The organism is Kitasatospora sp. NPDC023118 (assembly GCF_055560875.1).
In genome coordinates, this window is sequence record NZ_JBVHHW010000009.1 from 1 (window position 1) to 112,512 (window position 112,512).

Sequence of the window (112,512 nt, forward strand, 5' to 3'; positions counted from 1 at the left end):
GCGGCCGGAGAGGCCGACGGTGTCGACGACGCGGTCGAGCCAGGGCTTGTCGACCTTGCGGCCGGCGATGTCCATCGGGAGGGTGATGTTCTCCAAGGCGGTCAGGGTGGGGAGGAGGTTGAAGGCCTGGAAGATGAAGCCGATGTGGTCGCGGCGCAGCTGGGTGAGCTGCTTGTCCTTGAGGCCGACGAGTTCGGTGTCGCCGATGGTGGTGGAGCCGGAGGAGACGGTGTCGAGGCCTGCCATGCAGTGCATCAGGGTCGACTTGCCGGAGCCGGAGGGGCCCATGATGGCGGTGAACTCGCCCTGGGGGAACACGACGCTGACGTTGTCGAGGGCGACGACGCGGGTCTCCCCCTGCCCGTAGACCTTGTTCAGGCCGCTGGCGCGGGCGGCCGCCCGACCGGTGAGGACGGCGGTAGCGGGGAACGTCACGTGGACTCCTGGGGATGAACCGGAAATTCTTCCGTTCCATCCTCCCAAGCCGTTCGAATGCGATGCGTATGCCCGGGAGGCGACCGACCCCCGCCGCTCCGGTGGTGCGGCAGGGGCCGTCTCCTCCTCAGGTATGACGCCTCGCCCTGAGGGGCGAAGCCCCCGTCGTGGCGTCCGAGCTACTCCACCGCGACGCCGAAAGCGGTGGCCAGCCCGGCCAGACCATTCGTGACCGCGTGGCCCGAGGGGGCGAACTGCCAGCCGTCGTCGGCCCGTTGGAAGGAGCCGAGGAGCATCGCCGAGTCCGGGATGCCGCCGTTGGCGCCCGGCCACTTGGCCGGCCCGGCCGCACCCGGCCCGTACGAGGCGGCGACGGCGAGCCCGTACACGTAGCCGAGCGGCAGCGCCGGGGGCTCCTCCTCCTCGGTGGAGACGGCGACCACCACCTCGTCGACGGCGGCCGGCAGCCGGTGCAGGTCCACGCTCAGCCGGGCCGCCCGGGTCGGCTCGCCCGGCACCGAGCGGGTCGGGTGCAGCCGGACGGCGCCGTCCGGGTCCTGCGGGTTGTTGAAGAACACGAAGTGCTCGTCGCTCAGCACCCGGCCCTTGGCGCAGAGGAAGGCGGTCACGTCCAGCTCCACCGCGTCCCCGCCGGCGGTGCGGCTCTGCCAGCTGACCGTGAGGGTGCTCCCGGCGGCGGCCTGCTCCTCGCGGGTTCGCTCCTCGTGCGGCTGCTCCCGGACCGCGGCGCTCCCGCCGCCGAGGCGGCCGCGCAGCCCCTGCTCGGCCAGCAGCTCGACCAGCTCCGGGCCGCTCAGCAAGGTCAGCGGTTTGCCCTCGACGTAGCTGTACGAGCCGCGGCCGAAGCCCGCGGTGGTGACCAGGATGCCCTTGATCGCACCGTGGTGGCGGACGGTGGACTCCAGGTCGCGCACGGCCGTCGGAGGGACGGTCTTCTTGTAGCGCTTGGCCTGGATCACGATCTTGCCGCCGGTCACCGGGTCCAGGTCCTCGGCGATCACGTCCACCCCGACGTCGCCGCTGCGGGCCGTGGTCATCACCCGGAAACCGCGTAGCCGGAACAGCTCGGCGATCAGCTCCTCGAACTCGATCGGGTCCATCTCGAACAGGTCCGGCTCGTCCTCGCCGCCGTGCCCGGCCAGACTGCCGCCGACCGTCTCCGGCAGCCGGTCCGGTTTCACCTCGTCCAGCCGCTCCGGGCGGGCGGACAGCTTGCCGCCCAGGCCCTGGAAGCACTCCACCGGCGCCACCCGGTCCAGCGCCAGCCCGGCGAACTCGGCCCGGGTCACCGTCAGCGTGGACAGGAAGCGCTCCGCCTCCCGGCCGGTCGCCGGGTCGATGCCGAGGACGAAACCGTTCAGCACCACCGAGTCCAGCATCCCGTCCCGGTCCGCCCGGAACAGCTCCACCGCCACCCGCAGCGCCGACTGCGCCAGCACCTCCCGGTACAGCGCCTTGCGCTCGGTCGCCGGGCGGGCCACCTCGGCCTCGCGGTCGTCCGCCTTCACGTACCGCACCCGGGAGGCGGCCGGCACCACGTCCGGACCAGGCAGCTCCCAGTTCACCACCAGCTGACGGCTCGTCGCCTCCCAGGCCGCCACCAGCCGGTGCGGGAAGCCCTCCGGCCAGGCCGCCGAGGCGTACAGGCCCGCCGTGAAGTACTCCTGCACCGCCTCCGGCTCACCCGCCCGCAGCCGCCGCAGCAACTCCTCGGTCCCGGCTCCGCGCGCCTCCTCCTGGCGGCGGAAGCGCTCCGCCCAGGCCAGGTACTCCTGGTGGTACGCGGCCAGCCGGCGCTGCCGGTCCGCCTCCCGCGCCTGCGCGGCGTACCAGTCCTGCTCGAACCGGGCCCGGGCCTGGGCGACGTACTGCTCGTACTGCCGGCGCACCCCGGCATTGCGGGCCTGCGCCGCGTCCGGCGGCGGCACGTGGTACGCGGCGGAGGTCTGGTCGGGCATCGGCACCGGCTCGCCCAGCGGGCCCGGATCGAACGGCGGCGCCGGGCGCGGCGCCAGCAACGCCTGCGGACCGAACCCCGGCGCGGCCAGCCCGGCCGCCAGCAGCCCTCGCAACTCCTCGACCCGGGCGTCCAGTTCGGCCGTCCGCCGAGCCGCCTCCGCCTCCCGCGACTGCTGGTAGGCGCGCTGCGCCTCCCGCTCGTTCCGGGCGGCCGCCCGCTGCGCCTCGCGCTGCGCGCGCTCGTGCCGCCGCAACTCCGCCGCCTCGGCGCGCCAACGGGCCTCCTCCCGACGCTGCTGCTGCCGCTGCGCCTCCGCCCAGACCGCCAGCACCCCGCTGTTCCGCCGCCCCGCCACCATCCACCCCTTCGCGCTCCGCACCGACCCGGCCGCCCACGCCACCTCCCGGCAACACCGCCGACCGCGCCCGCCACAATAGAACGTGGACTGCCCACCCGGCCAAGCGCCCGTGACCTGCGGGGCGTGCGGCCCGGTGCCTCGGGTGCGGGCGGCGGCGGGACCTCGGCAGGCAGGCCGTCGGGGAGCCGGTGAAGTCACCGCTGTCAGTGGCGCCGGGTAGCCTCACCGCATCGAGGATTTCCAGAGAGGGATGCCCGTGACGATCCCCGCACCGCAGCACCCGGACCGGCCCGCCGGCTGGGTCTCCACCGGCCTGAGCTGGCACGACGGCCGGGCCCTGCTCGGCGCCGTGCGCGGCGCCCGGGTGCACGAGCGCGCCGTCGCGCCCGGTGCGGAGGTCGGCTGGCTGCTCGGCGGCCCGCGCCGCTGCGTTGGGGCCTGGCTGGCCGGTGCGACGGAGCGCACGCCCTGCCCGCACCACGCGGTGATCGACCCCGGCGGCAGCGCGACGCAGTGCCCGGCCTGCCAGAGCGTGGACCGCGGCCTGGCCCTCGCCCGGGACCAGATCCTGGACGACGGCCGCACCTACCTGCTCTACCTCGCCTGGTTCGGCGAGGGCCTGCTGAAGGTCGGCCTGACCGCCGAGCAGCGCGGCGACAGCCGACTGCTCGAACAGGGCGCGCTGGCCTACGCGTTCACCGCGCGCGGCAGCCTGCCCGCGATCCGCCGGGCCGAACTCACCCTCGCCGCCTCGGGGATGGCCCGCGAGCGCTTCACGTCCCGGCTGAAGACCGACCACTGGTGGGCGCACGGCGACGCTCCGCACCGCCGTACCGTGCTGACCGAGGCCCGCGTCCAGGCGCACCGGCTGCTGGACGGGCACGCCCTGGAGCTGTTCGCCGACCGCCCGGTGGTGGACCACGTCGAGCGCTTCGGCCTGGGCGCGGGCGCTCCCGAGACCTACCGCGAGATCACCGGGCTGGCCGCCGGGGCGGTGGTCGCGGGCACGCTGCGCCCGCCGGTGGGGCGGCACCTGTTCCTCGACCAGCCGGACGGCTCGGGCCCGCTGCTGCTGGACACCCGGCGGCTCACCGGCTGGACGCTCACGCCGGTCACCGGCCGCGGCTCCGAGGGGCTGGGCCTGGAGGAGCGGGTCCGCCCGCCGGAGCCGGACACTCAGGAGGCGCTGTTCTGACCCCGGCCGAGCTGGCTACTCGGCATGGTGATCAGCCCAGCTTGCTGCGCACCCCACCCGGCCCCGAGCGGGCCCGGCGCGACAACGGCGGCCGGGACGGGCGCACGTCGCCGCGCCCGGCGGCGGACGGCTCAACGCCCTCGGCGGCCCGCCGGGCGAGCGCGGCCCGGGCGGCGGCCAGCGCGATCCGGGCGAGCAGCGGGTCCTCCCGCTCGCCCGCCGCGCGCTTGACGGTCTGACAGGAGGAGCACCAGAGCGGCGACGCCGGCCCGTCCGGGTAGACCATGCCCTCCGGCGGCAGGTAGTGCCCACCGCACTCGACGCATTCGAAGACCAGCCTCATCCGTCGATCACCGTCCCGGATCCGTGGCACCGACCGCAGGGCGACCAGAAGGTGTGGATCCTGGGCACCATGCTTCCTTCCTCGTCCAGCTCGACCGTTGCCTCGGTCTTCTGGGTCCCCCCGGACCCGCCGCAGCCGGAGCAGGACTGAACCTGGGGCATATGCCGTCCTTCCGTAGCGGAGGTCCACCGTAGCGCGATTTCCCGCGTCGCAGCACCGCTCCCGGCGATCCATCACCCGTACGGGGAGCGTCAACTGCCCGCGCACGCGCCGCCGTAGACGGTGTCGGCCCCTCGCCTGAGCACCAGAGCGAGGGGCCGACCGTATGCGGGGGAGGTGTCAACTACGGGCGGCCCGCAGGAACTCCCGATTCATCGCCGCGATGCTGGGCAGCGGGATGCCCTTGGGGCAGGCGGTGGCGCACTCGCCGGTGTTGGTGCAGCCGCCGAAGCCCTCGGCGTCCATCGCCGAGACCATGTTCCGTACCCGGGCGGCGCGTTCGGGCGCGCCCTGCGGCAGCACGTTGAGGTGCACCACCTTGGCGGAGGTGAACAGCATCGCCGAGCCGTTCGGGCAGGCGGCCACGCAGGCGCCGCAGCCGATGCACTCGGCGTGCTCGAATGCGGTGTCCGCGGCCTCCTTGGGGACGGGCGTGGCGTGCGCCTCGGGGGCGCTGCCGGTGGGCGCGGTGATGTAGCCGCCGGAGCCGATGATCCGGTCGAAGGCCGAGCGGTCCACCACCAGGTCCTTGACCACCGGGAAGGCCGCCGCCCGCCACGGCTCGACGTCGATGGTGTCGCCGTCCTTGAAGTGCCGCATGTGCAGCTGGCAGGTGGTGGTCCGCTCGGGGCCGTGCGCCTGGCCGTTGATGACCATGCCGCAGGCTCCGCAGATGCCCTCGCGGCAGTCGTGGTCGAAGGCGACCGGCAGGTCGCCGCGGGTGATCAGCTCCTCGTTGAGGGTGTCGAGCATCTCCAGGAAGGACATGTCCGGGCTGATCCCGCTGACCTGGTAGGTGGTCATCGACCCGGGTGCGTCCGGGCCCGCCTGGCGCCAGATGCGCAGGGTGAGGTTCATGCGTAGCTCCGCTGGGTGGGGTGGACGTACTCGAAGTCGAGGGCCTCGCGGTGGAGGACGGGTGCCTCGCCGGTGCCGGTGAACTCCCAGGCGGCGGCGTAGGTGAACTCCTCGTCGCGCCGGGCGGCCTCGCCCTCGGGGGTCTGGCTCTCGGTGCGGAAGTGGCCGCCGCAGGACTCGGCCCGGTGCAGCGCGTCCAGGCACATCAGCTCGGCCAGCTCGAAGTAGTCGACCAGTCGGTTGGCCTTCTCCAGGGACTGGTTGAGCTCCTGCCCGGTGCCGGGCACCTTGATCCGGCGCCAGAACTCATCGCGCAGCTGCGGGATCCGCTCCAGCGCCCGCTTCAGTCCGGCCTCGTCGCGGGCCATCCCGCACTCGTCCCAGAGCAGTTCGCCGAGTTCGCGGTGGAAGGAGTCCGGGGTGCGGTCGCCGTTGACGGAGAGGATCAGGTTGAGCCGGTCCTCGACCTCCGCCTCGATCTCGGTGAGCACCGGGTGGTCGGCGGGCACGGCGGCCAGCGGGTTGCGGGCCAGGTAGTCGTTGAGGGTGGGCGGCAGCACGAAGTAGCCGTCGGCGAGGCCCTGCATCAGCGCGCTGGCGCCGAGCCGGTTGGCGCCGTGGTCGGAGAAGTTGGCCTCGCCGACCGCGAACAGGCCCGGGATGCTGGTCTGCAGGTCGTAGTCGACCCAGAGCCCGCCCATCGTGTAGTGGATCGCCGGGTAGATCCGCATCGGCACCCGGTACGGGTCCTCGGCGGTGATCCGCTCGTACATCTCGAAGAGGTTGCCGTACTTGGCCTCCACCGCGTCCCGGCCCATCCGGCGGATGGCGTCCGCGAAGTCCAGGTACACGCCCTGCCCGCCAGGGCCGACGCCGCGGCCCTCGTCGCAGACGTTCTTGGCGGCCCGGGAGGCGATGTCGCGCGGCACCAGGTTGCCGAAGGCGGGGTAGATCCGCTCCAGGTAGTAGTCCCGCTCCTCCTCCGGGATCTGCCCGGGCGGGCGGTTGTCGCCCTTGGCCTTGGGCACCCAGATCCGGCCGTCGTTGCGCAGCGACTCGCTCATCAGGGTGAGCTTGGACTGGTGGTCGCCGGAGCGCGGGATACAGGTCGGGTGGATCTGGGTGAAGCACGGGTTGGCGAAGTAGGCGCCGCGCCGGTGGGCCCGCCAGATCGCGGTGGTGTTGGAGTTCTTGGCGTTGGTGGAGAGGTAGAAGACGTTGCCGTAGCCGCCGGTGGCAAGCACCACGGCGTCCGCGGTGTAGCTGCGGATCTCGCCGGTGACGAGGTCGCGGGCGACGATGCCGCGGGCCCGGCCGTCGACCACCAGCAGGTCGAGCATCTCGGTGCGCGGGTGGAGCTCCACGTTCCCGGCGGCGATCTGCCGGGACAGCGCCTGGTAGGCGCCGAGCAGCAGCTGCTGACCCGTCTGGCCGCGGGCGTAGAAGGTCCGGGAGACCTGCACGCCGCCGAAGGAGCGGGTGTCCAGCAGGCCGCCGTACTCGCGGGCGAAGGGCACGCCCTGGGCCACGCACTGATCGATGATCTCCACCGACACCTGGGCGAGCCGGTGCACGTTGGACTCGCGGGCGCGGAAGTCGCCGCCCTTGACGGTGTCGTAGAACAGCCGGCGGATCGAGTCGCCGTCGTTGCGGTAGTTCTTGGCCGCGTTGATGCCGCCCTGGGCGGCGATCGAGTGAGCGCGTCGTGGGGAGTCCTGGAAGCAGAACTGGACGACGTGGTAGCCCTGTTCGGCGAGGGTGGCGCCGGCCGCGCCGCCGGCCAGGCCGGTGCCGACCACGATCACGGTGTGCTTGCGCCGGTTGGCCGGGTTGACCAGCTTGGCGTCGAACCGCCGCTGGTCCCAGCGCTGTTCGATCGGCCCGGCGGGGGCCTTGGTGTCGGCGACCGGCTCGCCGAGGGTGTACTCCAGGTAGCTCATTTCACGACTCCGAACATCACGGCCACGGGGACGGACAGGAAGCCGGCCGTCAGCACCAGCGCCAGGCCGTTGGCGGCCAGCTTCAGCGCCTTGTCGCGGCGGGCGTTGTTGGCGCCGAGGGTCTGCGCGGCGCTCCAGAAGCCGTGCCGGATGTGGAAGCCCAGGGCCAGCATCGCGACGATGTAGATCAGGCACGAGTACCAGCGGCCGAAGGAGGCCACGATGTTCTGGTACGGGTGGCCGTGCTCGGCGACCGGGTTCACGGTGAGCGTGGTGAGGTCGAGGATGTGCCAGACGATGAACAGCGCCAGGATCACCCCGCCCCAGCGCATGGTCCGGGTCGCGTAGCTGGCGCGTCGGCGTTGGTGCACGTACTTGCTCGGGCGGGCGGCCAGGTCGCGGCGGCTCAGCTGGTACGCGGAGACGCCGTGCAGCACGACGGCGGCCAGCAGGCCGACCCGGGCGATCCACAGGAACCACTCGTGGCCCAGGAACGGCTGGCCGATGGTGCGCAGCCAGGCCGCGTAGCCGTTGATGTCGTCGGCGCCGAAGAAGACCTTGAGGTTGCCCAGCATGTGCGCGACCAGGTACAGCAGCATGACCAGTCCGGTGACGGCCATGACCGCCTTCTTGCCGACGGTCGACCGCCACAGGGTCGCCAGGGTGGACGGATGCCGGCCCGTCCGCGTCGCGGTTGTCATGTCGGCAACGGTAGGGAGGGCCGCCAGGGTGCGTCCAAGACATGCTGCGGCTGGTGACGATAGCCGTGGCCTATCGACGCGGATTAACCTGGTCCTGTGCAGCTCCAGCAACTCCGCTACTTCCTGGCCGTCGCCGAGACCCGGCACTTCACCCGGGCTGCCGAGGCCGCGCACGTGGCGCAGCCGTCACTGTCGCAGCAGATCCGGGCACTGGAGCGGGAGTTGGGTGCCGAGCTGTTCCACCGCACCCGGGGCAACATCGCGCTGACGGACGCCGGGGACGCCCTGCTGCCGCTGGCTCGACGCATCCTCGCGGACACCGAGAGCGCCCGGCTCGCCGTCCAGGAGACGGTGCAGCTGCGCCGCGGCCGGGTGCGGCTGGGCGCGCCGCCGAGCCTGTGCACCAGCCTGGTGCCGGACGTGCTGCGGGCCTTCCGGGACCGCTACCCGGGTGTGGCGCTGGGAGTGCGCGAGGGCGGCTCGCGCGACCTGGTGCGCTGGCTGGCGGCGGGGGAGCTGGACCTCGCGCTGATCATCACCCCGCCGAGCGGGGAGGCGGCGCCCGCCCTCGCGGTCACCGAACTGCTGCACGAGGAGCTGGTGTTGGTCGCCGCCGCCGGGCGCGCCCGGCGCCCGGTGCGGGTGGCCGAGCTCAAGGGACGGCCGCTGGTGATGTTCCGGGAGGGCTACGACCTGCGGGAGGCGACCCTGGCCGCCTGCCGGGCGGCCGGGTTCGAGCCGGAGTTCGCGGTGGAGGGCGGCGAGATGGACGCGGTGCTGGGCTTCGTCCGGGCCGGGCTCGGACCGGCCGTGCTGCCCGGCATGGTGGCGGCCCGCTCGGGTCTGTCCGTCACCCCGTTCGCCGGGCCGGGCCTGGGCCGCACCATCGCGGTCGCGCACGGCCACGAGGTGCCGCTCACCCGCGCCGCCGAGGCGCTGCGCGCCACCCTGCTGGCACACCTGCACGACGCCGCCCGGGACGGCGAACTCCCGCCGGGCACACGACTGTTGCTGTGACGCAAAAGGACCGCCCGGTGAGGGCGGTCCTTTTGCGTGGACGGGGCGTCAGGCCGGCAGCACGGCCTCGACGGCGGCGATCAGCTCGTCCGACTCCGGCTCGACGCGCGGACGCAGACGCGCGACGACGGTGCCGTCCGGCGAGATCAGGAACTTCTCGAAGTTCCAGCCGACGTCCCCGGCCTGGCCCTCGGCGTCGGCCACCTCGGTCAGCCGCTGGTACAGCGGGTGCCGGTCGGCGCCGTTGACGTCGATCTTCTCGAACAGCGGGAAGGTCACGCCGTAGGTGGTGGAGCAGAAGCTCTGGATCTCCTCGGCGCTGCCCGGCTCCTGCCCGGCGAACTGGTTGCACGGGAAGCCCAGCACGGTGAACCCGCGCCCGGCGTAGCGCTTCTGGAGGTTCTCCAGGCCGGTGTACTGCGGGGTCAGGCCGCACTTGGAGGCGACGTTGACGATCAGCAGCGCCTTGCCCTTGTAGTCGGCCAGGGAGGCCGCCTCGCCGGCCAGGGTGCGCAGCGGGATGTCGTACAGGCTCACGGTGGTGGTCCTTTCGGCAGGTTGGCAGGGGGTGTCGCCCGGGCACACGGTAGCGGCACCGGTCAGCTCAACCGTTGCGGCACCGCCGGTGTTCCGCCTGCGCGGGGGCGTACGGAGCGGCTCGTACGCCCCCGCTTCCCGACGGGGTCGCAGTGTCGACCGGTCAGAGGGCCAGCGGCTTGATCGCGGTCGGCGCGTGCTCGGGGAGGGTGGCGAGCTCCTCGAACTCGTTGACCTTGTCGATGTCGGCGGCGGCCATCGAGATGTTGGTGACCCGCTCCAGGATGGCCTCGACCACGACCGGGACGCGGAACTCGGCGGCCAGCTTCTTGGCCTCCTCGAACGCGGGCAGCAGCCCCTCGGGTTCGGTGACCCGGATCGCCTTGCAGCCCAGGCCCTCGGCGACCTTGACGTGGTCCACGCCGTAGACGCCCAGCTCGGGGGCGTTGATGTTCTCGAACTCCAGCTTGACCTGGAAGTCGATGTCGAAGTTGCGCTGCGCCTGGCGGATCAGGCCCAGGTAGGAGTTGTTCACCAGGACGTGGACGTACGGGATCCGGTGCTGGGCGCCGACCGCCAGCTCCTCGATCATGAACTGGAAGTCGTAGTCGCCGGAGAGCGCGACGATCTGGCCCTCGGGGTCGGCGGTGGCGACGCCGAGCGCGGCCGGGATGGTCCAGCCGAGCGGGCCGGCCTGGCCGCAGTTGATCCAGTAGCGCGGCTTGTAGACGTGCAGCATCTGGGCGCCGGCGATCTGCGACAGGCCGATGGTGGTGACGTAGCGGGTCTCTGGGCCGAAGGCCTTGTTCATCTCCTCGTACACGCGCTGCGGCTTGAGCGGCACGTTGTCGAAGTGGGTGCGGCGCTGCAGCTTGGCCTTGCGCTCCTGGGTGGAGGCGGCCCACTCGCTGCGGTCCTTGAGCCGCCCTGCGGCCTTGAGCTCCTTGGCGACCTGGACGAACAGCTCCAGGGCGGCCCTGGCATCGGAGGCGATGCCGAGCTCGGGGGCGAAGATCTTGCCGATCTGGGTCGGCTCGACGTCCACGTGGACGAACTTGCGGCCCGCGGTGTAGACGTCCAGGCCGCCGGTGTGGCGGTTGGCCCAGCGGTTGCCGATGCCGAGGACGAAGTCGGAGGCGAGGAAGTTCTCGTTGCCGTAGCGGTGCGAGGTCTGCAGGCCGACCATGCCGGCGTTCAGCTCGTGGTCGTCCGGGACGATGCCCCAGCCCATCAGGGTCGGGACGACCGGGACGCCGGTCAGCTCGGCGAACTCCAGCAGCAGCTCGGAGGCGTCGGCGTTGATGACGCCGCCGCCGGCCACGATCAGCGGGCGCTCGGACTCCTGGAGCAGCGCGATGGCCTTCTCGATCTGGATCCGGTTGGCGGTCGGCTTGTAGACCGGCAGCGGCTGGTAGGCCTCCGGGTCGAAGTCGATCTCGGTCAGCTGGACGTCGATCGGCAGGTCGATCAGGACCGGGCCCGGACGGCCGGAGCGCATCAGGTGGAAGGCCTGCTGGAACACGCCGGGAACCTGGGCGGCCTCCAGGACGGTGGTCGCGGCCTTGGTGACGGGCTTGGCGATCGAGGCGATGTCGACGGCCTGGAAGTCCTCCTTGTGCAGCCGGGCGACGGGCGCCTGGCCGGTGATGCACAGGATCGGGATGGAGTCGGCGATCGCCGAGTACAGGCCGGTGATCATGTCGGTGCCCGCCGGGCCCGAGGTGCCGATGCACACGCCGATGTTGCCGGCCTTGGCGCGGGTGTAGCCCTCGGCCATGTGGGAGGCGCCCTCGACGTGCCGGGCCAGGGTGTGCTTGATCCCGCCCGAGGCCTTGAGGGCGGCGTAGAAGGGGTTGATGGCGGCGCCCGGCACGCCGAAGGCGACCTCAACGCCTTCGAGCTTGAGGATCTCCACGGCCGCGCGGGCGGCTGTCATACGAGGCATCGGGTCTCTCCTGCGTCGGCCCGCAGTGGCTCGGAGGGCTCATCTCCTGAATTCCACCATACGGAAGAGCGGTTTCTGTATGTGGAAACAAGGTAGGGTCGGGTCCGTCGGAGCGTCAAGGGGGATTTCAACAGAATGTGGAAGTTGGGCGCGGTGGGGTGGGGTGCCGCGCGCGCTCGGGTGAGCGGCGAGGATTCGTACGTCTGAGCCGTGTTCGCGCTGGTGTACCCGGGGAAGCGGACGTTCCGGCCCGGAATGCGCATCCGGTGTGCAGTGCGGGTGAAGGGTCGGTGCCCGAGGTCGGTCCGCCTCGCCGACCTGGGTACCGTCGGTGGCACGCCGGGCCCGTGACGTCCAACTGAGGCCGCGGCAGGGGGGTTTGGGAGCGTCGGGGAACAACAGGGGAGTCCGCCGGCGGTCCCGTCCAGGACCAGCGCGCCCGGTCCGCCGCACCCGCGCGGAGGACGCACCGCACCCCCTGGCCGCACCGACCCGACACCCGCCGCCGCCCTCCGGCCCGCCCGGACGCGCGGCCGTACCGCCGTCGCCCCCCACCGTGCGGTCCTCACCGTCTCTTCGCCCCGCTCTTCCTTGCCGCTCCTCGCCGGTTCCGGCCGTGCCGCTCCCGGCCCTCGCCACTCCCTGCCCTTGCCGCTCCCGGCCCTCGCCACTCCCGGCCCTGTCACGGCGTGCCCGCAGCGGCGGGCGCGCGGAAGGAAAGCCCCATGCGCTGCACCCCTGCCCGACCCCCGGTGGTGACCGGGTGAACCGACCGCCGCGCCGGCGCAAGAGCCCGCCGGGCCGCCCCCGGAAGAACGCCCCGCCGGGCCGCCGCCGGCCCCCGCTCGCCGCGTTGCGCGCCGTCCCCTGGCGGCAGGACCTGCCCGCCTCGTTGGTGGTGTTCCTGGTCGCCCTCCCGCTCTGCGTAGGGGTGGCCGTCGCCTCCGGTGTCCCGGCCGAACTGGGCCTGGTCACCGGGATCGTCGGCGGCCTGGTCGTCGGCGCGCTGCCCGGCAGCAGCCTCCAGGTCAGCGGGCCCGCCGCCGGGCTGACCGTGCTGGTCGCCGACGCCGTCCAGCGCTTCGGCGCCGGGGCGCTCGGCCTGCTGGTGCTCGGCACCGGAGTGCTCCAGCTGGCCATGGGCGCCCTGCGACTCGGCCGCTGGTTCCGGGCGATGTCCGCCTCCGTGGTGCACGGCATGCTGGCCGGCATCGGGCTGACCCTGCTGTTCGGCCAGCTCTACGCGCTCGCCGACCGGCGTGCCCCGGCCACCGGCCCGGAGAAGATCGCGGGGGTGCCCGCCCTGCTGACGGACGCGGCCACCGCTGCGGCCAATCCGAGCGCCGTCGCCCTGGGCCTGGGCACCTTGCTGGTGCTCGTCGCCTGGAAGCACCTGCCCGGGCGGATGGCCGGTACCGTCCCCGCGCCGCTGGCCGCGGTCGGGCTGGCCGCCGCCGTCACCGCCGCGGCCGACTTGCCGGTGGTCCGGGTCCGGGTCGCCGGCCTGCTCGACGTCGTGCACCTGCCCGAACGCGACTCGCTGGGCGCGCTGGCCGGCACCGCCGGACTCGGAACCGTCGTCGCCTTCACCCTGATCGCCTCCGCGGAGACGTTGTTCAGCGCCGCCGCCGTCGACCGGATGCACCACGGCCCGCGCACCGACTACGACCGCGAGCTCACCGCCCAGGGCCTCGGCAACACCGTCTGCGGGCTGCTCGGCGCGCTGCCGATGACCGCGGTGATCGTGCGCAGCGCGGCCAACGTCCAGGCGGGCGCCCGCACCAAGGCCTCGCGCTTCCTGCACGGGCTCTGGCTGCTGCTGTTCACCGCGCTGCTGCCCGGCGCGCTCGGGCTGGTCCCGCTCACCGCGCTGGCCGCCGTCCTGGTCCACGCCGGCGCCAAGCTGGTGCCGCTGCGCCGGATCGCCGGGCTGTGCCGTGGGCACCGGGGCGAGGCGCTGGTGCTCGGGGTGACGGCCGTGTCGATCATCGCCACCGACCTGTTCGAGGGGGTGCTGATCGGCATCGGGCTGGCGGTGGCCAAGTCCGCCTGGCAGACCTCCCACCTGCAGATCGCCGTGGAGGAACTGGTGCTGCCGACCGGCCGGCCGCTGCACCGGGTGCGGCTCAGCGGCAACGCCACCTTCCTGCGGCTGCCCCGGCTGCTGGACACCCTGGAACGGCTGCCGGACGACCGGCCGGTGGAACTGGACTGGTCCGGGCTGCGCCACCTGGACCACGCCTGCACGCTGGCCCTCGCCTCCTGGGCCGCCCAGCACCGCGCCCGCTCCAGCGAGCCGCTGGCCGTCGAACCGCCGCTGCCGACGGTCGCCTGATCGGAGCTGTGGATAGCCTGGTCGCGGCCCGGATCCGGTCCGGGCCGCGACCAGTGCCGTCGGGCGTCATGTCGGACGTCAAGTCGGGTGTTCAAAGGAGCGCAGAGCCGTGATCGCAGCCTTTTCGGTGACCCCGCTGGGGATGGGCGAGGACGTGGGGGAGGCGGTGGCCGCCGCCGTCCGGGTGGTCCGGGCGAGCGGGCTGCCGAACCGCACGGACGCGATGTTCACCAGCATCGAGGGGGAGTGAGACGAGGTGATGCCGGTGATCAGGGAGGCGATCGAGGCGGTGAAGGCCTACAGCAGCAGGGTCAGCACGGTGATCAAGATCGACGACCGGGCCGGGGTCACCGACGGCCTCACCGCCAAGGTCGCCTCGGTCGAGCGGCATCTCGCCGAGGGCTGATTGTCAGACCGTTGAGGTCGACTGGGCGGCCGGTTCGGCCGTTCGGGCCTCCGGCTGTCGGACGCCGAGCAGCCGGTCCAGGGCGTACGGGCCGGAGCCGAGCACCGCGATGGCCAGGAAGGCCCAGCAGAACAGCACCGAGGGCTCGCCCCCGTTCTGCAGCGGCAGCAGCGCGTGCTCCTGGTGGACGGTGAAGTAGGCGTAGGCCATCGAGCCGGAGCAGAGCAGGGCGGCCGATCGGGTGCCGGCGCCGAGCAGCACCAGGGTGCCGCCGACCAGCTGGATCAGCGCGGCCCACCAGCCGGGCCACTCGCCGAACGGGAGGGTGCCGCCGCCCTTGACGCCGCCCAGGACGCCGCCCAGGACGCCGAACAGCGAGGCTGCGCCGTGGCAGGCGAAGAGCAGGCCGACGACGACCCGAAAGGCCGTCGGCACGTAGGGTCGGGCGGCCTCGGCCGCCTGGTGGGACGTTACGGGGAAGTGTGCGGACATACGGGAACGCCTCTTCTGGGGGACGGGGGGAAGGGGGAGCGGTAAAGCTAGCCTTGGTTCAGTTCAACGGACAACGCTCCGTCAGATACCTGGCAAGAAACGGCCAGCGGCCTTTCTTGACCGTTCGGTCCAGAAAGGTTTACCGTTCCTCCCATGGCGCGAACGAAGGAATTCGATCCGGACGCGGCGCTGCAGGCGGCCCTGGAGCTGTTCTGGCGGCGCGGCTACGAGGCCACCTCGATGGCCGACCTGGTCGAGGGGCTCGGCATCGCCCGGGCCAGCATCTACGCCACCTTCGGCAGCAAGCGCGAGCTGTACCTGCGCGCGCTGGAGCGCTACAGCGAGCAGCAGAACCCGGACCGGCTGAACGACCTGTCCCAGCCCGGCCCGGTGCTGCCGGCCGTCCGCGCCCTGGTGCGCCGGTACGCGGAGGCGGGGGAGGAGGACCGCAAGCGCGGCTGCTTCGTCACCAACACCGCGGTCGAACTCGCCCCGCACGACCCGGCGGCCGCTCGCAGGGTCGAGGCGAGTCTCGACCACCTGGAGACCGCGCTGACCTCGGCCCTGCTGCGGGCCCGGGCGCAGGGCGAACTGCCCGCCGACCGGGAGCCGCGGGCGCTGGCCCGGATGCTGGTGGTGCTCATGCAGGGGATCCGGGTCGTCGGCAAGGCCGCCGACGGCGGGACCCGCGCGCGGGACGCCGCCGAGCAGGCGCTGGCGCTGCTGGACTGACGCCCGGCCCTTCGGGTCTCGGTGGCTTCTGCTGTCCTCATTCTGGACCGAACGGTCTCTATAGATTTGTTGGGGGGGTTCATGAGTGTCGCCACGGCCGGCCGGTCCGGCCTCGCACTGCTCGGCGTCGTCCAGGCGGTCCTGATCTTCACGATCATGATCTGCACCGTGCCGCTGCCGCTGGTGGCCCGGGAGTTCGGGCTCGGCCCGTCCGGCGTGCTGCTGCTGAGCGCCGCCTACGGACTCTCCTTCAGCTCCCTGCTGCTGCTCGGCGGACGGCTGACCGACCGGCACGGCGGCCGCCGGACGCTCCGCTCCGGCCTGCTGCTGCTCGGCGCCGCCTCGATCGCCTGCGCCCTCGCACCCGACTACCCCGTCCTGCTGGCGAGCCGCTTCGTCCAGGGCGCCGGCGCCGCCCTCACCGCCCCGGCGGCGGTCGCGCTGGTCCGGGTGCTCCACCCCGAACCCGCCGCCTACCGACGGGCGATGGCCACCTGGGGCGGCCTCTCGGTGCTCGGCGCGACGGTCGGCAGTGTGGTGTCGGGGGCGGTCGCCGCCGCGGTCTCCTGGCGGTGGCTGTTCGCGGTCCCCGTCCTGGCCGCCCTCCTCGGCCTCGTGCGCTCCGCCGCGCTGCCCGCCGCCGCACCCCTCGGACGCCGACCGGCCCTGGACCTGCGCGGCGCGGTCCTCGCCACCGCCGGTGTCTGCACGGGAAGTTACGCCCTGGTGGCGTCCGCCGAGCACGGCTGGCGGGCCCCCGAGGTACTCGCGCCGCTGGCCGCCGCACTCGTCCTGCTGCTCGCCTTTGCCGCAGCCGAACGCCGCACCGCCGACCCGCTGCTGCCGCCCGGCTTCCTGGCCGACCGGCGCCGCGCCACCGCGCTGGCAGCCGTCATGGCGACCGCCGCCGGCACCGCGCTGACCTTCGTCCTGCTCTCCCTCTACTTCCAGCAACTGCGCGGCTGGAGCGCCGCCGCCACCTCCGCGGCCTTCCTGCCGTACGCGGCCGCCCTGCTGCTGGCCGGCCGTCTGGCCGGGCCGCTGGTCCTGCGGTACGGGCCTGTGCCGGTGACCGCCGGCGGCCTCGCCGCCGCGGCCGGCGGACTCGGCCTGCTGGCCGGGCTGGCCCCCGGCAGCGACTACGCCACCGCCCTGTTGCCCGGACTGCTCCTGCTGCCCGCCGGAGCCGCCGCCTCCTTCGCCGGAGCGGCCGTCCTGGCCACCGGCGGGGTGGCCCCCGAACGGACCGGCCTGGCCGCGGGCGTCTTCAACACCGCCATGGAACTCGGCCCCACCGCAGGCCTGGCCGTCCTGATGGCCCTCGCCGCCACCCGCCCGAGCGTGGTCGGCGGCTACGCCGCGGCCTTCGCGGCGGCCGCCGCCGGGCTGGCACTCACCGCCCTGGCGGTCGCCAGCCTGCCCCGAACCACCATCACCGCATCAGAACGCACCACTCGGATCAAGGAGTTCACACCATGACCACGCGTTTCGCCGACAAGTCCGTCCTGATCACCGGCGGCGGCAGCGGCATCGGGCGGGGCATCGCGCTCGCCTTCGCCCAGGAGGGCGCCCGGGTCGCCGTCGCCGGGCGCAGCGCCGGGCCGCTGGCCGAGACCGTCGAGCTGATCGAGCGGGCCGGCGGCGAGGCCGTCGCACTGACCGGCGACGTGTCGGATGGTCAGGACGCCGCCCGGCTGGTCCGGGAGACCGTCGAGCGGTTCGGCGGGCTGGACGTCGCCGTCAACAACGCCGGGGTGTTCGGCGCGGCCGGCCCGGTCGCCGAGATCGACGAGGCCGACTTCCAGCGGGTGTTCGAGATCAATGTGACCGGCACCCTGCTCGCGATGAAGCACCAGATCGGCCACATGCGGGCCCACGGCGGCGGCGCGATCGTCAACGTCTCCTCCAACCTCGGCGCCCACAAGCGGATCGAGGGCGCCGGGGCCTACGCCGCCAGCAAGGCCGCCGTCACCGCGCTCACCCGGGCCGCCGCCCGCGACCACATCGGCGAGGGCGTGCGGATCAACACCGTCAGCCCCGGCCCGGTGGACACCCCGATGTCCAGTCGGCCCGGCGAGAGCGCCGACGACAAGACCGAGCGGATGAAGACCGAGGTCCCGGTCGGGCGGGTCGGCGCGGTCGCGGAGATCGCCGCCGCGGTGCTGCACCTCGCCTCGCCGGAGGCCGGCTACACCGTCGGCGCCGACCTGGTGCTGGACGGGGGTATCAGCGCCTGATCGGCCAGGCTCAGCTGCTCAGCCAGTCCCCGGGCACGGCCTCGTGGAGCGCTTCCAGCGCCTCCGGGGTCCGTGCCCGGGCCATCATCCAGGACTCCTCGACCACCCCGATCAGTACGTCCGGTCCCTCGTGCCAGCGGCAGCCCCGGCCGAGTGCGGGCAACTCCCGGAAATCGTCGGGAAGTTCATCGTCAGACTCGACGAAGTCGGTCAGCTCGTGGTCCTCCAGCAGCTTCTCCGTCATCGCCATCACGGCCGCCGCCGTCGAGAAGCGCTCCTCCCAGGGCTCCCAGCGCTCCTGCGACTTGTCCGCCAGGTCCGGCCGGACCACCGTCGGCGGGTCCTCCCGCGCCAGGTCGCCCAGCAGTACGCCCCAGTGCGCGCAGCCCTGGTTCTCCGCCCGGTACACCAGCGCGCCGTCCAGCACGTACAGCTCGTCCGGTGTCAGCAGTACGTCCTGGCTGCTGGTGAGATCGGCCCGGCGGCCGAACAGCCGGTACGCCTCGCGCACCGCCGCCGGCAGCCGCACCCCGAGCCGCCGCTCGGCCGCGTCGAGCTCGGCGTCGGCGTAACCGTCGGCCGCCGCCAGTGGCTCGCCCCAGTGCGCGGCGAAGCCCCTGACGAGTGCCCAGGCGCCCTCGCGGCCTCGCAGGGTTTCGGTCATCGCGGCCCGCATGTCGAAATCCGTGTCGTTCACCCGCGCACCGTACGACATCCCGCTGACAGCGCCCCGGGGCCGAACCCTCGTCAGCGCACGACCGGCCGAATTTGACGCGAACGCGTAAGTCTGAGGACACCGGCTGATCACCATGGGGTTTCCGCGCCGTCGTTCGGGCAAGACACGGTTTCGGCCGGAACCGACACACGAAAGGCGGACGCGCAACCGATGCCGACCGCACCACACACCGCGCTCCTGCCGGGACGCCGCCCACGACCACATCGGGGAGGACGCTGGGGTGAACACGGGCTCGCCTGGGCCTTCCTGCTGCCCTCCCTGGTGGTGTTCATCCTCTTCATCGGCTACCCGCTGGGCCGGACCATCTACCTGAGCGGGCACGCCAACGACCTCTTCGGCGCGCCCTCCCGCTACGTCGGGATGAAGCACTACACCGACCTGCTCGGCTCGGCCGACTTCGGCCGGACGCTGGTCACCACGGCGCTGTTCACCCTGCTCACCGTGGTGCCCGGGGTGCTCGGCGCGCTGGTGCTGGTGCTGCTGCTGGAGAACCGGATCCGCGGTGTACGGCTGCTCCGCTCAGCCTTCGCACTGCCCTTCGCCTTCTCGGTGGCCAGCGCCTCGGTGGTCTTCGCGGTGTTCTTCAACCCCGCCAGCGGGGTGCTCAACGGCCTGCTCTCGCACGTCGGCCTCGGTCCGGTCGGCTGGCTCACCGACTCCCGGTACGCGCTGGTCTCGGTGGCCGTCACCACGATCTGGATGAACCTCGGCTACAACGTGCTGGTGCTCTCGGCCGGCATCGGCTCGATCCCCGGGGAGGTCGTCGAGGCGGCCCGTATCGACGGCGCCCGCGGCCTGCGGCTGGCCCGCTCGATCACCGTCCCGATGCTCGGCCCGAACCTGTTCTTCCTGACCGTGGTCTCCACCGTCCACGCACTGCAGAGTTTCGGCCAGATCCACATCCTGACCAAGGGCGGGCCGGACGGCGCGACCCGGACCCTCGTCTACTCCGTCTACGAGAAGGCCTTCGCCTACAACTCCAGCGACTTCGGCACGGCGAGCGCCCAGGCCGTGGTGCTGCTCGTGGTCGTCCTCGCCTGCACGGCCGTCCAGTTCGGCGTCCTGGAGCGGAAGGTGCACTACGCATGACCACCATCGCCAGTGAGACCGAAGCGCCCCGCCCGCGCACCCGGGTGCTCGCCGGGCGCTCCCCGCGCGACCTGCTCGGCCGCGCCGCCGTCCACCTGCTGCTCGCCGTGGCCGTGGTCACCGTGGCCTTCCCGGTGTACTACGCGATCGTCGGCGCCTTCATGGACCCGTCCGAACTCTCCTCCTACCCGCCGGCGCTGGTGCCGCACTCGATCACCGGGCGGAACTTCTCCGGCGCCGTGGACACGATCCCGCTGGCCCGCCAGTACGCCAACTCGGCGATCGTCGCCACCGCCATCACCCTCGCCCAGCTGTTCACCTCGATCCTGGCCGCGTACGCCTTCGTCTTCCTGCCGCTGAAGGCGCGGGCCGCGGTGTTCGGGGTGTTCCTGGCCACGCTGATGGTCCCGTGGGAGGCCATCATCATCCCCAACTACCTGACGCTGTCGGACTGGGGCCTCGGCAACACCTACTTCGGCCTGGTGCTGCCCTTCCTCGCCTCCGGCTTCGGCACCTTCATGCTGCGCCAGGCCTTCCGGCAGCTGCCCGGCGAACTGCGCGACGCCGCCCGGATCGACGGCGCCGGGCACTGGCGCTTCCTGTGGCGGATCGTCGTCCCGCTCAACAAGCCGGCCCTGGCGGCGCTGTCGATCTACGTCTTCCTGTCCGCCTGGAACCAGTACTTCTGGCCGCTCATCATCACCCGCACGGCGAACATGCAGACCCTGCAGATCGGCCTCACCTCGCTGCGCGACTCCGAGATGGCCGACCCGGGCCTGATCCTGGCCGGCGTCGTGCTCTCCCTGCTGCCCACCCTCGCCCTGGTGGTCTTCGGCCAGCGCTTCATCGTCCGCGGCCTCACCGCGGGCGCCGTCCGCTGACCCGTCTCCCGCTGGATCGTCCGTCCCGCTTCCGGAAAGAAAGAGAACCCTTGTGAAGAAGAGTGCGCGCGCGCTCGCGGCCCTGCTGGTGGCCGGCCTGTCCCTGACCGCCTGCAGCTCCTCCGGCTCCGGCTCGGGCGGCTCCTCCGACGCCGCCGCCCCCGGCGCCCAGGCGCTCGACCAGGCCTCGGGCGTCACCACCGTCGAGTTCTGGCACTCCATGACCGGCAAGAACGCCGACGTGCTGAACGGGCTGGTCAGCCAGTTCAACGCGGCCCACCAGGGCAAGATCGAGGTCAAGGCCCAGTTCCAGGGCAAGTACGACGAGCTGGTCGCCAAGTACAAGGCCTCGGTGCAGCAGAAGGGCACCCCCGCCCTCGTACAGGTCTACGACATCGGCACGCGCTTCATGATCGACTCCAAGCAGACCGTCCCCGCCCAGGCCTTCGTGGACAGGGACGGCTACTCGCTGGCCGACCTCGACCCCAACATCCGCAACTACTACTCGGCCGGCGGCAAGCTGGTCTCGATGCCGTTCAACTCCTCGATGCCGCTGCTCTACCTGAACACCGACGCCTTCAAGGAGGCCGGCCTCGACCCGGCGCAGCCGCCCAAGGACCTGGGCGAGCTGGCCGACATGGCCAAGAAGCTGACCAAGAAGGACGCCGACGGAAAGACCGTCCGCTACGGTTTCGGTGCCGCGATCTACGGCTGGTTCGTCGAGGAGCTGCTCGCCGAGTCCGGCACGATGTACTGCGACAACGACAACGGCCGCAGCGACAAGGCGGGCAAGGTCGTCTTCGACTCCGCCCAGGGCGCGCAGATCGTCCAGTGGTGGGCCGACCTGGTCAAGGGCGGCTACGCGGCCAACACCGGCCGGGTCACCGACGACGCCCAGGCCGCCTTCAAGGCCGGTACGGTCGCGATGCACCTGGAGTCCACCGGGGTGCTGCGCGGCTACACCGAGGCCGCCAGGTTCGGCGTCGGCACCGCGGCCTTCCCCAAGGTCACCGCCGCCGACCAGGGCGGCCCGGTGATCGGCGGCGCCTCGCTGTGGATCAGCGGCCCCGGCCACTCGGACGCCGAGAAGCGCGCCGCCTGGGAGTTCGAGAAGTTCCTGACCGCCCCCGAGCAGCAGGCCGCCTGGCACACCGGCACCGGCTACTTCCCGGTCAACACGAAGTCTCTGGAGGACCCCAAGGACAAGGAGTGGGTGGCCAAGTACCCGCAGTTCCAGACCGCCATCGACCAGCTGAAGGCCACCAAGCCCACCCCGGCCACGGCCGGCTGCCTGCTCGGCGTGATGCCGCAGGCCCGCAAGGGCGTGGAGACCGCCATCGAGCAGACCATCGCCGGCGGCAAGACCGCCCAGCAGGCGCTCGCGGACGCGGTCAAGGAGCTCCAGCCCGCGATCGAGAGCTACAACAGCTCGATCGGCTGAACCGGTCCGGCCTCTCAGCGGCGGCCCGCCCGGCGGGCCGCCGCTGTCGTCGTCGCTACGCGGAGAGCGCCTCGCCGTCCTCGGACGGCGCGCAGGCGCCCGCCAGCTCGTCCAGCGAGAGGTCCAGCGCGTAGGCCAGCGCCGCGATGGTGAAGAAGGACGGCGTCGGTGCCCGACCCGTCTCGATCTTCCGCAGCGTCTCCGCCGAGACACCGGCCACCGCCGCCACCTCGACCATGCTGCGCTCACCACGCGCCTCACGCAGCAGCGCCCCGAAGCGCTCCCCGCGCTCGCGCTCCCACGGGGTCAGCGGAGTCCTCACCATGGCGCCGAGTCTAGTGCGTCGCCGGCTCCTCCTACCCCTGCGGCCAGTTGGGGAGCGGGACCGGGCCTCCCGGCCGCTCGGTGTTGAGGGCGAGGCAGAGGATGACGACGGTGGACGTCCGCTTCTCGGTGTAGGAGCCGAAGACCTCGGGCCCCTCCGCTTCGCACGGACGGTACTGGCTGTCGTCCCGGATGGCCTTGACGACCTTGTACTGCGCCTCGGGCTTGGCGCAGCTCACGATCTCCATGTCCGCTTTGGACCCGGTGTCGAGAGCGTGCATGCAGTCGCCGACCTTGGCCGCCTGCGCCTCGGACTTGCTCAGCTGGCCGGAGACCAGTAGGCCGGCGGTGGCCAGGGCGACCAGGAGGAGCGGTGCCCGAACGGCCTTGCCGAACCGGCGGAGTCGTGAGGAGGAGGTCGGCTCGGAAGCCGTCGGCTGCGGGTTGGCGGCGAGGAGCAGCGGGGACGTCACGTTAGATCCTTGTGATCAGTTCATCGGATTGCGGCGTCGAACAGTAGCGGATCTTGTACCGGGCCGGCGTGGCAATTTCCCCTGGTCGCGTCGGGCCGCCCCGATCCCGCGCCGTCCGCCCCTGCGGCCGGACCGCGGGATGGCGTCCACCACTCTCGACCGTGATACAAATACCGGTATAAGAATTGGATCCAGGGGAGTGGTTCACCATGGTCGAACTCAAGTCGGACGCCGCCCTCGCCGCGATGCGCGAGGCCGGGCGGGTCGTCGCCAACGCGCTGGCGGCCGTGCGGAACGAAGCGGCGGTCGGCGTCAGCCTGCTGGAACTGGACGAGGTGGCGCGCGGCGTGCTGGGCGCCGCCGGGGCGACCTCGCCGTTCCTCGGCTACCGGCCGTCCTTCGCGCCCGTCCCGTTCCCCGCCGTCATCTGCGCCTCCGTCAACGACGCCGTCGTGCACGGCATCCCCGACGGCTACCGGCTGCGCGACGGCGACCTGGTGAGCATCGACTGCGGCGCCGTGCTGGACGGCTGGTGCGGCGACTCCGCCGTCAGCTTCACCGTGGGCGCCGCCCGCCCCGAGGACACCGAGCTGATCGCGGCCACCCGGCGCGCCCTGGAGGCCGGGATCGCCGCCGCCGTGGTCGGCAACCGGATCGGCGACATCGCCCACGCTGTCGGCGCGGTCGCCCGGGCCGGGCGGTACGGGATGCCCGACGGCTTCGGCGGGCACGGCATCGGGCGCCGGATGCACGAGGACCCGCACGTGCCCAACGAGGGCCGTCCGGGCCGGGGTTACCCGCTGCGTCCGGGCCTGGTGCTGGCCATCGAGCCGATGCTCACCGCGGGCGGCCGGGACGACTACGCCACCGACCCGGACGGCTGGACCCTGCGCACGAACGACGGCAGCCGGGCCGCCCACATCGAGCACACCGTCGCCGTCACCGAGGACGGCCCGCGCATCCTCACCCTCCCGTAGGGCCCGGCCCCCCGCCCGGGCGCGGTGAACCGGCAGGTGACGGACGACACGCGGTGCCGCCCGACCGCCCGGAGTACTGTGCGGGGCATGACAGACCAGGACTTCACCACGCGGGTCACCGTCCGCGGCTATGAGACCGACACCCAGGGCCACCTGAACCAGTCCGTGTACCTCCAGTACGCCGAGCACGCCCGCTGGGAGTACCTCCAGGCCGCCGGCATCCGGCAGGCCGATCTGGTGGCCAAGGGCGTCGGCCCGGTCGTCCTGGAGACCACGATCAAGTACCTGCGGGAGCTGCGCGCCGGTGATTCGGTGGACATCAGCTGCGCCTTCTCCTGGCGGGACGGCAAGACCTTCCGCGTGGTGCAGCGGCTGGTCCGCGAGGACGGTGTGCTCGCCGCCGAGATCACCGGGGTCGGCGGCATCCTCGACCTGGCGGAGCGCCACCTGGTCCCGGACCCGCGCGAGCCGCTGCGCGCCCTGGCTTCCGACCCGGGCCTGCTCGGTCTCTGAGCACCGCCTCCGTCCACCCGTCAGGACCTACTGAGCGTGCCCGTGCCGCCCGGAGAGACCCGCCGCCGCCCGAGGATGGTCGGCGGCGGCGATCAGGGCGGCCAGCCCGGTGGTGACCGGCACCGAGGCGACCAGCCCGATGCTGCCGACCAGGGCGCGCGCGACCTCCTCGGCCACCAGCTCGCTGGTGGCCACCGACACCACGTCCCGGTGCGCGATCGAGAACAGCAGCAGCAAGGGCAGCGCGGCGCCCGCGTAGGCGAGCACCAGGGTGTTGACGGTCGAGGCGATGTGGTCGCGCCCGATCCGCATGCCCGCCCGGTAGAGCTTGCCGGCGCCCATGGTCGGATCGGCCTGGTGCAGTTCCCAGACCGCCGAGGTCTGGGTGACCGTCACGTCGAACAGCACGCCCAGCGAGCCGATCACGAAGCCGGCCAGCAGCAGGCCACGGATCTCGATCCCGGGGTAGAGCTCGTGGACAAGCCCGGTCTCCTCCGAGGTGTTCCCGGTCAGGTGCGCCCAGGAGGCGAACACCAGGCTCAGCACCCCGATCAGCACCAGTGACACCAGGGTTCCGAGCACCGCCACCGAGGTCCGGGCGGAGAGCCCGTGGCACAGGTAGAGCGCGATCAGCATGATGGCGCCGGCGCCGACGATCGCCACCAGCAGTGGGTTCGCCCCGCGCAGGACGGCGGGCAGGATGAACAGCGACAGCACCGCGAAGCTGATCGCCAGCGCGACCAGCGCGGCCACCCCGCGCCAGCGCCCGACCAGCACCACGATCGCCGCGAACAGCCCGGCCAGCACGCCCATCGGCAGGTGCCGCTCGGCGTCCAGCCTGCTGGAGCGCAGGTGCTGGTCGAGGCCCGCCCCGGTGTGCGGGTGGGCCGGGACCCCGCCCGGCCAGAGCACCACCAGCCCGACCAGCACGGCCACCGCGAACGGGATCAGCACCGCCGCGATCACCTTGCGCAGGTGTGCGGAGACCGGCACGGCCGGCCCGTGGGCGTGCGAGTGCCCCACCGGCGCTCCGTCGCCGCCCGCGCGTTCGTCCTCCAGTGTCCCTGTCGTCACCTCACGCCTCCTCAGTTCTCCGGCCGCCGCGTCGGATCCGCCGCGACCTCCGAATCATCGGGGTGCGGCCCGCCGTCGTCCCGCAGGGCGCGAACCGTGGGCGCGCCGTCGGCATGCCGCGGGCACGCCGCGAGCGGGCGCGACTGGGTGCGGGGTCCACCCGGCGCCGGGGGATTACCCCACCCCCGACCGGCCAGCTGCCCGCATGGGCCCAAGTCCCCTGTCGCAGCAGACTCCTGGTCATGACGAACACCATCCGACGCACCGCCGCCGCCACCGCGGCCGCCGCCATCGCCGTCACCGCGCTCACCGCCCTGCCCGCCGCCGCCGATCCGGAGCGCGCCGGTCGGGACCGCCTCGCCTGGTCCGCCTGCGGGGGCCAGAGCGACCCTCGCCAGCAGTGCGCCGACCTCACCGTCCCCCTGGACTACAACGACCCGGGCGGCCAACAGATCACGGTCGCCGTCTCCCGGATCGCCACCGCCAAACCCGGCCTGCGCCACGGTGTGCTGATGATCATCCCCGGCGGCCCCGGCGACAACGGCCTGGACCGCCCCAGCAGCGTGGTCCAGCGGCTGCCGCAGTCCGTGCTGGACCGCTTCGACCTGGTGAGTTTCGACCCGCGCGGTGTCGGCCGCTCCACCCCGGTCAGCTGCGGCCTGGACCACTCCGACCTGGCGATGGTCAAACTCCGCCCCTGGCCCGCCGCCGACGGCTCGATCGACGGCAACCTCGCCGGCGGCCGCCACTTCGCCGAGGCCTGCGCCCGCAACGGCGGCCCGGTGCTGCGCAGCATCTCCACCGCCAACGAGGCCCGCGACATCGACGGCATCCGGCGCGCCCTGGGGGAGCGCCGCCTCTCCGCCTGGGGCACCTCGTACGGCACCTACGCGGGCGCCGTCTACGCCACCATGTTCGCCGAGCACACCGACCGGATCGTGCTCGACAGCAACGACGACCCGGACCCGTCGCGGGTCGGCCGCGGCTGGCTCGCCGCCTTCGGCCAGGGTGCCGAGGACCGCTTCCCGGACTTCGCCAAGTGGGCCTCGGCGCCCGGCAATCCGGACCGGGTCGCGGACACCCCGGAGGAGGTCCGTCCGCTGTTCCTGGACCTCGCCGCCCGTCTGGACCGCACCCCGCTGCCCTGGCCCGGCGCCAACCCGGCCGAGCTGGACGGCAACGGGCTGCGCGAGGCCATGCTGGAGAGCCTGTACGCGGACGCCAGGTTCCCCGACCTCGCCCGGCTGATGCTGGCCGCCCAGGGCCGCCGCCCGCTGCCCGCCCCGGTGACGGCGCCCGACGAGGTGCTGCAGAACCACATCGCCGCCTCGGCCGGCACCCTGTGCAACGACGTCGACTGGCCCACCGACCCGGCCGCCTACACCAAGGACGTCGCCGCCGACCGCGCCGCCCGGCCGCTCACCGCGGGCATGCCGGTGAACGTGATGCCCTGCGCGTTCTGGCCGTTCGCCCCGGCCGAGCCGCCGGTCCGGGTGACCGGCCGTGGCCCGGCGAACGTCCTGCTGGCCCAGAACCTGCGCGACCCCGCCACCCCGTACCGGGGTGCTCTCAAGCTGCGGGAGGCCTTCGGCGACCGCGCCCGGATGGTCACGGTGGACTCCGGCGGCCACGACGTCTACCTGGCGAACGGAAACGCCTGCGGCGACGCCGCGGTGACGGACTTCCTGGTGACCGGCCGCCGTCCGGCCGAGGACGTGTTCTGCCCGGCGAGCTGAGGTTCGACGAAACCGTCCGCGGGGGCAACCGGCCGTGAACGAACGGCCCTTGCCCTCGCGTGAACCCCCGTGCGCCCCTCGGATATGGGTCGAAGCTGTCGCGATTTTGTGACAATAGTTCGCCAACAGGCCGCCCATGAGGGGGTTTCACGGCCTTAATGTTCGAACTATGTCACCGAAGAGCCGCATACCTTCCCCGGACCCGGGCGACACCTGGGTGCCGCGCCCGAGGCGCCGTGAGACCCCGATCGGAATCCTGCGCCATGCGGCCACCTACCTCGGCTCCTGCGTGCTCGGCGGTGTGCTGCTGGCGGGTCTGATCCTCCCGGCGGCCGGCGCGGTCGGGCTGGGTGCGAAGAGCGGCGCCGAGAGCTTCGAGAGCATCCCCGACGACTTCAAGACCCCGCCGCTGACCCAGGCGACCCAGATCTTCGACGCCAAGGGCGGCCTGATCGCCAAGGTCTACGAGCGCGACCGCACGGTGCTGACGGCCGAACAGATGTCCCCGCTGATCCGCCAGGCCCAGGTGGACATCGAGGACGCCCGCTTCTACGAGCACGGCGCCGTGGACCTCAAGGGCGTCCTGCGGGCGGTCACCAAGAACGCCGAGAGCGGCGCCGCCGTCCAGGGCGCCTCCACCCTGACCCAGCAGTACGTGAAGAACGTCAAGGTCGAGATGGCCGGCGACGACCCGGTGGCGGTGCGCGAGGCGCAGCGCAAGACGCTCGGCCGCAAGATCCAGGAACTCCGGTACGCCATCAAGCTGGAGGAGGACCTGACCAAGGAGCAGATCCTCACCAACTACCTGAACATCACCTTCTACGGCCACCAGGCGTACGGCATCGAGGCCGCCTCCCAGCGCTACTTCAGCAAGTCCGCCAAGGAGCTCACCCTGCCCGAGGCGGCGATGCTCGCCGGGCTGGTGCAGAACCCCTCCCAGTACGACCCGAAGCTGCACCCGGTGGCCGCCCAGAAGCGCCGGGACACCGTCATCGACAAGATGGTGGAGAACAAGCACATCACCGCGGACCAGGCCAAGGAGGCCAAGGCGGCCCCGCTCGGCCTCAACTACAAGGACCCGCAGAACGGTTGCATCACCGCCCGGGCGGGGATGGGCTTCTTCTGCGACTACGTGCGCCACGTGGTCAAGCAGGACCCGGTGTACGGCAAGAGCGCCGCCGAGCGCAAGAAGCTCTGGGACACCGGCGGTCTGAACATCTACACCACCCTGGACCCGGACAAGCAGGCCGCCGCGCAGAACGCCGTCTCCACCAAGGTGTACGTCACCGACCCGGTCTCGGCGGCGATGACCATGGTCGAGCCCGGCACCGGCAAGATCCTCGCGATGGCCCAGACTCGCCCGTACGGCCTGGCGAAGGAGCAGAACCAGACCGTCGTCAATCTCAACGTGGACTCGGCGATGGGCGGCGGCATCGGCTTCCAGCCCGGCTCCAACTTCAAGCCGATCGTGGCCGCCGCCGCCCTGGAGGCCGGTCTGCCGCCCACCCAGCGGTACGACTCGCCGAACCGGATGGACTGGCCGACGATGAAGACCTGCGACGGCACCTGGAAGAACCTGAGCAAGGGCAAGAAGGAAGGCACCATCCCCAACGAGAGCACGCGCGAGGTCGGCCCGTACGAGCTCAAGGAGGCGATGGCCCTCTCGGTCAACACCTACTTCGTGCAGATGGAGCAGGAGATCGGGCTCTGCGCCGTCAAGCAGATGGCCAACAAGCTGGGCGTGACGGGCAAGGCGAGCGGCGATCCGCTGCAGGAGGTGCCCGCGCTCGGCCTGGGCACCCAGGAGGTCAGCCCGCTGACCATGGCGAACGTCTACGCGACCTTCGCCGCCCGGGGCAGCTACTGCGCGCCGATGGCGATCAACCGGATCACCACGGTGGACGGCAAGGACGTCCCGGTGAACCCGGTCCACTGCGACCAGGTGATGTCCACCGACACCGCCGACGTGATCAACAGCGTGCTGCTCGGGGTGACCGAGAAGGGCGGCACCGCGCGTGACCTCCGGCTGGACGACGACCGCCAGATCGCGGGCAAGACCGGTACCACCGACGAGAAGAAGTCGGCCTGGTTCACCGGCTACACCGGCAACCTGGCCGCCTCGGTCTGGCTGGGCAGCCCGGGCACCAAGGTGCCGATGCGCAACATCCGGATCGGCGGGCAGTACCAGGCGGAGGTGTTCGGGGCGACCGGCCCGGGGCCGATCTGGCAGCAGGCGATGAGCGACGCCGTCCGGAGCATGCCGGAGAAGGAGTTCACCACCGTCTACATCCCGGACCCGGTCAAGCGCGACCCGGGCTGCGGCACCTCCAGCGGCACGCCGGGCTCGGCCACCTGCACCGGCGCCCCCAACCCGGGCTCGACCGGCACGGCGACGGGCCGGCCGCGCGGCAACAACCCGTCGGGCAACAACCCGGCCGGGCGCTCCGCCCCGTCCACCCCGCCGGATTCCGAGGACCAGTGAGCCGCCGGCCCCGTCTGAGTACCCGTACTCATGCGGGGCCGCGGCCGCTCGGCGGACGATGGCGCCATGCCGCACAGCTTCCTCGGCGTCCCCGCCGTCTTCTGGCCCTCGACCGGCTACCTGGCCGGCTACCTGGTGATCGCCGTCGGCGCCGCCCGCGAGCTACGGGTCGGTGTCAACGCGGCGAACGCCGTCCGGCAGTGGACGGCCGTGGTGTGGACGATGCCGAGCTTCCTGCTCGCGATGGCCGTCAACCCCTTCCCGGACGGCACGGCGGCCCGCTTCCTCTCCGCCACCGCCCTGGGCGCGGCCGGTAACGCCGCGCTGCTGGCCCTCGCCGCCCATGCCCTCGGGCTGCCGTAGCGCCGACTACCGCGCCTCGACCGGCTCGCCGCTGTCCTGGTCGAGGTTGAACACCCGTCGGTAGGAGTCGGTCACCACGGTCACCTGCGCCCGCCCGGTCCAGCTCGCGTCCACCAGCCGGGCGTCGTCCAGGCCGCCGCCGACGTCCGCGAGCAGCCAGCGCCGGGCCGACCAGCCCTCGCCGCTCTCCAGCAGCACCTGCCAGTGGTCACCGGTATGCGGCCCGGAGCCGTACGAGCGGTGCACCACCACCAGGGCGCGCTCCGCCCCGGCCGGGGCGTCCTCCCGGCTGCGGGTCTCGGCCGCCGACGACTTGTGCGCGGCGACCACCCCGAGTACGAACACCACCGCGGCGGTCACCGTGACCGCGCGGGTGGCCGTCCGGACGGCGGTGCGGCAGTCGCCCAGCCAGGCGGCCGCCATCAGCGCGGCCAGCGCCGCGCCGAGCAGCAGATCCGGCTGGTTGAGCAGGTCGGCGACCAGCATCAGCCCGCCCGAGCGGCTCTCCCACTGGCCCTCGGTGTACAGCAGGACGGCGGCCACCCCGCAGGCCGCCAGTATGCGGACCAGGGCGCGCCTGGCCCTCGGTGTCCGGTTGCCCAATCCCTTGTCCATCGTCCCCCCGGTCATGTGCTCACAGCTCCGCGAGCAGCTTTCGGCCCTCCGGCCAGGCACCCAGCCCGGAGTCCGAGTTGATGTGTCCGTACGCGCCCGGCTCGACGTACCGGGCACCCCACGCCTCCGCGAACTCCCGGGCCCGCTCCGGGCTCACCCAGGGGTCGTCGGTGGAGGAGACCACCACGGTCGGGAACGGGAACGGCTCCAGCGCCACCGGGCGGAAGCCGACCAGCTCCGGCACCTCGGCGGTGTCGATGTCCGCCGGGGCGACCAGCAGCGCGCCCCGGACGGCGGCGGTCAGCTCGGCGGAGGCCCCGGCCACCCACCGGGCCGCCGTGGCGCAGCCCAGGCTGTGCGCGACCAGCACCACCGGCCCCTCGGCGGCGGCCGCGGCCACCGCCGCGTCCACCCGGGCCACCCAGTCCCGCTGCTCCGGGTGGTCCCAGTCCGCCTGCTCGACCCGGCGGAAGGCCGCCGGCTCGGCGGTCTCCCAGTGGGTCTGCCAGTGCTCGGGGCCCGAGTTCTGGTAGCCGGGGAGGAGGAGGTAGGTGGTGCGGTCGGGCATGGGCTCCTCCGGGAGGTGAACGGAACGGTCACAGGCAGCAGGAGTCTAGGACCCGGGAGGGCCGGCGCGGCAGCCGGGCACTGCTGCCTGTCAGGGGCCCGGCGCGCACGGCTCGCGACCGGCGCGCGAGACCCACTGTGCGCCGCGGTGCGCCCGGTGCGCCCTGTTGCCAACGGCGCGGCCGGTGCGGGAGGTTGGACCGGGCCCGGCGCGGCGGCCACCGCGCGGGCCCGCACCAGGTCTGACGATCGATCATGTGGAGGGATGTCGGCGATGGTATCGAAGATCCTGCTGGTCACCGGGGACGCCGCCGAGTCGCTGGAGGTGTTCTACCCCTACCAGCGACTGCGCGAGGAGGGCTACCAGGTCGACATCGCGGCCCCGACCAGGAAGCGCCTGCAGTTCGTGGTGCACGACTTCGTGGACGGCTACGACACCTACACCGAGAAGCCCGGCTACACCTGGCCCGCCGACATCGCCCTCGCCGACGTCGACCCGGCCGACTACGTCGCCCTGGTCATCCCCGGCGGCCGCGCCCCCGAGTACCTGCGCAACGACCCGGACGTGCAACGGATCGCCCGGCACTTCTTCGCCGGGGACAAGCCGGTCGCCCAGATCTGCCACGGCCCGCTGATCACCGCCGCCGCCGGGGTCCTCGACGGCCGCCGCACCTCCGCCTACCCGGCGCTGGCCCCCGACATCAAGGCGGCCGGCGCCGAGTTCGTCGAGGGCGAGGCCGTGGTGGACGGCGTGGTCGTCTCGGCCCGCGCCTGGCCCGACCACCCGGCCTGGCTGCGGGCCTTCATCGAGATCCTGCGCGACAAGGCCCCGGTCGCCTGACCCGTACCGCGCCGGTCGCCTGGCCCGTGTCAAGGCGCCCGTACCCCGAGACGTCTCGGGGTACGGCCCCGGGACCGGTACCGGACGGACTCCGCCGACGGCCGGGCCGACCGGGCCGCCGCCGACGCCGCCTGGAACCGGCTGACCGTCACCGCCCTGTGCGGCGCCGGCCGACGCCCACCGGGAGGTCCTAGACGGTCGTCATGACGGCGGCGGCCGGCTCGGGTACCGGGGACACCGGCCGGCGCCGGTCGGCCGCCCAGGCGAGCAGCGCGACCAGGGCGCCGGAGGCGGCCAGGCCCGAGCCCACCAGGGTCGGTGAGGTCCAGCCGAACCCGGCGTCCAGCGCCAGCCCGCCGAAGTACGCCCCTTGGGCGTTGGCCAGGTTGAAGGCGCCCTGCACCGTCGCCGAGGCGAGCGTGGGCGCGCTGCGCGCCTTCTGCAGCACCAGGGTCTGCACCGCCGGGACGATCGCGAAGCCGAACAGCCCGATCAGCACCACCGTGACCGCCGCCGACCAGCGGGCGTGCGCGGTCACCGCGAACAGCGCGAGCGTCGCCGAGAGCAGCACGAAGGCCGCGCAGACGGTGGGGCGCAGTGCCCGGTCCGCGGCGAACCCGCCGAGCACGTTGCCGATGGTCATGCCGGCCCCGAACAGCGCCAGCACCAGGGTCACCGAGCCGGTCGCGTACCCGGAGACCTCGGTGAGCAGCGGCGCGATGTAGCTGTAGCACGCGAACATGCCGCCGCAGCCGAACACCACGGTGGCCAGTGCCAGCCAGAGTTGCCCGCTGCGGAAGGCCCGCAGCTCGTGCCGGAGCCCGACCTGCCCGGGGGAGGGGAGGTCCGGCACCAGCCGGGCGATGGCGAGCGTCCCGGCGGCGGCGATCAGCACCACCACCAGCATGGTCGCCCGCCAGCCCAGGTGCTGGCCGAGCAGGGTGGCGGCCGGGACGCCGACGATGTTGGCGACGGTCAGTCCGGAGAACATCACCGCCACCGCCCGGGCCCGCCGGTCCGCCGCCACCAGTTCGGCGGCGGCCACCGCCCCGGCCCCGAAGAACGCGCCGTGCGGCAGCCCGGTGATCAGCCGGGCGGCGGCCAGCGTCCAGAAGTCCGGTGCCACCGCGCACAGCAGGTTGCCGGTCGCGAACAGCGCGGCCAGCGCGACCAGCACCGCCTTGCGGGGCTTTCCGGCGGCCAGTGCGGTGAGCAGCGGCGCGCCGATCACCACCCCCAGCGCGTAGGCCGAGATCAGCCAGCCCGCCTGCGGGATGGAGACGTGCAGACTGTCGGCGACCTGAGGGAGCAGCCCCATGGCGGCGAATTCGGTGGTGCCGATGGCGAAAGCGGTGACGGCCAGCGCGAACAGCGCGAGGGGCAAGGGGGTGACTCCGGAGTGATGCCCGCGCCGGGTACGGGCGCGGCGGGCGATTCGTTCGTCCGGCATCCTAATCCGCCCGGAACGCCCCTGTGAGGCGGATGTGACGAAAGGGGGTCGCCGACACGGCGCCCGCGAGCGAGACTGGGGGCATGTGCCGCAACATCAAGACGCTGCGACCGCCCGTGACGCCCGAAGCAGGCGCGGACGACTTCCGCGCCGCCGCGCTGCAGTACGTCCGCAAGGTGTCCGGCTTCCGCGCCCCGGCGGCGCACAACCGCGAGGCCTTCGACCGGGCCGTGGACGCGGTGGCCGAGGCCACCGCCCGGCTGCTCGCCGAACTGGAGGTCCGCGGCTCGCACGCCCGGGCCGCCGAGGCCACCGTCTGACGCGGACGGGTCACTGACAGGGAGCAGGAGCCGCAGATGAACCCCGCCGATCGTTACGCCCTGACCTTCCCCGGAACCCCCGGCACCCAGGCCCCGCAGGACGTGGTCGTGGTCACCCGGACCGACGCGAAGGGCCCGGGCGGCCACCCCGTGTACGAGGACGACACCGGGATCGTCCGTGCCGAGATCAGCGACGCGGGCGAGGTCCGGATGCTCGCCAGCGGCGGCCACCAGAGCCCGCACCTGCCGGTCCACGCGCATCCGCTGCCGTAGGGCGTGCGTCCGTCGCGTGCGTCCCGGTTTCCCCGAACCGCCCGGCGGGTGATCGGCCGTGGGGCACAATCGGGGGTATGACCACAGCGAGTTGGCAGGGAGTCGTCGTCGCCGAGAGCGATGACACCGTCGTCGTCGAGGGCAACCACTACTTTCCGGTCGAGTCGGTCCGGGCCGAGTTCCTGCGGCCCTCCGAGACCACCACGGTGTGCGGATGGAAGGGCACCGCCGGTTACTACACCCTGGAGGTGGCCGGGCGGACCAACCCGGACGCCGCCTGGTTCTACGCCGACCCGAAGCCGGAGGCCGAACACGTGCGCGGCCGGGTGGCGTTCTGGCGAGGGGTGGAGATCACCGGGTAGGGCGCACCGGAGTCTTCCGCACCCCGCGCGCCCAGGGCCCGACCGCGGCTGCCGGGCCGCGGCCGGGCCGATGGTCGAGGGCCGGGTCACCCGTCGGCGAGCCCCTTGCGGGCGCGCTAGCCGGTGGGTGACGGCGGGGCCACCGCTCCGCGCCCCGCCTTGACGCCGTTCACCATCGCCTGGTGGATCGCCCGCGCGGTGGTCTCGTCCGCTGCGTGCACCGGGCTGCCGGTGACCGTGTACCAGTCCAGCGCACCGGTGTACTGCACGGTCAGCCGCGCCTCGCCGTCCACCCATGTGGTGTGCACGGTGAGGTCGCCGGAGATCGGACCGACCTCGGCGGTGGAGACCCCGCCGGGGCCGCTGATGATCGACTGAGTGGTCCAGGTCGCCCATGCGGTGCGCGGATCCACGGGCGGCTGGGCCTGCCGACGATTTTGATCGTGTTCGGTCATGCGCCTATCCTCCCCCGCCGGTGAACCGCCGCCCGGGCAGTGACACCTGCGGTCGCAGAGACCGCCCGGTCCCGCCGGGCGGTCGAATCGGTGTGGCGGACGGTCAGCTGGTGGAGCCGGGTTCGTCCAGCATGGGGTCGCCCTCCGCCTGTGAGGTGTCCTGTGCGTGCAGGTTCTGCATCGAGGTGATGCCCTCCTCGGGATCGGCGGCGCGGACGTCCTCCTCGCGGTCGCTGCTCACCTCGGAGCGTTCGCTCATGTCCGTCATCGCGGGCTCCGTATCCTCGGCCGGTCCGCGCGCGCCGGATCGCAGGCGCGGCAGGGCCGGGCTGTCTTTCGCCCTTCCAGCCTGCCTCTGCCACGGCGCGGGGGCCAGCCGGGTGACCCGGCGGGCCGTTCGGCCGCCCGGGCCGCCCGGACCCCGACGACCTCCCGGACCTCAACGGAGTGCGGTCACCAGGCCACCGGGAGCGAGCGCATCCCGTAGACGAAGGACTCCGTGCGGAACTCCCGCTCGCTCGGTTCGACGGCCAGCCGCAGCCCGGGCAGCCGGCGGAACAGGGTCTCCAGTGCGATCTGGAGCTCGGCGCGCGCCAGCGGCTGGCCGAGGCACTGGTGCACACCGAAGCCGAAGGCCATGTGCCGCCGGGCGTCCCGGTCCAGGTCCAGCTCGTCCGTCGCCCGCTGCTCGGCGCCGCCGAACATCGCCTCGTCCCGGTTGGCGGTGGAGAGCATCGCGATCACGCCCTCCCCGGCCCTGATCGTCTCGCCGCCCAGCTCCACGTCCTCCAGCGCCACCCGGGGCAGCCCGGTGTGCACGATGGTCAGCAGGCGCAGCAGCTCCTCCACCGCGCCGGGCAGGGCGGCCGGGTCGGCCAGCCTGGCGATCTGCTCGGGCTGCTCCAGCAGCAGGGCGGTCGAGAGCGAGATCATGTTCGCCGTCGTCTCGTGCCCGGCGACCAGCAGCAGCCCCCCGGTGCTGGCGACGGCGTCCACGGTCAGGTCGTCCCGTGCGGCGAGACGGCTGAGGATGTCGTCCTCCGGCCGCTCCCGCTTCCGGGCCGCCAGGCCGCGGAGGTAGTCCTGGATCTCGTCCTGGGCCGCGGTGAGCTGTTCCAGAGAGCTCCTGTTGTTCAGCAGGGTCCGGCTCAGGCGCTGGAAGCGGTCGCGGTCGTCGTAGGGCACGCCGAGCAGCAGGCAGATCACCAACGAGGGCACCGGCAGCGCGAACTCGGCGACCAGGTCGGCCTCCGTCCGGCCCTCCGTCATCGTGTCCAGCGTCTCGTCCACGATCTGCTGGATGCCCGGGCGCAGCGCCTCCACCCGCTTGACCAGGAAGTCCCCGGTGACCATTCGGCGCAGCCGGGCGTGCTCGGGGTCGTCGAGCCGAAGGAAGCTCGGGTTGGTGGCGAGCAGCTCCCGGCGGCCGGGGGCCAGCAGTGGGAAGGACGGGTGGCGCACGTCCGCGCTGAACCGGTGGTCGGACAGGACGGTGCGGACCTCGGCGTAGCCGGTGGCCAGCCAGCAGCGCTCGCCGCCGGGCAGCTCGGCGCGGGTGATCCGGCCTCTGGCGGCGGCGTCGGTGTACGCGGGCGGCGGGCTGAACGGGCAGCCGCTGGAGTGGAGGGCCGGGATGGGGACGGCCTGGGTGGTGGGCGTGCTGGTCAAGGCGGGCTCTCCTTGCGTCGCGGTGTCCTCGGGTGGGGCTCAGCTCGGTGGCGGATCGTCAAATGGATTCCCTGGAGCGGAAAGTCGCCTATCCGGCAGCCGACCCCGACCCCGACTCCGACTTCGAACTCGACTCCGACTCCGGCTCGTCCTCGACGACGGTGATCGCACCGCCTGGGCAGAGTTCGGCGGCCAGTCTGACGTCGGCGAACTGGTCGGGCCGGAGGGTGGTCTGACGGAGCTTCACCAGACTGTCGTGGTCGTCCTGGTCGAACACCTCGGGGACGTTCATGGCACACATCCCGGAGCTGCAACAGCGGTTCCGGTCGACGCTCACCTGCATGGTCGGGCACCTCTCGCCAGTGCGCCGTCGGCTGCCCGACGGCCGCCTCTCGTTGTCATTGCCAACCTAACCGCCGCTGCTCCGCGCACGGAGGGCGCGGTGGCCGGATTGCCGAGAATGGCCGATTCACCCCCCGTCCGGGCTTCCTTGCCGAACGACAGGTTTGAATTTGACGTTACTCCGCCAAACGGCGTATGTCACAGCCCATCGGCGGCGGCGAGTTCCCGCACCGCGGCGACGGTGTCGGCCGCGGCGGCCCACCGTCCGTCCCCGCCCCGGGACGGCTCAGGGCTCATCGGATCCCCCCGGCATCGGCCGCTCGTCAGCGTCGCCGGGCCGCGAGGTAGTCCTTCGCCTCCTGGGGCGCCTTCTGGTAGGAGCCGGAGTCGAAGGGCGGCTGGGGGTCGTACTCGACGGCGAGTTGGAAGGCCTCGGCGGCGACCCGGCCGGCGGCGAGTTCGGCCAGGCGCAGGGCCATGTCGATGCCGGAGGAGACGCCGGCGGCGGTGATGATGCCGCCGGGCTGTTCCACGACGCGGCGCGCCGTGTACGTGGCACCGTACGACTCCAGGAGGTCGACGGCTCCCCAGTGGGTGGTGGCCTCCAGACCGTCGAGCAGGCCGGCCGCGGCGAGCAGCAGGGCGCCGGTGCAGACCGATGCGGTCCACCGGGTCGTGGCGTGGACGCGGCGGATCCAGTCGAGCAGCGGCTGGTCGGCCAGGAGGCGACGGGTGCCCGGACCGCCGGGCACCACCAGGATGTCGGCCTCCGTGACGTCCTGGAGGGACGCCGTCGCGACCAGGCTGAGCCTCCCCTCGCCGTCCGCGTACGCGCCCGGAGCGGCGGCGGCGAAGACGACGTCGGCGTCCGGCAGCATCCGGAGGATCTCGTAGGGGCCGACCACGTCGAGTGCGGTGAACCCGTCGAAGAGCGGAATGGCGATGCGCACGGGTGTGCCTTTCGGAGGGTGTGCGGGGAGAAGTTCCCTCATCGCGGCGCGGGCGGCGAGGGCGGGTACGCCGGGCGGGTACGCCGGGGTCGTCGTCGGGGTGGTCGGCGGGGTGGTCGGCGATCCGGGCGAGGACCTCGCGCAGTGGTGCCCGGTCCGAGCGGATCAGTCGACGCAGGGCCGGTCCTCGCAGCCGCCGACGGGGCGCCTGAGGTCGCCCGAGGTCTCCGAAGACGATCAGGAGCCCTCTCCGCGCACCAGTCGCAGAGCGGGCCTCGGGCGCCCCCACTCCACTCCCACCTCCGCTTCGGCCTCCGCCGCCTCCGCCGCCCGGAGGAGTTCCGCCTCCCGGGCACCCATCGCGCGGAAGCGGGCCTTGCGCTCCTCGTCGGCCTCCTCGGTGCCCGGGTAGAGGACCACGTAGCGGCCGCCCTCCCCGTCCTCCCACGCGTAGCTCCGGTACTGCACGGTCGGCTCGTCCGCCACGGGGAACCTCCGGTCGTCGCCCTCGGGGTGACCCACCGTAGGCGACGGGCCCGGGCCGGGGAAGGCGCGTCACTCTTCCGGGTGGTCCGCCGGCATCGGGGAAGCCGCCGGAGTGGCGTGCGGGGCAACGGGTGTTGGCCGCGGTGGAGATCGTTGGCCGGGCCGGCGGGTCGTCATGCTGGGCCTCCACCGTCCGCCCGATCGAGGGAGACCGAGTTGAGCACCACCGCCGTGAACCGTTGGACCGTCGGCGTGCCGGAGGCCGGCGAATATCCGGCCTGGCGTGAACTCTTCCGCGGCTACTGCGAGTTCTACCGGGTGCCGATGCCGGAGGAGAAGGCCGAGCTGGTGTGGTCCTGGCTGACCGACCCGGCGCACGAGTTGGAGGGCCTGCTGGTCCGGGACGCGGACGGGACGCCGGTCGGGCTCGCGCACTTCCGGCCCTTCTCCCGGCCGCTGCACGGCGCGGTCGGCGGGTTCCTGGACGACCTGTTCGTCGCCCCCGAGGTGCGGGGCGGCGGCGCGGTGGACCTGCTGCTGGCCCGGCTGCGGGAGATCGCCGCCGAGCGCGGCTGGAACACCGTGCGCTGGATCACCTCGGACAACAACCACCGGGCGCGCAGCAAGTACGACCAGGTGGCCGTTCGGACCATGTTCGTCACCTACGACATGGCCCCGGAGGGCCCGGCCAGCTGAGGCCGTGGCCAGGCTGACGGACATTCGTTCGGACTTTCTGTTATCGGCGCACCGCCGGGGGGTCTCCCAGGTGTCGGCACCCGAACCCGCCGACCTGGACAGAAAGCAGTGGCCACGTGAACAGCGACGACAGGACGACCGTCATCCCGACGAGCGGCGGCCCCGACGGCTCCCACGGTCGCCCCGGCGGGCGAGCCGCGCGGCGGGCCGCCCAGCGGCTGGGCGGTCGTGGCCGCCGGGCGCGAAGGCGCGGCAGGCTGCTGCCGGTCACCGCGGTCGTCGCCGCCGTGGCCGGGACGGGGCTGGTCGCGGCGCTGGCCGGTGCCGGGTACGCGGCTTACGGCGGCAAGCAGACCGACCGGGACCTCGCCGGGCAGGCGGCTGCGGCCGACGCGCTGATCGCCGCCGAACTGGGGACGCACGAGGGCATACAGGTGCCGGGCACGGGGGGAGCGATCCCCGCGCCCGGCGGCTTGCCGGGAAGCCCGGGGGCCACCGACCCGTCGGCCACCCCGAGTGCGTCGGCCTCCCCGACCGTGTCCGCCTCGGCCTCCCCGACCGCTCAGCCCACCGTGACGGCCACCGCGACCGCCCAGCCCACCGCGACCGTCACCGCCAAGCCGAGCCCGACCGCGACCCGCTCTGCCGCGAGCGGCGCCGGTTCCGCGGCAGCGGCCACTGCCCAGCGCGCCGTGGCCAGTTCGGCGCCCACCCCGGTCGGCGGCGGCCCGTCCTCCTCGTACGCACAGCAGGTGGTGGACCTGGTCAACGCCGAGCGGGCCAAGGCCGGTTGCGGCCCGGTCACCGCCGAACCCCGGTTGGCCGGCGCGGCCCAGTCGCACAGCGACGACATGGCCGACCGCAACTACTTCGACCACGCCAGCCCCGAGGGCTACCACGCCGACCACCGGATCGAGGCCACCGGCTACCTCTGGAGCACCTGGGGCGAGAACATCGCCCGCGGGCAGAAGGACCCGGCGGCCGTGATGGACGCCTGGATGAACAGCCCCGGCCACCGCGCCAACATCCTGAACTGCGCGTTCAAGCAGCTCGGGGTGGGCGTGCGGACCGGCTCCGGCGGTCCGTGGTGGACCCAGGTCTTCGCCGCCCCCTCCTGATCTCCACTCGGCGAGGCGGCTCCGGCACCGGAGCCGGGGGAGACTCCGGCACCGGCCCTCGACCAGGCCGATTTTCCGATTCCGCGCACATTGTTGTTATCTGATCACTCCCCACAGGTCTCCGAGGAGGCAGCGGCGGACGGAAACACGGCAAGACGGAGTGCGGACCATGAACGCTGATGTGCAGAACAGGGTCGGGACGACCCTGGTACTCGCGGCGCAGGCAGGCGACCGGCAGGCCCAGGAGGCGCTGGTCGCCGCCTGGCTGCCGCTCGTCTACAACGTGGCCGGCCGCGCCCTCGGCGGCCACGCCGACGTGGACGACGTCGCCCAGGAGACCATGATCCGAGCCCTGGACGGCCTGGACGGGCTCCGCGACCCGGAGTCCTTCCGGTCCTGGCTGGTCGCCATCACCATGAACCAGGTGCGCCGTCGCCATGCGGCCGGGCAGCAGCAGCCCACCGTCGGCGGTCTGGACGAGACCTGGGAAGTCCCTGACCCCCGAGCCGACTTCACCGATCTGACCATCCTGCGCCTCGGCCTCTCCGGTCAGCGCCGCGAGGTGGCCGAGGCCACCCGCTGGCTGGACCCGGACGATCGCGAACTGCTCGCCCTGTGGTGGCTGGAGGCCAGCGGCGAACTCACCCGCGCCGAGCTCGCCGAAGCCATCGACCTGTCCCCGCAGCACGCCGCCGTCCGTGTCCAGCGGATGAAGAAACAGCTTGAGGCCGGTCGGATGGTGGTCCGCGCCCTCGGCGCCTACCCGCGCTGCCCCGGACTCGCCGAGGTCACCGCCGGCTTCGACGGCACCCCCAACTCGGTCTGGCGCAAGCGCATCGCCCGGCACATCCGCAGCTGCGGCGCCTGCGACGGCCTCGGCCGCGACCTCTTCCCCGCCGAAGGGCTGCTGGCCGGCCTCGTCCTGGTCCCGATCCCGCTGGACTCGCCCGCCCTGCTGCACTTCCAGCACACCGCGGCCACCGCCGCCACGACCGCCGCGCACACCACGACTGCCGCGCACTCCACGACTGCCGCGCACTCCACGACTGCCGCGCACTCCACGACTGCCGCGCACTCCACGACCGCCACGGGAGGCGGTGCGGCCGGAACCGGCGGAGGCGCGGGCACCGGAACGGCCAGCGGCTCCGGCGCCCACGGCGGTTGGGCCGGCACCGCCGCCCGCAAGGCCGCCCTGGCGAGCGGCGCGGCCGCAGCGGTGGCCGTGACCACCCTCGCCCTGGTCTGGCCGAACCACGCCGAGCCGCCGCGCGTCATCGCACCCGAGCCCACCGCCCCGGCCGCCGCCCTGGAGGCCCTGCCGACCCTGGTCGCGACCCCGTCGGCCACGCCCACGCCCACGCCGACACCCACCACCGAGACCCCGACGCCGACTCCCACGACGACCGCGACCCGCCCGGCCACCGCCGCGCCGTCACCCAGTCCGGAACGGCAGCTCGTGGACCTGGTCAACGCCGAACGCGCCAAGGCGGGTTGCGCCCCGCTGCGGATCGACCCCCGACTGCACAGCTCCGCCCAGAAGCACGCCGACGACATGGCCACCCGCAACTTCTTCGACCACGTCAACCCCGACGGTGTCCGTCCCGACGCCCGGATCACCGCCGCCGGCTACCGCTGGTCCCAGTGGGGTGAGAACCTCGACCGGGGCCCGACCACGCCCGCGACCGTCTTCTCCCGGTGGATGGACGGCGGCATCCACCAGTCCAACATGCTCGACTGCGGCTTCAAGGACATCGGCGTCGGCGTGGCCACCAGCCCCGCCGGCACCCTGTGGACCCAGGACCTCGCCGCCCCGCTGTCCTGAGCGGTCCCGGCGCAGACCCCTCTCGTCTTGGACCGGGCTAGGAGGGCGTGACCGGGACCAGTCCGTCCGCCGACCCGGTCACGTACCCGGTGGCATGGCCGACCACACCGCCCGCGTCGCCGACCTGCCCGGGCAGCGCGTCCGGCGTGCTGGTCAGCGAACCGGGCAGGCCCTCCTGACCGCCTACGGCACTGGCGTGCGCACTCGGCGCGGTGAGGGAGGCCACGACACCCACGGCGAGCGAGGCGACGGCGAGCATGCTGCGCTTCTTCATGGCCGGTCCAACGACGCTGCGCCGCAAGGGTTACGGGCGGTTCCGGATCCACCCGGCCCGGCCGGCGCGCTGTCGACCGATTCCAGGTTCACCATCGAGCCGCCCTCGGTCTCGAACCGCAGCCCCGGTCGGGCCGCGCCCGCGATGGCGTCGTTCTCACGACTGCTGAACGCGATGGGAGGCGATGCGGGTCGCCTGCCCGGCGCGGGAAATTTTCTCGCCGATCCGGCGACCCCGCGGACGTTGGACGGCCCGCGAGCCGGCCGGGACTCGGCCGGGCGGCGGGCGGGCCGTGGGGACCACCATGGCCCGCCCGGCCCCGCCCGGTCAGGGGCGCGCGGGGAGCGCCCGGACGCACTGTCCGGCGCGACCGGGCGGGCGAAAGGCATCAGACCGTACGAAAGGAGATCAGAGCGTCCCCGACCCCTCCGGCCCTTCCGGCCCCTTCGTCATCTCCGTCCCGACCTGCCGCGTCGCGGCGGGCGGGGTCGAGGACACCGGCCCGACCGTCCAGTCCGGGTGCCCCGGCATCGGCGGTGTGCGCGACCCGTACAGCCAGTCGGTGAGGAACCTGCCGAGGTCCTGCCCCGACACCTCGGAGGCCGTGCGGACGTAGTCGTGGGTGGTCGCGGTGCCGTAGCGGTGTTCGCGTAGGAAGGTGCGCTCGATCCGGTCGAAGGTGTCCGCGCCGACCTTCTCCCGTAGCGCGAACAGCACCAGCGCGCCGCCGGTGTAGCGCTGGCTGTCGAAGAGGTGGTCGGCGGTGGGGGAGGCGACCGGTCCGGCGTCGTGCCGCCACTGGTCGCCGAGGCCGTACAGGTGGCGCATCCGGTCGACCAGGGTGGTGTGGCCCCAGGCGTCCGGCCAGCCGCGCTCGTAGCGGTAGCCGAGGCCGTAGTAGTCGGCGTGCCCCTCGTTGAGCCACAGGTCGGCCCAGGTGGCGGGGGAGACGCTGTCGCCGAACCAGGAGTGCACCAGCTCGTGCATCATGTGCGAGCCGATCGCCGGCTCGGCCTGACGCAGGAAGTCCGGCTTGTAGAGCGTGAGGGTCTGGGTCTCCAGGCCGGTGAAGGCGAAGGCCGCCGGGTCGTCGGTGTTGGCCGGCATCAGGCCGTAGGCCTCGAACGGAAACGGGCCCAAGTGCTGCTCAGCCCAGATGAGTTGGTCGGCGGTGAGGTCCAGGGCCGGGGCCAGCTCGGCGGCCCGTGCGGTCGGGACGACATCGCGCAGCGGCAGCCCGTGCGGGCCGGTGCGCTCGCGGACGGTGTAGTCGCCGACCGAGACCTGGACCAGTTCGGTGGCCATCGGCTCGCGGGAGACGTACCGCCGGGTGGTGCGGCCGTCGCCGAGCCGCCGGGTCTGCGTCAACTCCCCGTTGGCCACGCCCAGCAGGTGGTCCGGGGCGGTCACCGCGATGGTGAAGCGGGCCTTGTCGCTCGGATGGTCGTTGCAGGGGAAGACGGTGTGCGCGCTGGCGGGCTGGCCGGCCACCGCGAAGCCGTCCGGGGTCGGGACCCAGCCGGTGTGCGGCAGCCTGGCGCGCGGGTCGGCCGTGTACTCGACGGTCAGTCGCGCGCTGGTACCGCGGCGCAGCCGCTTCGCCGGGGTGACGGTCAGCTTCTCGTCGTGGGTGGTGAACCCGGCCGGCCGCCCGTCGACCCGGACGGAGCGCACGTTCAGTCCGAGCGCGTCCAGCGACAGGCTGGCGAGTGTCCGGTTCGGCCGGGCGGTGATCACCGCGGTGGCGTCCACCGTGCGGGTGTCGGCCCGGTACTCGAAGGCGAGGTCGTACGCGAGCGCCCGGTAGCCGGTGTTGCCGAGCGAGGGGAAGACCGGGTCGCCCAGCCCGTCGGCGGCGGTGGCCGACGGCACGCTGGCGGACAGCACCGCCGCGCTGAGCACGAGAGTCAGGGCGAGACCGGCACGAGACCTGAGCAGGATGATCACCGTACTTCGGGAGCCGACAGTCGGGGCCGTGCAGCGGTACGCACGCGACGCACCGGGCACGGATGCTAGTGGACCGTCAGGCCCGCGCGGTTGGGACGGCTCGGATCGTGACGACACGCGGACATCCCCCGGACGGCTCACTGCGCTGGCGGGGCGCCTGGGCGAGGTCTAGTGTTCGAGGTGCTTCGTCCCCTGACGGACGGGGCCACGGCCGTCGGAGAACCTGGCCAGGTCCGGCGGCCGTACTTCATGCCCTGACGACTCCCGGGCGCACCCCGTAGGCTGACGGCCGAGACGATGCCCGCGTACCGGATGCCAGGAGCCGCAGTGACCAGCCCCGATCCACACGTTCTGGTGATCGGCGAGTGCGTCGCCGACATCGTCCGCACGGACGGGGCCCCGGATGTCGTGCACCCCGGCGGCAGCCCCGCCAACCTCGCCTACGGCCTGGCCCGGTTGGGTCGGCCCGCCGTGCTGCTCACCGAACTGGGGCCGGACGCCAACGGGCGGCTGATTCGCGCGCACCTGGAGTCCGCCGGGGTGGAGGTCCGGGCCGCCGAGGTGGCGCGGACGCCCTCGGCGGTGGTCCGGCTGGACGGGCAGGGCCGGGCCCGGTACGCCTTCGACATCGGCTGGACGCTCCCGCCGACCGACCTCACCGCGACCCCCGCGGCCGTCCACCTCGGCTCGATCGGCGCGGTCACCGAGCCGGGCGCGGCCTCGGTGCTGGCCCTGGTGGAGCGCTGGCGCGGCCGCGCGCAGATCAGCTACGACCCGAACGTGCGCCCCGCGCTGATGGGCGAGCGGGCGGAGGCCGTCCGGAGGGTCGAGCGCTGCGTGGCGCTGAGCGACCTGGTGAAGGCGAGCGACGAGGACCTGGCCTGGCTCTACCCGGGCGAGCCCGCCGAGGCCGTCGCCGAGCGCTGGCTCACCCTCGGCCCCACCGTGGTCGCCGTCACCCGCGGTGCCGAGGGCGCCTTCGCCCTCACCTCCGACGGCGGCCGCGAGGAGGCCCCGGCCGTCCCGGTGGCGGTCGCGGACACCGTCGGCGCCGGGGACTCCTTCATGGCCGCCTTCCTGCACGCCCGCGCATCCGGCGCCGACCTCGCCGACTGCCTCACCCAGGCCGTCACGGCCGCCGCCCTCACCGTCTCCCGTCCCGGCGCCAACCCGCCCTCGGCCGCCGAACTCACGGCGGCGTCGGCCCGCTGCGCGGAGGCCGGCGCGAGGTAGCGCCCCACTCCTGGCGATCCGTCAACTCGACTGCGGGGCAAGTGTGGTGAGGTACTTGCCGTACCACACCTGGGCGTACGGCCCGTTGTTGTAGGCGGGGATCTCCTGGTAGCCGTTCCGCAGGTACAGCGTGCGGGCTTCGATCAGGTCGAGGCGGGTGTCGAGGATGATCCGGTCGGCGCTCATGGTGCGGGCCGCCTCGTCGACGGCGGCGAGGAGGGCGGCTCCGCCGCCGGTGCCGCGGAGGGCGGGGCGGACGAAGACGCGGGTGAGCTCGACGGTGGTGGCGTCGTACCGGCGCAGGCCGGCGCAGGAGTGGGCGGTGCCGTCGTACCGGCCGAGCAGGAAGAGGCCGCTCGGCGCGGCGAGGTCGTCGCTGGGGGACTCGGCCAGGCCGCTCTCCAGCTCCTCGGGGGTGCCCTCTCGGCCGAGGTGGAGGCGGTAGTAGCGGTTGGCCACGTCGTAGTAGTAGTCGCGCAGCAACTCCAGGGCCTCGGGGGTGGTCACGTCGGCCGTGGTGACGGCCCAGAGGTCGGGGCGGCGGGGCGCGGTGTTCGTCATGTGCGCATGATCCGTTCCGGGGTGCCGTCGTCGCAAAGGATTTTGGAGCCGACTGATTCCCGAGGCGTCCGACCCGTTTCCGGTCGCGTCCGGCAGGTTCGGCAAGCGAACGGCAAAGCGAACGGCAAAGCGAACGGCAAGGCGAACGGCGCGGCGTTGCCCCGGGCGGGTGATGGGGGGATTGGCGGGGGTGCGCGTCAGGGGAGCAGTGCAGCTATGAGTAGACCATCAGGTTGTCGCAATAATGAGGGTTTGATGGTGAGTCCGAAGAGGCGGAGCGGTGTGCGGACCGGCCTGCTGGCCACCGTCTGCCTCTCCGCCGTCGTCGCCGGCTGCGCCGCGCCCGCCGGGTCCACCCAGCCCAAGGCCCCCCCGGCCGAGGCGGGCGTGGCACCCGCCGCCGCCGGGGCCGGTTCGGCGGACCACGGAGCGGCCCGACCGCCCGCCGCACCGGCCATGGTGCCGGGGCTGGCCCGCCAGGAGGAGGAGACCAGCGGCGAAGCGGCGGCCCGCCAGGAGTCCGTCGCCCGCGCCGCGCTGGAGACCGCGCGGCGCTGGGGCCTGGAGCGCCCGCCGCTGAAAGCACCGCCCCGCCCGGCGACCAGGGTCGCGCTCACCCCGGTGCAGGGCGTCAAGCTGAAGGACGGCCGCCCACCCGTGGTCTTCCGGGTGCCGACCAACGACAAGGTGGTCTTCCTGACCGTCGACGACGGCTACGAGAAGGACCCGGCGTTCTCCAAAATGGCCGAGGAGCTGGGGATCCCGCTCAGCGCCTTCCTCTCCGACTACCTCGTCCGCGACAACTACGGCTACTTCCGGGACCTGCACAAGCAGGGAGTGGAGATCAACAACCACACGATCAACCACCGCAACCTCAAGGTCCTCGACTACGAGACCCAGCGCAAGGAGATCTGCGACCAGCAGGACCAGCTGGAGCAGCAGATCGGCGTCCGCCCCAGGCTCTTCCGGCCCCCGTACGGCGAGTACAACGACGACACGCTGCGCGCGGCCGCGTCCTGCGGGGTGCAGGCGGTGCCGATGTGGAACGAGGAGGCCTTCCCGGACCACATGGAGTGGCGCTACGACGACCGGAAGCTGCACCCGGGCGACATCATCCTCACCCACTTCCGGGGCACCTCCGACTGGAAGGCCACCATGCCGGACCTGCTGCGCAAGGTGGTCAACGACGTCACCGAGGCCGGCTTCTCGCTCGGTCGCCTGGACGACTACCTGTAGGCGCCGCCCGGTAGGGGAGCCTCAGTCGAGCGAGAGGGCGTCCAGGTACACCCAGGAGCCCTCGTACCGGACGAACCGGCTGTGCTCGGCGAGCACCCCCTCCTCGCGGCCCTCCGTCCAGTGCGCCCGGAAGGCGACCGTCCCCTCTGCGTGGAAGGCGCCGCCCTCAGTGGTGGAGAGCACCTCCAGCCGGGTCCAGCGCAGCGCCGGGTCGAAGTCCACCTCGTCCGGCCGGGTGTCCGGGTGCCAGGTGCGCAGCAGGTAGTCCGCGTCGTGGGCGGCGAAGGCGCTGAACCGGGAGCGCATCAGCGACTCGGCAGTGGTGGCCGCCGCCCGGCCGCGGTGCAGTCGGTCGCAGCAGTCGCCGTAGGCGGCGGGCAGGCCGCACGGGCACGGGGAGGACGGCAGCAGCCGGGGAGCGGTGGCGCGGGGCGCGGAACGACGTCGGGACATGCGGTCCATTGTCCCCCACCGCCGCCAGGGCTTCCGCCGGGCCTCGTCCCACCGCCGACGTCGGGCCCGGCCCCACCGCGTACGGTGGGACCGGGCCCGACGGCTGTCCGCCGTTACTTGGCCCGCTGGAAGGAGTAGTTGAACCCGGCGTCGCCGAAGTGCCCCATCATCCGGAGCCAGAACGGCATCATCATCTCGGTGGCCCGGGCGCCGGTGATGTCCCCGAGGTCGACGATCCACCCGGCCGGCCGCCGAACTCGCCCAGCAGCGCGACGGTGTCCCCTGCCGCCGAGGCAGCGGCGAGGTACTCAGTCCACCCGGGTACGGGTACTCAGTCGCGCGGCGCGCCGAACCAGGTGCGCAGCGCCCGTTCCAGCCCCGTCGGGTCCGCCTCGCCGACCCCCGACGCCCAGGCGACGTACCCGTCCGGGCGTAGCAGCAGCGCCCCGGCCGGCGGCTCGGCGCACTCCGCGGCCACCACGTCCACCCGGTCCTTCCACCCCGCCGCCCGGTCCGCGAGCCCGAGTGTGCCGCCGGTCAGGTCGAGCAGCAACGCCCGCCCGCCACGGGCGAGTTCGGCGAGCCGGAGGTCCCCCTCGGCGGTGGTCAGCGCGAGTTCCGGCGCGAAGCCCCCGGCCGACGGGTGCGGGCAGTCGGTGTCGTAGCGGACGTCGCTGCCCGCCATCAGTGCGGCGATCCGGGCGAGGTTGTCCTCGTGGGTGAGCAGTTCACCGACCAGGGCGCGCAGTGCGGTGGTCCCGGCGCCGGGGGCCATCAGCGCGATCTGGGCCTGGGAGTGCATGAACACCCGCTCGCCGATCGGGTGGCGCTCGCGGTGGTAGCTGTCCAGCAGACCGGGCGGGGCCCAGCCCTGGAGTTCGGCGGCCAGCTTCCAGGCGAGGTTGGCGGCGTCCTGCAGGCCGAGGTTGAGGCCGGGGCCACCGGTCGCGGCGTGCACGTGGGCGGCGTCGCCGACCAGCAGGACGCGGCCGTCGCGGTAGCGCTCGGCGAGCCGGGTGTTGTGGCCGACGGTGCGGCGCGGGGTGAACGGACCGGCGGTGCGGGCCGGGGCGAGTTCGAGGTCGGCGCCGGTCACCCGGTGGATGCTGGCGCGCAGTTCGTCCAGGGTGAGCGGGGCCCGCCGGTCCACCGGCGGGCCGCCCCACTCCATGGTGGCGATCATGACGGTGTCCGGGTTGAAGGGGGAGAGGACGAACACGCCGTGGTCGGTGCGGGTGTGGGTGTACGGGCGGAACGGGGTCGGGCAGCCGGGCAGCAGGACCTCGCCGCTGCCGGTCGTGCGGAGCCCCTCGGGCGGCCGCACGTGCGCGACGCGGGAGACCGGGTCGGGCGAGGTGACGCCGGGGAAGCCGATGCCGGCGAGCTTGCGGACCGTGCTGCGGCCGCCGTCCGCGCCGACCAGGTAGCGGGCCCGCACCTGCCCGGCGCCGTCGGGGCCGTGGAGGTCGACCGTCACCCCGGTCGCGTCCTGGGTGAAGCCGGCGACCTCGCAGTCGCGGCGCACGGTGACGCCCAGTTCGAGGGCGCGCTCCTCCAGCACCTCCTCGATCCGGTGCTGCGGTACGGGCACGGCGTGCAGCGGGTTGGCGCCGAGCCGGTGCAGCTCCAGTGGGAAGGCGCCGAACACGAAGCGCGGCACGGGCTGCGGCGCGCCGGGGACGCCGCTGATCGGCTGGTGGAGGCCGCGGTGGTCGAGCAGGCGGAGCACCTGGCCGACCAGCCCGTTGGCCTTCTGCTCGCCGGAGCGCTCGGGCAGCCGGTCCAGCACCACCGGCTGCACTCCGGCCAGCGCCAGTTCGCAGGCCAGGAACAGCCCGACCGGGCCGGCGCCGACGATGACGACATCGTTGGTCATCTCAAATCCCCCTCTGAGACGGTTCGTTCACGAGGACGACGGATCGGGCAGCCCGGCGGCCAGCTGCCGCAGCGCCTCGGCGAACAGCGGCTTGAAGGGCACCACCGGATCGGCGGTCAGGTAGTGCTCGTTGGCGACCTGCAGCGCGGAGAGCGCGGCCGAGGCGACCAGCTTCGGGTAGAGGTCCCGGTCGGCGTCGGTGCCGGTCCGGGCGGCCACCGCCGCCGTGAGTTCGGCCCGGGTCTGCGCGCCGCCGCGCAACAGCTCGGCCTGGAGCGACGGTTCGCGCAGCAGCAGCCGTACGGCGGCGGTCCAGCGCTGGTCGGGCTCCTCCGCCGCGCCGTCGAAGGGCTCGACGAGGGCCTGGGCCAGCGCCTCCCACAGCGGTTCCTCCGCGGGGCGGGCCCGCAGTGCCTCGGCGGCCTGCAGGATCCGGTTGCGATGCCGGAAGACGATCGCCTCGGCCTTGCTGGAGAAGTAGTTGTTGTAGGTGCGCGGGGAGACCCCGGCCGCGGCCGCGATGTCCTCCACCCGGACGTTCTCCAGCCCCCGTTCCGCCGCCAGGCGCAGCGCCGCCCAGCTCAGTGCCTCCCGCGTCGCGGCCTTCTTCCGTTCCCGCAGACCGGGTTGCCCGTTCGTCATGGCCACCACTGTCCCGCAAAAAGTGCGTGCCACGCAATAGTGCGCGCCACGCAAGTTTTACCCTGGTGTGCGGGCTGTGGCGAGCCGCCTCCCACCTGCGGTTCGTCGCTGGTAGTAGTTGCCTGATTGCGGAGCGATCCCCGGGAAGAGCCCATTCCCGCAGGTATTCCGGCGGGACGACTCGACAGGACTTGAGGAGCGGTCATGGGTGGCAGACAGCGTCCGCCGAGAGCACGCACCCCTCGCCAGGGCGGACTCGCCGACAACGGCGGCGGCCGGGTGAACTCCCGGGTGGAGATCGCCCGCATCGAGGGCTTCCTCGCCTGGGAGGCGGAGGTCGCGGCGGCCGAACGGGACGCCCGGGCCTTCGTCGCCCGGTTCCCCTGGCTGCCGGACGTGGAGCGGGAGAGCCTCGAACAGGCCTACGCCGCCGACCGGCTGCGCTACGCCGAGGAGGTCGTGGACCGCGCGGTCGGGCGCTGCCGCCGGCTGGCCGCCCGCTACCGCGCCGAGTGCCGCCGGATCTGCACCCGCTGGGCGGCGCTCTGCCTCACCGTCACCCTGGCGGCGGCGCTGTTCGCCGTCGTCCCCGCGGCCCTCAGGAACTGAGCGCCGCGGAGCGTCCGCGGCACGACGAGGGCCCGCTGCGCCGATTCCGGCGCAGCGGGCCCTCTGGGTTTCGGCTTGGGGATCAGTGGTGGCCGTGGCCGCTGCTGATCTCCTCGTGCTCCTCGACGGTCGGCTTGGGGATCTGGCTGCCCTCGCCGTAGAAGCCGCGGGACAGCTTCGCCCGGGTGCGGGTCCACAGCCCGGCCTTGCGGACCACGCCGTTCTCGTCCACCTCGGGCTCCAGCGTGGTCGGCTCGGGCTGCTCGTGCGCGGTGAGGGTGTACAGCCGGCCCTGCGGCAGCGGCGCGTGCACCTCGACGTACTCGCCGTGCTGCAGCCGGTTGATGACGCCGGTCTCCCGGCCGTGCAGCACCTTCTCCTTGTCGCGGCGCTGCAGGCCCAGGCACCACCGCTTGGTGATCACGAAGACGACCACCGGCACGGCGAAGAAGCCGGCCCGCACCGCGTAGGTGATCGCGTTGATCGACAGGTGGAAGTGGGTCGCCAGCAGGTCGTTGCCGCCGCCGGCCAGCAGGATCAGGTAGAGGCTCACCCAGGCCGCGCCGAAGGCCGTGCGGACCGGGGCGTTGCGCGGCCGGTCGGCGATGTGGTGCTCGCCGCGGTCCCCGGTGACCCAGGCCTCCAGGAACGGCCAGCACCAGATGGCCAGCAGCACGCACGGGAAGACCATCAGCGGGATGAACACCCCGAGGTTCAGGGTGTGGCCGCCCCAGACGCTGATCTCCCAGCCGGGCATCACCCGGATCAGGCCCTCGGAGAAGCCCATGTACCAGTCGGGCTGGGCGTCGGTCGACACCTGGTCCGGCCGGTACGGGCCGTACGCCCAGATCGGGTTGACCGTGGCGATCGCCGACATGAACGCGACCACGCCGAAGACCAGGAAGAAGAAGCCGCCCGCCTTGGCCATGTAGACCGGCATCAGCGGCATGCCGACCACGTTGTCGTTGGTCCGGCCGGGCCCGGCGAACTGGGTGTGCTTGTGGTAGAAGACCAGGATCAGGTGTGCCGCGAGCAGGCCCACCATGATGCCCGGGATCAGCAGGATGTGGACGGTGAACAGGCGCGGCACGATGTCGGTGCCCGGGAACTGGCCGCCGAAGATGAAGAACTGCAGGTAGGTGCCGACGATCGGGACGGCCAGGATCGCGCCCTCCATGAAGCGGATGCCCGTGCCGGAGAGCAGGTCGTCGGGCAGTGAGTAGCCCATGAAGCCGTCGAACATGCCGAGGAACAGCAGCAGCGCGCCGAAGATCCAGTTGATCTCGCGGGGCTTGCGGAACGCGCCGGTGAAGAACACGCGCAGCATGTGCGTGAACATCGAGGCGATGAAGACGATCGCGGCCCAGTGGTGGATCTGGCGCATCAGCAGGCCGCCGCGGACGTCGAAGCTGATGTTGATGGTGGAGGCGTAGGCCTCGGACATCCGGATGCCCTTGAGCGGGACGTAGGAGCCGTCGTAGACGACCTCGCCCATGCTCGGATTGAAGAAGAGGGTCAGCCAGACGCCGGTCAGGATGATGATGGCGAAGGTGTAGAGCGCGACCTCGCCCAGCATGAAGGACCAGTGGTCCGGGAAGATCTTGCGCAGATTGGCCTTGGCCAGGGAGTAGATGCCGAGCCGGCCGTCGGTCCAGTCGGCCAGGGCCTCGGCCTTGTTGGCGGGCTTGGTGCGCGTGCTGGTCACCGGTCCCGGCTGCGACTGCTGGTCGGTTCTCACGACGGGCTCCCCGGCGTTCTCGGCGTGCCGTGGTGGAGGCCCGCCAGCGGGAACGCCGGCCGGCGAAGTGTTGTGATCATGGGACCTCTCGATACGGGTCCGCCGGTCGGACCGGCGCGCGGACCAGGTGCTCCGCCGGACCCGTTGCTCAGGGTGATGGAGCGCTTACTCTGTCATGCTGTCGGCAGGGGGCCGACTGTGCACGTCCATCGGTCCGTCCGGCCGCGCGTGTCGGGCCGGACGGGGGTTCCTGGCGCCCGATCGGCTGGCCGCCGCTCGGCCCAATGGACGCCGATGCTGCGCTCGGGTGCAGCTGAACCGTTTCGGCGCGCGCCGCGTCCGGGGGTCCTTCGGGGCGGGGCCTACGCTGCGCCAATGGTCGATCACCGTGAACTCTTCGAGGACGTCGCCGCGGCCCTGGCCCGCGCTGGGTTCGACACCGCACCGGGCCCCTCGCCCCTGTCGATCGGCCACCACCCCGAGGGTGTGGTGCTCGGCTGGTCACCGGGCGCCGGGCCGGACGGGTCGCCCTCCGGGGAGGCGCGAGCGGCGGTGAGCGGCGCGGCCGCGCTCGTCCTGCGTGAGCGCGGCTTCCTGGTCACCGAGACGGAGGAGGGGGAGCTGCTGGTGCGCTGCGCCGAACCGGTGGCGGTCCCTCCGGAGCCGGCGGCGCCCGAGCAGTGGTGGGGGTGACGCCGGCCTCCCTCCGGTCCCGTGACCTGCCGGGTTGGCGGACGCATGGGTGTTCCCATACCAAACCCTTACCTGAAGTGGGGGTGCACTTGACCGCAGCGGCTCTAAGGTTTGCCTAAGCTAAGCGAAACGCCCTGGACCCTGTCCGGGGCGTTCGCCGTGCCGCTCCGCCGTCACCGCGGCGGTGCGCCGAGGACAGGTACAACCCGGGGCGGCCCGGGGGAGGAGCCCGCTGCATGTGGGATGAGGCGTTTCCGAGCTTTCTGATCGGGCTACGCGAAGGCCTGGAAGCCGGCCTGATCGTGTCGATCCTGGTCGCCACGCTGGTGCGGGCCGGTCAGAAGGGCCGACTGCCCCAGGTGTGGACCGGCGTCGCGGCGGCCGTCGCGCTCAGTCTCAGCTTCGGCGCGGTGCTCACCTTCACCGCCGCCAACCTCTCCGGCCACGCCCAGGAGGCGTTCGGCGGGGTGCTGAGCCTGATCGCGGTCGGCTTCGTCACCGCGATGGTGTTCTGGATGCGCCGCTCGGCGCGCACCCTCTCCGCCGACCTGAAGGAGAAGGTCCAGGCCTCGCTGGCGATGGGCGCCGGCGCACTGGTGCTCACCAGCTTCCTCGCGGTCGCCCGCGAGGGCCTGGAGACCTCGCTCTTCCTGTGGACCAACGTGCGCACCGCCGGGGAGTCCACCGGCCCGCTGATCGGCGCCGCCGTCGGGCTGCTGCTCTCCACCGGACTGTGCTGGGGCCTGTACCGCCGGGCGCTGAAGATGAACCTCACCCGGTTCTTCACCATCACCGGCGTCGGTCTGATCACCGTCGCGGCCGGTGTGCTCGGCTACGGCCTGCGCGACCTCCAGGAGTCCGGGCTGGTCGGCGGCGGCAGCACCTACGCCTTCGACCTGAGCGGCCATCTGGACGCCTCCTCCTGGTACGCCACGCTCGTCCAGGGCACCCTCAACCTGACCGTCACCATGACGGTCCTCCAGGTCGTCGGCTACATCGCGTACCTGAGCATCGTGATGACCCTGTTCATCGAGGGCGTCCGCGGCGGCAAGGCGGCTCCGGCCCCGGCCGCCGCCGAGAAGGCCGCGGACGTCGAGAAGACCGCGGACGTCGAGAAGGCCGCGGGCGCGGCGAAGACGGCTGACGCCGAGACGAAGGCAGGCGCGGAGAAGGCCGAGCCGGTGCGCGCGGGCCGTCCGCGCTGGGTGCTGCCGACCGCGCTGGTCGCCGTCCCGGTCGTGGTGGCCGGCGTCGTGATCGCGGCCAGCGACGGCAAGCAGAACGGCACCGCCACCGTCTCGGTCTCCGAGCAGGAGTGCGGCAAGGGCTTCGTGGACCCGCAGCCGGGCCAGCAGGTGTTCCAGATGCACAACACCGGCGACAAGGTCTCCGAGGTCTACCTGGTCAACCCGGGCACCGGCGCCGTCTACGGCGAGATCGAGGGCCTGGCCCCCGGCACCACCCGCGCGCTGACCGCCACCATCGGCTCCGGCGACTACGCCTGGCGCTGCGTGCCCACCGGCGGCAAGTCCGTCACCTCCTCCGCCGTCCACATCAGCGGCGGCACCGAGGTCAAGGCCGTCAAGCCGGTCTCCGAGGACGACCTCAAGGCCCCGCTGGACAGCTACAAGAACTACGTCGTCCAGGGCCTCGCGACCCTGATGACGCAGACCCAGAAGATCCAGGCCGACGTGCACGGCGGCGACCTCGCCGCCGCCAAGGCCGACTGGCTCACCGCCCACCTGCAGTACGCCTCGCTCGGCGCCGCCTACGGCACCTTCGCCGACCTCGACAAGAAGATCGACGGCCGCGCCGACGGCTTCGCCGACAAGGCCGACGACAAGGACTTCACCGGCTTCCTGCGCCTGGAGTACGGCCTCTGGCACGGCCAGTCCGCCGCCGACCTGACGCCGGTCGCCGACGAGCTCGCCCAGAACGTCGCCAAGCTGGTGCACGACTTCCCCACCCAGGACTTCGACCCGGGCGACCTGCCGCTGCGCGCCCACGAGATCCTGGAGAACACCCTCCAGTTCGAGCTGACCGGCGACACCGACATGGGCAGCGGCACCAACCTGGCCACCGCCCAGGCCAACCTGGCCGGCACCCAGGAGCTGCTGACCCTGCTGCAGCCGCTGCTCGACGAGCGCGACCCGCAGGTGCTGGTCCGGGTCAACGCCGGGATGAAGCGGGTCGGAGACCTGGTCGCCGCCGCCCACACCGCCGACGGCTGGACCCCGCTGGACAAGCTGCCCGCCGACGGCCGCCGCCAGCTGAACGGCGCCACCGGCCAGCTGCTCGAAGACCTCTCGCCCATCCCCGCGCTCCTTGAGATCCGGAAGGCCGCCTGATGACCGACCAGACCGCAGCCACCGGCTCCTGCCCGTTCCCGCACGCCGCCGCGGCCGTCCAGGCCGTCCAGGCCGCCGAGCAGGGCGGCTGCCCGGCCGGACCGGCCCGGCGCAGCTTCGTGCGGGCCGCGCTCGGGGCGAGCGCCGGCGCCGCCGTCCTGGCCGGCGGGGCCTTCACCCTCGGCGCCGGCCCGGCCGCCGCCGGGGACAGCCACCAGTCGACGGCCGGGGCCGTCCCGTTCCACGGCGACCACCAGGCCGGCATCACCACCCCGGCCCCGGGCTACGCCGCCTTCCTCTCGTGCCAGGTGATCGCCCAGGACCGCAAGGGCCTGGAGAGCCTGTTCAAGACCCTGACCGAGCGGATCCGCTTCCTCACCGCCGGCGGCACCCCGCCGGACCTCGGCGTCGGCGCGCCGCCGTCCGACAGCGGCATCCTCGGCCCGGTGGTGCCCACCGACAACCTCACCGTCACGGTCGGCGTCGGCGCCTCGCTGTTCGACGACCGCTACGGGCTGGCCAAGGCCAAGCCGGTCAAGCTGACGCCGATGAAGACCTTCCCCAACGACAACCTGCAGCCCGCCGAACTGCACGGCGACCTCTCGCTGCAGATCTGCGCCGACCGGCAGGACACCGTGCTGCACGCGCTGCGCGACATCACCCGGCACACCCGCGGCGCGCTGCAGATCCTCTGGCGGATCGACGGCTTCCAGAACCAGTCCCGCCCGGACGGCGCCCAGCGCAACCTGCTCGGCTTCAAGGACGGCATCGTCAACCCGGACACCACCTCCTCCCGCGAGATGGACCGGCTGATCTGGGTGACCGACGGGATGGGCGAGCCCGCCTGGGCGACCGGCGGCAGCTACCAGGTGATCCGGATCATCCGGATGCTGATCGAGTTCTGGGACCGCGTCACGCTCACCGAGCAGGAGAAGATGTTCGGCCGCCGCCGCGACACCGGCGCGCCGCTGGACGGCCACCAGGAGACCGACGCGCCGGACTACGGCAAGGACCCGGACGGCAAGGCGATCCCGCTCAACGCGCACATCCGGCTCGCCAACCCGCGCACCGCCGACACCGACACCTCGCGCATCCTGCGCCGCGGCTTCAACTACGACCGGGGCGTCGACAAGGCCGGCAACCTGGACATGGGCCTGGTGTTCTGCTGCTACCAGCAGGACGTGGTGCGGCAGTTCGAGGCCACCCAGACCCGGCTGATCGACGAGCCGCTGGTGGACTACATATCGCCGACCGGCGGCGGGTACTTCTTCGTCCTGCCGGGTGTGAAGGACGACGCCGACTGGCTCGGGCGGGGGCTGCTGGCCGCCGTCTGAGCGTGCGATCCACGGCGGGCCCGGTGCTTCGGCGCACCGGGCCCGCCGTCGTGCCGTCAGCTGCCCAGGGTGAAGCCGATCACCGCGCCGCCGCCCTCGCGGTTGGCGGCGAAGGCGGTGCCGCCGTGCGACTGCGCCACCTCGGCCACGATGGCCAGGCCGAGGCCCGAACCTGGCAGGCTGCGCGCGGCGGTGGCCCGGTAGAAGCGGTCGAAGACCCGGTCGAGGTCGGCGGCGTCGATGCCCGGGCCCCGGTCGCGCACCTCGACCCGCGGGCCGCGCACCACCAGCTCGATCGGGGACGTGCCGGCCGGGTCGAACTTGGCGGCGTTGTCCAGCAGATTGCCCACCGCGCGGGCCAGCGCGTCCGGGCGGGCGGTGACGGTGGTGTTGTCCGCGTCCACGGTTATCTCTCGGTCGCTGCGCCGCCGGGCCTGCACGGCGGCCGCGTGGGCCAGCTCCGCCAGCACCACCTCGACCGGTTCCTCGTCCGCCTTGCGGTCCGCCGCGAGCGCCACCAGCTCCTCCACCAGCAGGGCCAACTCCCGTGCCTCCTCGGCCAGGTCGGCCATCAGCGCGGCGCGCTCCGCGGGCGGCAGCCGGTCCAGGCTGGGCAGCACCGAGAGGTTGGTGCGCAGGCTGGTCAGCGGGGTGCGCAGCTCGTGCCCGGCGTCCTGGACGAGGCGGCGCTGGTTCTCCTTGGCGGTGGCGAGCCGAACCAGCATCCGGTCGAAGGCGCGGCCGAGCCGGCCCACCTCGTCCGTACCGGAGGCGGGTACCGGGACGTCCAACCGGCCGCTCGCGGCGACCAGTTCGGCCGCGTCGGTGAGCCGGACCAGCCGGCCGGTGATCCGCCGGGCGAGCAGCCAGCCGGCCGCGCCCGCGATCAGCACGACGCCGGCCACCACGGCCACCATCTGCTTGCGCAGCTTCTCCAACAGCTCCTCGATGTCGCCGAGTTGCTGCACGATCTGGACCGCGCCCCGGCCGCCGCCGAGCGAGACCACGCCCACCCGGCAGGTGTTGCCACCGAGCCGGCGCACGTCCGTCACCGTCCGGGCGGGGGCGTCGGCGTGGGCGAGCTCGCGGTCGTCCGAGGTGGTCGGGAGGTCGAGGTGGGCGCTGCCCGGGACGATGGCCCCGGTGGAGTCCAGGGCCTGCGCGGTGACCCGGATCGGGTGCAGCAGCTGCTCGCTCAGCCCGCTCGGGCCGTTGAAGTCCCCCGGGTACAGCTTCTCGCGCTCGACCTGGCCGCTCACGGCCCGGACGGCCGAGGTGAAGTCGTCCGTCTCGTCGTCGCGGATCAGGTGCTCGGCGGCGTGGTAGCCGAGCGTGCCGATCAGCACCGCCACCAGGGCGGCCATCGCGGCGAAGGCGAGCGAGAGGGTGGTGCGCAGACCCGGGCGCGGCAGTCGGGGGCGCGGGCGCGCGGAGCCGGTCACGGCTCGCGCAGCGTGTAGCCGACGCCGCGGACGGTGTGGATCAGGGGGGTCAGGCCGGGGCGGTCGAGTTTGCGGCGCAGGTAGCCGATGAAGACCGCGAGGTTCTTCGAGCCGGGGCCGAAGTCGTAGCCCCAGATCCGCTCGTAGAGGGTGGTCTGGTCCAGGACGGCGCCGGCGTGCCGGGCCAGTAGCTCCAGCAGGTCGAACTCGGTGCGGGAGAGCTCCAGCTCCTCCCCGGCGCGCCAGGCCCGGCGGGCGGGCGGCTCGACCCGCAGGTCGGCGACGGTCAGCACGTCCTCGACGGGCCCGGGCGGCTGGCGGCGCAGCAGCGCCCGCAGGCGGGCGAACAGCTCGTCCACGTCGAAGGGCTTGACCAGGTAGTCATCGGCCCCGGCGTCCAATCCGGCGATCCGGTCCGGTACCTCGACCCGGGCGGTGAGCATCAGCACCGGGGTACGGTCGCCGGCCGCGCGCAGCCGGCGGCAGACCTCCAGGCCGTCGGGTGCGGGCATCATCACGTCGAGCACCAGGACGTCCGGGCGCTGCTCGGCGAGGACGGCGAGGGTCTGGGTGCCGTCCGCCGCTATCCGTACCCGGTAGCCCTCCAGCGTCAGGGCGCGGGCGAGCGAGTCGCGGATGGCACGGTCGTCCTCGGCGATCAGCACGGTGTGGGTCATGGGGAGATTCTCCCTGGCGTGCTCACGGCAGTCGCGGGCGGGTCGCGGGGTTCCTCGGTCGACGGGTTTCCTGTGCCGCTTCGTGGGCGTACGGTGGCCACACGGTGGCGCGCCGCCGGGTGAGCCGCCGGGTCCGTGTCGGCACGCCCCGCCGGAGGCCGCGATGGCAGACCGGATGGCTTTCCTCACCACCCCGCGCGCGGAGCGGGCGCGGCGGGACGCGCGGGAGCGGCTGGGGGACTGGCGGGAGGTGTACCGGCCGGGGGCGCTGCTGCCGGTGGTGGGCGGACAGGCGGCGCGGTGCATGGACTGCGGGCTGCCGTTCTGCCACGCCGCCTGCCCGCTGGGGAACCTGGTACCGGAGTGGAACCGGCTGGTGGCGGAGGACGACTGGCGGGCGGCGGCCGCGCGGCTGCTGGCGACCAACAACTTCCCGGAGTTCACCGGGCGGCTCTGCCCGGCGCCGTGCGAGAGCGCCTGCGTGCTGGCGATCGACGGGGCCGCGGTGACGATCAAGAACGTCGAGCTGGCGATCGCCGACCGGGCCTGGGAGGCGGGCTGGGACCGCCCCCAGCCGCCCGAGCGGCGGGGCCCGGAGCGGCGGGTCGCGGTGGTCGGTTCGGGCCCCGCCGGGCTGGCCGCCGCCCAGCAGCTGACCCGGGCCGGGCACACGACCACGGTGTACGAGCGGGCCGACCGCCCGGGCGGGCTGCTGCGCTACGGGATACCGGCGTTCCGGCTGGAGAAGCACCGGCTGGACCGGCGGCTCGACCAGCTTCGGGCCGAGGGCACGGCCTTCCGCACCGGGGTGCGGGTGGGGTGGGACGTCACCGGCGAGGAGCTGCGGGCCGGGTACGACGCGGTGCTGGTCGCGGTGGGGGCCACGGCCTGCCGGGAGCTGGCCGTGCCCGGACGCGGGCTGCCCGGGGTGCACCCGGCGATGGAGTACCTGACCTGGGCGAACCGGGTGGACGAGGGGGACTGCGCGGCCTCGCCGCTGTCCGCCGAGGGGCGCGAGGTGGTGATCGTCGGCGGCGGGGACACCGCGGCCGACTGCCTGGGGACGGCGCTGCGCCAGCACCCGGCCTCGGTCACCCAGCTGGACATCAACCCGCGGCCGCCGGAGCGCCGCGCGCCCGGGCAGCCCTGGCCGGTCCACCCCAAGGTGTACCGGGAGACCACCTCGCACGAGGAGTCGGGAGCGGGTTCCCGGGTGTTCGCGGCGGCCACGGTCGGCTTCGAGCCGGGGCCGGACCGGCGGCTGGCGGGCGTGCGCTTCGCCGAGGTCGAGCCGGGGGACCGCAGCGCCCGCGCGGGCACCGGGCGGACGCTGCCGGCGCAGCTCGCGCTGCTCGCGCTGGGCTTCACCGGACCGGAGCCGGACCAGCCGCTCTTCGCCCAACTCGGACTGGCCGTCGGCTCGGACGGCACGCTGGAGCGGGACGACGAGTACGGCACGGGGACCGACGGAGTGTTCGTCGCGGGGGACGCCGGGCGCGGGCAGTCGCTGATCGTCTGGGCGATCGCGGAGGGCCGGGCGGCGGCCGCCGCGGTGGACCGCTACCTGCGGGGACGTACCGAACTCCCGTCGCCGATCAGCGCCTCGGCGCGGGCGCTCACGCTGTGAGGGCGTGGGCGCCCGTGCCGGAGGGCTCTTCGATCGGGCCGAGGGCTCAGTCGATCGCTCAGCTGAGGGCTCTGCTGAGATTCAGCCGATCGCTCAGCTGAGGGCTCTGCTGAGACTCAGCCGATCGCTCAGCTGAGACCGAGGACCGAGAGCGCGGTGGTCCAGTCGGTGGCGATGGCCTGCTGGGCGGGCACCAGGTCGACCCGGTGGTTGCAGACGGCGCGGTAGAGCTTGTACTCCACGGTGTCCTTGTCGGTGGAGGACAGGCCGCTCGCGCCGGTGGCGTAGCGCGGCTCCGGCCACAGGTTGTTCGGGTCGGTGGGGTTGCCGCCGAGCGACAGCGGTATGAAGTGGTCCTCCTCGTAGTCCGCCGTGCTGGTGTCGGCGTAGCCGTACGCGGCGATCTGCTGGACCTTCAGGCGGTTGGTGTACGTGGTGGACGGGCGGATCGAGGTGCTGTAGCCCGAGACGCAGATGGTGGAGTCGATGGTGTCCTGGGTGACGTCCGGGTTGGTGGCGCCGGGGGTACAGGCCGGGTCGGGCAGCGGGAGGTAGGCCTGCGAGCAGGTCGCGTCGAGGGCGGCGCGGGCGTGCGAGGCGGGGGCGGGGGCGGGGGCGGCGTGCGCGGTGCCGGTGGTGGCGAGGGCGGCCGCGGTGAGCACGGCGGTCGCGACGGCGGGGGCGATGCGGTGGGCGCGAAGCATGTGGGGAGCTCCCTGACACGGGCTCGGCACGGGTATGCCGGGCGGTGTGTCCATGCCACCACCTGCGGGTCTATGCGAGTAGATAGGAGATGGTGAATAGTTGACAAAGCGTCAGTCAACCGGGTCGGGCCAAGTGTTCGCTTGACGCGCTCCCGGCAAGTGGGCGTGCGGGGCCGGTGTGCCGGTACTCCGGTTCAGCGGCCATCGGTGGCGGGGGCCGCGCTTCGGTGCGGGCAGGCGCACGGGAGGGCTGCCCGCCGTTCCGCACCTCCGCGCAACCCGCCGTGCCCCGCGAGCCGTTCGGCCGCGACGCGTCCCCGTCACGGGCCCGGGTAGGTGCCGGGCAGCAGACGGACGGAGGGGACCGCCATGCCCGACCACGCCCAGGGGGCACCCGCGCAGCTGCCGGCGCAGCTGCCTGCGTCGACGCCCGCGCTCACGCCCGAGCCCGCACCCGCGCTTGCGCCCGCACCCGCGCTTGCGCCCGCGCCCGCGCCGCTGGGCTTGCCGACTCCGCCGACTCCGCCCTGGCCTGGTGGCGGGCAGCAGTCGACGGTGCTCGGGCACGCTGCCCGCAGCATCCCCAAGGCCACCCTCGTCCCGCTGAAAGTCGACAGCCCGCAGCGCAACCCGGGCTTCGCCGAGCACGCCTACCTGCGCCGGCTCGACCTCCGCCCGGAGAAAGTGGCCGCCCTGCGCGAGCAGTTGACGGCCGAGCTGCCCTGGGGTCTGCTCGCCGCCTCCGCCGCCGACCCCGCCGACCGCCCGCTGCGCTCCGCCACCCTCGCCGCCGTGGACGGTCCCGCGTTGCGCGAACTCGGCGGCGCCCTCGAACAGTTGCGTCGCGCGGACGGCACCGTCGAGGGCCTGGCCCGGGCCGGCCGGGCCGCCGCCGCGAACGCCGCCTACGACCACAACGCGGCCGTCACCCCGATCGGCCTACTCAACCTGGAGCGCCTGGAAATGGCCCCGGCCGGGATCGAGCGCGGCGAACTCGTCGCCACCATCCCGCTCGCGCCGCTGGAGGAGACGGCCGTCACCCAGAAGGAGTGGTCCGTCACCTCCAAGGAGTTCAGCTCGATCGTCACCGACTCGCTGGAGAACGTCAGCGAGACCGGCGTCACCGACAACACCGAACTCGCCCAGTCCACCACCAGCCAGCTCCAGCACAGCAACCAGTTCAACGTCACCGGCACCGTCTCCGGCGGCATCCCGCTGATCTCCGGCTCCGCCACCTCCGGCATGACCAGCCAGAGTTCCGACTCGCAGTCCGCCACCGACAGCCGCAAGCACGCGACCACGATCACCGAGAAGGCGTCCTCGCGCACCAAGCAGGAGCACAAGGTCACCATCACGACCACCACCGTGACCGGCTCCTCGGAGACCACCACCCGCACGCTGAAGAACGCCAGCCCCACCGACCCGATCCGGATCGACTACTTCAGCATGATGCGCAAGTGGCGGGTCCGGCTCTACCGCTCCGGGCTGCGGCTCACCTACGACCTGGCGATCCCCGAGCCGGCCGGGGCGCTGCGCGAGGCGTACGCCGAACTCGCCGCACTGGAGGCGAAGCTGGGACCGTTCCACTTCGACGTGCCGCACTCCGACATCACCGAGGAGACCCGCACCGGGGAGAACCAGCCGCACTACCTGGTGCTCGCCGAGAACTACGGCGCCACCGTGCCGCTCGCCCCCGGCCCGCTCCCGGACATCCACGTCAACGTCACCGCGCCCAACAACGACGGCGCCGCCATCTTCGACGCGCCGCCGCTCAACATCCCGGACCGGTACTGGATCAAGAACCTCTGGTTCCAGTTCACCTCCGAGAGCCGCACCGGCGACTACCACTACAACCTCAAGGTGCTCGGCAGCACCATCCCCGAATGGAACGAGCCGTACGGCACGCACGGCCCCGTCGACCTCGCCGACCCGGTCAACGGCGGCCTGCTGCGGCACGCGGGCGGGCCGTGCGTGGTGAGCTTCCACCTGGTCAACAACCGGCAGACCTGGCTGAGCCTCACCGCCGCCGTCGAACCCACCGACGAGGCGCGCAGGCAGTGGCAGAACGACGTCTGGGCGGCCCTGTTCAACGCCGCCCAGACCAAGTACTACGCCGAACAGCAGGACCTCGCCGCCCGCGCCGCCGCCCTGCGCGAACGCCTCAACGGCGTGGACACCCTCACGCTCCGGCGCGAGGAGAGCGACGAGATCATGAAGGGCGTGCTGCGCTTCCTGCTCGGCGTGGACTACCACATGATGCCGTCGGAGGTGGTTGACGCCTTCACGGCCTCGGTCGCGAGCGACCCCGACCGGCTGCGCCACGGCGCCGGCTTCCCCGGCAACGACACCGGCGGGCTCGGGGTGAGCGCCGCGGCCTGGGCGGCGGTGCTGGGGCACGAGGCGGAGGTGGCCTTCGTCAACCAGGCCATCGAGTGGGAGAACGTGGTCACCTTCCTCTACTCCTACTTCTGGGACGCGCCCGTCGCCTGGCCGTTCGTCAGCCGGATCAGCCACCCCGACGCCAACCGGCAGGCCTTCCTGCGGGCGGGCAGTGCCCGGGTGGTGCTCACCGTGCGCAAGGGCTGGGAGGAGGCCTGGGTGCGGTTCGCCGAGGGCGGCTTCCACGGCGCCCCGCTGCCCGCCGACCACCCGTACCTGACCATCGCCCGGGAGATCGCCGCCTACGACGACCGCAACTATCCGGGCATCCCGCCGGCCAACCCGGGCAGCAGCTCGCTGCTCCTGGAGGACGAGGTGGTGACCACCTGCGCCGCCGTGGTCGAGCCGGCCGCCGGGGGAGCGCCGGTGCTGGTGCCGGTGGCCTCCAGTGCGGGTTTCGACCCGGACACCGTGGTGGTCGTGGACGAGTACGACGACCGGCGGATCCAGGAGACCGCCCGGGTGGTACGGGTGCCGGACGGCGGCCACCTGCTGCTCGCCGGGCTCACCCACCGCCACGACGGCACCCTGACGCCCTTTCCGATCCGCCGCCCCGGGCACCGGGGCACGCTGATCGCGGAGTGGAACGAGTACACGCCGACCTCAGGGACGGACATCGCGGTCAGCAGCCCGCTGAAGGACATCTCGTGAGCTTCTTGAAGGATGAGGACACCTGCCTGCTGCTGGGCAGGGCGCGGGACGAACCGCCGACGGTCTTCGAGTACCTGGCCGCCGAGCTGTGGGTGCGCCACCACTTCGGGGCGGACTTCGACGCCCGCCCCGGCGCGACCTGGGTGACCTTCCAGCTCGACCGGATCTCCGAGTGGTGGGGCAGCCCCCGCCGGGACCGGCTGGACCCCGAGGACGCGCTGCCCTACGGGCGGCTCACCCAGCAGCCGCAGGACCCGGTGCTGCGGATGGTGCTCCAGGTGCTGTCGGAGGACCTGCGCAACGTCTACCCGACCGCGAAGGTCGATGCGATCAAACGGATGCTCAAGGACCGCAGCACCCCGGCGGTCAAGCTGATCAAGGCCGTCCGTGAACTCACCCCGGGCGGAGCGCTCAAACCGGACATGCTCGGGATCCAGAACCACGTCCCGGAGCTGCGGATGGAGGCCCTGGAGGTCGGCACCGAGCAGGGCGCCCTGGACACCTACCGCGAACTCCATGGCAAGATCTCGGTGCTGCGGGACCCGTGCGGCCGGGTGATCGAGAACCGGCTGCTCGCCATGCAACGCACCGCCGTCAAGCAGCTGCCGTTCACGGTGGTGGCCACCGCCACCGACTGGCGGCTCGGGGCCGGGCTGATGATCCTGCCGATGCCGGTCGGCGTCACCGAACAGAACGGGGAGACCTACGTCGACTGGATCTGCTACTGGCCCACCAACCGGGCCGAGTTCCGCGAGTACCCGAGGCCCGCGAACGGGCGGCCCGGCTACGACGGGCTGGTGCTGTACCACATCCACCGGGTGCCGCTGCGGGCGGTGCAACTGCCCGACAAGATCCGCGAGGCGATGCTCAACCTGATCCGGGCCCGGCAGCGCTCCCGGGTGCTCGGGCCCACGCTGGTACCGGAGTTGGCGGTGGCGATCGAGCGCGACCGGCGGTTGTTCACTCCCGAGGGCGAGCTGTTCCTGGCCGGGCTCGGCGCGGTCGGGCTGCTGGCCCTGGGGGTGTGGGCGGCGGTGGGCGCCGGTGTGGTCGCGGGGCTGGCGGCGGTGGCCAAGGGCGGGCTGGTCGCGGCGGCGGCCGCACCCGAGGCGTTCGTCGGGGCGGTCGCCGCGGTGGCCGAGGTGGCGGATGAACTCTGGTCGGTGATCTCACAGTTGGGATACCTGTTGCCCGCGTTCGGGTAGCGGGTCGGGGTCGGCCCCGGCATCGTGTTCGACGCAGGGGCCGGGGGCTGGGCTGGGCTGGGGCGCTGGCGCTGTGGCGGGGCGTGGGTGCTGTGGCGGTGCGTGGGTGCTGCGGCGGGTGTCAGTGTTTCGGCAGGTGGCGTGCGAACACGTCCGGCGCCTTGTTGGTGTCGCCCGGGACGAGGGTGCCGTCGCCCGAGCTGAACACCACCGTGGTGCCATGGGCGTCGACGTACGGTCCGTACGAGGCGCCGGTGGTCTGCGAGCCGTCGTTCGCCACGCTGACCCGTTCGGTGCGGCCGCTCCACAGGTCGCGCCGGAAGACGTCGCCGACGTCGTTGGTGTCGCCGGGCACCAGGTTCGAGGCTGTGGAGTCGAAGTACACCCAGCGGCCGTCGGCGGTCATCTGCCCGTTGAGGGAGTCGCCGGTGGTCTTGGTCCCGGGCAGGCCGACGCTGACCTGGGTCTCGGTGCCCTCATCCAGGTCGCGGACGTACACCTCGAAGTGCCGCTCCCACCAGTTGTCGCCGTGCTGGACCCAGGTTGAGTAGACCGCGTACCGGCCGTCCGGGCTGAGCGAGGGGTAGTCCGCCCCGCGCGAGCCGCCCTTCCCGTCCGCGCTGGCCATGGTGGTCTCCTGGGCGCGCAGGTCGCGGACGTACAGCGGGTAGAGGTGCGGCTTGAGGATCCGGGGCTGGTCGTCGGTCCGGAAGGAGTCGTGGACGAACTGCTCGTCGGGCTCCTGGCCGGACTCGGCGGCGAGTCCGGCGGCCGCGTCGGGGGAGAGGGAGGGGGAGTCGGGCTTGTTCTGGCTGGTGATGTTGGTCGCCTTGGAGATGAAGGCGACGCTGCCGCCGTCGGCGCTGATCACGGGGGCGGCGGAGGAACCGTTCGCCTCCTTGCCGTCCGCACCGACGCTGACCAGGCGATTCTCGCCGGTCCACAGGTCGTGGACGTAGATGTTGGCGCCGAACCAGGTGACCGTCCCGGGGGCCAGGTCGGTGCGGTTGGACTGGAAGGCGATGTAACGGCCGTCCCAGCTGAGCGACGGGTGTCCGGAGAACTGGTTCGGTTGCGGCTTGCCCGGCTCCTCGCCGACGGAGACGAGGGTGGTCTCGCCGGTCCAGCGGTCGTGGACGTAGACGTCCTGAGCGCCGAGGTTTGCGCCGGGCGTCAGGTTGGTGGCGTCGGAGCTGAAGGCGACGTAGCGGCCGTTGCCGCTGATGGCGGCCTCGAAGGAGCTGGCGTTGGCCTGCGCGCCATCCGGGCCGGTGTTGACCCGCTCGGTGTCGCCGGTCCGCAGATCGCGGACGAAGACGTCGGACTTGCCGTTGGTGTCGCCGGGCACCAGGTTGGTGGCGTTCGAGGTGAAGACGGTGTAGCGGCCGTCGGCGCTCAGCCCGGCGGCATGCGAGGCGCCGTCGGGCTGCGCCTGGCCGAGGCCGACGGACACCCGCTCGATGCCGGACTCTCGGCGGGGGTCTGCCTGGGCCGCCCCGGTAGTGGTGAGCGCGAGCGCGGCGGCCGCGCCGAGTGCGCAGGCGGCGCGCAGCAGGCGCGGGGACGGGCGGGCGGTGGTGCGTGTGCGGGTCATCTCGTTCCTCCCCTGGGAGCGGCCGGCCGCGTCGACGGTGACGCCCGGTGGCGTCGAGGGCTGGTTGCGTCGCTGATTGGTGGCGTCGCTGATTGGCCCTTGAGGACTGGTTGCGTCGAACTCCCCGGCGGTCGGCTCGGAGTGAGCCAACCGGCGGGTGGGGTGGGCGGTCAACGGTGGTTCGCGCGGAGCGGCGTATTCACGTCAAGGGACGGGAGTGCGGGTGGGCGCGCCCGAACACTTCGTGCTGTTCGGGGGAACGAACAGACGTACACGTTGACTGTGCTGCCCAAGCGTGGCGTAGGCGATCCGCGCTGGCTCGGTGAGTTGATCGCCCGGCATGCGGCGGTGCCCGTCGTGGGTTGAGCGGCGGTTCACGGGGTGGGCTCCGGGGTCTGGTGCTGCGGGTGTTCTGGGTGGTGCTGGTGTTCGCGCTGGTCGTAGTGCCAGAGCGCGGGGAGTGCGGCCGACAGGACGGCGCTGCTGGTCAGGCGGAGCAGGCCGCCGGTGCCCAGCGCGGCCCGGATGTCCTGGCAGGCGGCGAGGCCGCCGGCCCGTAGGTCGCCGAGGGCGGGCCCGGCGGAGCCGATCAGCATCTCCAGGCCGGCGGTGCGGCCTCGGAGTTCGTCCGGAATGGACTGGTTCCAGACGGCGCTGCGGAAGGTGTCGCCGGTCCAGTGGGCGCCGCCCGCGACGGTCAGGCAGAGCAGCACGGCCCACAGGCCCGGGGCGACGGCGGCCGCGGCGGTGGCCGCGCCGACCAGGGCGGTGGAGCGCAGGACCAACTGTCCGTGCCGGTGTACCCGCTCGGTCCAGCCGCCGGTCGCGGCCGCGATCAGGCTGCCGGCGGCGGAAGCCGAGTAGGGCAGGCCGAGCGCCCAGACCGCGTCTAACTCCTCGGCGAGGAAGGGGAACAGCGCGGTGGGTAGGGCGAAGACGGTGGCCGCGAGGTCGGCGAGGTAGGTGCCGATCAGGTCGGGCCGCCGGGTCGCGTACCGGGTGCCCTCGGTGAACTCGCGCAGCCGGGGCGTCTCGGCGTCGCGCTCCGAGGGGATCGGCCGGACCCGCGCGAGCAGGGCGATCGACAGCAGGAAGGTGGCGAGGTCGACCAGGTACGCCGCCGGGAGGCCGGCGGTCGCGATCAGCAACCCGGCGGCGGCCGGCCCGGCCACTGCGCCGATGTTCCCGCGCAGCGAGAGCAGCGCCCCGGACGCCACCAGCTGGTCGTGCGGCACCAGTCGGGGGATCATCGCCTTGACCGAGGGCTGATGCAGGCCCTGGATCGCCGCCGCCAGCCCGGCGGAGAGGTGGAGCGGCCAGACGGCGGGCGTGCCGAGCAGTGCGTTGGCGGGCAGCAGGGCGCTGAGCGCGGCCAGCGCGACCTCGGTGACCAGGGCGACGGTGCGGCGGTCGGCGCGGTCGGCGAGCACGCCGCCGTAGAGGCCGAACAGGATGGTGGGCGCGAATTCGACCGCGCCGACCGCGCCGACCGCGCCCACCGCGCCGACCGCGCCCACCGCGCCGACCGCGCCCACCGCGAGCGGAGAGCCGGTGAGGTGGGCGATCTGCAGTGGGATCGAGGTCATGGTGAAGACCGAGCCGAGCAGGGTGACCGTGCCGGAGGTCCAGGTCAGCCGGAAGTCGCGGGAGGAGCGCCACGGGGCGGTGTTCGGCAGCAGTCGGGACCGGAGGCGGTCCATTCTCAGCACCCGGCGGCTCGCCCGGGAGCTCGGCGTGCGGTCACCGGCGCTGTACCGGCACTTCAAGAACAAGCGGGAGCTGCTCGACCTGATGGCGGAGGCGATGCTCGCCGAGGCCCTGCCGCCCGACCGCGAGCCGGACCCGGAGCACTGGCCCGAGTGGATCGCCGCCGACGCCCGGACCAAGCGCCGCGCCCTGCTCGCCTACCGCGACGGCGCCCGGGTGCACGCCGGCACCCTGTCGACCGAGGGCGAACTCCCGGCCGTCGAGGACCAGCTGAGCGCCCTGTGCCGGGCCGGGCTGCGTCCGCGCACCGCGCTGCGACTGCTGCCGACCGCCGACCGGTACCTCATGGGCTGGGTCACCGAGGAGCAGGCCTGGCGGCAGGACGCTGCGGAGCGCGCCCGGCCGTCCTTCCCGGACGAGGCGCTGCGCGACCTGCGGCTGCTGAGCGAGGCGGTCGACGTGCTGCGGATGACCGACCACGACGCCGACTTCGAGTACGGGCTGCGGGTGCTGATCGAGGGGTTCCGGGCCGAGATCGCGCGTGAGGCCGAGGATGCGGGGGCGGGTTCCGCCGAGGATGCGGGGGCGGGTCCTGGTGAGGGTGTGACCGGCGACGGGCGTGGGCTAGCGTGAGCGCCATGACCACCCTTGATCCCCGCAGCACCGCCCTGGTCCTGATCGACCTGATGGACCGGATCGTCACCAACCCGCTCGCGCCGCACACCGGTTCGGAGGTGGTGGTGTCCTCGCTGGAGCTCGCCAAGGCTTTCCGCGCAGCCGGTGCCCCCGTCGTCGCGGTGCGCGTGGAGCGGCCGGGCGTCGCCGAGCAGCCGCCCGGCAGCGAGCTGCTGGCCGAGGTGGAGGCGGTGGCCGACGAGGTCGTGGTGAAGCGCACGATCGGCGCCTTCCAGGGCACCGGGCTGCACGAGTTGCTCCAGGCACGCGGCGTGGAGACGGTGGTGTTCACCGGGATCGCCACCAACCTCGGTGTGGAGTCGAGCGCCCGCGCGGCCGCCGACCACGGGTACCGGCTGGTGTTCGTCGAGGACGCGATGACCGGGCTGACGGAGGCCGAGCACCGGGCCTCGGTGGAGCTGAACTTCCCGCGGCTGGGCGAGGTCGTGGCGGCGGCTGACCTGCAGCTGAGCTAGCGGCTTGTCTTCCAGGAGACCTTGCCGGCGCGCAGGATCCGGCGCCGGGTCTCCCGGCTGATGGCCGCGGTCACCTTCTGCTTGACGAGGTGGTCGGCGAGCTTAGTCAGGCTCCAGGTGGAGATCACGGTGATCTTCCAGTCGGCGGAGGACGTCCGGGCGAACAGGCAGATGTGCTCGCGCACTTCGTCACTGATCGTCTTGGGGCGTCCCCCGCTCCATTTTGGGTCCAGCGCGTCCAGCTTCTGCTCGTTGAAGGCGTGGATGACATCGCGGACGTAGTCCTCGCTGACCTGCATCAGCGTGGTGATGTCCTTGACCGTCTGGACCTGGGCGGACATCAGCACCACGATCGCTCGGCGGAGTTGCACCGGGTCCTTCGCGGTCCGGCTGGTCTGCTGCAGTTTCCGGCCCTCCTCGATGCCCACCAGCCGGACGAACACACTCGGTCGACGCCCCACGGCCACCCCCAAGATCAGCTCTTGGGGGCAGCCTGTCGGTCCACAGCCACCGGATCAATTATCGGCTCGGCCTATGGGACTGGGGCCGTCCTAGATGACTGATGCCAAGGGCTCGCTGGCACGCATGACATGAAGCGAGGGAGTCCAAAGATCGGTTGTGACGCCTGATCTGGACTCCCTCGCGACCGCACTCTACGTGAAGACCGACGACCTGCTGAAGGAATCGCCGCATCTGGCGCCGTGGCGTCCCAAGATCGGCATCGAACCGCAGCTCAGCGATGCCGAACTGGTCACGCTGTCGGTGATGCAAGCACTGCTCGGCTTCGTCTCCGAGCGCCGCTGGATCCGCTACGCCCACTCCAACCTCCAGCACCTGTTCCCGTACCTTCCAGGGCAGTCCGGCTACAACCGGTGCCTGCGCAAGAGCGCGGACCTGATCGCCCGCGTCAACCGGCCACTGGCCACCGACACCAGCCTGTGGACGGACAACGTCTGGGTGGTCGACTCCACCCCGATCGAATGCGGACGCTCCCGGGAGACGGTCAAGCGCTCCGATCTGGCCGGATGGGCCGAGTACGGCTACTGCGCCAGCCATTCGCGGTTCTTCTGGGGCCTGCGGCTGCACCTGGTGTGCACCCTGCACGGCCTGCCCGTTGCGTTCGCGCTCACCAGTGCCAAGGCCGACGAGCGCACCACCCTGCTGGACATCCTGGACACCGAGACCGCCCTCGTGGCCGCCCGGCCCGGCCAGACCCTGATCGGGGACAGGAACTACTACGGCGCCGCGTTCGAGCGTGAGCTCGCCGAGCTGGAGATCCGGCTCCTGCGACCGGCCCGCAAGGGCGAATCCGTGCGGGCCGGATCGCAGCTGTTCAAGCCGCTACGGCAGGTCATCGAGTCGGTCAACGACACCTTCAAGGGCCAGCTCGACCTCGAACGCCACCACGGCCGCACACCCGGCGGCGTCATGGTCCGCGTCCTCCAGCGGATCCTCGCCCTCACCGCCGCGATCTGGCACAACGACCACACCGGCCAGCCCGTCATGCGCTCGCTGACCGCCTACGACCACTAAACCCCTTGGCATCAGTCATCTAGTGCCGTGACCGCATAGGTTCGCCGGGTTGACGCTGGCTGGTCCTCGACCGGTTGGATGTCGCGAGACGTTCAACTCGGAGGGTGCGATGGCAGAACCGGTCAGGGTCCGCAGGCTCACGGACCACGAAGGTCAGCAGTTACAGAGGATCGTGCGGCGGGGCAGCACCAACTCGGTGCGGTACCGGCGGGCGATGATGTTGCTGGCTTCGGCCGGCGGCAATCGGGTTCCGGTGATCGCCCGGCTGGTGCAGGCGGATGAGGACACGGTGCGGGACGTGATTCACCGGTTCAACGAGATCGGGCTGGCCTGCCTGGACCCTCGGTGGGCGGGAGGCCGTCCCCGCCTGCTCAGTCCTGACGACGAGGACTTCGTCATCAAGACGGCCACCACCCGCCCGACCAAGCTCGGCCGGCCCTTCACCCGCTGGTCCATTCGCAAACTGCTCGCCTACCTGCGCAGGGCCCACGGCCGAGTGATCCGGATCGGACGTGAGGCCCTACGCTGCCCTGCTCGCTCGACGAGGCGTCACCTTCCAGCGCACCAAGACGTGGAAGGAGTCCACCGACCCCGACTACGACGCCAAGCTCGACCGGATCGAGCACGCCCTGGAACGCTTCCCCGACCGCACGTTCGCGTTCGACGAATTCGGCCCGCTCGGCATCCGCCCCACCGCGGGCAGCTGCTGGGCCGAGCAGGGCCGGCCCGACCGACTCCCGGCGACCTACCAACGCACCCACGGCGTGACCTACTTCCACGGCTGCTACTCGGTCAGCGACGACACCCTGTGGGGCGTCAACCGCCGCCGCAAGGGCACCACGAACACCCTGACCGCGCTCAGGTCGATACGCGCCGCGCGCCCGGACGGCGCCCCGGTCTACGTGATCCTGGACAACCTTTCCGCCCACAACGGCAAGAAGATCCTGCGCTGGGCGAAGAACAACAACGTCCACCTCTGCTTCACCCCGACCAACACCTCCTGGGCGAACCCGATCGAGGCACACTTCGGCCCACTGCGGCAGTTCACCCTCGCCAACTCCAACCACCCGAACCACACGGTCCAGACCCGCGAACTGCACCGCTACCTGCGCTGGCGCAACGTCAACGCCCGCCATCCCGACGTCCTGGCAGCCCAGCGCCGAGAACGCGCCCGCATCCGCAGCGAGAAGGGCCTGCGCTGGGGCGGACGACCGGCGAAATTCGCGTGACCCTACCAATGGCACCGGCGACACTGACGCCATGACTGGTTCTGCACTGCCTCAACTGCTTCGACCGCGTGCCCTGAGGCCCGGAGATCTCGTGGTCATCGCCGCGCTGTCCGGCCCGCTGCCGGCCGCTTACGAGCCCAACGTCGAGCGGACGGTGGAGGTGTTCGAGCGGATGGGGTTCCGCGTGCGGCGGGCTCCGCTGCTCGAAGCAGGACGGCGCCATTGGTGGAGCGCGGCCACGCCGGCCGAGATCGCCGGGGAGCTCAACGGTCTTCTGCGTGATCCCGAGGTACGCGCGATCGTCGCGAGTGACGGCGGCCAGACGGCGCTCGGCTACCTCGACCTGATCGACGTCGAGGCGATCAGGGCCGACCCCAAGCCGATCCTCGGCTACAGCGACATCTCACTGCTGCACCTGGTGCTCCATGGGCGCACAGGTCTGGTCGGGTTCCACGCCGACATGGCCGTCCCCGGCTTCGGCGGGCACTGGCAGTCCGCGCCAGCGGCACGCCAAGCAGAACTCGAGAAGCTCTACACCAGGCTGCTGACCAGTACCGAGGCGATCGGTGCACTGCCCGCGAGCCCGTCCTGGGAGTGCTGGCGTCCTGGTCGTGTCGAAGGCCGGCTGATCGGCGGGGTGATCAACCGCATCGTGCTGGCGCAGGCGACGCCCTTCGCGCTGCCGCTCGAACAGTTCGACGGCGCGGTGCTGTTCTGGGAGGAGATGGGCGGCCTGGCATCGTACGTGTGGAGCTATCTGCAGGTGATGCGACACTGCGGCATCCTCGATCGGATCTCCGGCATGGTCGTGGGCGTTCCACGCGAGATCAGTGGACTCGAGCCCGGCACCTCCCCGACCCTGCCCGAGATCGTCCTCGACGTCCTCGGCGATCGTGACATCCCGATCCTGGGCAACGTCGAGTTCGGGCATGCCGGCCCGAATCTGCCGATGCCGGTCGGCATCCGCGTCGGCCTCGATGCGCAGCAGCGGACGTTGTCGCTGCTCGAACCGACGGTAGGGTCGCACGCGATGACGGGACCGGTCGGCTGAGCACCGCAGATCAGTGAGCCGACGGCCCCCGGCAGCACCCCCTGGGGCCGACTCACGCTTTGGTGACTGCCGCCCCGAGTCGCTTGTTCGGCCTGCAGGAGGGGCCGTGAACACCTGGTGGCTCGTGTTGATCTAGAAGCTCGGCTCATGACGTCGCGGATCACCGACCCGGTGAACGTATACGGTCACAGCACTAGCGGGCGGGGACGCTCGCACGGGCGAGGACGGACAATTCGAACGGGCGGAGCGCGTCGGTACGTTCCCACTCCGCAGGGTCGATTGTCTCGCGTTGCCGGACGTACTCGATCGGTTGGAGCCGGTGCTCAAGTAGGAGGGCGTCCATTTGCTCGAGGCTGAGGAAGGTTTGCCAAGGCTCGCCCTGCTCGGCCGCCGCAGCCATGACCAGCTCCGCATACATCTGACCTGCCTCGTCGCGGAGTCCGGCTGGGAGGAGGTGCTCCACGATGAGCTCCGTTCCGGGTGCGAATCCGCTGATGACGGCCAGGGTCTGCCTGATCGCTTCAGAGGTGAGGTACATCGTGACCCCGAGCCAGCTGACCAGCGCGGGTCGGCCTGGGTCAAAGCCGGCCTGGACGAGGCGATCGGTAAGTGACCGGGCAGACTCTTTCTCGAAGTCGACCGGGACGAAGAAGGCGGACGGTGGCACCTTCGTTCCCGTCTCGGCCAGCAGCGCCTGCTTCCAGCGCTGGGTCGCGGGCTTGTCCACCTCGAACACCCGCACGTGGTCGGGCAGTTCGGACCGGTAGGCGAAGGAGTCCAGTCCCGCGCCGAGGATCACGTATTGGTCGACGCCCTGGCTGGCCAGCTCAGCCAGCCGGTCCTCGGTGTAGCGGCTGCGGGTGACGGCCGTCGTTCGCGCCCCGGACAGGGCTGGGTGGCCGCCATAGGACCGGTGGTAGCCGAGGAGTTCTTCGGCGCGCTCCCCCAGGAAGGTCTGCGCCAGGGTGTCGGCGAAGATCGAGGGGGTCTCGTCGACGAGCAGGTGTGCTGCGCGTGCTGCGGCCGACATGAGAGCTGTCCGGCTGGGTTGTGCCTTGTTCATCATGATGTCGGACGTTAACCCAACATTCTGACAGAATACCACAAAAACAAAAATTCCGGAAGAGTGTCCGAGTTCTGTTTTGGTAACGGATGTGATCCTCGCGTTCCCCGGAATGACCTGCGGATCGGCTTCGAGACGCGCCGAAGCCCTACGTGTTCCATCCCTCGCGAGAATGCCCAACGGCCAAAGAGCGCCAGACCGATTATGGGTCGACTTATGGAGCAGAGCCACTAGCCTCCGGCCAGCTTCAGGGCATCGCGCAGCCGGCCGCCCGAGGCTGTGAGCAGTCGGGCGGCGGTGGGCGCGTCCACGTCCGCGAGCAGGACCAGGATCGCGTCCTTCGTCCGGCCGTCCGTCGTGCTCAGGGCCCGGCGGACTGCGTCCTGGTCGGCGCCGGTGGCCTCGGCGACGATTCGTCGGGCGCGCTCGCGGAGCTTGGCGTTGGTGGCCCGGAGGTCGACCATCAGATTTCCGTACGTCCGGCCGAGGCGGACCATCACGGCCGTGGACAGCATGTTGAGCACCAGCTTCTGTGCCGTGCCCGCCTTCAGCCGGGTGGACCCGGCCAGCACCTCAGGGCCGACCTCCACCTCGATCCCCAGCTCGGCGGCGGCCACCAGCGCCGAGCCCCGGTTGCACGCCAGCCCGACGGTCAGTGCCCCGGCTGCCCGCGCGCCACGCACCGCCGCCAGCGGGTAGGGCGTACGGCCCGAGGCGGAGACACCCACCACGGTGTCGGCCGGGGTGAGGTCGAGCGCGGCGACGTCGGCCTCGGCGAGCTCGGTACGGTCCTCGGCGCCCTCGGCGGCCTCCGTCACGGCCGTCCGGCCGCCTGCGATCAGGCCGACGACCAGGGCTGGATCGGTGCCGAAGGTCGGTGGGCACTCGGCGGCGTCCAGCACCCCGAGCCGCCCGGCCGTCCCTGCCCCGGCGTAGACCAGTCGCCCGCCGCGGGCCATCCGGGCAGCCACGGCGTCCACCACGGCGGCGATCCGCGTCAACTCCCCGGCGACGGCGGTGGGGACGGTACGGTCCTCGGCGTTCATCAGGTGGAGCAGGTCGAGGGTGGTCAGCTGATCGATCCCGGCCCAGTCGGGTCGGACCGTCTCGGTCGGGGGTGCGGCGTCGGGGTTCATGCGGCGAGCGTCCCCGGGGAGGGGCGGCCTGAACCCGGGTCGGTGCGGCGTTCGGTGTGCGGGTGTGCGGGTGTGGAGGCGGGCGGGCGCGTGGCGATGCGCGGGGGCCGGGTGACGGACGATGTTCCAGGTCGCGATTCAGGGCGTGCTTTTAGGGTGTGTTGAGGCTATCTGTCAGGCCACCCGTCAGGCCATCCAGAAGAACACCGCCGTCATCCGGCGGTCTGCCAGCTCGTTGCCGTAGTAATTCGTGGCGCTGTGGATCAGGTTGGCGTGGTAGAGGAGCAGTTGGTTGTAGCGGTTGGGGACGCGGACGTCCTCGGTGAAGTGGTCGGCGGGCACGTGGCGGGTGCCGAGCGCCTCGACCAGGTTGTTGTGCGGGGCGTTGACCAGGTTCCCGCCGAGGCGGCCGCCGGGGAACTGCTGGCGGTAGAAGCTGGTGCCTGCGTCCTTGGGCGCGCCCGGGCTGAGGTAGAGCACAGCGGCGTAGCGGCAGAGGGCGCGGGAGTCGGTGTGCGGGCGGGACTCCGACTCTCCGGCGCCGACGACCTGGACGCAGTTGTGGTTGAGCATGCCGCCGCCCGGAGTGCTCTGCACCCACAGTCGGGAGGCACCGGTGGCCTTGCGGACCAGCGCCTCGACCCGCGCCAGCTCGTCAGGCTCCAGGCCTGGCATGGTGCGCACGCCCGGCCAGGTCTCGGGGCGGTACGGGTAGCCCTCGGTCCAGTTGCCCCGGGCCAGGACGCGCTCGCGGACGGCGTCCGGGTCAGGCAGGACGTTGTCCAGGACCCAGTAGTCCCGGCCGCGGGTGGGCTTGCGGTAGGGCAGGACCGGCAGGGCTGTGGGCCTGATGGGCTGTGAGGGCATGGGCCGACCATAGGGGTGGCGGTCGTCAACCTTCTGCCGTGAACAGGTCAACCTTTCGTCAAGGGCGGTATTGGTGTGGGTGTTTCACCGTCGCGTCGAGGCCTGCGCGACTGGTCGCTGGTCGGCGCTCAAACGGCTTAGCCCTCGCGGACGGCGTAGCTGCCAAGGGCGCCCTCCAGTCGGTCGAAGGCTCGGGCGGCCCAGGGGCTCACCGCGGCGGCGATCGCGGCGTGCTCCTCGCCGGCCAGGGTGCGGCGGAACACCTCGGTGAACACCGCCCGGTCGACGGCGGCGAGCAGGGCGGCGGCGACCCGGTTCTCGAAGTCGACAGGTGTCGCGTGCACGGCCTCGGCCAGCGCCTCGGCGAGTGCCGTCTCGGCCTGCTCGTTCAGCTCGCGCAGCCGGCCGCCCAGGGCTGGGCTCTCGGCGATGGTGCGGGCGAAGTCCTCGCCGGAGAAACCGAGCCGTGGGTCGTGCCGGTCGAGCGCGCTCAGGCAGTCCCGGCGCAGCGCGGCGAGGGCGGACTCGCCGTGGGTGCGCTCGGCGACGGTGCGGGCGAGCCGGCCGACGAGCTCCTCGTGCAGGTCGAAGAAGAGGTCCTCCTTGCGCGGGAAGTGGTTGGTGACGGTCATCTTGGCGACGCCCGCGGCGGTGGCGACCTCGGCGATGGTCGTCCGGTCGAAGCCCTGTTCGATGAAGAGCCTGGTCGCGGCGTGCGAGATCGCCTCGCGGGTGCGGCGCTTGTTGAGCTCGCGCAGGTTCGGCGTGGTCCCGGTGTCGGTCATGGCAGGAGCCTAGCGCAGTTCGATGGGTCGAGCACAGAAATTATGCTTGACCTAATTACTGGGTCCGTCCTAAGTTCTTCACGTCGGCCGGGGCGGTCGACGGAGGAGCGGTCCAGGGGAGGGTTCATGACCACATCGGTCACCACGCGGATCACGACGAAGGGCGCGGGCAGGGGGGGCGGAGAACAGCACCGCGAAGGGTTGGCGCGGGGCGGCTCGGGTGCAGCGGCCGGAGCCGTTGCCGCCAGGCCTGCTGAAGATGGGCGTGGTGCTCGCGTTGGGCCCGATCCTGGCCTTGCTGGACACCACGATCGTCAACGTCGGCATCGACTCCGTCGCCGGCGACCTGCACAGCTCGATGGCCGCGGTCCAGTGGGTGGCCACCGGGTACCTGTTGGCGATATCGCTGACCATGCCGCTCTCCGGGTGGGCCGCCGGCCGGTTCGGCGCCCGGCACGCCTGGCTCGGTTCGGTCGTCCTGTTCGTGCTGGGATCCGCGCTGTGCGGCCTGGCCTGGTCGACGGGTAGCCTGATCGCCTTTCGGGTGCTCCAGGGCGTCGGCGGCGCGATGATCCAGCCGTTGGGGCAGATGCTCATGGTGCAGGCGGCCGGGCGCTCCCGGATCGCGCGGGTGATGGGCACCATGCTGCTCCCGATCAGCCTGGCCCCGGTCCTGGGGCCGATCCTCGGCGGGCTGGTGCTGGAGCACCTGGACTGGCGCTGGATGTTCCTGCTGAACGTGCCGGTGGGGCTGCTCACCCTGCTGTTGGCGGCCCGGTGGCTTCCCGCCGAGGGCCGGTCGGAACTCCCGAAGCCCCGACTGGACGTGACGGGTCTGGTGCTGTTGTCGCTGGGCCTGACGGCGCTGGTCTACGGGCTCTCCACGGTCGGCCCGGTCGGCCCGGTCGGCCCGGTCGGCCCGGTCGGCCCGGTGGCGGTCGCGGTGGGTGTGGCGCTGCTGCTGGCGTACGGTCGGCACGCGCTGCGCGCGGGGCGTGACGGGGCCCGCGCGCCGCTGATCGACTTGCGGCTGTTCGTCCGGCGCGGCTTCGCGGTGGCGACGGCGAACAGCTTCCTTCAGGGCGCCGCGCTGTACAGCTCGATGTTCCTGGTCCCGCTCTACTACCAGCAGGTGGAGCGCGCCGGGGCGGTCGAGGCCGGGCTGCTACTCGCGCCGCAGGCGCTCGGTACGGCGGTCACCTCGCTGCTGGCCGGGCGAATAGCCGACCGCTTCGCGCCCCGCCCGCTGATCCTGCTCGGCATCGGCTGCTCGCTGCTCGGCACCCTCGCCTTCACCCAGCTGGGAACGGGCTCCGGCCCGGCCGACTGGCTGCTCGTCGGCTCGCTGGCGCTGCGCGGGGCGGGCATGGGGATCGTCCTGATCCCCGGCATGGCGGCGGTGTACGGGAGCGTCGAGAAGCCGCAGGTGGCGGCGGCCGCCAGTGCGATCAACGTGCTCAACCGGCTCGGCGGGGCGCTCGGCACGGCGGTGCTGACGCTGGTCCTCCAGCAGGCGGAGGCCGGACACCCCGGCCAGCCGGGCGCGGCCTTCGGTGCGACCTTCTGGTGGGTGCTGGCTCTGTCGGTGCTCGCCATCGCACCGGCTCTGCTCTACCCAGGCGCCGCACGTAAGGCAGCCTGACCGGCCGCCGCCAATCAGTGATCATCCATCAGTCAGGCGTGCTCACGCCGATTCCCATCGGTTCTGACCGATCCCCATCGATTCGTACCGACTATGGAGGTACCTCATGTCCACCAAGCATCCTGGCGGCCTGCGTCTGCTCACCGTGCACGCCCACCCCGACGACGAGTCCAGCAAGGGCGCGGCCACCCTCGCCCGGTACGCGGCCGAGGGCGTGGACGTCCTGGTCGCCACCTGTACCGGCGGCGAGCGCGGTTCGGTGCTCAACCCGGCGATGGACCGGCCCGAGGTCCGGGACAACCTCGCCCGAATCCGGCGTAAGGAGATGGCGGCGGCCCGTGAGATCCTCGGCGTGCGGCAGCAGTTCCTCGGCTTCGTCGACTCCGGGATGCCGAGCCCCGAAGAGCCGCTGCCGGAGGGCTGCTTCGCCGCCCAGCCGGTGGAGGTCGTCGCGGCCCCGCTGGTCGCCGTGATCCGGGAGTTCCGCCCACAGGTGGTGATCACCTACGACGAGACCGGCGGGTACCCGCACCCGGACCATGTGATGACCCACCAGGTCACCGTCGAGGCCTTCGAGGCCGCCGCCGATCCCAAGCGCTACCCCGAGGCGGGCGAGCCCTGGCAGGCGGCCAAGCTCTACTACCACCTGGCCCTCTCCCGGGCCTGGTTCCAGACGCTGCACGACGCCATGACGGAGCGCGGAGTCGACTCGGCCATGGGCGAACTGCTCGTCGGCTGGCCCGACACCCCGCCCGCCCTCGCGACCACCACCCGAATCGCCTGCTCCGAGCAGTTCGCCATACGGGACGCGGCGATGCTGGCACACGCCACCCAGGTCGAGCCCGGCGTCGCGTTCATGGCCCACCCCCGAGACATCGAGCGTGAGGTCTGGCCGACGGAGGACTACCACCTGGCTCGGAGCTTCGTGAGCGGACCCGGGACCGCCGGACCTGGGACGGGCGGGGGCGAGACCGACCTGTTCGCAGGGCTGCGCGCGGAGGAGGGAGCGGCATGAGGCATGAGTGAACCGGTGGGGCCGACGGGCGTGTACCGGAGGGGATTTGAGCCAGGGGTTCGAACAAGGCAGGTTGGTCTCATGACGAATCACCAGCCTGCCCCCGCCGATCAGCAGTCCCTGGACGGTCGGGAGTCGCGCTCCCGCACCCACACCTGGACGGCCGGCCCGCCGATCTCCGAGTACCCGCACCTCACCGGCGAGGAGATCCTGTTGGAGTGGATCGCCGGGCGGATCCCGGAGCCGTCGATCTGCAGCACCATGGGCTTCCACCTGGTCGAGGTGAAGCCCGGCACGGCGGTGTTCGAAGGGGAGGTGGGCGACCACCTCTTCAACCCGATGAATACCGTGCACGGCGGGTACCTGGCCACCCTGCTCGACTCGGCGCTCGGCTGCGCCGTGTTGAGCAAGCTGCCGGCCGGGATCGGCTACACCACCACGCAGTTGAACGTCCATATGCTGCGTCCGTTGTTCGCCGACTCGGGGCTGTTGCGCTGCGAGGGCGTGGTGCTCCACCTGGGTCGGACGATGGCGACCGCGGAGGCCAGGGTGGTCGGTGCGGAGAACGGCAAGCTCTACGCCCACGCCACCACCACCTGCGCGATCCTCACCCCCCCGCCCGGCGGCCTGAGCGGCCGGCGAACCCGCCGCTGAACAGCCGGGCCCCGACCGTGGCGGCGACCGCCGCAACGACCGGGGCCCAACCGAACAGACCATGTCTGAAGAGCCCGAGACCGAGCAGTCGAGACCCGGACACCCCGAGGCCTGTACACCCCAAAACCCTGTACACCCCAAAACACTTACGCCCGGGCCCGAACACCCGGGCCCCCGAAACCCGAGGCGCTCAGAGCGCCGCCAGCATCCCGCAGAGCGCAAGGAGGCCGCAGATCCGGAAGTTGATCAGCTTGTGCGAGAGGAACACCGTCGCGAACTCGCGGAGGGTCGCGCTCGGCCAGTAGCACCGGGCGGTGGGCGAGCCGAACACGTGCCGTTGACGCCGGTCTTGCGGGCGATCAGCGCCGCCCGGAAGGCATGGAAGTTGTTGGTCACCGTGACGCAGCGGTAGTCGGGCTTGGCCTGCTCCATCATGGCCTTGCTGAAGAGCAGGTTCCGCTTTCAGGCGAAGCGCTCGACGGCCGCGAGGACCGCCTCCGCCATTCGCGGGCTGCCGGTGTGTCCGGCTTCGTCGACGACTGTCAGGTTGGCGTCCGGCCAGGCCTTGGCCAGCTGCCAGGCGGTTTGCAGTGGTCCGCCGAGGTCGAGCCGTCCATGGATGAGCTCGCCCGGGATGCCGGCCAGCCGACCGGCGTCGCGCAGCAGTTGGCCGTCCGCCAGGAAGGCCTGGTGCGAGAAGTAGTGCGCCGTGATGCGGGTGAAGGCCATCAGGGCGTCGGAGGGACGGTCGGAGTAGGCATTCGGCTTGCCCAACACCTCGTGCGCGATGACGGCGTCCTCCCAGGTGGCCCAGGCCTGGGCGGCGGCCCGGCGGACGTCCTCCTCCGGGCTGTTGAGCAGCCGGCTGTAGGCGGCGAGCAGGTCGAACACGTCGCCGTCCCGGTCGGCGGCGGGTGGGAAGGCGTGGAACTCCTCCCAGGGGCCCGGTAGGAAACGGCCGACGCCCCGGTAGAGCCAGTCCGTCTCCTCGGGGCGGGTCATGGTCACCCCGCAGATCACGATCGCGGAGACCCGCTCCGGGTGGGCCTGCGCGTACGCGAGGATCAGGGTCGAGCCCCACGAGCCGCCGTACAGCAGCCACTTGTCGATGCCCAGGTGCTCGCGCAGCCGCTCCAGGTCGGCGACCAGGTGCGCGGTGGTGTTGTGCTCCAGCCCGGTTGACGGGTCGGCGGCGTGCGGCAGGCTCCGGCCGCAGCCGCGCTGGTCGTACTGGACGACGCGGTAGCGCTCGGGGTCGAAGTACCGCCGGGAGCCGGGATGGTGGCCGGAGCCCGGCCCGCCGTGCACCACCACGGCCGGCTTGCCCGCCGGGTCGCCAGAGGTGTTCCAGTGGATCCGCTGCCCGTCGCCGACGTCCAACAGGCCCTGGGCGTACGGCTCGTCGTGGGAATACGGTTCGGCCATCGGTAACTCCTCCGTGGACGGTGGACGGTTCGCCGGGCGAGCCTACCCGCCGTCGGACCGGTCAGAGCCCGGTGTTCAGCCCGAAGCGGCGTCGAAGGAGGCGTATCCGACGCAGAGGATCAGCCAGAAGCCCAGTGCGCCAGTGACGGCGGCGGTGATGCGGCCGACCCGGCTGCGCTGTTCCTTGGGGCGGCGCCAGTGACGGATACCGTGGGCCAGCCCGAGCCGCCCCACCGCGGCCAGGCCGTACGCCCCTGCCGGACTCGCCTAGATGATCGATTCCAAGGGGGCAGACAAGCCGTCACGCCCGTCAACAGTCGAAGACCGACCAGCAGATTTCGTTTCGCAACCGCTGATCATCTAAGACGAGTTCACGAATCACATCCGGGAGCTGTTCGCGCTGCCAACGGCACTCGAGCCTGCCGGCGCTCTCACCCTCCCGTCCGGGGGCCGCCGCACGCACGGCCTTGATCGCGTAGGCCGCAGCGCCAAGCTCGTGTGCGGCGACATGCGCCACCACCGCCGCCTGGCCGGCAGCAAATGCGGCGTGTCGAGCGGCTCCGCTCAACTCTCTTGCCGCAGCCATGGCATGGCCACCCGCCGCTCGGGACTGAGACATCCTGATCTCGCCGGACGCCCATGCCCGAATCTGCTCGATCGCCTCGCGGGGCCGCGGGTCCGAGGGCTGCACCGACTCGAAAAGGTGCAGAACGTGCTCCGCGCACGCGGCAGCCCACAAAGCCAGGAGTCGATGGTCGGAGTCCGTAAGCGTCCCCCCACGGCGGATGGTGATGAAGCGGGGGTCGCGATCTTTGGGAAGGATCATGGTGTTCCAAGGGATCGGCTGCGCGCATAGGGCGAGGGCATCCAACCTCAGTGTGTGAAGACAGAGTTGGACACCCTCGCGACCGCACTCTATGTGAAGACCGACGATCTGCTGAAGGCTTCTCCGCATCTCGCGCCATGGCGGCCTGCCGTGGGAATCGCCCCGCAGCTCACCGACGCCGAACTGGTCACGCTGGCGATGATGCAGGCGATGCTCGGCTTCACCTCCGAGGCCAGGTGGCTCCGCCACGCCCGTTCCCACCTGCAGCATCTCTTCCCGTACCTACCCAAGCAGCCCGGCTACAACAAGCGGCTGCGCAAGGCCGCCGGACTGCTTCGGCGCGTCACCCGGCTGCTCGCTATCGACACCTCCGTGTGGAGCGACGACGTGTGGGTCGTGGACTCCACGCCGGTGGAATGCGGCCGCTCCCGCGAGACCGTCAAACGCTCCGACCTGGCCGGATGGGCCGAGTATGGGTACTGCGCCAGTCACAGCCGCTTCTTCTGGGGCCTGCGGCTGCACCTGGTGTGCACCCTCCAGGGCCTGCCCGTCGCCTTCGCCCTGACCGGGGCCAAAGCAGACGAGCGCGAGACCCTGCTGGACCTCCTGGCCGCCGAAGCCAGCCTCGTAGCGGCACGTCCTTCCCAGACGCTGATCGGCGACAAGAACTACTTCGGCCGCGACTTCGAACACCAGCTGGCAGAGCAGGACATCCAGCTGCTGTGACCGGCCCGCAAGGGCGAGCCGGAGCGGCCCGGCGCGCCACTGTTCAAGCCGTTGCGACAGATCATCGAGTCGGTCAACGAGACCTTCAAGGGTCAACTCGACCTCGAACAGCACCGAGGACGCACGCCCGGCGGCGTTGTTGCCCGCGTCATGCAACGCATCCTTGCGATGACCGCCGCGATCTGGCACAACGACCACACTGGACAGCCCGTCCTGCGCTCATTGATCGCCTATGACCACTGACCCCTTGGAATCGATCATCTAGGCGGGCCCCGTCAGTGGATGCCCTCCACCGCCGCCTGCGCCGCGCGGGCCAGCTCCCGCCGGGCCCCCGCCCGGGTGGGCTGCGGCCCGGGCGGAGGAATCGGCGGCAGGAAGGTGACGTCCGCGACCAGCCCGCGCACCGCGACCACCCGGGCGAGCGAGGTGAGCAGCCCGTCGTCCCCGACGAAGGCAGGCGCACTGGTCGGCCGCCCGTCCGCCAGCCGGTAGCGGATCGTCACCGGTTGGACGAAGGCGCCAGCCTCCACCGCGGCCTGGAACAGCGCGGGCCGGAACCGTCCGCTCTCCCGCCCGCACCAGGTCGACCCCTCCGGGAAGACGATCACCGGTTGCCCGGAGCGCAGCACCTCGGCCACCGCCGCCACGGTGTCCGGGAGGGTCCGCAGCCGATCGCGGTCCAGGAACACGGTGCCGCCCCAGGCGACCAGGTGCCCGAGCACCGGCCACTGCCGGACCTCGGTCTTGGCCAGCGAGCGCCCGGGGCGTCCGGCCGCGAGCAACGGTATGTCCAGCCAGGACACGTGGTTGGCCACCACCAGCGCCCCGCCGGCGCCGACCGCCCCGGCCGGCACGGGAGCTCCGGGCAGCCCAGGCGCCCCGGGCGTCCCGAGGTGGACGGTCACCCCGAGGGTGCGCAGCAGCACCCGCGCCCAGAACCGGATCAGCCGGTCCCGGGCGCCGTACGGGAGCAGCCGCACCGGCAGGCAGAGCGCGACCCCGGCCAGCACCGCCGTCAGGCAGGCGGTCAGCCGCAGAGCCCGCCGGAGGTGGGAGACCTCCGGCGCGCGTTCGCCCAGGCAGGTCTCCGGCCGACAGGGCGCGATCGGCAGCCAGACGCTCATGACGATGCGCCCGACGAGGGTGATCCGGACAGGAAGTGCCGCAGGTAGCGGGGGTCGGTGCGCTCCAGCGACAGCAGCACGTACAGGTCGGCGCAGCCGAAGTCCGGGTCGTACGCGGGCTCACCGCAGACCCAGGCGCCGAGCCGCAGGTAGCCGCGGAGCAGGGCGGGCAGTGCGCCGCGCTCGGCGCGCGGCACGCCGGTGGCGTCCCAGCGGCGGTGCGGGGTGACCCGGTACTGCTCGGGGGCCAGGTACTTGGCGCTGACGGTGTCCCAGACCCGGGCCGCGGTGGCGCCGCCGTCCTCCAGGTCGATCGAGCAGCAGCCGCCGACCCAGGTGTTGCCGGTGTCGGCGAGGTAGCGGGCGATGCCGCCCCACATCAGGTTGATGACCGCGCCGTCGCCGCGGTGATCGGGGTGGATGCAGGAGCGGCCGAGCTCGACCAGGCCGGGGCGCACCGGCGCGAGCGCGGACAGGTCGAACTCGCCGTCGGAGTAGAGCCGTCCGGCCCGCCGGGCGGCCTCGGGCCGCAGCAGCCGGTAGGTGCCGACGACGGTGCCGGTCTCGCCCTCGCGGACCAGGAGGTGGTCGCAGTACTCGTCGAAGGGGTCGACGTCGAGACCGGCGACCGGGCTGTGCAGGACGGCGCCGAGTTCGGCGGCGAAGACCTGGTGGCGCAGCCGCTGGGCGGCGCGGACGTCGTCCTCGTCGCGGGCGAGGGCGACGGTGTAGGCGGCCGGGACCGGTTGGTGGCGAGGCGCGGGGACCGCCGGGGCGTCGTGGGTGGGGGCGACTGCGGACGGAGCGTACGTGGGGACGGTGGTCATGGCGGACCCTCCAGGGCAGCACGATCGGCGGTGCCGTGGAATTGCCAGGGCACCGTCCCGGCCCGCAGGCGTTGGGCATGGACGCGAACCGGTCTCCGTATGTCTCTCCAAGTCGGTTGGCATTCACGTTGCGGCCCGGCGGATCGCAGATGTGCAGCTGTTGAATGGGACCACCCGTGGCCCGTCGGTCATCTGCCGGGCGCCGGGCGGTCGTCCGCGTGGGGTGGACAAGGGGGCGCGCACCTGCATCGCGCGCCCCCGCCGTCACAGCCCCGCGGTCGCATCCTCACCGTCACGGCCCCGCCGTCACACCGCTGTCACGGCCAAGTCCGACGGGCTCAAAACGCCCGCCAGCCCTGCGGGTCGACGCCGCCCGGGACGACCTTGGCCGGCCCGTACGGCTCGCGGGTGTAGACGAAGGAGCCGACGTCCAGGTGGCTGACCGTGCCGTCGGCGCGCCGGACCACCCGAAGGGTCTCGCCCGCGTAGTAGTTGTCCAGCCCGATCCAGGTGCCGTCCGACTGGGGCCGGAAGCGCGAGCCCCGGCGGCCGCCCGCGAGTTCGGCGAGCTCCAGGACGCGGTCGGCCCGCAGCCGCAGGGCGTTGGGCGCGGCGCCCCAGTACCAGGGGCCGGTGAGGGCGAGCAGGTCCTCGTCCACCTCGGGCAGCGGGCGCCAGGGTTCGGGCAGCCGGGGCTCGTGTTCGGCGGTGATGGTGATCAACTGGGCGGCCAGCAGCGGGGTGTTGGCGCCGCTGGTGGCGTTGGAGAGGGCGAAGGCGGCCAGGCCGTCGTCCTCGCTGACCCACAGGCCGGCCGTGAAGCCGGGCATCGAGCCGGAGTGGCCGTGCAGCAACCGGCCCCCGTGGCGCCGCAGTTGCAGGCCGAGGCCGTAGCCGGAGGTCCAGGCGGCGTCGTCCGGACCGACGGCGGGCCGACGCATCTCGGAGAGGGTGTCGGCGCTGAGCACCTTGTCGTCGCCGGCGGCGAGGAAGGCCGCCCAGCGGGCCAGGTCGGCGCCGGTGGACCAGAGCTGGCCGGCCGGGCCCATCAGGCCGGTGTCGGTGAGCGGTTCGGGCAGCATGACGTCGGCCCACGGGTGGACGGCGAAGCCCCCGGCGTGCGGGTGCTCGGGCAGCAGCGTGGTGCGGTCCATGCCGAGCGGCGCCAGTACCTCGCGGCGCAGCACCTCGCCCCAGGGCTCGCCGCGCAGCTTCTCCACCAGGGCGCCGAGCAGCGCGTAGCCGGGGTTGGAGTAGTGGTGGCGTCGCCCGGCAGGGTGCTTGAGCGGGCTCTCCTGCTCCAGCAGGTCGCCGAGTTCGGGCCGCAGCGAGCCCTCCGTCCGCTCCCACCAGGGTTCGGGCGTCTCGGCGGCCAGCCCGCCGGTGTGCGCGAGCAGCTGGGCGACGGTCGCACCGTCGGCCGCAGTGCCCGGCAGGTGGCGGGCCAGCGGGTCGCCGAGGTCCAGCAGGCCCTCGTCGCGCAGCCGCAGCACCAGCACGGCGACGAAGGTCTTGGTGAGCGAGCCGATCCGGTACTGGACGTCCGGCGCCGGCGCGTGCCCGTCGATCATGCTTCGGGCTCCGCTCCACACCAGCCGCCCGTCCCGGACCACCCCGGCGATCAGCGAGGGGGTACGGCCCTCGGCCTGGGCGACGGCGATGCGGTGCAGCAGGGCGCGGCGGGTGGTGGGCAGCAGCTCGTCGAGCTGGTCGGTCATCTGATCGTCTGAACTCATCGACATGGACGGACAGTAGCCCAGCCGGGCCACGGACCTGCGGGATTAATCCCCTAGCCCGGCAGCGTCGGAAGCTCGGGCCGCTCCAGCCAGGTCTCGAACAGCGGGCCGAGCGACGCGGTGGTGTACCGGGACGCGTGCGCGAGCAGGTCGGCGGTGGCGACCACGCCGTGCCGGTTGATGCCCGTCCAGTCGCGCAGCATCGCGAAGAACCCGCCCTCGCCGAGGGCCCGCCGCAGCGCGTGCACCGCCAGGCCGCCGCGCTGGTACAGCCGGTCGTCGAACATCAGCCTGCGGCCCGGGTCGCCGAGCCGCAGGTCCTGCGGCAGCCCGGCCAGCAGCCGGTGCGCGGCGGCGGCGTGCACGGCCGCGCCCGGGCCGCCGGCGTGCTCGGACCAGAGCCACTCCGCGTACTTGGCGAAGCCCTCGTTGAGCCAGATGTGCCGCCAGTCGGCGATTGAGACGCTGTTGCCGAACCACTGGTGGGCCAGCTCGTGCGCGATCAGCCGCTCGCGCTCCCAGCCGCCGCCGAGGTGGTTGGTGCCGAAGGTGGCCACGCCCTGCGCCTCCACCGGGACGTCCAGCTCCTCGTCCGCTACCACCACCGCGTACTCGCCGAACGGGTACGGCCCGAAGACCTCGGCGAAGTACGCCATCATCTCCGGCTGCCGGGCGAAGTCCCGGGCGAAGGCCTCGGCCAGTGGCCGAGGCACGTACCCGGTCTGCGCCACGTAACCGGGCTGTGGGGTGACGGGGCGCGCGGCCAGCTGCACCGGCAGGTAGTGCCCGATCGACACCGTCACCAGGTACGGCGAGGTCGGCGCGCCCTGCTCGTAGACCCAGGTGGTGCTGGAGGCCCGGGTGGTCCGGGTGAGCAGCCGTCCGCTCGCCACCACGGTGAACGGGGAGGGCGTGGTGACCGCCAGCTGGTACGTCGCCTTGTCCGCGGGGCGGTCGTTGCACGGGAACCAGGACGGCGCACCGATCGGCTGGCTGGCCACCAGCGCGCCCTCGGTCAGCTCCTCCCAGCCCAGGCCGCCCCACGGGCTGCGCACCGGGCGCGGGTTGCCGGTGTAGTGCACCTCGACGGTGAAGGCCGCGCCCGCCCCGAGCGCCTTCGCCGGGCGGATCCGCAGCTTGCCGCCGCGGTGGGTGTAGCGGGCGGCCTTGCCGTCGACCAGCACCCGCCCGATCCGGAACTCGGCCAGGTCGAGCGCGAACTCGGCCAACGCCGCGTCCGCCACCGCGCTCAGCCGGGCCGAGGCGGCCAGCCGGTTGGGCCCGGGCCGGTAGTCCAGCGCGAGTTCGTAGCGGTGCACCCGGTAGCGGTGGTCGCCGCTGCTCGGGAAGTACGGGTCCGGGCCGCCGGCGGCCGGCGGGACGTGCTTGGGCTTCACGGGGGCGGGCGCTTCCTGCGGGCCGGGACGGGGGGTGGTGCCGAGAGGGGCGTTCGGAGGGGTGGTCATGGCGTGGTCTGCCACGCCTCGATGGGGTTGCCCAGCCACCGCGTGTCCGCGGGGACGGACTCGGCGCGCATCACCAGCGAGGCCGGGCCCAGCGTGCTGCGCGCGCCCACCGTGCTGCCGGGCAGCACGATCCCGCCCGGGCCCAGGGTGGCGCCCTCGCGGAGGACCACAGTATCCATCCGCATGATCCGGTCGTGGAAGAGGTGCGTCTGTACCACGCAGCCCCGGTTCACGCTGACCCCGTCCCCGAGGGTGACCAGGTCCGCCTCCGGCAGCCAGTAGCTCTCGCACCACACGCCGTGCCCGACCTTGGCGCCGAGCGCCCGCAGCCACAGGTTCAGCACCGGGGTGCCCGGCACCGCGCCGACCAGCCACGGCACCGCCAGCACCTCCACGAAGGTGTCGGCGAGCTCGTTGCGCCACACGAAGCCGCTCCACAGCGGGTGCTCCACCGCCCGGAACCGCCCGACCAGCAGCCACTTCGCGGCCACCGCGACCAGGCAGGCCACGCCGCCCGCCGCCAGCAGCACCAGGCTGGAGAGCAGCGCGGCGAGCACGGGGGAGCCGTCCGCCAGCCAGGACAGTGTCGCCACCGTCAGCAGGCCCAGCGCCCCCGAGGCGAGCACCGGCACCAGCCGGGCCAGCTCGACCAGCCCGCGCGCCCACAGCAGCCGGGTCGGCGGCTCGTACGTCAGGCTCTGGTCCGCCTTGTCCACGGCGCGGGGCAGCCGCATCGGCGGCATGCCCAGGTAGGAGCTGCCCTTCTTCGCCTTCTCCGGCGTCGCCGAGAGCACGCCCACCAGGCCCCGCTTGGGCACCGAGCGGCCCGGCGCGGTCATCCCCGAGTTGCCGAGGAAGGCCCGCTCGCCGACCTTCGCCTCGCCGAGGCGCATCCAGCCGCCGCCCAGCTCGTAGGGCGCGATCAGGGTGTCGTCGGCCAGGAACGCGCCGTCCCCGACCGTGGTCAGGCTGGGCAGCGCCAGCACCGTGGACACCTCGGCGCCCCGGCCGACCCGCATCCCCAGTGCCCGCAGCCACAGCGGGGTGACCAGCCCGGCGTACAGCGGGAACAGCACCTCGCGGGCCCGGTCCATCAGCTGGGTGACGGTCCACGCCTGCCAGCTGACCCGGCCCTGCAGCGGGTGCACCCCGGGCACCAGGCCGATGCTCAGCAGCCGGACCAGCGCCACCAACTGCGCCGCGTACACCGCGCCGAAGGCCAGGGTGGCGGGCAGCAGGCCGAGCAGCGCGCCGCCGAGCGCCGGTCCGAGGCCCGCGCCCTGGTCGACGAAGCGGGAGAGCACGGCCAGCGCGGCCACGGCGGGCGCCATCGGAAGCAGGCCGAGCACGGCGTCGCTGGCGCCGTACAGCGCGGCCCAGGCGGGCCGGCGGACCGGAGGCTCCTCGGGCCAGGACCACTCGGCCCGGCCCAGCTTGACGGCGGGCGCGCCGCCCCAGCGCTGGCCGGTCGGCACCTGGCCGGTGACGCTGGAGCCGGCCACCACCTGGGCGCGCTTGCCGACCCGGGCACCGGGCAGCAGCGTCGACCGGGTGCCGACCACCGCGTCGGCGCCGACCTTGACCTGGCCGACCACCAGCCGGTCGCCGTCCAGCCAGTAGCCGCACAGGTCCACCTCGGCCTCGACGGCGCAGCCCCGGCCCAGCTTGAGCATCCCGGTGACCGGCGGCAGCGAGTGCAGGTCCACCTCCTTCGCGACCTTGGCGCCCAGCACGCGGGCGTAGGGGACCAGCCAGGCGCCGGACAGCTCGGTCGCGCCGCTCAGCTCGGCGAGCCGCTCGGCCGCCCACAGCCGCAGGTGCACGGCGCCGCCGCGCGGGTAGCTGCCGGGGCGCAGGCCGCGCAGCAGCAGCCGGGCGCCACCGGCCCCGATCGCGAGCCGGCCCGGCGGGCTGTACAGCGCGATCGCGCCCGCGCCGACCGCCCACCAGGAGGCGGTCGGCGCCCACGGGTAGTCGCCGAGGTGGGAGAGCAGGTTTCCGGCCGCCAGCAGGGCGACCGTCCAGCGCAGGCCGACCACGGTGAACAGCGGGATCAGCAAGAGCAACTGCAGCAGCTTGGCCCGGGTCGGCACCAGGGTGACGGTGCGGGCCTCGCCGCCCTCGGCGCCGGTACGCTCCAGGTACCGGGCGAGCTTGCGCAGCGTCGGGTGCTGGTAGATGTCCAGCACGGCGGCGCTCGGGTAGCGGGTGCGCAGCAGGGTGGTCAGCCGGGCTGCGGCCAGGCTGCCGCCGCCGATCGCGAAGAAGTCGTCGCGCGCACTGCTGACCTGCACCCCGAGGATCTCGGCCCACTGCTCGGCGAGCCAGGCCTCGGTGCCGTACAGCTGCTCGTTCGGCCCGGCGGCCTCCAGCTCGGGCAGCGGCCAGGGCAGCGCGTCTCGATCCACCTTGCCGGAGGTGCGGGTGGGCAGGGTGTCGACGGGGGCGAGCAGCGGCACCAGGGCGGCGGGCAGCTCGGCGCGCAGCCGCTCGACGGCCTGCTCGCGGTCGAAGCCGTCCTGGACCACCAGGTAGCCGACCAGCAGCTGGTTGCCGCCGCGCGCGGTCCGCACGGCCGCGGCCGCGCCGGCCACGCCGGGCAGCGCCTGCAGGGCCGCGTCCACCTCGCCGAGCTCGATCCGGCGGCCGCCCAGCTTGATCTGCTCGTCGGTACGGCCGAGGAACAGCAGGCCGGCCGGATCGGCCTGGACCAGGTCGCCGCTGCGGTAGGCCCGCTCCCAGCCGAGCGAGGGCAACGGCGCGTACTTCTCGGCGTCCTTCTCCGGATCGAGGTAGCGGGCCAGGCCCACCCCGCCGATCACCAGCTGCCCGGTGCCGCCGGGGGCGACCGGCCGGCCCGCCTCGTCCACCACGGCGAGGTCCCAGCCGTCCAGCGGCAGGCCGATCCGGACCGGCCCCTCGCCGGTCAGCAGCGCGGCGCAGGCCACCACGGTGGCCTCGGTCGGGCCGTAGGTGTTCCACACCTCGCGGCCCTCGGTGACCAGGCGCTGCACCAGCTCGGGCGGGCAGGCCTCGCCGCCGAAGATCAGCAGCCGGACCTCGTTGAGCGCCTCGGCCGGCCACAGGGCGGCCAGGGTGGGGACGGTGGAGACCACGGTGATCTCCTGCTCGGCCAGCCAGGGGCCGAGGTCGGCGCCGCTGCGCACCTGGGAACGGGGGACGGGCACCAGGCAGGCGCCGTGCCGCCAGGCCAGCCACATCTCCTCGCAGGAGGCGTCGAAGGCGACCGACAGGCCGGCCATCACCCGGTCGCCGGGGCCGATCGGCTCCTCCTGGAGGAAGAGCGCGGCCTCGGCGTCGACGAAGGCGGCCGCGTTGCGGTGGGTGACGGCGACGCCCTTGGGCTTCCCGGTGGAGCCGGAGGTGAAGATGATCCAGGCGTCGTCGGCCGGGGTGGGGCGGCGCCCGCCGACGGGTTCGCGGGTGCCCGTCGTGGTGAGGGCCCGCTCGGCGCCGATGACGGCGGCGACCTGGGCCTCGCCGAAGACCAGCTGGGCGCGCTCGTCCGGGTCCTCGGCGTCCACCGGGACGTAGGCGGCCCCGGCGGCGAGCACGGCCAGGATCGAGACGTACAGGTCGTTGCTGCCCGACGGCACCCGGACGCCGACCCGGTCGCCCGGGCCGATGCCGGCGGCGGCCAGCCGCCGGCGCAGCTGCTCGACCTCGGCGGCCAGGGCGCGGTAGCTGAGCACGGTGCGACCGTCGTCCAGGGCCGGTTCGTCAGGGTGGGCGCGCACGGTGGCGTCCAAGAGGTCGACCAGGGTGCGCGGGTTGGCGGCCGGGCGGCCGGGGAACAGCGAGTGCTGCGGCTCGGCCTGCGGTGGCTCGGCGTACTGCTCCGGGTGGATCGGTTCAGCAGTCATGGCAGCCCGTGCGCTCCTCGTCCTCGCCCCGTTCCGACCGATGCCCGGCCCCTGGGGCGGTGGGAGCACCGCCTGACCGGGTGACCCCACTCCGGGGCCGGAGCGGACAACCCGACCGATAGTAGCCCCGGCTTCCCGGCCCGGCAGGAGCGGATGCTCGGCCCAACTGGGGCTGGAATGACTAAATCTGACGTTCAATCAGTCAATAACTGAGGCCGTGACACTCTGATGTGACGATGCGTCATTCGAATTGACTGATCGTCAGGTCGGATTTTCGATCGTGATCCATGCCACAGCGAATGCTGCTCCCCCCGGGTGACGGGCCCGGCGTAGGCGACCAGGCCCTCCCGCTCCAAGCCGTCGACCAGGCCGGTCACGGTCGCCCGGGCCCCCGAGGGCAGCCGCGGGCCGGGAGGGCGACTTCTTGCCGCGGGTGGTCCTCCAGGTCGGTCAGTAGCCGGTAGCGGCCGGTGGAGAGCCTGAAGCGACCGAAGCGCACCTGGCCGGCCCGGCTGGGCCGGGCGCCCGCCGCCATCGACCGGGCCGCGACCAGGATCGCCCGCGGGTCTACCGACAGGCCGTAACGGGCGATCCGGCGGCGGGCCTGATCGAGGATGGGGGTGGCCGGATCGGCCTCGGGGTGCGGCGTCATGGACGAAATGCGGCGGCTCATCGGATTCCCGGTCAATCGGGGACGGGTGGCTCTTGTCTAGGCGGCACGGGGCGCGATCCGGGGCGGCGTCCAGTCGGCGTGCTTCAGGACGGTCCGGATCATCGCGCCGGGTGGTGTCAGCCGGATCGCGGCGTTGCGCAGGCCCACCGCCAGGGGGTTGGTGAGCTGCTGGCCCATCCGGCCGGCCCGGCGGGCGTCCCGGGCGACGGTCTGACTGCGCGGACGGCGCGCCGCGTCGTAGCGGGCGAGCGCGCCCTCGACCGTTCGCCCCTCGGCGACCGCCGCGGCCAGGGTCACCGCGTCCTCCAGGGCCTGGCAGGCGCCCTGGCCGAGGTGGGGCGTCATGGCGTGTGCCGCGTCGCCGAGCAGGGCGATCCGGCCCGAGATGTACGAGGGCAGCGGGGTGACCAGCTCATTGACGTCGTGGTGCAGCACGTCCTCCGGGCGGGTCGCGGCCAGCAGCGCGGGGATCGGGTCGTGCCAGCGCGCGAAGCGGCGGCGTACCTCGGCCAGCGAGTCCCGGTAGCGGACCCCGGCCGGGGCGTTCAGCACGGCGTGCCACTCGGCCCGGCCGTCCGGGAAGGCGATGTGGCCGAACTCGGCGCCGTGACCCCAGGTCAGCTCGAAGTCGGAGGTCAGTCCGTCGACCGGGCGCTCGGTGATCGCCCGCAGCACCGTCGAACCGCTGTACACCGGGCCGGGGTGAGTGGGGAAGAGACGGCGCCGGATCCGGCTGTTGATGCCGTCGGCCGCCACCAGGAGGTCGGCCTCCAGGGTGGTGTCGTCGTAGCCCACTGTGACCCGGGCGGGATGCGAGGTGTCGACCTCGGTCACCTCCGCGCCGATCACCAGGGACTCGGCGGGCAGCGCCTCGCACAGGATGCGGTGCAGGTCCGCCCGGGGGACGCCGACGATCGGCGCCCCCAGCTCCCGTTCCAGCGCCCTGCCGTCCATCATGGCGAGTCGACGGCCGTCTGGCGTCCACGTCCCACCGGTGTACTGCCGTCGCGAGGCCGCCTCGACGGCCTCGCCCACCCCGAGGATCCCGAGCGACCGCATGCCGTTGGCGTGGAGCGAGATCCCGGCCCCGGCATCGTCCAGGACGGCCGCCCGCTCGACCACGGTCACGTCCCACCCCGCCAGCCGGAGCCCGATCGCGGCCGCCAACCCGCCGATCCCGCCCCCGACCACCACCGCGCTGTTGCTGCTCATGCCCGGTCCTTCCCGTGCTGCCGTGCTCTTTTCTACAGCTGTAGAAGGAGCGTACTACGGGCTTATCCGGAGGGGTGGGGTGGGCCGCTCCGACGCTGCGAGGGGGCGCCGATGCCTGCCGGGCTGCCCGGTGGGTGGCCGCTCGGGGAGGGCCGCCGCCGGCGCGGGAGCCCGTCGCGCGACGGGGGCGGCCGCGCGGTGCCGTTGCGGCGGCTCGGGGCGAAGTGCCGTCGGCGTGGTCGTGCGGCGCGGTTCTGCGGCACAGTCCCGTCCGTGGCATTCCGTCACCGGGGTGGGCGGTCCGGGGGCCGGTGCCGGTAGAAAGGGGGGATGCGGCGAGATGAGGAGCAGGGGCAGGGTGGCGCTGGTCGGGCGGGGCGTCCGGATCGGCGGACCGTGCTGGCGGATGCGGCGATCGGTGTCCTGGCGGACGCGGGCGTGCGGGGGCTGACCCACCGGGCGGTCGATGCGGCGGCCGGTCTGCCGGTCGGCACCACCTCCGCCTATCTGCGGACCAGGCAGGCGCTGCTCACCGCCCTGGTGCGGCGGTTGGTCGAGCTGGACCAGGGCGAGCTGCAGGCCATGGGGGAGGAGCGGGTGGTGGTCCGCTCGGCGGATGAACTGGTCGAGGGGATCCGCGAGTTGATGCGCCACCGGCTGACCGGCGAGGGGCGGCGGCGGTCGCTCGCGCGCTACGCCTGCGCGGTGGAGAGCGTGCGCGACCCGGAGCTGCGGGAGATTCTTGTGCCGCGTGAGAACGCGGGTCGGGCCGTCGTCCGCGCCTTCCTCGCCGGCCGGGGTGTCCCTGACCCCGACGGGCGGACCGCCACACTCCTGGCCTGCATCGACGGGCTGGTCTTCGACCGCCTGGTGGGCGGCGGCGAGACCGGGACGGACGAGATCCAGGGCCTGGTGGCGGCCGCCCTGCGCGGCGCGAGCGGGGGCTAGCCGGTCACGAGCCCGCTTCCTTCGCGAGCTCCAACTAGGCGGCGTAGCCGGCGAGCAGGACGCGGAGGGTGCGGTGGAAGCACTGCTCGGAATCGAGGCCCTCGCCGGTGGCGAAGGCCTGGGTCAGATGGGGGTAGGTGTCCCGGTCCAGGGCCGCGAACTGCTCGGGCTGCGGCTCGGTGCCCTCGTGGTGGGGCGTCTCGCCGACCCCGCTCAGGGTGTGCCCAAGGTCCACCGGACCACGGAGTTCAGTACATCGAGCGCGTCGGCCAGCGGAACGCCGTCCTCGCGCAGCACTGCGATGCCGCGTTTGAGCAGGGCGAGCGCGGCCGGGGTGGCGGCCGGGCGGGTGGCGAGCCCGGTGAGCACGCCGGATGGCCGAGCAGCATCCGGCGCAGGGCGACGGCGAACTCCCGGACCACGTCGGTCCAGGGGCCGCTCGGTTCGGCGAAGAGATCTCCGGCGGACAGCTCCAGCAGTCGCTCTACCATGCCGTCCAGCAGAGCGGCCTTGCTGGGGACGTAGTAGTAGAGCGTCATGCCGGCCCGGTCGAGGAGCGCCGCTTTGAGCGGATCAAGGACCTGGTCGGCCCGCCGACGCCGAACGCGGTCTACCAGGTGGTCACCGAGGACAACCTGTCGCGGCCGATCGCCGAATAGCGGCGGTCGACCCCGGGCCGCAGGTAACGCGGGAGACCTGCGGCCCGGTCGGCGGTTGCCACCTGTAGGTGGGGAAGAACCGCCAGGGAAGAACGAGCGAAGATGAACCACCGTCAGGTCAATCAACCGTCAAGTTGGTTCATTCACAGAATGTCCTGACCATCCATGACGTGAAGTCCGAAGAATTTCCGCTGCTTCGAGGTCTTCCCACGGAGATCTCCGGCTGACAGGCTGGGGCCGCCCTTTCAGTACGGAGGAGGTTCCTTGTCCCGCATATCCACGTTGGCTGGAGCGGTCACCTGCGCGCTCGCCCTTGTCACCGGTACCGCCGTCGCTGCGTCGGCCGCGCCGTTCGACCAGGCGCCGGGTGCCGCGGCCGCCGAGGCGAAGGTCGACCCTGTCGACTGGAAGCCGTGCAACCCGGACCCGAGCAAGCCGGACCCCGGCATCTACGACTGCGCCGTCTACCCCGTGCCGCTGGACTACGACAACCCGTCGGGCGAGAAGGTCGGCATCGCCATGATGCGGCGGCGGGCGAGCGACCCGTCGAAGCGGATCGGCTCGCTGTTCCTCAATCCGGGCGGGCCGGGCGGCAGTGGCTACATGTGGGCGACCACCACCCGCTTCGGCGCCGAGGTGCAGTCCAAGTTCGACCTGGTCGGATTCGACCCCCGGGGTGTGGCCCGGAGCAACCCGCTCAAGTGCTTCAAGACGCAGGAAGAAGCCGACGCGGTCAACAACCGCATGGTCGGCGTGCCGGTCACCAAGGCCGAGATCGCAGACACCCTGGACGCGGACCAGGACTACACCGACGCCTGCAGCAAGAACGCCGGCCCGCTGATCGAGCACATGTCGACCATCAACGTGGTGCGCGACCTCGACCGGATGCGCCGCGCCGTCGGTGACTCCCAGCTCACCTTCGCCGGGTTCTCCTACGGCACCCTGATCGGTTCGACGTACGCGAACATGTACCCGAACAAGGTGCGCGCGATCATCGTCGACGGCAACGTCGACCCCAACCTGCGCCTGCACAACGGCATGGAGTACGACCGCCAGCGGGCGGGCGGCTTCGAGTTGGCACTGGACGAGTTCCTGAAGCGCTGCCAGGCCGCCGGCGCCCCGCGCTGCGCCTTCGGTGACGGCGACACCCGCGCCAAGTTCGACGAGCTCCGCGACCACCTGCGGACCAGCCCGATCACGCTGTCGAACGGGTCCCAGGTGACCCTGAGCAGCTTCACCAGCGAGGTGGCCAGCGCCCTGTACTCGCAGGCCAAGCTGGCTCCGCTGGCGAAGTCGCTGCAGGCCACCTACCAGGTGATGCAGAAGCCGGCCGCGGCCGCCCTGCTGGCTCCGAAGGCGAACGTCCCGGACGACGAGGCCAACCAGCTCACGGTGAACGTCCCGCGCGCACTGCGCGAGGCCCCGGCGGACTCCGAGTACACCGCTGACGACTCCTACATGGGCGTCAACTGCCAGGACAAGCCGTACCCGTCGAACGACCGGGTGTTCGCCAACGCCGCCCGGGCCTGGGAGCAGGAGTCCCCGACCTTCGGCCGCTACCAGGCCTTCGACGCCCCCGCCTGCGCGAGCTGGCCGGCCCCGGCCCGGGACGCCGAGCGCTTCAGCGGCCCGTGGAACAAGAAGACCTCCAACACCGTCATGGTGATCGGCAACCTCTACGACCCGGCCACCCAGTACAAGTTCGCCCAGCGGATGCAGCAGGAGCTGGGCAACGCGGTGCTGGTCAGCGTCGACTCGATCGAGCACTGCGCCGTCGGCCGCAGCAAGGCGCTGAACGCGCTGGTCACCCGCTACCTGGTAGACGGCACCGCGCCGCAGCCCGGTCAGCTGCTGAAGCCGGACGCCGAGATCTTCCCGTCGGTCTGAGGGATCTCCCCTCGAACGCCCGGCCGTTGAGGCCGGGGCTGTGGTGGCCGGCGGCTCCGTCGGCCACCACCGGCGTGTTCTCCGGCCGAGGCCCCGGATCGCGCGGACAATGCAACGGAGGATCGTCATCGAATCTCCTTTGGAGCGGATTCTGTGGAGTTGTCGGGGACCATAGTCGACGCCACTGACAATCGACGCCCCGCACGCCCCTCGGGAACATCCTCGGCAGACCGTCGACGGATTACTGAAAATGACGTACTGTCACACTAATTCGTAAATGGATTCCCACAGTCGAATACCCGTGTTAGCGTCCGGCTCGCCAGACTCTCTCGAACCAGAGAAAGCGGGGGAAGGTCATGCGACACGAATTCTCCGGCCGGTCGATCCTGCCCGGCGATCCGCGCTACCAGACGCTGAGCCAGGGCTTCAACCAACGCTGGCACAGTCGACCCGCCTACATCCGGCTGGTGGGCGACGAGGCCGACGCGGTGGCCGAGTTGAATCGGGTGCTGGACCGCGGGCTGCGTCCCACCGTCCGCGGCGGCGGCCACTGCTACGAGGGCTTCGTCGACAACGACCGGGGCGTGATCCTCGATCTCAGCACGATGCGCGGCGTGGCGGCGTCGACCGACAAGTACGGCCGGCCCACGTACTGTGTCGAGGGCGGCGCCACCAACTGGGACGTCTACACCACGCTGTTCCGGGAGCACGCCGTCACCCTGCCCGCCGGGTCCTGCTACTCGGTCGGCGTGGGCGGGCACATCTGCGGCGGCGGGTTCGGTGTGCTCTCCCGGCGGCACGGGCTCACCGTGGACCACCTCGTCCAGGTCGACGTGGTCACGGTCCGGGGCGGCAGCGCCGTGGTGACGAAGGCACACCGTGAGGACGCGCGGGACTCGCCCGAACAGGACCTCTTCTGGTCCCACACCGGTGGCGGGGGCGGGAACTTCGGGGTGGTGCTGCGCTACCACTTCGCGGTGGACGTGCCGCAGCCGCCGCCGCGGGTCTGGCTCAGCAGCATCGCTTGGCCCTGGGGCGAACTGGTCAAGCGGCCGGGCGACTTCGAGACGCTGCTGAACAACTTCGGCGCCTTCCTGGCCGACCACAGCGGCCCGCGGGAACCGGTCTACGACGGGCTGTTCGCGATCCTCAAGCTCACCCACCGCTCCAACGGGAACGTCGTGCTGTTCAGCCAGTGGGACGGCGAGGACCCGGCGCCGTTGGACGAGTTCGCGGCGGCCGTCGAGCAGGGGATGGTGACCCGCTCGGTGGCCCAGACCCACAGCGTCGGCGGGCTGTTCCTGCCGTACCCGGAGAAGCGGCGGCAACTGCCCTGGTTCCAAGCCACCATGACGCTCAATCCCTCGGGCGACAACCAGCGCGGCAAGTACAAATCGGCCTACCACCGGGAGCCGTTCAGCCCGGCCCAGATCGCCACCTTCTGGGACTGGCTGACGCGGGACGGCGAGGGGGCGGACCTCACGAAGACCCTGGTGCAGATCGACTCCTACGGCTGCCGGATCAACGCGCGTCGGCCCGAGGAGACGGCCGTGGCGCAGCGCGACTCGATCATGAAGCTGCAGTACCAGACCTACTGGACGGACCCGGCCGAGGACGCCGACCACCTGGCCTACCTGTCCGGTCTCTACCAGGAGGTCTACCGGGAGACCGGAGGCATCCCGGAGATCGACACCGCGACGGACGGCGCCTACGTCAACTATCCGGACATCGATCTGGGCACGCTCGACCAACGGGACCCGGCCTACCCGAGGCTCTACTACAAGGGCAACTATCCGCGACTGCAACGCACCAAGGCCTACTGGGATGGGGAGGAGGTGTTCCACCACGCCCAGTCGATCCGACCGCTCCAGGCCTGACCGGCGACCTGCGGGACGCTGAACCCGGGCGGCGGCTTGCCAGTGCCGACGTCCTGGGGCCGGCATTCCGGGGCGGCGCCCCGAGGTCCGACGGCCGCCAGGCCCAGCACCCCAAGGCCCGACGGCCGCCAGGTCCAGCACCTCGGGGCCCACCCCCCGCCGGGGCCCACCGCCCTTACGCCGCCTGCTCCGCCGACTCCTCCTCGACGATCCGCCCGTCGCGGAGCTCGATGACCCGATCGGCGAGCCTCATCAGCGTCGGGTCGTGGGTGGCGACCAGGACCGTGACGCCCTCGCTGCGGACCACCGCGCGCAGCAGTTCCATGATCGAGCGTCCGGTCTCCGAGTCCAGCTGCCCGGTGGGCTCGTCGGCGATGATCAGGCCGGGGTCGTTGGCCAGCGCGCGGGCGATGGCGACGCGTTGCTGCTGGCCGCCGGAGAGCTCACCGGGCCGCTGGTTGGCGTGGCCGGCCAGGCCGACCAGGGCCAGCAGGGTGTGCGCACGCTCCTCGCGCTCGGCCGGCGGGACCTTGCGCAGCCGCATCGGCACGCCGACGTTCTCGGCGGCGGTGAGCATCGGGATCAGTCCGAAGGACTGGAAGACGAATCCGATCCGCTCCCGCCGCAGGGCGAGTCGGCCGTCCTCGTCCAGCCCGCCGAGGTCGATGCCGTCCAGCGCGATGCTCCCGCCGGTCGGTGCGTCCAGGCCGCCGACCAGGTTGAGCAGGGTGGTCTTGCCGGAGCCGGACCGGCCCTTGAGTGCGGTGAGTTCGCCGCGCTCGATCGAGAAGCTGATGCCGCGTAGGGCGTGGACGGTCCGCTCGCCGGTGCCGAAGCTGCGCCGGAGATCGGTCACGGCCACCATCGGGCCGATGGTCGTCAGGGCGGTGTCGACGGCCTGATGCTGCGTCATGCGGCGTCCCCCTGTGGGCGGTGGCTACCCGGACTGTCCGGGTTAACGGATGCGATGGTTTCGCGGGTTCACGATCCCGAGCAGAAATTCGAGAAAGAGAAGTTTCCTGGTCAAAGGAGTGCGGTGAGGCCGAAGCTGTGAAGTGTGCATGGCATTTTGGCGGCTTGCCCGCGGCGGGGATGCTACCAATGCAAGGAATTTGCTCATTACTTACTTGATTCGCGCAAGTCCCTTCCGTTCCCGGATCGAATCTGACAGCATCGTCCGCTATCCGGTGACCGCTTGCCGGTGATCACTGCACCGGTGTGCCTGTGGGACGTCCATCTGTGGCCGTTTTGTGCCCGGATCGGACCGATGGGTGGGGCCGGGGTGCGACCGGGGACGCGACCGGGGGAGGAATTTAATGCTCGGCTTCGTCGTGCGCAGACTGCGCGGGCGACTGCCGCTGGCTGCTGCCGTCCTGCTGACGGTGCTGATCACCACGGCGGTCCTGACCGCCTTGGTGACCTTCAACAGCGGTGTCGGTCAGGCCGGCCTGCGGCAGGCGCTCCAAGGCCCCGGCCATGCCCGGACCACGGTGGTGGTGACCGCCGAACACGGGCTGGACCAGCGGACCAAGGATGAGGAGGCGCTCGCCGCCTATCGGCAGAAGCTCTTGGGCAGTCTGCCCGTGCGCACCGACAGCCTGCTGCGCAGTCGCTCCTACGGACTGCCGGGCACCGGCGCCACAGCGGGTGCGGCGGGTGCGACCGGTGACGCGGCGTCAGCCGACCAGCCGGCCAAGGCGAAGGTCGACCTGACGGTCCTCGCCGACGTCGACCGCGGCCGGACCCGCCTGGTCGCCGGCGCCTGGCCGGGAGTCGCCGCCGGGCCGGTCCAGTCCACCGCCCCGCAGGTCGCCGTGCCGCAGAGCATGCTGACCCGGCTGGGCATCGGCGAACAGGCGCTGCCCGCCGATGTCCAGCTCACCGACCGGCTCGACGGCAAGCCGCTGACCGTCCGGGTCACCGGCGCCTATCGGGCCGCCGACCCGTTCGGCCCGTACTGGCGGATCGACCCGATCGGCGGCCACGAGGTCGAGGTCGGCGGGTTCACCACCTTCGGCCCGATGATGGTCGACCAGAGCGTCTTCACCGCGGGCGGCCTGCCGCAGAGCAGCCGAGGCTGGCTGCTCGACGCCGACTTCGCGGGCGTCGACCAGGACACGGCCGAGGCCATCGGCGACCGCGCCAAGGGCCTGGGCGAGGACCTGCGGAAGGCCGCGTCACTCGCTGCCGTGACGGAACTTCCGGACGTCATGAGCGAGTTGTCGGCCAGCCTGATGGTCGCCCGGTCCACCTTGCTGATCGGCGCCCTCCAACTCGCCGTCCTCGCGACGGCGGCCCTGCTGCTGGTCGTCCGGCTGATCTCAGCCCGCCAGGAGCGGGAGAACGAGCTGCTCGCCGCCCGCGGCGCCTCCGGCATCCGGCTCGGCGGCTTCACCGCCCTGGAGCTGGTGCTGCTCGCCATCCCGGCGGCGGCGTTCGCGCCCCTGCTCACCCCCTTCCTGGTCCGCGTCCTGGCCGGTCTCGGGCGCTCCCACCAGGTGGTCCTGGACACCGCCATCGGCTGGACGCTCTGGCCGGTGGCCGTGCTCTGCGCCCTCGCTTGCATCCTGCTGGCCACCGCCCCGAGCCTGCTGCGCGGTGCCGGTGCCGCCCTGCGCCTGCGCGGCGGCCGCCGCCAGGCCCTGGTCTCCGGCATCGCCCGCAACGGCGGCGACCTCGCCGTGCTGGCCCTGGCCGTGCTCGCCTACCAGCAGCTCGACCAGTACGGCGGGGGGCTGTCCGCCGACTCCTCCGGCCGACTCGGCGTCGACCTGCTGCTGGTCGCCACCCCCACCTTGGCCCTGTGCGCGGGCACCCTGGTGGTGCTGCGCCTGCTGCCGCTCGCCGCCAGGCTGGGCGCCCGGGCGGCCGCCCGCGGCAGAGGCCTCGGCCCGGCACTGGTCGGCTGGCAGCTGGCCCGTCAACCCGCCCGCGCCACCGGCCCGGTACTGCTGCTCGTGCTGGCCGTGGCCACCGGGGTGCTCGCCATCGGCCAGCACGCCACCTGGACCGCCTCCCAGCGTGACCAGGCCGCCTTCGCCACGGGCGGCGGACTACGGATCTCCGCCTCGCACAGCTCCCTGATGGGGCAGGGCGGTCGGTTCGGGGCCCTGCCCGGCGGCGACCGGCTGATCCCGGTGGCCCGCGAGGAGCAGCCGCTGCCCACCGGTACCGGCCAGGTGCTCGCCGTGGACACCGCCGCCCTCACCGATCGCGTCCCGCTCCGCGGCGACCTGCTCGGCGGGCACACCGCAGACGAACTGTTCCGCCCGCTCGCCCAGCCCGTTCCCACCGGGCCCCAGGGCGGGCTCCCGCTGCCCGGCCGTCCGCTGCGGATCGACGCCGACCTGTCGATCCGCCAGGACTTCCACGGAACGATCACGCTGTCCGGCGCCAGGTACCCGGTGTCCCCGTACCCCCCGGAGGTGACGCTCCTGCTGCGGGACCGCTTCGGCTACGTCCACAAGGTTCCGTTCGCCGGCCTGCCGATCAGCGGCGAGCTGCGCGCCTCGGCTCCGCTGAGCGTGCTGGTCGACGCCCCGTTGGGCTCCGCCGCAGCGCCGCTGACCGTGGTCGGGGCGACGGTGTCCTTCAGCGACCGGGCCGACGGCGAGGTCACCGTCCGCCGGCTGGCCGTCTCGGACACCGCCGACGGACCCGCAACCGAGGTCCCGCTGCCGACCGGCCTCTCCTGGACGGGCGCCGTGGCCGACGCCCCGGCGATCCAGGCCAAGACCGGGCCGCTCGTCACCGTCCGGCCCGAACCGGCGGACGCCGACCGGCTGTTCACCGTCGACTACCGCTTCGCCAACGGCACCGGAGACGCCTACCGCACCGTCCTCAGCCCGGCCGGGGCGACCGCGCCGACGGTCGTCTCCGGCGTCGCCACCCGCGACTACCTCAAGCTGGTCGGCGCTTCGGCCGGTGACACCGTGCAGGTGCCGTTCGCCGGGACCGTCCTCCAGGTCAAGATCACCGGAGTGGTCGAGGCCGTGCCGGTGGCAGGCCACAGCGCGCTCGTCATCGACCTCGCCACCACCGCGCGCCTGTTGGCCGCCCAGGGCCGCTCCCTGCCCAGCCGCGCCGAATGGTGGCTGCCCGCCACCGGGCCGGGCGACCGAACCCCGGCCCGGGCCGCAGCCGCCCTGCGGGCCGCCCCCGGCTCCCAGGACGTCCAGCTCTACGACGAGGTCTCCGAGGGTCTGCTCGGCGACCCGGTGGGCGCCGCCCCGCAGAACGCACTGATGGCCGTCGCCGTCGCCGCCGCCGTGCTCGCCGCGATCGGCTTCGTCGCCGCCGTGGCCGGTTCCGCCCACGAGCGCGCGCGGGACTCCGCCCTGCTGCTCGCCCTCGGCGCACGCCGCAAGCAGGTCACCCGCACCATCACCGCCGAACAGGCGCTGCTGGTCGGGCTCGGCGGAGCCGTCGGCCTGGCCCTCGGCACCCTGCTCGTCCATCTGATCGTGCCGTTCGTGGTCCTGACACCCGCCGCCCGCCGACCGGTGCCCGAGGCCCTGATCGAGCTGCCGGTCGGCCAGGCCCTACTGTTCGCGGCCGCGATCGCCGTCGTCCCGCTGCTGTCGGCCTTCCTCATCGGACGCCGCCGTCGAGACGTGGCCGCCCGGCTGCGCCACGTGGAGGAGATGTGACCACCAAGGCCGGGACCACCGCGCCCACCACCGCGCCCACCCCCACACCCGTCCACCGTCCGGCGCCGTGGGTCCGCACCAGGCTGCGCGCCATGCCGCTGGCCGCCGTGCTCATGGCGGCCCTCGCCCTCGTCACCGTCTTCCTGGCCGCGGCCCTCCCCCGCGTCGCCGACCGGGGCGCGGACGCCGCGCTCCAGGACTTCGTACGCCAGAAGGGCCTCAACCCGACCAGCCTGCAGAGCACCTCCAAGACCCGTGCCGTCGATACCGCCGCGGACCTCGACGCCGTGCAGCAGACGCTCACCGCGAAGGTCGGCCGGGAGCTGACGTTGGCCCCGGCGGGCGCGGCCAACGGCACCCGTGCCCTGAATCCGCGCGGAATGTTCAATCCCGGATACGCCCGGCTCGCCGACGGCGACCCGCCCATCCTCACCCTGCTCTACCTGCACGACCTGGCGGACCGGGCCACCCTCACCGACGGAACGTGGCCGACCCCCGCCACCGGCGACGGCCCGCTGCCGATCGTCGTGAGCAAGAAGGCCGCCGAGACCATCCACATCAAAGTCGGCGACATCCTCGACAACGGCACCGAGGGGCCGGGTACCAAGCGGAACACCGTGGTGGTCGGCCTCTACCAGGTCAACGGGCCCCAGGACCCGTTCTGGGACGACCTCGGTTGCCCGGCCCGCGCCTGCCTGATGCCGACTCCCCAGCACGAGCACTGGGAGACCAGCGGTTTCGTCGACGGCGGCAGCCTGCCCGCGATGGCCCACTGGGGCTCGGGCGGCGAGAACTTCTGGCGGCTGCCCGTCGACCCCGCCTCCCTGCGCGCCGACCAGCTCGGCCGGACCCGCGGCATCGTCAGCTCGTTCCTGACCGGGTCCGGAGCCACGGCCCTGGCCTCCACGACCGGGCGCGCCGACCTGCACACCACCTCGAACCTGCCGGACATCCTCACCCGGGCGGACGCCCGCTACCAGGCCTCGCTGCCGCTGAGCACGATCGGCCCGGTCGGTGTCGCCGGAGTCGCCACCGTGGTGCTGTGTCTGGCCGCCGCCCTCGCGACCGACCGGCGCACCGCCGAGATCCGGCTGCTGCGGGCCCGCGGCGGCTCCCGCGCCGGGGTGCTGCTGCGCCTGCTCGGCGAGGGCGCGGCAACCGTGCTGCCCGCCGCGGTGCTCGGCACGGCCCTCGCCCTGGTGCTGCTGCCCACCCCCCGGTGGGGCTACGCGGTACTGGCGGCCCTCGCCGCGACCCTGCTGGCCCTGCTGGCCTTCCCGGCTCGCGCCGCCCTGCTGTGGTCCCGCCGCCGGGCACCCGGGGGCTGGCGCCGGGCGGTGGGCGAGCTGGCCGTCCTGGCCGTCACCGCCGCGGCCGTGGCCGAGGTCCGCCGGCGCGGTGTCGGCCACTCCGACGGGGGGCTGGATCCGCTGTTGGTCGCCGCCCCGCTGTTGCTCGCCGTCACCGGTGGGCTGTTGCTGGCCCGGATCGAGCCGCTCGTGGTCGGTTGGCTGGCCGCACTCGCCGGTCGCGGCCGGGGCCTGATCGGCTTCCTCGGCCTGGCCCGGGCAGCCCGCGACACCTCGGGCCGCCGTCGCCCCTCCGCACTGCCGCTGCTCGCCCTGCTGATCGCCGTCACCACGACCGGGTTCGGCTCCACCGTGCTCGACACCGTCGACCACGTCCGGACCCGCGCCGCGCGCATCACGACGGGCGGGGACATCGCGGTCTCCCTCCCGGACTACGGCAGCCTGTCCGAGTCGTTCACCAAGACGGCCGGAGCCCTGCCGGGTGTCCGGGCGTCGACCGGGGCCTGGGTCGAGCCCAAGGCCCGCTTCGTCGGCGCCGACGGGGACTACACGGAGGCCATCCTGGTGGCCGTCGAGCCGACCGCGTATGCCGAGATCGCCCGGACGCTCGGGGTCGGCGAGTTCGATCCGGCGAAGCTCTCCGCCGCCCCCGGTGGCCCGGACGCCCCGCTTCCCGCGCTGTTCAGCCGCGACCTGGCCAAGCGCCTGGCCGCCGGTACGCCCGAGGTCCGCACGCCCAACGGGAACGGCCTGCGCACCACCGTCGCCGGGATCGTCACCGCCAGCCCGGCCGTCCCGGACCCGGGCAAGCCGTTCGTCGTGGTACCCGCCGGTCCCGCCTGGGAGCGGCTGCCGGAGCCCAAGCGGATGAACAAGTGGTTCGCCGTCGGTGACCCGGACCCGGAGCAGGTCAGGTCGACGCTGCGGGACAACGGCGTGACCCAGCCGACCGGCCTGTCCAAGCTGGTCGCGGACGATGCCGCGGCCGCCGGCAAGGTCAGTCACGGACTGCCCGCGGGGTACACGGTGCACAGCAGCCGGGAACTGGCCGACCAACTCGCCGACGACCCGCTGCAGCACGCCGCCGGGCGGCTGTTCTGGTACGCGGCCGCCGCCGGCGCCGGGTTCGCCCTGCTCGCCGTCCTGCTGACGCTGTTCCGGGCCGCGCCCGACCGTACGGCTGTGCTCGCCCGGCTGCGCACCATGGGCCTGCGGCCCCGGCAGGGGCTGGCGCTGATCGTCGCCGAGGCGCTGCCGCAGACCCTGGCGGCGGCCGTCGGCGGTGGTCTGGTCGCGGTGACGGCGGTCGGACTGCTGGGCGGTGCCTTCGACATCTCGACGCTGGTCGGGGCCAGGGTCGGGGACGCCATCAGCCCCACACTGATGCCGGTGCTGCTGCCCACGGTGGGCCTGGGCGTGCTGATCGGCCTCGGGGTGGTGCTGGAGACGCTGGTCGCCGGTCGGCGCCAGATCGCCACCGAACTGCGGGCGGGGGAGCAGTCATGACGCCGGGACCAGCGGCACGGGCCGTGCCAGTGGAGACCACCGCGAGTCGGCAGACAACCGGGAACAGTCAGACCGTCGAGACAGGAGACCAGCGGTGAACAGCAGCGCCCAGGAGCGGCCGGCCGTCGAGACCCCCAGCCTGCAAGAGCTCCGGCAGCGGGCGCTCGCCGCCGCCTCGCCCACGGCGTACGGAGCGGGCGCGGCCATCGTCTGCGACCGGCTGGTACGGATCTTCAGCGCCGACGGGGTCGAGGTCCAGGCGCTGCAGGGCCTGGAATTGACCATCCAGCAGGGGGACCTGGTGGCCCTGGTCGGCGCCTCCGGCAGCGGCAAGTCCACCCTGCTCACCATCCTCGCCGGGCTGGACGTGCCGACGGCCGGCACCGCCACCGTGGCCGGCTGCGACCTGCTGGAGATGTCCACCAAGGAGCGGCTGCGCTACCGGCGGGAGGTGGTCGGCTTCATCTGGCAGCAGACCGCCCGCAACCTGCTGCCGTTCCTGACCGCCGCCGAGAACATCGCCCTGCCGATGCAGCTGCGCGGCCGCCGCTCCGGAGCTGGGGGAGCGAAGAAACAGGCCGTCCGGGTAGCCGAGTTGATGGAGGCGCTGGAGATCGGGGACCTCGCCCATCGGCGCCCGGACGAGCTGTCCGGCGGCCAGCAACAGCGGGTCGCGATCGCGGTGGCGATGGCCAACGACCCGCCGGTGCTGCTCGCCGACGAGCCGACCGGTGAGCTGGACTCCGAGACCGGCTCGGTGATCTTCGAGACCTTCCGCACCGTCAACCGGGAACTCGGCGCCACGGTCGTCATCGTCACCCACGACCCGATGGTCGCGGGCGAGGTGCGCCGCACGGTCGCCATCCGGGACGGGCGGACCAGCAGCGAGGTGCTGCGTCGCACCGTGACGGACGAGCACGGCGAGGAGTCGATCAACGAACGCGAGTACGTGATGCTGGACCGTACCGGGCGGGTCCAGCTGCCGGTCAAGTTCCTGGAGGCGCTCGGGATGGAGCACCGGGTGGCGGTCGACCTCGCGGCCGATCACATCGAGGTCCGGCCGGACGACCTCGCCGGTCACTGACCCGGCCTCAGCAGTCACCGCCCGTCCGCTGGAAGAGGCCGCTGCCCTCGGCGTCCCTCCGGAGGTCGGGCGGCGCGGCCCCGGTATCGCGATCCCCTCGGGAGGTGGAGGTGCAGAGGGCGAAGACGAGCACGGCACTGACCGCCGCGGCGAGGATGCCCAGTGCGGTGAGGACGCGTAGCCAGGTCAAGGAAGTTCCTCCTGGAGACGGCGCGAGGGAACGCCGCCGGGGGTGTATCGGCAGTTCGGCCCGCACGGTCGAGTGCCCACGGTCGGTTCTTCCCGCCGACCGCCGCGCGAGAGGTCGCCCGCGCGGGCGCTCGAAGCGCAGGCTGGGCGCGTCACACCCCCTCGCGCGCCCCTGTGGCGCTGACCGGGCGTCCGGGCTGTACGGGCCGTCCGGGCTGTTCGGTCCGTTCGACCGCCAAGGCGCGGAGCGTGGGCAGGTCCGGCTTGCCCAGGCCGTTCAGCGGGATCGCCGGAAGGAGCAGGACGGCGTCCGGAGCGCACCGGGGGTCCCCGCGCTCACCCACCCAGCGGCGCAGTTGCTCCGCCGTCACCCGCGCGCCCGGGGCGAGGGCCACTGCGGCGTGCACCCGCTCCAGGCGGTCTGGGTCGGCGGTCGCGAACATCACCGCCTCGCGGACGTCCGGATGCATCCGCAGGGTTTCCTCGACCTCCAGGGGGAACACATTGTGCCCCTCGACGATCGCCATCGGGTCCCGCCGCCCGGCCACCGTCAGATAGCCGGCAGCGTCCAGACTGCCCAGGTCACCGGTGTGCAGCCAGCCGTCCCGCAGCGCCCGCTCGGTCAGCTCCGGGGCGCGCCAGTAGCCGGCCATCGCGGTCGGGGAGCGCACGCAGATCTCCCCGGTCCGGCCAGGAGGCAGCGGCGCGCCCTCCTCGTCCAAGACCCGCACCTCGGTGTCCGGGTAGGGACGCCCGGCGGTGGTCAGCAGCCGCGGCGCGAGGTGCTCGTCCGGGCTCAGCCGGGAGACCGGACCGCACTCCGTCAGGCTGTAGGTCTGGTGCAGCACCCGGCCCAGCCGCCGGGTCGCCTCCGCCAGCCGCCGCGGCGAGGGCGGGCAGCCGGTGTAGCCGACCCGGCGCAGACTGCCGGTGTCGGTCGCGGCCAGCAGCGGGTGGTCCAGCAGCGCGTAGAGCAGGTGCGGTGGCAGGTACACCCGGGACACCCGGTACCGCTCGATGGCCGCCAGCACCTCGGCGGCGTCGAAGCCCTCCTGCAACACCACCGTGCCACCGGCCGCCAGCGCGAAGTCCGCCGTCGTACCGCCGCCGTGGCAGAGCGGAGTGCAGAGCAGGAAGGACGCCCCGGACAGCAGCGCGGGCCGCGGCGGGCGCGCGAAGCGGCGCAGCACGCCCTTCGGCCGCCCCGTGGTGCCACTGGTGAACCGCACGGCCATCACGTCCTCGGGCCGGTAGCGGGGCTCCGACGGCGCCGGGGAGCAGGCCGCGGCGAGCTCCGGCAGGTCCACGCCGAGCGCCGTCGGGCCGAGGGCGAACACGCCGGCGGACGGAAGCGCCCGCGCGATCGCGCCGGCCGCGGCGGAGCAGGCCGACGGGTCGAACACCAGCGCCGTCGTCTCGACGAACTCCGCCAGCGCCACCAGCTCGGCGACCGGGCCGTCCGGGTACGGCATCGCCACCCGGCACCCGATCAGGTTCGCGGCCAGCCGCACCAACAGCGCCTCCGGCCGGTTCCCGGCCAGCACCGTCACCCCGTCCCCGCGCCCTAACCCCGCCCGCTCCAGCGCGCGGGCCGTCCGGAACACCGTGTCCAGGCAGTCCTGCCCGGTCAGCACCTCGCCCCCGCACCGCAGTGCCACCCGCCCCGGCTCCCGCGCCAGCCCGTCCAGCACCAGCCCGGTGTACGTCGGACCTACCTCTGTCATGCCCACCCTCCTCTCTGACGGTGCGTCAGCCTAGTGGGTGCCGACACCGCGAGTGCCATACGGTCGTTCGCGGTCACATCGGTAACGGAGCAGTAGCCCTGGGGTGGCGGCTGGACCCGGCCGGACGAGGGTGGCGAGACCAGAACTGAGACCAGCTTCTCCGCTGTCGTTGATGGCGAGGGTGCCAGTACATCGGCAAGAGAGCGAGGTGCTATTGCGTCAGAGCGCTTGCTTTGGCGCTGAACCGAGGCTGCTGCGGTGACGGTGCCGAGGCAGACGTAGTGCTTGAGCTCGTTCGGCTTGACGGCGTACTCGGGCACGACGGGCAGCCGCGCGAAGTCCTCGACCCGGTCGACGGTGGGGATGACGGGGTACCCGGCGGTGCTGAGGTCGAGCAGGTACTACTTGCCGGCCATGTCGGCGCGCCCGGTCAGCTGGTTGTCTACCGCGCGGCCGGGACGGGCCGATGACCGAGGACGCAGACGGGCACGAGTCCTGCAGTCAAATGACTGATGCGCGCCGGGCGGCGGGTCGACGAGAGTCGACGGCGCCGGGTGTTCCCCGGTGGCGGGCGCGGGGGCGCGCCCGCGTGCCTGTCGACATACGGGAACGAGGAGTACCAAGGATGGCAACCAGTCAGAGGCCCGCCGGGAAGTGGAAGATGGCCGTGGCTGCCGGGGCCGCGGCCCTTGCCGTCACCGACGGCGTCGCCGCGCCGGCCGGCGCCGCGCCCCAGCTGGGTTCGACAGCGGACCGCCTACTTGTCCGCCCGGTCATGTGACTATCGCCTGCCCTGCTCGTTGGTCCGGGCGTGGGCTGGGGCGCTCTGACTGATGCCGAGCCGGAAGGTCCACTTCGGCACCATCACCGCAGCAGTCCTCGCCGTCTGGCTCCACACGTGATCGCCCGGACAGCTCCCAGCTGCGGAGGACACGAGATTCGAACTCGTGAGGGGCTACCCCCAACATGCTTTCCAAGCGCGCGCTTCCAGCGGTTCGGAAGGGTGTTGTTAGGGTTCCGAGTCGGATACGGACGGGGGAGTGGTGGGCGGCACGGTGGATGGGGTGGTGGCGCCGTGGGGGGTGGTGGACCTGCGGGGGGTGGGTGGGGCGGGGTTCGTGGTGGCGTATCCGGCTGATGCCGTGGTGGTGGTGTCGGGGTTGCCGGGGGCTGGGAAGAGCACCTTGCTGCGGCGCTGGGCCGGAGGTGTGGTGCGGGCGGTGGATCCTCGGGGGGTGCATGAGGCCTGTGAGGCGGTGATGCCCGGGTGGTTGCCGTACGGGGTGTACCGGCCGTGGGCGCGGGCGGAGCACTTCCGGTTGTTGCGCAGGTCGGTGCGGCGGGGTGGGCCGTTGTTGGTGCACGACTGCGGTAGCCGGGCGTGGATGCGGCGGTGGCTCGCGCGGGAGGCCGGGCGGCAGGGGCGTGAGCTGCATCTGGTGTTGTTGGATGTCGGCGCGGACACCGCGCTCGACGGGCAGCGGACGCGTGGGCGGCATGCCTCGGCCCGGGTGTTCGCCCGGCACCGTCGGGGTTTGGGGCGGCTGTTGGCGGCGTTCGCGGTGGGCGGGTCGATGCCGACGCCGGAGGCGGTGTCGGTGCTGCTGCTCGATGGGGTCTCCCGTTCGCGGGCGGAGGCGGTTCGGTTCGAGCGGGCTTGAGTAGCGGGCTTGAATCGCGGTGGCGGAAGAGGAGGATGGACGGATGGTGACGATCGATACCTCCCGTCTCGTCCTGCGTCGCTGGCGCGAGAGCGATGTGCCGGCGATGGCCGCGGTGAATGCGGACCCCGACGTGATGCGGTGGATCCGTGACGGGCGGGTCCTCAGCTTGGAGGAGACCCGTCTGGCGATCGAGCGGTTTGAGAGGAACTGGGAGG

The 112,512-nt window shown here is 72.7% G+C and carries 101 protein-coding genes and 3 pseudogenes (1 of these 104 only partly in view); 50 read left to right on the forward strand and 54 right to left on the reverse strand.

Translation table 11 applies throughout. The features are described 5' to 3' along the window. Together ACZ3UD_RS13440 and ACZ3UD_RS13445 are read right to left on the reverse strand one after the other, a co-directional pair. Nucleotides 1–435: ABC transporter ATP-binding protein (locus tag ACZ3UD_RS13440; protein WP_465585875.1), on the reverse strand; the 435-nt coding region annotated here is incomplete at its 3' end. Between the two features lie 179 nt (nt 436–614). Next, a complete protein-coding gene (locus tag ACZ3UD_RS13445) occupies nt 615–2,774 on the reverse strand; it encodes a restriction endonuclease (RefSeq protein WP_465585877.1) in 2,160 nt (719 codons plus the stop codon). Between the two features lie 256 nt (nt 2,775–3,030). Between ACZ3UD_RS13445 and ACZ3UD_RS13450 the strand changes: the two genes are divergently transcribed. Then, on the forward strand, nt 3,031–3,969 hold the full coding sequence (locus ACZ3UD_RS13450; RefSeq protein WP_465585879.1) for a DUF2797 domain-containing protein: 939 nt from the start codon (nt 3,031–3,033) through the stop codon (nt 3,967–3,969). 31 nt (nt 3,970–4,000) lie between these two features. Here the strand turns inward: ACZ3UD_RS13450 and ACZ3UD_RS13455 are convergent, their stop codons facing one another. From ACZ3UD_RS13455 to ACZ3UD_RS13470, 4 genes are all read right to left on the reverse strand, one after another. Beyond that, a complete protein-coding gene (locus tag ACZ3UD_RS13455) occupies nt 4,001–4,312 on the reverse strand; it encodes a hypothetical protein (RefSeq protein ID WP_465585881.1) in 312 nt (103 codons plus the stop codon). 339 nt (nt 4,313–4,651) lie between these two features. Further along, nucleotides 4,652–5,389, reverse strand: coding sequence for a succinate dehydrogenase/fumarate reductase iron-sulfur subunit (locus tag ACZ3UD_RS13460; RefSeq protein WP_465585883.1), 738 nt, complete (start codon nt 5,387–5,389; stop codon nt 4,652–4,654). Next, nucleotides 5,386–7,329 (reverse strand): fumarate reductase/succinate dehydrogenase flavoprotein subunit, encoded by a 1,944-nt coding sequence (locus ACZ3UD_RS13465; RefSeq protein WP_465585885.1) that lies wholly within the window; start codon nt 7,327–7,329, stop codon nt 5,386–5,388. Before ACZ3UD_RS13465 ends, ACZ3UD_RS13460 begins: the two co-directional genes overlap by 4 nt. Next, the gene (locus ACZ3UD_RS13470; RefSeq protein WP_465585887.1) at nt 7,326–8,030 is read right to left on the reverse strand and encodes a succinate dehydrogenase cytochrome b subunit; all 705 of its coding nucleotides are present in this window, start codon (nt 8,028–8,030) and stop codon (nt 7,326–7,328) included. The genes ACZ3UD_RS13465 and ACZ3UD_RS13470 overlap by 4 nt, the downstream gene beginning before the upstream one ends. Before the next feature lie 96 nt (nt 8,031–8,126). On the opposite strand from ACZ3UD_RS13470, the gene ACZ3UD_RS13475 reads away from it, so the two are divergent. Continuing rightward, nucleotides 8,127–9,047 carry a LysR family transcriptional regulator gene (locus ACZ3UD_RS13475; RefSeq protein WP_465585889.1) on the forward strand — a complete coding sequence of 307 codons (921 nt, stop codon included), beginning with the start codon at nt 8,127–8,129 and terminating at the stop codon, nt 9,045–9,047. A 48-nt stretch (nt 9,048–9,095) separates the two neighbouring features. Here ACZ3UD_RS13475 and ACZ3UD_RS13480 read toward each other — a convergent pair whose 3' ends face one another. Together ACZ3UD_RS13480 and gcl are read right to left on the reverse strand one after the other, a co-directional pair. Then, the gene (locus ACZ3UD_RS13480; protein WP_465585891.1) at nt 9,096–9,584 is read right to left on the reverse strand and encodes a glutathione peroxidase; all 489 of its coding nucleotides are present in this window, start codon (nt 9,582–9,584) and stop codon (nt 9,096–9,098) included. Between the two features lie 163 nt (nt 9,585–9,747). Further along, nucleotides 9,748–11,529, reverse strand: coding sequence for a glyoxylate carboligase (gcl, locus tag ACZ3UD_RS13485; RefSeq protein ID WP_465585893.1), 1,782 nt, complete (start codon nt 11,527–11,529; stop codon nt 9,748–9,750). Between the two features lie 763 nt (nt 11,530–12,292). Between gcl and ACZ3UD_RS13490 the strand changes: the two genes are divergently transcribed. Together ACZ3UD_RS13490 and ACZ3UD_RS13495 are read left to right on the forward strand one after the other, a co-directional pair. Beyond that, nucleotides 12,293–13,864, forward strand: a complete 1,572-nt coding sequence (locus ACZ3UD_RS13490; RefSeq protein WP_465585895.1) for a SulP family inorganic anion transporter — start codon at nt 12,293–12,295, stop codon at nt 13,862–13,864. Between the two features lie 109 nt (nt 13,865–13,973). Further along, nucleotides 13,974–14,270 (forward strand): annotated as a pseudogene (locus ACZ3UD_RS13495) (MTH1187 family thiamine-binding protein). Nucleotides 14,271–14,273: 3 nt separating this feature from the next. Here the strand turns inward: ACZ3UD_RS13495 and ACZ3UD_RS13500 are convergent. After that, entirely contained in the window at nt 14,274–14,762 is a 489-nt protein-coding gene (locus ACZ3UD_RS13500; RefSeq protein WP_465585897.1) for a DoxX family protein, read from the reverse strand. Nucleotides 14,763–14,915: 153 nt separating this feature from the next. On the opposite strand from ACZ3UD_RS13500, the gene ACZ3UD_RS13505 reads away from it, so the two are divergent. The 3 genes from ACZ3UD_RS13505 (at nt 14,916) to ACZ3UD_RS13515 (ending at nt 17,731) form a co-directional block, all read left to right on the forward strand. Then, nucleotides 14,916–15,494 (forward strand): TetR/AcrR family transcriptional regulator, encoded by a 579-nt coding sequence (locus ACZ3UD_RS13505; RefSeq protein WP_465585898.1) that lies wholly within the window; start codon nt 14,916–14,918, stop codon nt 15,492–15,494. Between the two features lie 81 nt (nt 15,495–15,575). Further along, nucleotides 15,576–16,973, forward strand: coding sequence for an MFS transporter (locus tag ACZ3UD_RS13510; protein WP_465585900.1), 1,398 nt, complete (start codon nt 15,576–15,578; stop codon nt 16,971–16,973). Beyond that, nucleotides 16,970–17,731: an SDR family NAD(P)-dependent oxidoreductase gene (locus tag ACZ3UD_RS13515; RefSeq protein WP_465585901.1), complete on the forward strand. Its 762-nt coding sequence runs from the start codon at nt 16,970–16,972 to the stop codon at nt 17,729–17,731. The genes ACZ3UD_RS13510 and ACZ3UD_RS13515 overlap by 4 nt, the downstream gene beginning before the upstream one ends. A 10-nt stretch (nt 17,732–17,741) precedes the next feature. On the opposite strand, the gene ACZ3UD_RS13520 is transcribed toward ACZ3UD_RS13515, so the two are convergent. Further along, entirely contained in the window at nt 17,742–18,428 is a 687-nt protein-coding gene (locus tag ACZ3UD_RS13520) for an SMI1/KNR4 family protein (RefSeq protein WP_465585903.1), read from the reverse strand. 189 nt (nt 18,429–18,617) lie between these two features. On the opposite strand from ACZ3UD_RS13520, the gene ACZ3UD_RS13525 reads away from it, so the two are divergent. Genes ACZ3UD_RS13525 through ACZ3UD_RS13535 form a run of 3 tightly spaced genes read left to right on the forward strand, consistent with a single transcriptional unit; the run spans nt 18,618 to nt 21,878 of the window. Next, nucleotides 18,618–19,556: a carbohydrate ABC transporter permease gene (locus ACZ3UD_RS13525; RefSeq protein ID WP_465585905.1), complete on the forward strand. Its 939-nt coding sequence runs from the start codon at nt 18,618–18,620 to the stop codon at nt 19,554–19,556. Continuing rightward, nucleotides 19,553–20,437 (forward strand): carbohydrate ABC transporter permease, encoded by an 885-nt coding sequence (locus ACZ3UD_RS13530; RefSeq protein WP_465585907.1) that lies wholly within the window; start codon nt 19,553–19,555, stop codon nt 20,435–20,437. The genes ACZ3UD_RS13525 and ACZ3UD_RS13530 overlap by 4 nt, the downstream gene beginning before the upstream one ends. Before the next feature lie 52 nt (nt 20,438–20,489). Continuing rightward, on the forward strand, nt 20,490–21,878 hold the full coding sequence (locus ACZ3UD_RS13535; RefSeq protein ID WP_465585909.1) for an ABC transporter substrate-binding protein: 1,389 nt from the start codon (nt 20,490–20,492) through the stop codon (nt 21,876–21,878). A gap of 55 nt (nt 21,879–21,933) precedes the next feature. Here ACZ3UD_RS13535 and ACZ3UD_RS13540 read toward each other — a convergent pair whose 3' ends face one another. Together ACZ3UD_RS13540 and ACZ3UD_RS13545 are read right to left on the reverse strand one after the other, a co-directional pair. Then, entirely contained in the window at nt 21,934–22,203 is a 270-nt protein-coding gene (locus tag ACZ3UD_RS13540; protein ID WP_465585911.1) for a helix-turn-helix domain-containing protein, read from the reverse strand. A gap of 31 nt (nt 22,204–22,234) precedes the next feature. After that, complete coding sequence (locus ACZ3UD_RS13545; RefSeq protein WP_465585913.1) at nt 22,235–22,675, reverse strand: LppU/SCO3897 family protein; 441 nt, start codon at nt 22,673–22,675, stop codon at nt 22,235–22,237. Nucleotides 22,676–22,884: 209 nt separating this feature from the next. Between ACZ3UD_RS13545 and map the strand changes: the two genes are divergently transcribed. Together map and ACZ3UD_RS13555 are read left to right on the forward strand one after the other, a co-directional pair. Continuing rightward, nucleotides 22,885–23,652 carry a type I methionyl aminopeptidase gene (gene map, locus ACZ3UD_RS13550; RefSeq protein ID WP_465585915.1) on the forward strand — a complete coding sequence of 256 codons (768 nt, stop codon included), beginning with the start codon at nt 22,885–22,887 and terminating at the stop codon, nt 23,650–23,652. 87 nt (nt 23,653–23,739) lie between these two features. Further along, nucleotides 23,740–24,165, forward strand: a complete 426-nt coding sequence (locus tag ACZ3UD_RS13555; protein ID WP_465585917.1) for an acyl-CoA thioesterase — start codon at nt 23,740–23,742, stop codon at nt 24,163–24,165. A 27-nt stretch (nt 24,166–24,192) separates the two neighbouring features. Here the strand turns inward: ACZ3UD_RS13555 and ACZ3UD_RS13560 are convergent, their stop codons facing one another. Next, complete coding sequence (locus ACZ3UD_RS13560) at nt 24,193–25,239, reverse strand: YibE/F family protein (protein ID WP_465585919.1); 1,047 nt, start codon at nt 25,237–25,239, stop codon at nt 24,193–24,195. Nucleotides 25,240–25,481: 242 nt separating this feature from the next. Between ACZ3UD_RS13560 and ACZ3UD_RS13565 the strand changes: the two genes are divergently transcribed. From ACZ3UD_RS13565 to ACZ3UD_RS13575, 3 genes are all read left to right on the forward strand, one after another. Beyond that, the gene (locus ACZ3UD_RS13565) at nt 25,482–26,975 is read left to right on the forward strand and encodes an alpha/beta hydrolase (RefSeq protein ID WP_465585921.1); all 1,494 of its coding nucleotides are present in this window, start codon (nt 25,482–25,484) and stop codon (nt 26,973–26,975) included. A gap of 169 nt (nt 26,976–27,144) precedes the next feature. Then, the gene (locus tag ACZ3UD_RS13570; RefSeq protein WP_465585922.1) at nt 27,145–29,457 is read left to right on the forward strand and encodes a transglycosylase domain-containing protein; all 2,313 of its coding nucleotides are present in this window, start codon (nt 27,145–27,147) and stop codon (nt 29,455–29,457) included. Between the two features lie 66 nt (nt 29,458–29,523). Further along, nucleotides 29,524–29,820, forward strand: coding sequence for a hypothetical protein (locus ACZ3UD_RS13575; RefSeq protein ID WP_465585924.1), 297 nt, complete (start codon nt 29,524–29,526; stop codon nt 29,818–29,820). A 6-nt stretch (nt 29,821–29,826) separates the two neighbouring features. On the opposite strand, the gene ACZ3UD_RS13580 is transcribed toward ACZ3UD_RS13575, so the two are convergent. Next, a complete protein-coding gene (locus tag ACZ3UD_RS13580; RefSeq protein ID WP_465585926.1) occupies nt 29,827–30,450 on the reverse strand; it encodes a hypothetical protein in 624 nt (207 codons plus the stop codon). Nucleotides 30,451–30,454: 4 nt separating this feature from the next. Then, complete coding sequence (locus tag ACZ3UD_RS13585) at nt 30,455–31,003, reverse strand: RBBP9/YdeN family alpha/beta hydrolase (RefSeq protein ID WP_465585928.1); 549 nt, start codon at nt 31,001–31,003, stop codon at nt 30,455–30,457. A gap of 273 nt (nt 31,004–31,276) precedes the next feature. On the opposite strand from ACZ3UD_RS13585, the gene ACZ3UD_RS13590 reads away from it, so the two are divergent. After that, nucleotides 31,277–31,843, forward strand: coding sequence for a DJ-1/PfpI family protein (locus ACZ3UD_RS13590; RefSeq protein WP_465585930.1), 567 nt, complete (start codon nt 31,277–31,279; stop codon nt 31,841–31,843). A gap of 190 nt (nt 31,844–32,033) precedes the next feature. On the opposite strand, the gene ACZ3UD_RS13595 is transcribed toward ACZ3UD_RS13590, so the two are convergent. Next, nucleotides 32,034–33,227, reverse strand: a complete 1,194-nt coding sequence (locus ACZ3UD_RS13595; protein WP_465585931.1) for an MFS transporter — start codon at nt 33,225–33,227, stop codon at nt 32,034–32,036. A 149-nt stretch (nt 33,228–33,376) separates the two neighbouring features. Between ACZ3UD_RS13595 and ACZ3UD_RS13600 the strand changes: the two genes are divergently transcribed. The 3 genes from ACZ3UD_RS13600 to ACZ3UD_RS13610 all read left to right on the forward strand — a co-directional run bounded on the left by ACZ3UD_RS13600 (nt 33,377) and on the right by ACZ3UD_RS13610 (nt 34,248). Further along, the gene (locus ACZ3UD_RS13600) at nt 33,377–33,613 is read left to right on the forward strand and encodes a DUF2277 domain-containing protein (protein WP_465585933.1); all 237 of its coding nucleotides are present in this window, start codon (nt 33,377–33,379) and stop codon (nt 33,611–33,613) included. A 36-nt stretch (nt 33,614–33,649) separates the two neighbouring features. Then, nucleotides 33,650–33,886, forward strand: coding sequence for a DUF6296 family protein (locus ACZ3UD_RS13605; protein WP_465585934.1), 237 nt, complete (start codon nt 33,650–33,652; stop codon nt 33,884–33,886). Nucleotides 33,887–33,963: 77 nt separating this feature from the next. Then, complete coding sequence (locus tag ACZ3UD_RS13610) at nt 33,964–34,248, forward strand: DUF427 domain-containing protein (RefSeq protein WP_465585936.1); 285 nt, start codon at nt 33,964–33,966, stop codon at nt 34,246–34,248. Between the two features lie 116 nt (nt 34,249–34,364). Here ACZ3UD_RS13610 and ACZ3UD_RS13615 read toward each other — a convergent pair whose 3' ends face one another. The 6 genes from ACZ3UD_RS13615 to ACZ3UD_RS13640 form a co-directional block, all read right to left on the reverse strand. Next, nucleotides 34,365–34,703, reverse strand: a complete 339-nt coding sequence (locus ACZ3UD_RS13615; protein WP_465585938.1) for a hypothetical protein — start codon at nt 34,701–34,703, stop codon at nt 34,365–34,367. Nucleotides 34,704–34,806: 103 nt separating this feature from the next. Next, the gene (locus tag ACZ3UD_RS13620) at nt 34,807–34,971 is read right to left on the reverse strand and encodes a hypothetical protein (protein WP_387616524.1); all 165 of its coding nucleotides are present in this window, start codon (nt 34,969–34,971) and stop codon (nt 34,807–34,809) included. Between the two features lie 185 nt (nt 34,972–35,156). Beyond that, nucleotides 35,157–36,371: a cytochrome P450 gene (locus ACZ3UD_RS13625; protein ID WP_465585941.1), complete on the reverse strand. Its 1,215-nt coding sequence runs from the start codon at nt 36,369–36,371 to the stop codon at nt 35,157–35,159. 88 nt (nt 36,372–36,459) lie between these two features. After that, a complete protein-coding gene (locus tag ACZ3UD_RS13630; protein WP_465585943.1) occupies nt 36,460–36,714 on the reverse strand; it encodes a ferredoxin in 255 nt (84 codons plus the stop codon). Between the two features lie 322 nt (nt 36,715–37,036). Further along, entirely contained in the window at nt 37,037–37,663 is a 627-nt protein-coding gene (locus ACZ3UD_RS13635) for a DJ-1/PfpI family protein (protein ID WP_465585945.1), read from the reverse strand. Between the two features lie 237 nt (nt 37,664–37,900). After that, nucleotides 37,901–38,149: a hypothetical protein gene (locus ACZ3UD_RS13640; RefSeq protein WP_465585947.1), complete on the reverse strand. Its 249-nt coding sequence runs from the start codon at nt 38,147–38,149 to the stop codon at nt 37,901–37,903. 216 nt (nt 38,150–38,365) lie between these two features. Here ACZ3UD_RS13640 and ACZ3UD_RS13645 point away from each other — a divergent pair, with 216 nt between their 5' ends. The 3 genes from ACZ3UD_RS13645 (at nt 38,366) to ACZ3UD_RS13655 (ending at nt 41,785) form a co-directional block, all read left to right on the forward strand. After that, nucleotides 38,366–38,845 (forward strand): GNAT family N-acetyltransferase, encoded by a 480-nt coding sequence (locus tag ACZ3UD_RS13645; RefSeq protein ID WP_465585949.1) that lies wholly within the window; start codon nt 38,366–38,368, stop codon nt 38,843–38,845. Nucleotides 38,846–38,961: 116 nt separating this feature from the next. After that, on the forward strand, nt 38,962–39,963 hold the full coding sequence (locus tag ACZ3UD_RS13650; protein ID WP_465585951.1) for a CAP domain-containing protein: 1,002 nt from the start codon (nt 38,962–38,964) through the stop codon (nt 39,961–39,963). A gap of 169 nt (nt 39,964–40,132) precedes the next feature. After that, nucleotides 40,133–41,785: a sigma-70 family RNA polymerase sigma factor gene (locus ACZ3UD_RS13655; protein ID WP_465585953.1), complete on the forward strand. Its 1,653-nt coding sequence runs from the start codon at nt 40,133–40,135 to the stop codon at nt 41,783–41,785. Nucleotides 41,786–41,822: 37 nt separating this feature from the next. On the opposite strand, the gene ACZ3UD_RS13660 is transcribed toward ACZ3UD_RS13655, so the two are convergent. Beyond that, nucleotides 41,823–42,059 (reverse strand): hypothetical protein, encoded by a 237-nt coding sequence (locus ACZ3UD_RS13660; protein WP_465585955.1) that lies wholly within the window; start codon nt 42,057–42,059, stop codon nt 41,823–41,825. Nucleotides 42,060–42,467: 408 nt separating this feature from the next. Continuing rightward, the gene (locus ACZ3UD_RS13665) at nt 42,468–43,961 is read right to left on the reverse strand and encodes a M1 family metallopeptidase (protein ID WP_465585957.1); all 1,494 of its coding nucleotides are present in this window, start codon (nt 43,959–43,961) and stop codon (nt 42,468–42,470) included. Between the two features lie 372 nt (nt 43,962–44,333). Here ACZ3UD_RS13665 and ACZ3UD_RS13670 point away from each other — a divergent pair, with 372 nt between their 5' ends. Beyond that, a complete protein-coding gene (locus ACZ3UD_RS13670) occupies nt 44,334–45,239 on the forward strand; it encodes a carbohydrate kinase family protein (protein WP_465585959.1) in 906 nt (301 codons plus the stop codon). 21 nt (nt 45,240–45,260) lie between these two features. Here the strand turns inward: ACZ3UD_RS13670 and ACZ3UD_RS13675 are convergent, their stop codons facing one another. Next, entirely contained in the window at nt 45,261–45,800 is a 540-nt protein-coding gene (locus ACZ3UD_RS13675; RefSeq protein ID WP_465585961.1) for a GNAT family N-acetyltransferase, read from the reverse strand. Between the two features lie 255 nt (nt 45,801–46,055). Between ACZ3UD_RS13675 and ACZ3UD_RS13680 the strand changes: the two genes are divergently transcribed. After that, on the forward strand, nt 46,056–47,036 hold the full coding sequence (locus tag ACZ3UD_RS13680) for a polysaccharide deacetylase family protein (protein WP_465585963.1): 981 nt from the start codon (nt 46,056–46,058) through the stop codon (nt 47,034–47,036). Nucleotides 47,037–47,057: 21 nt separating this feature from the next. Here ACZ3UD_RS13680 and ACZ3UD_RS13685 read toward each other — a convergent pair whose 3' ends face one another. From ACZ3UD_RS13685 to ACZ3UD_RS13695, 3 genes are all read right to left on the reverse strand, one after another. After that, complete coding sequence (locus ACZ3UD_RS13685) at nt 47,058–47,489, reverse strand: YchJ family protein (protein ID WP_465585965.1); 432 nt, start codon at nt 47,487–47,489, stop codon at nt 47,058–47,060. Nucleotides 47,490–47,820: 331 nt separating this feature from the next. Beyond that, nucleotides 47,821–49,365 (reverse strand): FAD-dependent monooxygenase, encoded by a 1,545-nt coding sequence (locus ACZ3UD_RS13690; protein WP_465585966.1) that lies wholly within the window; start codon nt 49,363–49,365, stop codon nt 47,821–47,823. A gap of 27 nt (nt 49,366–49,392) precedes the next feature. Next, the gene (locus ACZ3UD_RS13695; protein ID WP_465585968.1) at nt 49,393–50,007 is read right to left on the reverse strand and encodes an acyl-CoA-like ligand-binding transcription factor; all 615 of its coding nucleotides are present in this window, start codon (nt 50,005–50,007) and stop codon (nt 49,393–49,395) included. Between the two features lie 204 nt (nt 50,008–50,211). Between ACZ3UD_RS13695 and ACZ3UD_RS13700 the strand changes: the two genes are divergently transcribed. Continuing rightward, complete coding sequence (locus tag ACZ3UD_RS13700; protein ID WP_465585970.1) at nt 50,212–50,616, forward strand: hypothetical protein; 405 nt, start codon at nt 50,212–50,214, stop codon at nt 50,614–50,616. An 82-nt stretch (nt 50,617–50,698) separates the two neighbouring features. Here the strand turns inward: ACZ3UD_RS13700 and qcrB are convergent, their stop codons facing one another. Then, nucleotides 50,699–52,321, reverse strand: a complete 1,623-nt coding sequence (gene qcrB / locus ACZ3UD_RS13705) for a cytochrome bc1 complex cytochrome b subunit (protein WP_465586316.1) — start codon at nt 52,319–52,321, stop codon at nt 50,699–50,701. 408 nt (nt 52,322–52,729) lie between these two features. Between qcrB and ACZ3UD_RS13710 the strand changes: the two genes are divergently transcribed. The 3 genes from ACZ3UD_RS13710 (at nt 52,730) to efeB (ending at nt 56,729) form a co-directional block, all read left to right on the forward strand. Beyond that, nucleotides 52,730–53,047, forward strand: a complete 318-nt coding sequence (locus ACZ3UD_RS13710) for a hypothetical protein (RefSeq protein WP_465585972.1) — start codon at nt 52,730–52,732, stop codon at nt 53,045–53,047. A 236-nt stretch (nt 53,048–53,283) separates the two neighbouring features. Continuing rightward, entirely contained in the window at nt 53,284–55,395 is a 2,112-nt protein-coding gene (efeU, locus tag ACZ3UD_RS13715) for an iron uptake transporter permease EfeU (protein ID WP_465585974.1), read from the forward strand. Beyond that, the gene (gene efeB / locus ACZ3UD_RS13720; RefSeq protein ID WP_465585976.1) at nt 55,395–56,729 is read left to right on the forward strand and encodes an iron uptake transporter deferrochelatase/peroxidase subunit; all 1,335 of its coding nucleotides are present in this window, start codon (nt 55,395–55,397) and stop codon (nt 56,727–56,729) included. The genes efeU and efeB overlap by 1 nt, the downstream gene beginning before the upstream one ends. 56 nt (nt 56,730–56,785) lie before the next feature. Here the strand turns inward: efeB and ACZ3UD_RS13725 are convergent, their stop codons facing one another. Together ACZ3UD_RS13725 and ACZ3UD_RS13730 are read right to left on the reverse strand one after the other, a co-directional pair. Next, the gene (locus tag ACZ3UD_RS13725) at nt 56,786–58,171 is read right to left on the reverse strand and encodes a sensor histidine kinase (RefSeq protein ID WP_465585978.1); all 1,386 of its coding nucleotides are present in this window, start codon (nt 58,169–58,171) and stop codon (nt 56,786–56,788) included. Then, on the reverse strand, nt 58,168–58,848 hold the full coding sequence (locus ACZ3UD_RS13730; RefSeq protein WP_465585980.1) for a response regulator transcription factor: 681 nt from the start codon (nt 58,846–58,848) through the stop codon (nt 58,168–58,170). Before ACZ3UD_RS13730 ends, ACZ3UD_RS13725 begins: the two co-directional genes overlap by 4 nt. Nucleotides 58,849–59,011: 163 nt before the next feature. Between ACZ3UD_RS13730 and ACZ3UD_RS13735 the strand changes: the two genes are divergently transcribed. Continuing rightward, nucleotides 59,012–60,475 (forward strand): glutamate synthase subunit beta, encoded by a 1,464-nt coding sequence (locus tag ACZ3UD_RS13735; protein WP_465585982.1) that lies wholly within the window; start codon nt 59,012–59,014, stop codon nt 60,473–60,475. 128 nt (nt 60,476–60,603) lie between these two features. Here the strand turns inward: ACZ3UD_RS13735 and ACZ3UD_RS13740 are convergent, their stop codons facing one another. Then, complete coding sequence (locus tag ACZ3UD_RS13740; protein WP_465585984.1) at nt 60,604–61,179, reverse strand: hypothetical protein; 576 nt, start codon at nt 61,177–61,179, stop codon at nt 60,604–60,606. A 369-nt stretch (nt 61,180–61,548) separates the two neighbouring features. Between ACZ3UD_RS13740 and ACZ3UD_RS13745 the strand changes: the two genes are divergently transcribed. Together ACZ3UD_RS13745 and ACZ3UD_RS13750 are read left to right on the forward strand one after the other, a co-directional pair. Further along, nucleotides 61,549–64,269: a hypothetical protein gene (locus ACZ3UD_RS13745; RefSeq protein ID WP_465585986.1), complete on the forward strand. Its 2,721-nt coding sequence runs from the start codon at nt 61,549–61,551 to the stop codon at nt 64,267–64,269. Beyond that, complete coding sequence (locus ACZ3UD_RS13750) at nt 64,266–65,474, forward strand: hypothetical protein (protein ID WP_465585988.1); 1,209 nt, start codon at nt 64,266–64,268, stop codon at nt 65,472–65,474. The genes ACZ3UD_RS13745 and ACZ3UD_RS13750 overlap by 4 nt, the downstream gene beginning before the upstream one ends. Before the next feature lie 121 nt (nt 65,475–65,595). Here ACZ3UD_RS13750 and ACZ3UD_RS13755 read toward each other — a convergent pair whose 3' ends face one another. Both ACZ3UD_RS13755 and ACZ3UD_RS13760 read right to left on the reverse strand, forming a co-directional pair. Next, the gene (locus ACZ3UD_RS13755; protein ID WP_465585990.1) at nt 65,596–67,068 is read right to left on the reverse strand and encodes a TolB family protein; all 1,473 of its coding nucleotides are present in this window, start codon (nt 67,066–67,068) and stop codon (nt 65,596–65,598) included. Nucleotides 67,069–67,442: 374 nt separating this feature from the next. After that, complete coding sequence (locus tag ACZ3UD_RS13760; protein ID WP_465585991.1) at nt 67,443–68,768, reverse strand: MFS transporter; 1,326 nt, start codon at nt 68,766–68,768, stop codon at nt 67,443–67,445. A 34-nt stretch (nt 68,769–68,802) separates the two neighbouring features. Here ACZ3UD_RS13760 and ACZ3UD_RS13765 point away from each other — a divergent pair, with 34 nt between their 5' ends. Next, complete coding sequence (locus ACZ3UD_RS13765) at nt 68,803–69,408, forward strand: TetR/AcrR family transcriptional regulator C-terminal domain-containing protein (RefSeq protein WP_465585993.1); 606 nt, start codon at nt 68,803–68,805, stop codon at nt 69,406–69,408. Between the two features lie 5 nt (nt 69,409–69,413). Then, the gene (locus ACZ3UD_RS13770; protein WP_465585995.1) at nt 69,414–69,926 is read left to right on the forward strand and encodes an isochorismatase family protein; all 513 of its coding nucleotides are present in this window, start codon (nt 69,414–69,416) and stop codon (nt 69,924–69,926) included. Here the strand turns inward: ACZ3UD_RS13770 and ACZ3UD_RS13775 are convergent. Next, complete coding sequence (locus ACZ3UD_RS13775; protein WP_465585997.1) at nt 69,923–70,387, reverse strand: helix-turn-helix domain-containing protein; 465 nt, start codon at nt 70,385–70,387, stop codon at nt 69,923–69,925. The genes ACZ3UD_RS13770 and ACZ3UD_RS13775 overlap by 4 nt on opposite strands. Before the next feature lie 157 nt (nt 70,388–70,544). On the opposite strand from ACZ3UD_RS13775, the gene ACZ3UD_RS13780 reads away from it, so the two are divergent. The 3 genes and pseudogenes from ACZ3UD_RS13780 (at nt 70,545) to ACZ3UD_RS13790 (ending at nt 73,739) form a co-directional block, all read left to right on the forward strand. Further along, nucleotides 70,545–71,459: an IS982 family transposase gene (locus ACZ3UD_RS13780; RefSeq protein ID WP_465585999.1), complete on the forward strand. Its 915-nt coding sequence runs from the start codon at nt 70,545–70,547 to the stop codon at nt 71,457–71,459. Between the two features lie 109 nt (nt 71,460–71,568). Further along, nucleotides 71,569–72,688, forward strand: a pseudogene (locus tag ACZ3UD_RS13785) (IS630 family transposase). A 31-nt stretch (nt 72,689–72,719) separates the two neighbouring features. Beyond that, complete coding sequence (locus ACZ3UD_RS13790; protein ID WP_465586001.1) at nt 72,720–73,739, forward strand: S66 peptidase family protein; 1,020 nt, start codon at nt 72,720–72,722, stop codon at nt 73,737–73,739. 193 nt (nt 73,740–73,932) lie between these two features. Here the strand turns inward: ACZ3UD_RS13790 and ACZ3UD_RS13795 are convergent, their stop codons facing one another. The 4 genes from ACZ3UD_RS13795 to ACZ3UD_RS13810 form a co-directional block, all read right to left on the reverse strand. After that, complete coding sequence (locus ACZ3UD_RS13795; RefSeq protein WP_465586003.1) at nt 73,933–74,805, reverse strand: class I SAM-dependent methyltransferase; 873 nt, start codon at nt 74,803–74,805, stop codon at nt 73,933–73,935. A gap of 227 nt (nt 74,806–75,032) precedes the next feature. Continuing rightward, a complete protein-coding gene (murQ, locus tag ACZ3UD_RS13800; RefSeq protein WP_465586004.1) occupies nt 75,033–75,938 on the reverse strand; it encodes an N-acetylmuramic acid 6-phosphate etherase in 906 nt (301 codons plus the stop codon). Nucleotides 75,939–76,124: 186 nt separating this feature from the next. After that, on the reverse strand, nt 76,125–76,805 hold the full coding sequence (locus tag ACZ3UD_RS13805) for a DUF6445 family protein (RefSeq protein WP_465586006.1): 681 nt from the start codon (nt 76,803–76,805) through the stop codon (nt 76,125–76,127). A gap of 137 nt (nt 76,806–76,942) precedes the next feature. Continuing rightward, nucleotides 76,943–77,590, reverse strand: a complete 648-nt coding sequence (locus ACZ3UD_RS13810) for a TetR/AcrR family transcriptional regulator (protein WP_465586008.1) — start codon at nt 77,588–77,590, stop codon at nt 76,943–76,945. 220 nt (nt 77,591–77,810) lie between these two features. Here ACZ3UD_RS13810 and ACZ3UD_RS13815 point away from each other — a divergent pair, with 220 nt between their 5' ends. The 3 genes from ACZ3UD_RS13815 (at nt 77,811) to ACZ3UD_RS13825 (ending at nt 80,901) form a co-directional block, all read left to right on the forward strand. Next, nucleotides 77,811–79,232, forward strand: coding sequence for an MDR family MFS transporter (locus ACZ3UD_RS13815; protein ID WP_465586010.1), 1,422 nt, complete (start codon nt 77,811–77,813; stop codon nt 79,230–79,232). Between the two features lie 106 nt (nt 79,233–79,338). Then, nucleotides 79,339–80,247 carry a mycothiol conjugate amidase Mca gene (gene mca / locus ACZ3UD_RS13820; protein WP_465586011.1) on the forward strand — a complete coding sequence of 303 codons (909 nt, stop codon included), beginning with the start codon at nt 79,339–79,341 and terminating at the stop codon, nt 80,245–80,247. Between the two features lie 81 nt (nt 80,248–80,328). Further along, nucleotides 80,329–80,901, forward strand: coding sequence for a PaaI family thioesterase (locus tag ACZ3UD_RS13825; protein ID WP_465586013.1), 573 nt, complete (start codon nt 80,329–80,331; stop codon nt 80,899–80,901). A 190-nt stretch (nt 80,902–81,091) separates the two neighbouring features. On the opposite strand, the gene ACZ3UD_RS13830 is transcribed toward ACZ3UD_RS13825, so the two are convergent. The 3 genes from ACZ3UD_RS13830 to ACZ3UD_RS13840 all read right to left on the reverse strand — a co-directional run bounded on the left by ACZ3UD_RS13830 (nt 81,092) and on the right by ACZ3UD_RS13840 (nt 83,152). Then, complete coding sequence (locus ACZ3UD_RS13830) at nt 81,092–81,232, reverse strand: hypothetical protein (protein WP_465586015.1); 141 nt, start codon at nt 81,230–81,232, stop codon at nt 81,092–81,094. A 131-nt stretch (nt 81,233–81,363) separates the two neighbouring features. Beyond that, on the reverse strand, nt 81,364–82,326 hold the full coding sequence (gene pip, locus ACZ3UD_RS13835) for a prolyl aminopeptidase (protein ID WP_465586017.1): 963 nt from the start codon (nt 82,324–82,326) through the stop codon (nt 81,364–81,366). A 310-nt stretch (nt 82,327–82,636) separates the two neighbouring features. Next, a complete protein-coding gene (locus ACZ3UD_RS13840) occupies nt 82,637–83,152 on the reverse strand; it encodes a putative immunity protein (RefSeq protein WP_465586019.1) in 516 nt (171 codons plus the stop codon). 54 nt (nt 83,153–83,206) lie between these two features. On the opposite strand from ACZ3UD_RS13840, the pseudogene ACZ3UD_RS13845 reads away from it, so the two are divergent. Beyond that, nucleotides 83,207–84,121: pseudogene (locus tag ACZ3UD_RS13845) on the forward strand (IS982 family transposase). Nucleotides 84,122–84,153: 32 nt separating this feature from the next. Here the strand turns inward: ACZ3UD_RS13845 and ACZ3UD_RS13850 are convergent. From ACZ3UD_RS13850 to ACZ3UD_RS13880, 7 genes are all read right to left on the reverse strand, one after another. Continuing rightward, a complete protein-coding gene (locus ACZ3UD_RS13850; RefSeq protein WP_465586021.1) occupies nt 84,154–85,002 on the reverse strand; it encodes a lysophospholipid acyltransferase family protein in 849 nt (282 codons plus the stop codon). Further along, complete coding sequence (locus ACZ3UD_RS13855; protein ID WP_465586023.1) at nt 84,999–85,829, reverse strand: GNAT family N-acetyltransferase; 831 nt, start codon at nt 85,827–85,829, stop codon at nt 84,999–85,001. The genes ACZ3UD_RS13850 and ACZ3UD_RS13855 overlap by 4 nt, the downstream gene beginning before the upstream one ends. 338 nt (nt 85,830–86,167) lie before the next feature. Beyond that, nucleotides 86,168–87,547: a serine hydrolase domain-containing protein gene (locus ACZ3UD_RS13860; protein WP_465586318.1), complete on the reverse strand. Its 1,380-nt coding sequence runs from the start codon at nt 87,545–87,547 to the stop codon at nt 86,168–86,170. A 71-nt stretch (nt 87,548–87,618) separates the two neighbouring features. Continuing rightward, nucleotides 87,619–88,962: a M1 family metallopeptidase gene (locus ACZ3UD_RS13865; protein WP_465586025.1), complete on the reverse strand. Its 1,344-nt coding sequence runs from the start codon at nt 88,960–88,962 to the stop codon at nt 87,619–87,621. A 65-nt stretch (nt 88,963–89,027) separates the two neighbouring features. Further along, nucleotides 89,028–92,915: a Pls/PosA family non-ribosomal peptide synthetase gene (locus ACZ3UD_RS13870; protein ID WP_465586027.1), complete on the reverse strand. Its 3,888-nt coding sequence runs from the start codon at nt 92,913–92,915 to the stop codon at nt 89,028–89,030. A gap of 373 nt (nt 92,916–93,288) precedes the next feature. After that, the gene (locus ACZ3UD_RS13875) at nt 93,289–93,567 is read right to left on the reverse strand and encodes a hypothetical protein (RefSeq protein ID WP_465586029.1); all 279 of its coding nucleotides are present in this window, start codon (nt 93,565–93,567) and stop codon (nt 93,289–93,291) included. Between the two features lie 57 nt (nt 93,568–93,624). Beyond that, nucleotides 93,625–94,800 (reverse strand): FAD-dependent monooxygenase, encoded by a 1,176-nt coding sequence (locus tag ACZ3UD_RS13880; protein WP_465586030.1) that lies wholly within the window; start codon nt 94,798–94,800, stop codon nt 93,625–93,627. A gap of 330 nt (nt 94,801–95,130) precedes the next feature. On the opposite strand from ACZ3UD_RS13880, the gene ACZ3UD_RS13885 reads away from it, so the two are divergent. Beyond that, a complete protein-coding gene (locus ACZ3UD_RS13885; protein ID WP_465586032.1) occupies nt 95,131–95,748 on the forward strand; it encodes a TetR/AcrR family transcriptional regulator in 618 nt (205 codons plus the stop codon). A 34-nt stretch (nt 95,749–95,782) separates the two neighbouring features. Here the strand turns inward: ACZ3UD_RS13885 and ACZ3UD_RS13890 are convergent, their stop codons facing one another. Together ACZ3UD_RS13890 and ACZ3UD_RS13895 are read right to left on the reverse strand one after the other, a co-directional pair. Further along, the gene (locus ACZ3UD_RS13890; RefSeq protein WP_465586034.1) at nt 95,783–95,983 is read right to left on the reverse strand and encodes a hypothetical protein; all 201 of its coding nucleotides are present in this window, start codon (nt 95,981–95,983) and stop codon (nt 95,783–95,785) included. Further along, on the reverse strand, nt 95,962–96,117 hold the full coding sequence (locus ACZ3UD_RS13895) for a hypothetical protein (protein ID WP_465586036.1): 156 nt from the start codon (nt 96,115–96,117) through the stop codon (nt 95,962–95,964). The genes ACZ3UD_RS13890 and ACZ3UD_RS13895 overlap by 22 nt, the downstream gene beginning before the upstream one ends. Nucleotides 96,118–96,122: 5 nt before the next feature. On the opposite strand from ACZ3UD_RS13895, the gene ACZ3UD_RS13900 reads away from it, so the two are divergent. From ACZ3UD_RS13900 to ACZ3UD_RS13910, 3 genes are all read left to right on the forward strand, one after another. Further along, complete coding sequence (locus tag ACZ3UD_RS13900; protein WP_465586038.1) at nt 96,123–96,407, forward strand: hypothetical protein; 285 nt, start codon at nt 96,123–96,125, stop codon at nt 96,405–96,407. Nucleotides 96,408–96,671: 264 nt separating this feature from the next. Beyond that, nucleotides 96,672–98,294, forward strand: a complete 1,623-nt coding sequence (locus ACZ3UD_RS13905) for an alpha/beta hydrolase (protein WP_465586040.1) — start codon at nt 96,672–96,674, stop codon at nt 98,292–98,294. 356 nt (nt 98,295–98,650) lie between these two features. Then, the gene (locus ACZ3UD_RS13910; protein WP_465586042.1) at nt 98,651–100,171 is read left to right on the forward strand and encodes an FAD-binding oxidoreductase; all 1,521 of its coding nucleotides are present in this window, start codon (nt 98,651–98,653) and stop codon (nt 100,169–100,171) included. Nucleotides 100,172–100,346: 175 nt separating this feature from the next. On the opposite strand, the gene ACZ3UD_RS13915 is transcribed toward ACZ3UD_RS13910, so the two are convergent. Continuing rightward, nucleotides 100,347–101,084: an ABC transporter ATP-binding protein gene (locus ACZ3UD_RS13915; protein WP_465586044.1), complete on the reverse strand. Its 738-nt coding sequence runs from the start codon at nt 101,082–101,084 to the stop codon at nt 100,347–100,349. 403 nt (nt 101,085–101,487) lie between these two features. Between ACZ3UD_RS13915 and ACZ3UD_RS13920 the strand changes: the two genes are divergently transcribed. The 3 genes from ACZ3UD_RS13920 (at nt 101,488) to ACZ3UD_RS13930 (ending at nt 108,720) form a co-directional block, all read left to right on the forward strand. Next, the gene (locus ACZ3UD_RS13920; protein WP_465586046.1) at nt 101,488–104,820 is read left to right on the forward strand and encodes an ABC transporter permease; all 3,333 of its coding nucleotides are present in this window, start codon (nt 101,488–101,490) and stop codon (nt 104,818–104,820) included. After that, nucleotides 104,817–107,636 (forward strand): ABC transporter permease family protein, encoded by a 2,820-nt coding sequence (locus ACZ3UD_RS13925; protein WP_465586048.1) that lies wholly within the window; start codon nt 104,817–104,819, stop codon nt 107,634–107,636. The genes ACZ3UD_RS13920 and ACZ3UD_RS13925 overlap by 4 nt, the downstream gene beginning before the upstream one ends. A gap of 94 nt (nt 107,637–107,730) precedes the next feature. Continuing rightward, entirely contained in the window at nt 107,731–108,720 is a 990-nt protein-coding gene (locus ACZ3UD_RS13930) for an ABC transporter ATP-binding protein (RefSeq protein WP_465586050.1), read from the forward strand. A 7-nt stretch (nt 108,721–108,727) separates the two neighbouring features. Here the strand turns inward: ACZ3UD_RS13930 and ACZ3UD_RS13935 are convergent, their stop codons facing one another. Beyond that, the gene (locus ACZ3UD_RS13935; protein WP_465586052.1) at nt 108,728–108,910 is read right to left on the reverse strand and encodes a hypothetical protein; all 183 of its coding nucleotides are present in this window, start codon (nt 108,908–108,910) and stop codon (nt 108,728–108,730) included. A gap of 151 nt (nt 108,911–109,061) precedes the next feature. Continuing rightward, nucleotides 109,062–110,633 (reverse strand): AMP-binding protein, encoded by a 1,572-nt coding sequence (locus tag ACZ3UD_RS13940; RefSeq protein WP_465586054.1) that lies wholly within the window; start codon nt 110,631–110,633, stop codon nt 109,062–109,064. A gap of 625 nt (nt 110,634–111,258) precedes the next feature. On the opposite strand from ACZ3UD_RS13940, the gene ACZ3UD_RS13945 reads away from it, so the two are divergent. From ACZ3UD_RS13945 to ACZ3UD_RS13955, 3 genes are all read left to right on the forward strand, one after another. Then, entirely contained in the window at nt 111,259–111,414 is a 156-nt protein-coding gene (locus ACZ3UD_RS13945) for a hypothetical protein (protein WP_465586056.1), read from the forward strand. Between the two features lie 259 nt (nt 111,415–111,673). Beyond that, on the forward strand, nt 111,674–112,294 hold the full coding sequence (locus ACZ3UD_RS13950) for an AAA family ATPase (RefSeq protein WP_465586058.1): 621 nt from the start codon (nt 111,674–111,676) through the stop codon (nt 112,292–112,294). Nucleotides 112,295–112,337: 43 nt separating this feature from the next. Further along, on the forward strand, nt 112,338–112,512 hold the beginning of the coding sequence (locus tag ACZ3UD_RS13955) for a GNAT family N-acetyltransferase (protein WP_465586320.1). It continues 371 nt past the right edge of the window; 175 of the gene's 546 nt are visible here — the first part of the coding sequence; its start codon is at nt 112,338–112,340; its stop codon lies off the right edge, out of view.

Coding starts and splice junctions, on each gene's coding strand:
- ACZ3UD_RS13605 (WP_465585934.1), top strand. CDS start 33,650: ATGAACCCCGCCGATCGTTACGCCCTGACCTTCCCCGGAACCCCCGGC.
- efeU (WP_465585974.1), top strand. CDS start 53,284: ATGTGGGATGAGGCGTTTCCGAGCTTTCTGATCGGGCTACGCGAAGGC.
- ACZ3UD_RS13770 (WP_465585995.1), top strand. CDS start 69,414: ATGACCACCCTTGATCCCCGCAGCACCGCCCTGGTCCTGATCGACCTG.
- ACZ3UD_RS13685 (WP_465585965.1), bottom strand. CDS start 47,489: ATGTCCCGACGTCGTTCCGCGCCCCGCGCCACCGCTCCCCGGCTGCTG.
- ACZ3UD_RS13790 (WP_465586001.1), top strand. CDS start 72,720: ATGACTGGTTCTGCACTGCCTCAACTGCTTCGACCGCGTGCCCTGAGG.
- ACZ3UD_RS13860 (WP_465586318.1), bottom strand. CDS start 87,547: ATGACCGACCAGCTCGACGAGCTGCTGCCCACCACCCGCCGCGCCCTG.
- ACZ3UD_RS13575 (WP_465585924.1), top strand. CDS start 29,524: ATGCCGCACAGCTTCCTCGGCGTCCCCGCCGTCTTCTGGCCCTCGACC.
- ACZ3UD_RS13880 (WP_465586030.1), bottom strand. CDS start 94,800: ATGAGCAGCAACAGCGCGGTGGTGGTCGGGGGCGGGATCGGCGGGTTG.
- ACZ3UD_RS13570 (WP_465585922.1), top strand. CDS start 27,145: ATGTCACCGAAGAGCCGCATACCTTCCCCGGACCCGGGCGACACCTGG.
- ACZ3UD_RS13945 (WP_465586056.1), top strand. CDS start 111,259: ATGGCAACCAGTCAGAGGCCCGCCGGGAAGTGGAAGATGGCCGTGGCT.
- ACZ3UD_RS13630 (WP_465585943.1), bottom strand. CDS start 36,714: ATGCAGGTGAGCGTCGACCGGAACCGCTGTTGCAGCTCCGGGATGTGT.
- ACZ3UD_RS13825 (WP_465586013.1), top strand. CDS start 80,329: ATGACGAATCACCAGCCTGCCCCCGCCGATCAGCAGTCCCTGGACGGT.
- ACZ3UD_RS13470 (WP_465585887.1), bottom strand. CDS start 8,030: ATGACAACCGCGACGCGGACGGGCCGGCATCCGTCCACCCTGGCGACC.
- map (WP_465585915.1), top strand. CDS start 22,885: ATGGTCGAACTCAAGTCGGACGCCGCCCTCGCCGCGATGCGCGAGGCC.
- ACZ3UD_RS13810 (WP_465586008.1), bottom strand. CDS start 77,590: ATGACCGACACCGGGACCACGCCGAACCTGCGCGAGCTCAACAAGCGC.
- ACZ3UD_RS13850 (WP_465586021.1), bottom strand. CDS start 85,002: ATGAGCGTCTGGCTGCCGATCGCGCCCTGTCGGCCGGAGACCTGCCTG.
- ACZ3UD_RS13920 (WP_465586046.1), top strand. CDS start 101,488: ATGCTCGGCTTCGTCGTGCGCAGACTGCGCGGGCGACTGCCGCTGGCT.
- ACZ3UD_RS13455 (WP_465585881.1), bottom strand. CDS start 4,312: ATGAGGCTGGTCTTCGAATGCGTCGAGTGCGGTGGGCACTACCTGCCG.
- ACZ3UD_RS13875 (WP_465586029.1), bottom strand. CDS start 93,567: ATGACGCCGCACCCCGAGGCCGATCCGGCCACCCCCATCCTCGATCAG.
- ACZ3UD_RS13910 (WP_465586042.1), top strand. CDS start 98,651: ATGCGACACGAATTCTCCGGCCGGTCGATCCTGCCCGGCGATCCGCGC.
- ACZ3UD_RS13465 (WP_465585885.1), bottom strand. CDS start 7,329: ATGAGCTACCTGGAGTACACCCTCGGCGAGCCGGTCGCCGACACCAAG.
- murQ (WP_465586004.1), bottom strand. CDS start 75,938: ATGAACCCCGACGCCGCACCCCCGACCGAGACGGTCCGACCCGACTGG.
- ACZ3UD_RS13940 (WP_465586054.1), bottom strand. CDS start 110,633: ATGACAGAGGTAGGTCCGACGTACACCGGGCTGGTGCTGGACGGGCTG.
- ACZ3UD_RS13530 (WP_465585907.1), top strand. CDS start 19,553: ATGACCACCATCGCCAGTGAGACCGAAGCGCCCCGCCCGCGCACCCGG.
- ACZ3UD_RS13740 (WP_465585984.1), bottom strand. CDS start 61,179: ATGCTTCGCGCCCACCGCATCGCCCCCGCCGTCGCGACCGCCGTGCTC.
- ACZ3UD_RS13885 (WP_465586032.1), top strand. CDS start 95,131: ATGCGGCGAGATGAGGAGCAGGGGCAGGGTGGCGCTGGTCGGGCGGGG.
- ACZ3UD_RS13855 (WP_465586023.1), bottom strand. CDS start 85,829: ATGACCACCGTCCCCACGTACGCTCCGTCCGCAGTCGCCCCCACCCAC.
- ACZ3UD_RS13525 (WP_465585905.1), top strand. CDS start 18,618: ATGCCGACCGCACCACACACCGCGCTCCTGCCGGGACGCCGCCCACGA.
- ACZ3UD_RS13915 (WP_465586044.1), bottom strand. CDS start 101,084: ATGACGCAGCATCAGGCCGTCGACACCGCCCTGACGACCATCGGCCCG.
- ACZ3UD_RS13445 (WP_465585877.1), bottom strand. CDS start 2,774: ATGGTGGCGGGGCGGCGGAACAGCGGGGTGCTGGCGGTCTGGGCGGAG.
- ACZ3UD_RS13805 (WP_465586006.1), bottom strand. CDS start 76,805: ATGCCCTCACAGCCCATCAGGCCCACAGCCCTGCCGGTCCTGCCCTAC.
- ACZ3UD_RS13675 (WP_465585961.1), bottom strand. CDS start 45,800: ATGACGAACACCGCGCCCCGCCGCCCCGACCTCTGGGCCGTCACCACG.
- efeB (WP_465585976.1), top strand. CDS start 55,395: ATGACCGACCAGACCGCAGCCACCGGCTCCTGCCCGTTCCCGCACGCC.
- ACZ3UD_RS13515 (WP_465585901.1), top strand. CDS start 16,970: ATGACCACGCGTTTCGCCGACAAGTCCGTCCTGATCACCGGCGGCGGC.
- ACZ3UD_RS13735 (WP_465585982.1), top strand. CDS start 59,012: ATGGCAGACCGGATGGCTTTCCTCACCACCCCGCGCGCGGAGCGGGCG.
- ACZ3UD_RS13620 (WP_387616524.1), bottom strand. CDS start 34,971: ATGACGGACATGAGCGAACGCTCCGAGGTGAGCAGCGACCGCGAGGAG.
- ACZ3UD_RS13745 (WP_465585986.1), top strand. CDS start 61,549: ATGCCCGACCACGCCCAGGGGGCACCCGCGCAGCTGCCGGCGCAGCTG.
- ACZ3UD_RS13610 (WP_465585936.1), top strand. CDS start 33,964: ATGACCACAGCGAGTTGGCAGGGAGTCGTCGTCGCCGAGAGCGATGAC.
- ACZ3UD_RS13655 (WP_465585953.1), top strand. CDS start 40,133: ATGAACGCTGATGTGCAGAACAGGGTCGGGACGACCCTGGTACTCGCG.
- ACZ3UD_RS13510 (WP_465585900.1), top strand. CDS start 15,576: ATGAGTGTCGCCACGGCCGGCCGGTCCGGCCTCGCACTGCTCGGCGTC.
- pip (WP_465586017.1), bottom strand. CDS start 82,326: ATGGCCGAACCGTATTCCCACGACGAGCCGTACGCCCAGGGCCTGTTG.
- mca (WP_465586011.1), top strand. CDS start 79,339: ATGTCCACCAAGCATCCTGGCGGCCTGCGTCTGCTCACCGTGCACGCC.
- ACZ3UD_RS13760 (WP_465585991.1), bottom strand. CDS start 68,768: ATGGACCGCCTCCGGTCCCGACTGCTGCCGAACACCGCCCCGTGGCGC.
- ACZ3UD_RS13840 (WP_465586019.1), bottom strand. CDS start 83,152: ATGATCCTTCCCAAAGATCGCGACCCCCGCTTCATCACCATCCGCCGT.
- ACZ3UD_RS13460 (WP_465585883.1), bottom strand. CDS start 5,389: ATGAACCTCACCCTGCGCATCTGGCGCCAGGCGGGCCCGGACGCACCC.
- ACZ3UD_RS13500 (WP_465585897.1), bottom strand. CDS start 14,762: ATGTCCGCACACTTCCCCGTAACGTCCCACCAGGCGGCCGAGGCCGCC.
- ACZ3UD_RS13540 (WP_465585911.1), bottom strand. CDS start 22,203: ATGGTGAGGACTCCGCTGACCCCGTGGGAGCGCGAGCGCGGGGAGCGC.
- ACZ3UD_RS13700 (WP_465585970.1), top strand. CDS start 50,212: ATGGGTGGCAGACAGCGTCCGCCGAGAGCACGCACCCCTCGCCAGGGC.
- ACZ3UD_RS13795 (WP_465586003.1), bottom strand. CDS start 74,805: ATGATGAACAAGGCACAACCCAGCCGGACAGCTCTCATGTCGGCCGCA.
- ACZ3UD_RS13710 (WP_465585972.1), top strand. CDS start 52,730: ATGGTCGATCACCGTGAACTCTTCGAGGACGTCGCCGCGGCCCTGGCC.
- ACZ3UD_RS13590 (WP_465585930.1), top strand. CDS start 31,277: ATGGTATCGAAGATCCTGCTGGTCACCGGGGACGCCGCCGAGTCGCTG.
- ACZ3UD_RS13600 (WP_465585933.1), top strand. CDS start 33,377: ATGTGCCGCAACATCAAGACGCTGCGACCGCCCGTGACGCCCGAAGCA.
- ACZ3UD_RS13615 (WP_465585938.1), bottom strand. CDS start 34,703: ATGACCGAACACGATCAAAATCGTCGGCAGGCCCAGCCGCCCGTGGAT.
- ACZ3UD_RS13730 (WP_465585980.1), bottom strand. CDS start 58,848: ATGACCCACACCGTGCTGATCGCCGAGGACGACCGTGCCATCCGCGAC.
- ACZ3UD_RS13690 (WP_465585966.1), bottom strand. CDS start 49,365: ATGACCAACGATGTCGTCATCGTCGGCGCCGGCCCGGTCGGGCTGTTC.
- ACZ3UD_RS13505 (WP_465585898.1), top strand. CDS start 14,916: ATGGCGCGAACGAAGGAATTCGATCCGGACGCGGCGCTGCAGGCGGCC.
- gcl (WP_465585893.1), bottom strand. CDS start 11,529: ATGCCTCGTATGACAGCCGCCCGCGCGGCCGTGGAGATCCTCAAGCTC.
- ACZ3UD_RS13680 (WP_465585963.1), top strand. CDS start 46,056: ATGGTGAGTCCGAAGAGGCGGAGCGGTGTGCGGACCGGCCTGCTGGCC.
- ACZ3UD_RS13695 (WP_465585968.1), bottom strand. CDS start 50,007: ATGACGAACGGGCAACCCGGTCTGCGGGAACGGAAGAAGGCCGCGACG.
- ACZ3UD_RS13580 (WP_465585926.1), bottom strand. CDS start 30,450: ATGACCGGGGGGACGATGGACAAGGGATTGGGCAACCGGACACCGAGG.
- ACZ3UD_RS13660 (WP_465585955.1), bottom strand. CDS start 42,059: ATGAAGAAGCGCAGCATGCTCGCCGTCGCCTCGCTCGCCGTGGGTGTC.
- ACZ3UD_RS13900 (WP_465586038.1), top strand. CDS start 96,123: ATGGCCGAGCAGCATCCGGCGCAGGGCGACGGCGAACTCCCGGACCAC.
- ACZ3UD_RS13555 (WP_465585917.1), top strand. CDS start 23,740: ATGACAGACCAGGACTTCACCACGCGGGTCACCGTCCGCGGCTATGAG.
- ACZ3UD_RS13755 (WP_465585990.1), bottom strand. CDS start 67,068: ATGACCCGCACACGCACCACCGCCCGCCCGTCCCCGCGCCTGCTGCGC.
- ACZ3UD_RS13565 (WP_465585921.1), top strand. CDS start 25,482: ATGACGAACACCATCCGACGCACCGCCGCCGCCACCGCGGCCGCCGCC.
- ACZ3UD_RS13585 (WP_465585928.1), bottom strand. CDS start 31,003: ATGCCCGACCGCACCACCTACCTCCTCCTCCCCGGCTACCAGAACTCG.
- ACZ3UD_RS13870 (WP_465586027.1), bottom strand. CDS start 92,915: ATGACTGCTGAACCGATCCACCCGGAGCAGTACGCCGAGCCACCGCAG.